This is a genomic window from Streptomyces sp. SudanB5_2050 (assembly GCF_964272335.1).
Classification (GTDB): domain Bacteria; phylum Actinomycetota; class Actinomycetes; order Streptomycetales; family Streptomycetaceae; genus Streptomyces; species Streptomyces rochei.
In genome coordinates this window covers 4,816,842-4,928,036 of sequence record NZ_OZ186760.1, presented here as the reverse complement: position 1 = coordinate 4,928,036, position 111,195 = coordinate 4,816,842, and the positions used below count along the sequence as shown (strand labels likewise).

Below are 111,195 nucleotides of genomic sequence, written 5' to 3'. Positions count from 1 at the left end.
TCTCCTGGGTCTCGGCGATGCCACCGATCATGGAGCCGGCGAGGGTCTTGTTGCCGCCGATGAGCGAGAACAGGTTCAGGGCGATCGGCTCCTCGGGGGCGCCGACGTTGACCAGGGCGCCGCCGGTCTTGAGCAGCCCGAGGTAGGAGCCGAAGTCGAGCGGCGCGGAGACCGTGGAGAGGATCACGTCGAAGGTGCCCGCCAGGTCCTTGAAGGTCTGCTCGTCGCTGGTCGCGTAGTAGTGGTCGGCGCCCAGCCGCAGGCCGTCGTCCTTCTTGCGCAGCGACTGCGACAGCACGGTGACCTCGGCGCCCATCGCGTGCGCGATCTTGACGCCCATGTGGCCGAGACCGCCCAGGCCGATCACGGCGACCTTCTTGCCCGGGCCGGCGCCCCAGTGCTTGAGCGGGGAGTACGTGGTGATGCCCGCGCACAGCAGCGGCGCGGCCACGTCCAGGGCCAGTCCGTCGGGGATGCGGACGGTGAACGCCTCGGCGACGACGACCTTCTGCGAGTAGCCGCCGTAGGTGGGCTCCCCGTCGTAGCCGACGGCGTTGTACGTGCCGACGCTGCCCTTGAGGCAGTGCTGCTCCATGCCGGCCTTGCAGTTCTCGCACTCACGGCAGGAGTCGACGAGGCAGCCGACGCCGACGCGGTCGCCGACCTTGAACTTGGTGACACCGGGGCCGACGGCCTCGACGACACCGGCGATCTCGTGGCCCGGGACCATCGGGAAGATGGCCTCGCCCCAGCCCTCGCGGGCCTGGTGGATGTCGGAGTGGCAGATGCCGGCGAACTTGATGTCGATCAGGACGTCGTGCTCGCCCACCTCGCGCCGCTCGATGGTGGTGCGCTCCAGCGGAGCCTTGGCGGCGGGTGCTGCGTACGCGGCGACAGTGGTCATGCCGGGTTCTCCGGGATTCTCTTGGCTTGACGGGGTGATGCCTCCACCCTGCCCGCGACCTGCGGATCCACCCAGACCACGGCTTTGCGTACGACCGGCGTGCGTACCACTGGCGGGGACAGGCTCATGGGCGTACGACCGGGAATACGTCCGGCGATACTGGACGCATGGATGGACAGCTTGACCGGCGGGCCGAACTGAGCGAGTTCCTGCGCACCCGGCGGGCCCGGCTCAAGCCGGAGGACGTGGGCCTGGAGTCCTTCGGGCGGCACCGCAGGGTGCCCGGGCTGCGGCGCGAGGAGCTGGCGCAGCTGGCCGGGGTGTCGGTCGCGTACTACACCCGCCTCGAGCAGGGCAACGGGCAGAACGTGTCGGCCGAGGTCCTGGACGCGATCGCGCGGGCCCTCAGGCTGACCGACGCGGAGCAGGCCCACCTGACGCATCTGGCGAGGCCGCGGCAGCAGCGCCGGCGGGCGTCGGCGGGCCGGTCCCAGCAGCGGCCCGTACGGGTGGCACTGCTCCAGCTGCTGGAGTCGATCGAGACGGTGCCCGCGTATGTGACGGGCCGCCGCTCGGAGATCCTCGCCTGGAACCGGATGGCGGCGGCCCTCTTCGGCGACTGGGGCAAGCTGCCGGCCGCCGAGCGCAACTGGGCGCGGCTGGTCTTCCTGAACCCGGACTACCGCGACCTGTTCGTGGACTGGGATCAGAAGGCGTACGACATGGTCAGCTTCCTGCGCATGGACGCGGGCCGGCATCCGGACGACCCGCGGCTGTCCGCGCTGGTCGGCGAGCTGTCCGTGAAGAGCGAGGAGTTCCGGCGGCTGTGGGCCACGCACGACGTCAAGGAGAAGAGCTACGGCGTCAAGCGGATGCGGCACCCGCTGGTCGGCGAACTGACCCTGTCCTTCGAGACGTTCCGCCTGGTCGACGACGACGAGCAGTGCTTCGTGACGTACCACGCCGAGCCGGGCTCACCGTCGGCGGAGGCGCTGCGGCTGCTGGCGAGCTGGGGGACGGACGCGGCGACGTCCCTCCCGGCGTGACGGTGCCCCTCCCGGTGTGACGGTGCCCCTCCCGGCGTGACGGGCGGCGCGTCGCGCGCCGGTGCGGTACGGCGGACGCCCGCCTCCCCGAGCCAGGGAGGCGGGCGTCCGAGCAATGTGCGAAGTGGCGCGGGGCCGTGGGGAGTTCGGTGTCAGACCGCCGAACCGGCCTTCCACTGGGCCCAGTCCATGTTCCAGCCGTTGAGGCCGTTGTCCGGGGCGATGGTCTTGTCGCCGGTGTTCTGGACGACGACCACGTCACCGACAATGGAGTTGTTGTAGAACCAGGCGCCCGGCGTGTTCGGGTCGTCGGCGCCCTTGGCGTCGGCCAGGCCCACGCAGCCGTGGCTGGTGTTGGCGTTGCCGAAGATGCCCTTGCCCCAGTAGTTGCCGTGGATGAAGGTGCCGGAGGTGCTCAGGCGCATGGCGTGGGGCACGTCCTTGATGTCGTACTCGCCCTCGCCGTCGTCGTCGGTGAAGCCGACGGTCGCGCCGTTCATCCGGGTCTCCTTGAACTTCTCGGAGATCACCATCTGGCCTTCGTAGGTCTTGTTCTCCGGGGAGCCGGCGGAGATCGGGATGGTCTTGATCGTCTTGCCGTCCTGCGTGACCTTCATCTGCTTGGTCTTGGCGTCGACGTACGAGACCTGGTTGCGGCCGATCTTGAAGGTGACCGTCTTCTGCTGGACGCCGTAGACGCCCTCGGCGCCCTGCACCCCGTCGAGCGCGAGCTTGAGGGTGACGGTGGAGCCCTCCTGCCAGTAGTCCTGGGGGCGGCAGTCCATGCGCTGGGTGCTGAACCAGTGGCAGGCGACCTCCTGGCCGCTGCTGGTGTTGACCGTGATGCCCTTCTGCACGGCGGCCTTGTTGGTGATCTCCTTGTCGAAGTTGATCGACACCGGCATGCCCACGCCGACGGTGGTGCCGTCGTCCGGGGTGAAGGTGCCGATGAAGCTGTTCTTCGGGGAGACCGTGGTGAACGACGCGTTCTCGTGGGCGGCGCGCCCCTCGGAATCCTGCGCGGTCGCCGTGATCTGGTACTTGGTGGCCCGCTCCAGCTGACCGCTGGGCTTCCAGCTGGTCTTGTCAGCGGATATCTGGCCCTCGACCGCGGTGCCGTCGGTGGTGGTCATCTTGACCTCCGTGAGCGTGCCCTTGCTCACGGTGACGGCGGCGGAGTTGTTGATGGAGGCGTTGTCGGAGCCGTCCGCGGGGCTGATCTTGATCTGCGCCTCGGACGACTTCTTCGCCGCGGCCTCGTCGACCTCGGCCTGCGAGGTCTTGCCGTCCCCACCCCCGGAGGTGTCGGCGTCGCTGCTGGAACATGCCGAGAGCACCAGCACACCGCCGAGCAGTGCGGACGCGGCCGCCAGGCCCTTGCGCCGCTTACCGTCCGTCATCACACGCTTCTCCATCGTCGCCGATTCCCGTAACCCCGAGATTCCCCGTCAAGAACTTTCAACGCTACGACCGGTTCGTCCCGTTCCACATCGGTCTCCGGTGTGGGGCATACCACGTTTCCGCTCAGCGGCAGTGGTGCGCGGCGGACGGGGGCGGTCCGTGCGCCCCGTGAGACGACGAAACCCCGGACGGTGGTTGCCGCCCGGGGTCACGAATTTCCCCACACTGCGTCAGCCGACCGTCATTTCATCGTCTTCCGGGTCGTTCTCGTCGCCATCATCCTCGTCGAGGTCCCACTCGGGCGAGTCGGGGTCGTAGTCGATCTGCTCACTGCTCCAGGAAGCCTGCTGCAGCTCCACCCCGGGCACCTCCGCGACCAGGTCGAACGGGTCGACGAGATGGGCCAGGGCCTCCGCGGTGTCGTCCGTCACAGCCCGTTCGGCGTGGGCCCGTTCCGCGTCGGACAGGTCCGTGTCCTCGGCGAGGGTCTGCAGCGCGGCGCCGGTGACGGCCTGCTCGTCGTCGATCTCCAGGACGAGGTCGACGCGAATCCGCACAAAACGTGATGTCTGAGGAGTGCTCATGCCCGGAGCGTAAGGCCGACCGCTCCCGTGACTTTCCTGTGACCCGCGCCTTTCACTAACATCTGCCCACACGGCCAATTCGCCAGCGCCACAAGGGGATCGATATTCCGTGTCATCCGCTCGCCGTCCATTGCTGACCGCCGCCGCCGCGGGCGGTCTGCTGTGTGCCCTGTGGTTCGTCCCGTCCGCGAACGCGACGCCGGACACACCGGCGCTCAAGTCCGCCGCCACGACCCCGTCTCCGCAGGTCACAGCGCAGGCAAGAGCCGCGTCCACGGGTACGACGGCCACCGGTGAGGACTCCGCCCGCCTGGCGGACACCGGCAGCTTCGACAGCACCCCGTACGTCGTCGGCGGCGCCCTCTGCCTCGGGCTCGGCGTCGGCTTCGTCGGGTACTCGGTGCGCCGGGAACGCCTTGATTTTTAGAACACTTGACGTTCTTTTGGCTTTGTTGACCGGCCGAGAGCCCAGGTGAGAACGCGGAGGGGCCCCGTCATCCCGACGGGGCCCCTCCGTGCGCGGCAGGACCGGCCGGTTCTGTCCGGCGGACGGGTCGTCCGGCGGACAGATCGTCCGGCGGGCAGGTGCTAACGCAGCGGGCCGGTGACCGACTCCGCCGCCGCGACCAGGCGCCCCTCGCGCACGAACGCGTCGGCCGCGGCGAGGTCGGGCGCCAGGTAGCGGTCCGGACCGGGGCCCTCCACGCCCGCCGCCCGTACGGCGTCGATGACGGCCCGGGAGGCCGGCGCCGGGGTCAGGCCCTCGCGGAGCTGGATCGCGCGCGTGGCGGCGTACAGCTCGACGGCGATCACCCGGGTGAGGTTGTCGACCGCGGTGCGCAGCTTGCGCGCCGCCGACCAGCCCATGGACACGTGGTCCTCCTGCATCGCGGAGGACGGGATGGAGTCCGCCGAGGCCGGTACGGCGAGCCGCTTCAACTCGCTGACCAGGGCGGCCTGGGTGTACTGGGCGATCATCAGGCCGGAGTCGACGCCGGCGTCGTCGGCCAGGAACGGCGGCAGGCCGTGGCTGCGGTTCTTGTCGAGGAGCCGGTCGGTGCGCCGCTCGGCGATGGAGCCGAGGTCGGCGGCGGCGACGGCGAGGAAGTCGAGGACGTACGCGACCGGGGCGCCGTGGAAGTTGCCGTTGGACTCCACCCGTCCGTCGGGGAGCACGACCGGGTTGTCCACCGCCGACGCCAGCTCGCGCTCGGCGACCAGGGCGGCGTGGGCCATCGTGTCGCGTCCGGCGCCCGCGACCTGCGGGGCGCAGCGCACGGAGTAGGCGTCCTGGACGCGGGGGGCGTCGTCCTGGTGGTGGCCGGTGAGGCCCGAGCCCTGGAGCACGGCGGCCATGTTGGCGGCGCTCGCGGCCTGCCCGGGGTGCGGGCGGATGGCGTGCAGCTCGGGGGCGAGCACCTTGTCGGTGCCGAGCAGGGCCTCCATGGTCAGCGCGGCGGTGATGTCGGCGCTCTTGTACAGGGTGTCCAGGTCGGCGAGGGCCATGACCAGCATGCCCAGCATGCCGTCGGTGCCGTTGAGGAGCGCGAGCCCCTCCTTCTCGCGCAGCTCGACCGGGGTGATCCCGTGCTCGGCCAGCAGCTCACCGGCCGGGCGCACGACACCGTCGGGGCCCTCCGCGTCCCCCTCGCCCATGAGCGTGAGCGCGCAGTGGGACAGGGGCGCCAGGTCGCCGGAGCAGCCGAGGGAGCCGTACTCGTGCACGACCGGGGTGATCCCGGCGTTGAGCACGTCGGCCATGGTCCGCGCGACCTCGGGGCGGACGCCGGTGTGCCCGGAGCAGACGGTCTTCAGCCGGAGGAACATCAGCGCGCGGACCACCTCGCGCTCGACCCGCGGGCCCATCCCGGCGGCGTGCGAGCGGACGATGTTGCGCTGGAGCTGCGCCCGCAGGTCGGGGCTGATGTGCCGGGTCGCCAGGGCGCCGAAGCCGGTGCTGACGCCATACACGGGGTCCGGCTTGGCGGCCAGCGCGTCCACGATCTCGCGGGCCGCGGCGAGGGCCGCCACCGCCTCCTCGGAAAGCTCGATCCGGGCGCCCGCGCGCGCCACGGCGAGGACGTCGGACGCGGTGACCCCGGACGTCCCCACCACCACAGTGTGCATATCCATATTCAGGAGCGTACGCAGTGAATTCCACGATGTCACGAGGGGGTACGTCACAGATGCCCGACGGCTGTGCCCCTTACCGCCCGGTCGCACCCCTGAGCGGGGCCGGCCCTACGGGGAGTGCCGTCCGCGGAACCGCCTGCGCTCCCCGTCGTCCCCCCGGGGCGGCTCGTCCGCCAGGCGCACGACGGGATCCTCGGGACCCTCGCGCCCGGCGACGACCGGCCCGGCCGCCCGTTCGGCCTTGGCCCGGTACTGGGCGGCGTCCGCCAGCCGGAACAGCCGGCGGGCGGACGGAACCGGTCCGACGGGGTCGTCCGTGGACGCCACCCCGCAGGCCACGCCGTCGCCCAGCTCCAGCTCGGCCGCCCGGCGGCACAGCTCCTCGGCCGCCTTGACCACCGCGTCGGCGGGCGGCCCCACCGCCAGCAGACAGAACTCGTCCCCGCCGAGCCGAGCGGCGAGCGCTCCGGGCAGCATCGCCCCGCACAGGGACAGCACCGAGCCGAAACGTTCCAGCAGGCGGTCGCCGACGGCGTGCCCGTGCGTGTCGTTGACCCGCTTGAGTCCGTTGAGATCGCAGACGACGAGACTGACCACGACGTGTTCCGCGCGGTGCCGCTCCACGGCCTCGTCCAGGGCGGCGTCGACGGCCCGGCGGTTGGCCAGCCCGGTGAGCGCGTCCGTGTAGGCGAGCCGCCGGACCTCCTCCAGCCGTTCGGTCTGCGCGATCCCGGCGGCGACCACCGAGGCCAGCACGGTGGCGAAGTCGGCGTCCGCCCGCTCGAACACCCGCTCCCCCATCGGGCGGGCCACGTACAGCTCGCCCCAGGCGCGGCCGTGCAGCACGATCGGCGCGACCACGCAGCAGCCGCGCCCCCGGCGGCGCAGGGCGGCGACGCGCTGGTGGACGTACCCGGGGCGCCCGGCGGCGGGGCCCTCGGCGGTCTCGACCCAGGCGTCGGGCTCACCGCCGCCGGCCCAGCGCTCGTGCAGGAACTCGGTGATCTCGGCGAACTGGTGGACCGGGTAGGACTCGTCCTCCGGGAACTCCTCCTCGTCCTCGGCCCGCTCCCCCACGTTCACCAGGACCCGCAGCCGGCCCAGCTCGCGCTCCCACACCGACAGCGCCGCGAAGCTGCCGCCCAGCGCCAGACACGCGCCGACGGCCGCCGCCCGCCACGCCTCCCGCGAGCTGTGCGCGGCGGCCATGCCCTGCGCCAACGCCACCACGGCCGTGAGCCGCCTGTCCTCACCCATCACTCCAGGCTAGGGAGTTTTATGGCGAAAGGGGATTCAAACGGGGCGAAATGGGGCGACTTTCGTTCCGGGGCGGCTCACTCCCCCGGCCAGCGCGGCGCCCGCTTCTCGTTGAACGCCGCGACGCCCTCCGCCCGGTCCCCCGAGAACGCCACCGACCGCCACGCCGCGTCCTCGACCTCCAGCCCGGCCCGCAGATCGAGACCGTGCCCGAGCCGCAGCGCCCGCTTGGCCGCCCGCAGCCCGACGGGCGAGTTGGCGGCCATCCGGGAGGCCAGCTCCAGCGCCTCCTCCCGGTCGCGCCCGTCGTCCACGAGCTGGTCCACGAGCCCCAGCTCCCGCGCCTCGGCGGCCTCCACGCGCCGCGCGGTGAACACCAGCTCGGCGGCGCGCGCGGCGCCCACCCGTCGGGGCAGCAGCTGCGTACCGCCGCCGCCGGGGATCACGCCGACGGACACCTCGGGCAGCCCCACCACCGCCGTGCGGTCGGCCACGATGACGTCGCAGGAGAGCGCCAGCTCGAAGCCGCCACCCAGCGCGAAGCCGTGCACGGCCGCCACGGTCGGCACCGGCAGCTCCAGCACCGCGGTGTACGCGCCGCGTGTCACCGGGCGCTGCCGCAGCAGATCGGCGTCGGAGAAGGAGTTGCGCTCCTTCAGGTCGGCGCCGACGCAGAACGCCCGCTCGTGGGTGGAGGTCAGCACCACCACCCGTACGTCCCGGTCCTCGCCGAGCGCCGCGCAGGCCGCGGCGATGGAGCGGGCCATCGCGGTCGAGACGGCGTTCATGGCCTTCGGCCGGTCGAGCGCGAGCTCCGCGACATGCCCGTCCCCGTGCCGCCGCACCAGGACGAACTCTCCGAACCGCTCCTCGCTCATGACACCCTCCGGTTAACGCGGGTTAACAACTCGACGGCCCGATCATCGCAGGCGGACCCGCGTGGCGAAAGGCCGGGCACGCCCGCGACTCGGGACACCCCGGTTACCCGTTCGAGTGACAACCGGCCGACCGCCGTACCCGGACCGCCGCCGGCGCGTAGCGTCGCTCCGCCACAGCGCGGGGGGCGCGTGCGCACCGGGGAGGGCCCATGACGACGACCGGTACGACTGACACGACGGGCACCAGCGGTCCCAGGGGCGGGCCGGGCACCACTGGGACCACCGGTACGCCATGCACCACGGGTACCACCGGCACGCCGGGCACCACAGGTACCACCGACACTCCGCGCACCACTGGTACCACCGGTTCGCCGGGCACCACTGAGACCACCGGTACGCCGGGCGCCACCGCTGGCACCGACACCCCCGGGACAACCGGCACGCCGCGCACCACCGGCGTCCCCCGTACGACGGGCCCGACCCCTCCGGCCGGCGCCGCCGCGAAACCGCGGTACCCGCGGTACCCGTGGGAGCGCCGTGGGCGGCACCGTCGGCCGCGCCCGCGCGCGGCGCTGCTGGTCACCGGCGGCCTCGTGCTTGCGGCCGGCGCCCTGAGCCTCGTACGCGTCCTGCCCGGCCCCGGTGACGCCGACGGCTCGCGCGCCGCCGCCGGGCCACGCCTGGAGAGCCCTGGCCGGGGCATCGCCACGGACCCGGTCCCCACGGCCGGCGCGGGGAGCGCCGCCGGTGTGCCGGACGGGAGCCCGTCGGCGACCTCGGCCCTGGGCGGCCTGGGCGGTTCCCCCGAGCCGGGTCCGATACCGGCCCCGGCCTCCGGCGGACGCCCGGACGCCTCCCCGTACCCGACGGCCGCCCGGGAGACCGCGGGCCCGCGGGACACCACCGGCTCCCGTGACCGCGAGGGTCCCCGGCAGACCGGCGGACCGCACGCACCGGACGACCGGGGCGACACCCCGCCCGCTCCCCGTTCGCCCCGCCCGCCGGACACCCCGCGCCCGCCCGCCGGGACCGGCGCGCCCGCGCCGACCCGGTCGCCGCGGCCGGACACGCCGCCGTCGGCACCCGCCCCGGCCCCGGAGCCCGGCGACCCGGGCCTGTGCGTGCCGGTGATCGGCCTCTGCGTGGACCTCCTGGACGGCGGTCACTGACCCGCCCGGGACTCCCCCGGGAAACGGGAGGACCCACGCGGTCCTACGACCGGCCGCCGTCCCCGCGCCGCGAGAGCAGCCACGGCTCCACGACCCCGAGACCGCGTACCGGCCGCTGCCACATCGGCTGGAGCGCGAAGCGGTAGCCCGGGGGCTCCTCGCCCTCCTTCTCCGCCGCGGCCGCCTCCTCGGCCGCCGCCGCCTCCGAGGCGGGCGCGTCCCGGGTGCGGACCAGTTCCTCCGCGAGGGCGCTGTCGACGAGGACGGCGTCACGGGGGGCTATCGAGGTGAGCCGGGAGGCGAGGTTGACGGTCGTGCCGAAGACGTCGCCCATCCGGGTGGTCACCGTGCCGAAGGCGATGCCGACGCGCAGCTCCGGCATGGTCTCGTCGTTCGCCATCGTCTCGACCAGGAGCAACGCGATCTCGGCGGCCGTGCCCGCGTCGTCGGCGGCGTACAGCACCTCGTCGCCGAGGGTCTTGATCAGGCGTCCGCCCCGGGCGGCGACCAGATCGGCGGCGGTGGTCTCGAATGCCTCGACCAGCTCGCCCAGCTCCTCCTCCTCCATGCGCCGGGTCAGCCGGGTGAAGCCGACGAGGTCCGCGAAGCCGACGGCGAGCCGCCGGTCCACCATCTCCTCGTCGTCGCCGGCCTGGACGACCCGGCCGGCCGAGGCGGCGAGCTGGCGCCGCCAGACGTAGACCAGGAACTCCTGCAGTTCGGGCAGGAGCAGTTCGACGATGGGGTACGTCACCTCGGTGCGCGTCATCCCGGGCTCGGGCGGCTCGGTCAGCCCCTCCAGGAAGGAGTCGATCTGCCACTCCGCCAACCGGGCGGTGGTCTGCCCGGTGGAGCGCGCCACCTGCACGGCCATCGCCTCGCTGAGCAGGCCCGCCTCGACCAGACCGGCCAGCCGCCGCAGGGCGAGGACGTCCGCCTCGGTGAGCGCCCTGGCCTGGCCGATGTCGGCGAAGCCCATGGCCCGCCAGAAACGGGAGGCCAGCTCCATCGAGACACCCGCGCTGCGGGCGGCCTGGAAGGGCGTGTACCGGCGTTCGGCGCCCAGGATGAGCCCTTCCAGGCGCAGTGCGAGCGGGTCCTCGCCGGAGTCGGCGGAGTCCGGGGCGGGCTCGGGGTCCACCCGGCCGTCCCCGTCCGCGCCGGAGCCCGTGTCGTCGACGGTCACGCCTGTTGCCCTTCCGATCTGCCGCGGTCAGGTTCGACCGGCCCCAACTTTACGTCAGGTGTGCCCCAGCTCACTCCCGCTCGGCCCGCGCTCCCGGCCGCCCCGGGGCCGCGCTCACGCCGGCCGCAGATGCACGATGTCCCCCGCCCCCACCGGCTCCTGCACACCGGCTCCGGTGGCCAGCACCAGCCGCCCGTCCCCGTCCACGGCGACCGCCTCGCCGACCAGGGACCGGTCTCCGGGCAGCTCCGCCCGCACCATCCGCCCGAGCGTCGCGCTCCCGGCGGCGTAGGTCTCCTGGAGGCCGCTGACCGACGGGTCTCCCCCGGCCTCCCGCCACCGCCCGTACCAGTCCTCCAGCGACCGCAGCACGCCCCGCAGCAGCGGGTCCCGGTCGGTGTTCACGGCCCCGGCCAGCGCCAGCGAGCCGGCCCGCGGGACCGGCAGCTCGTCGGCCCGGAGGCTGACGTTGACGCCGACGCCGACGACGATCCCGTCGTCACCGGCGCGCTCGGCGAGGATGCCGCCCGCCTTGCGCTCCTCGTCGCCGACGGTGACCAGGAGGTCGTTGGGCCACTTCAGGGCGGTGTCGACCCCGGCGACCCGGGACAGGCCGGTCGCGACCGCCACGCCGGTCAGCAGCGGGAGCCAGCCCCAGCGCCGCACGGGCACCTCGGCGGGCCGCAGCAGTACGGAGAAGAAGAGACCGGACCGCGGCGGCGCCGACCACTGCCGGTCCAGGCGTCCGCGGGCGGCGGTCTGCTCCTCGGCGACGAGGACCGTCCCCTCGGCCAGGTCCTCCCGCGCGGCGCGGGCCACGAGGTCGGTGTTGGTGGACCCGGTGCGCTGCACCACGTCCACCCGCCGCCACAGCCCGCCCTCGCGGATCAGTCCCCGGCGCAGGGCCGTGGTGCTGAGCGGGGGCCGGCCCAGGTCGGACCACCGGTTGTCCGGGGAGCCGTTCGGGGATTCGGAGGCATCTCGGGGCGTCATGCAACCCACCCTAGGTGTGGGAAACACCGCACTGCCGATCGGAAGGCCCCCTACTACTCTACGAACGAGTAACCGTCCCCCCTTTTGAGCAGGCAGGGAGCCGCATCCCGATGTCCGAGCCGGAAGAGCAGCAGCCCGACATCCACACGACCGCGGGCAAGCTCGCGGACCTGAGGCGCCGTATCGAGGAAGCGACGCACGCCGGTTCGGAACGTGCCGTGGAGAAGCAGCACGCCAAGGGCAAGCTGACGGCCCGTGAGCGCATCGACCTCCTCCTCGACGAGGGCTCCTTCGTCGAGCTGGACGAGTTCGCCCGGCACCGCTCCACCAACTTCGGCCTCGACGCCAACCGCCCCTACGGCGACGGCGTCGTCACCGGGTACGGCACCGTCGACGGCCGCCCGGTCGCCGTCTTCTCGCAGGACTTCACCGTCTTCGGCGGCGCGCTGGGCGAGGTGTACGGCCAGAAGATCGTCAAGGTGATGGACTTCGCGCTGAAGACCGGCTGCCCGGTCATCGGCATCAACGACTCCGGCGGCGCCCGCATCCAGGAGGGCGTGGCATCGCTGGGCGCGTACGGCGAGATCTTCCGCCGCAACACCCACGCCTCGGGTGTGATCCCGCAGATCAGCCTGGTCGTCGGCCCGTGCGCGGGCGGCGCGGTCTACTCGCCCGCGATCACCGACTTCACGGTGATGGTCGACCAGACCAGCCACATGTTCATCACCGGCCCCGACGTCATCAAGACCGTCACCGGCGAGGACGTCGGCTTCGAGGAGCTGGGCGGCGCCCGCACCCACAACTCCACGTCGGGCGTGGCCCACCACATGGCCGGCGACGAGAAGGACGCCATCGAGTACGTCAAGCAGCTGCTGTCGTACCTGCCGTCCAACAACCTCTCCGAGCCCCCGGCCTTCCCGGAGGAGGCGGACCTCGAGGTCACGGACGAGGACCGCGAGCTGGACGTGATCGTCCCCGACTCGGCGAACCAGCCGTACGACATGCACACCGTCATCGAGCACGTCCTCGACGACGGCGAGTTCTTCGAGACGCAGCCGCTGTTCGCGCCGAACATCCTCACCGGCTTCGGCCGGGTCGAGGGCCGCCCGGTCGGCATCGTCGCCAACCAGCCGATGCAGTTCGCCGGCTGCCTGGACATCACCGCCTCCGAGAAGGCGGCCCGCTTCGTGCGCACCTGCGACGCCTTCAACGTCCCCGTGATCACCTTCGTGGACGTCCCCGGCTTCCTGCCGGGCGTGGACCAGGAGCACGACGGCATCATCCGCCGCGGCGCCAAGCTGATCTTCGCCTACGCCGAGGCCACCGTCCCGCTCATCACGGTCATCACCCGCAAGGCCTTCGGCGGCGCCTACGACGTCATGGGCTCCAAGCACCTGGGCGCCGACCTCAACCTGGCCTGGCCCACCGCCCAGATCGCCGTCATGGGCGCCCAGGGCGCGGTCAACATCCTGCACCGCCGCACCATCGCCGAGGCGGGTGACGAGGTCGAGGCCACCCGCGCCCGTCTGATCCAGGAGTACGAGGACGCCCTCCTCAACCCCTACGTCGCGGCCGAGCGCGGCTACGTCGACGCGGTGATCATGCCGTCCGACACCCGCCGCCACATCGTCCGCGGCCTGCGTCAGCTGCGCACCAAGCGGGAATCCCTCCCTCCGAAGAAGCACGGCAACATCCCCCTCTGAGCCCGCTGAGCCCGCTGTGCCCTCTGAGCCCTGCAAGGAGCCGCTGTGATCAAGGTCGTACGGGGCAACCCCACCCCGGAGGAGCTGGCCGCCGCCCTGGCGGTGGTCCGTGCCCGCGCCGCGACGGCGGCCGCCGAGCCGTCCGGCGCCGAGACCCCGCGCGACGCGTGGTCCGACCCGTCCCGCATCGCGGCGGCCCGTCTGCCCCAGCCCGGCCCGACGGCCTGGGGCCGCACCTACTGGCCGAGCTAGGCACGGCTCACCCGGGGCGCGGGTGACCGCGCGCAGAGGGACGAGGGGGGCGCCTATCTGAGTACCGCTACTCAGGCGCCCCCCACCTCCCAGGCCCCACGCTGGTGGCATGCTGTGGTCCGACCCCGAGAACGAGCCGCCCCAGGAACTGCGCGACATGCAGGCCATGCTGCGGCGGCTCAGCGTCTTCCTGGCGACGGCCATGGTCCTGGCGATGATCGTGATCGGCCTGAGATGAGCCCGGACCGCCCCGGTGACTAACCTGGCCGCATGACCGCTCAGCACCGCAGGCGTCTCGTCCTCGCCTCCCAGTCCCCGGCCCGGCTCGGTCTGCTCCGACAGGCCGGACTCGCCCCCGAGGTCCTCGTCAGCGGCGTGGACGAGGACGCCGTCACCGCTCCCACACCGGCCGAGCTGGCCCTCGCCCTCGCCGAGGCCAAGGCGTCGGTCGTCGCCGCGAAGCCCGAGGTGCACGGCGCCCTGGTGATCGGCTGCGACTCGGTGCTCGATCTGGACGGACAGGCCCTCGGCAAGCCGGCGGACGCCGAGGAGGCCACCGCCCGCTGGAAGGCGATGCGCGGCCGGGCGGGCACGCTGCAGACCGGCCACTGCGTCTGGGACACCGCCTCCGGCCGCCATGTCTCGGCCACCGCCTCCACCGTCGTCCGCTTCGGCGAGCCCACCGACGAGGAGATCGCCGCCTACGTGGCCTCCGGCGAGCCGCTGTACGTCGCCGGGGCCTTCACGCTGGACGGCCGCTCGGCCCCCTTCATCGACGGCATCGAGGGCGACCACGGGAACGTGATCGGCCTCAGCCTGCCCCTGCTGAGGCGCCTGCTGGCCGACCTCGGGGTCGGCATCACGGAGTTGTGGGCGCCGGCGGCGGACTGACCGGGGAGCCGCCGTCCCCGGTGCCGTCGTCCGGCCGCCCGTTCCCGGGCCGCCCGGCGACGGTCTCCCCGCGGGCGTCGTCGTAGGTCATCAGCAGCAGGACGACGAGGCCCAGTACGACGATCATGGAGACGAAGGCGACGGGCCCCACCAGCCCCCACGAGACCGCGCCCAGCAGCCCGTGCACCACGGCCGCGCTGATCAGCAGGACGCGGCCGAGACCGGCGGGCGCCCGGTCGCGCAGCGCCACCAGCAGGGCGACCAGCCCGCACAGCGCGAAGTAGAGCCCGAAGACGACACCGCCGACCTTCGAGGACACGGACATCACGTCCGGGTCGAGACCGGCCAGGGACATGTCCTGCCGGTCGACGACGACCCCGAGGAACCAGTTCAGCGCGGCGACGCCGACCGCCTCCGCGAAGAACACGACCGCCACGGTCCACGCCACCGGCCTGCGCACTGTCACCGGTCCCCACCCACTTTCGACCGCTGCCGCACACGACAGCTGTTACCCCAAGTACGTTCGAGACACCGGGAACGCTACTAACGGGTAAACCAGGGGACAAGAGGTCTGCCACGGGCAAAGAATCATTGGGCCATTCGTAGGGACTCCACAAAGAAACGGAGTGGCCCGCGGCACCCTCTCACAGAGACCTTGCCCACATCCGGGAGCTAGGGTTTCCCCCAGGAGTCCTGCGTATCGCGGTAGGACAAGGGATTTCGCGGGTCGAGCGAGCCTCGAATCACGCTCCGTGTGGGCAAGCTCACCATTGGGGACGGGTCGAAGTGCCGTGTCGGCAGTCCCTAAACTCGGCTTGTTTCAAGGAGGGAGCCTCAATCGTGCGCAAGGTGCTCATCGCCAACCGTGGCGAAATCGCTGTCCGCGTGGCCCGGGCCTGCCGGGACTCCGGCATCGCGAGCGTGGCCGTCTACGCGGACCCGGACCGGGACGCTCTGCATGTCCGCGTCGCCGATGAGGCGTTCGCCCTGGGTGGTGACACCCCCGCCGCCAGCTACCTGGACATCTCCAAGGTCCTCAAGGCAGCACGCGAGTCGGGCGCGGACGCGATCCACCCCGGCTACGGCTTCCTCTCGGAGAACGCCGAGTTCGCGCAGGCGGTCCTGGACGCGGGTCTGATCTGGATCGGTCCGCCCCCGCAGGCCATCCGCGACCTGGGCGACAAGGTCGCCGCCCGGCACATCGCCCAGCGCGCCGGCGCTCCGCTGGTGGCCGGCACCCCCGACCCGGTCTCGGGCGCGGACGAGGTCGTGGCGTTCGCCGAGGAGCACGGCCTGCCGATCGCGATCAAGGCGGCCTTCGGCGGCGGCGGTCGTGGCCTGAAGGTGGCCCGCACCCTCGAAGAGGTCCCCGAGCTGTACGACTCCGCGGTCCGCGAGGCCGTGGCCGCGTTCGGCCGCGGCGAGTGCTTCGTCGAGCGTTACCTCGACAAGCCGCGCCACGTGGAGACCCAGTGCCTGGCCGACCAGCACGGCAACGTGGTCGTCGTCTCCACCCGCGACTGCTCGCTCCAGCGCCGCCACCAGAAGCTCGTCGAGGAGGCGCCCGCGCCCTTCCTCTCCGACGCCCAGATGGAGGAGCTGTACTCCGCCTCCAAGGCGATCCTGAAGGAGGCCGGCTACGTCGGCGCCGGCACCGTGGAGTTCCTCGTCGGGCTCGACGGCACGATCTCCTTCCTGGAGGTCAACACCCGCCTCCAGGTCGAGCACCCGGTCACCGAGGAGGTCGCCGGCATCGACCTGGTGCGCGAGATGTTCCGCATCGCCGACGGCGAGAAGCTCGGCTACGACGACCCGGTGCTGCGCGGCCACTCCTTCGAGTTCCGCATCAACGGCGAGGACCCGGGCCGCAACTTCCTGCCCGCCCCCGGCACGGTGACCACCTTCGCGCCGCCGACCGGCCCGGGTGTCCGCCTGGACGCCGGTGTCGAGTCCGGCAGCGTGATCGGTCCGGCCTGGGACTCCCTGCTGGCCAAGCTCATCGTCACCGGCCGCACCCGCAAGGAGGCCCTGCAGCGCGCCGCCCGCGCCCTGGAGGAGTTCACCGTGGAGGGCATGGCCACCGCCATCCCCTTCCACCGCGCGGTCGTCACGGACCCGGCCTTCGCGCCGGAGCTGACCGGCTCCAGCGAGCCCTTCACGGTCCACACCCGCTGGATCGAGACGGAGTTCGTCAACGAGATCAAGCCCTTCACCTCCCCCGCCGACGCGGAGGCGGACGAGGAAGCGGGCCGTGAGACCGTCGTCGTCGAGGTCGGCGGCAAGCGCCTGGAGGTCTCCCTGCCCTCCTCGCTCGGCATGTCCCTGGCCCGCACCGGCCTGGCGGCCGGCGCCAAGCCCAAGCGCCGCGCGGCGAAGAAGTCGGGCCCCGCGGCCTCCGGCGACACCCTGGCCTCGCCCATGCAGGGCACGATCGTGAAGATCGCCGTGGAGGAGGGCCAGGAGGTCCAGGAGGGCGACCTGATCGTCGTCCTGGAGGCCATGAAGATGGAGCAGCCCATCAACGCCCACAAGGCCGGCACCGTCAAGGGCCTGGGCGCCGAGGTCGGCGCGTCCGTCACCTCGGGTGCCGCGATCTGCGAGATCAAGGACTGAGCACCCGCACACCACGACGACGGGGCGCCCGGCGGACCACGACACCAGTCGGTCCGCCGGGCGCCCCGTCATCTCTGCCGGGGACGCGACGGACCGTACGCGGTCTCAGCGTCGGCGCAGGTCCGCGACGCGGGCCCGTTCCGCACCGGCGTTCTGCTCCCCCATGGCCGCGGCCGGCCTCAGTCCCGCGGCGGCACCCGGGACCTGTCGGCGGGGTCCCGGAAGCGCCACGTCCCGACGCTGCCGGCGCGCCGGGACGGATTCACCCCCCGAGGCCCCGGAGCCACCTCCCGCACCCCCCGACGCCCCCGCCACGGCGATCTGCACGCCCTGGTCGGCCAGGGCCTGCAACTCGGTGGCGCCGCGGTCGTCGTGGGCGGGCGGCTCGTCCGTGACCAGGCGGGTGATGACGTCCGTGGGCACGGTCTGGAACATGGTGTCCGTGCCCAGCTTGGAGTGGTCGGCGAGCACCACCACTTCGGCGGCGGCCTGCACCAGGGCGCGGTCGACGGACGCGGAGAGCATGTTGGAGGTGGACAGCCCCCGCTCCGCCGTCAGCCCGCTCCCGGACAGGAACGCCTTGGACACCCGCAGCCCCTGGAGGGACTGCTCGGCCCCCGATCCCACCAGGGCGTAGTTGGACCCGCGGAGCGTGCCTCCGGTCATCACGACCTCGACCCGGTTGGCGTGGGCGAGGGCCTGGGCCACCAGCAGCGAGTTGGTGACGACGGTCAGCCCGGGCACCCGCGCGAGCCGGCGCGCCAGCTCCTGCGTCGTGGTCCCCGCGCCCACCACGATGGCCTCGCCCTCTTCGACGAAGCCCGCGGCGAGATCGGCGATGGCCGTCTTCTCGGCGGTCGCGAGATGTGATTTCTGCGGAAAGCCGGATTCCCGCGTGAACCCGCCCGGCAGTACCGCACCGCCGTGCCGGCGGTCGAGGAGTCCTTCTGCCTCCAGTGCGCGCACGTCCCGCCGTACGGTCACTTCGGAGGTCTGGACGACGCGGGCGAGCTCACGGAGCGACACGGCCCCGTTCGCTCGCACCATTTCGAGGATCAATTGGCGACGTTCTGCAGCGAACACGAAACTGACAGTAACCCCAACGACCGTCTGCTTTCAGCAGTATGCGCCGAATAACAGAAGTTGTTCGCACGGCAGAGGCGGAAGTGGTATACGTGCCTACCCGAGCCGCCTATGCCGCCCGCACGCGCCGCAACTCCCCGTGACCGGCGGGGATTCGCTTCCGGCCGCGGCTCAGCTCTCCCCGTTCGCCTTCCGGGTGTGCAGCTGCCGGGCGACCTCCGCGATCGAGCCCGAGAGCGACGGGTACACGGTGAAGGCGTTCGCGATCTGTTCGACCGTCAGGTTGTTGTCGACGGCGATCGAGATCGGATGGATCAGCTCCGAGGCCCGCGGTGCCACCACGACACCGCCCACCACGATCTCGGTACCGGGCCGGCAGAAGATCTTGACGAAGCCGTCCCGGATGCCCTGCATCTTGGCGCGCGGGTTGCGCAGCAGCGGCAGCTTCACCACCCGCGCGTCGATCTTGCCGGCGTCGACGTCGGCCTGCGAGTACCCGACGGTGGCGATCTCGGGGTCGGTGAAGACGTTGGCGGAGACGGTCTTCAGGTTCAGCGGGGTGACCGCGTCGCCCAGGAAGTGGTACATGGCGATCCGCCCCTGCATGGCGGCCACCGAGGCCAGGGCGAAGACACCGGTGACGTCACCGGCGGCGTAGACACCGGGAGCCGAGGTCCTGGACACCCGGTCGGTGCGGATGTGCCCGGAGTCCTTGAGCTTGACCCCGGCCTCCTCCAGCCCCATCCCCTCCGTGTTGGGAATGGCGCCGACGGCCATCAGACAGTGCGACCCGGTGATGACCCGCCCGTCGGAGAGCGTCACCTCCACCCGGTCCCCCACCCGCTTGGCGGACTGGGCCCGGGACCGCGACATGACGTTCATCCCGCGCCGCCGGAACACGTCCTCCAGCACGGCCGCCGCGTCCGGGTCCTCACCGGGCAGCACCCGGTCCCGCGACGACACCAGGGTGACCCGCGACCCGAGCGCCTGATAGGCACCCGCGAACTCGGCACCGGTCACACCCGAGCCGACCACGATCAGCTCTTCCGGCAGCTCGTCCAGGTCGTACACCTGGGTCCAGTTCAGGATGCGCTCGCCGTCGGGCCGCGCGTCCGGCAGCTCCCGGGGGTGCCCGCCGGTCGCGATCAGCACCGCGTCCGCGGTCAGCGTCTCCTCGCTCCCGTCGGCGGCCCGCACGACGACCTTCCGCGACCCGTCGAGGGCCTGCATGCCCTCCAGCCGCCCGCGCCCGCGCACGACCCGCGCACCGGCGCGCGTCACGGAGGCGGTGATGTCGTGCGACTGCGCGAGCGCGAGCCGCTTCACACGCCGGTTGACCTTGCCCAGATCGACTCCGACCACCCGGGCGGCCTGCTCCATCGGCGGGGTGTCGTCGGCGACGATGATCCCCAGCTCCTCGTACGACGAGTCGAAGGTGGTCATCACCTCAGCCGTGGCGATGAGGGTCTTGGACGGCACGCAGTCGGTCAGCACCGACGCCCCGCCCAGACCGTCGCAGTCGACGACGGTCACCTCCGCGCCGAGCTGAGCGGCCACCAGCGCCGCTTCGTATCCGCCGGGTCCGCCACCAATGATCACGATCCGAGTCACGTACTCCATTGTCCCGCACCCTTCAACGTGGGGCCGCCCGGGGGCGCAGTCGTTACGAGAACGGCGCGTACCCTCTCCCCATGTCGCTCTACGCCGCGTACGCCGGCAACCTCGACGCGCGGTTGATGACCCGCCGCGCCCCGCACTCGCCGCTGCGCGCGACCGGCTGGCTGAACGGGTGGCGGCTGACCTTCGGGGGCGAGCACATGGGCTGGGAGGGAGCCCTCGCGACCCTCGTGGAGGACCCGATCTCCCAGGTCTTCGTCTCCCTCTACGACATCGCCCCGATGGACGAGGACGCCCTCGACCGCTGGGAGGGCGTGGGCCTGGACATCTACCGCCGCACCCGCGTCCGCATCCACACCCTGGACGGCGAGGAGAAGGCGTGGACGTACGTCCTGAACGCCTACGAGGGCGGCCTGCCCTCCGCCCGCTACCTGGGCGAGGTGGCCGACGCGGCCGAATCGGCCGGCGCACCCCACGACTACGTCATGGAACTCCGCAAGCGCCCCTGCTGACGCCCGCTCGTCAGAAACAACAAACCAACAATCCGAATCCCGTGACCTCCGTCATCTACGCGCGTAGGCGTAAACCGGCTACCCTCTTCGGCGTGAACGCATCTCTTCTTCCGGACGACATCCAGGGCGACCCCTACGCCGCCGCCGACGCCGCCGCGGCCCGCCTGCGCGAACTCACCGGCGCCGAGACCCACGACGTCGCCCTCGTGATGGGCTCCGGCTGGGCACCGGCCGTGGACGCCCTGGGCGCCCCCGAGGCCGAGTTCCAGGTCACCGACCTGCCGGGCTTCCCCAAGCCCGCGGTGGAGGGGCACGGCGGCAAGGTCCGCTCGTACGCCCTCGGCGACAAGCGCGCGCTGGTCTTCCTGGGCCGCACCCACTACTACGAGGGCCACGGCGTGGCCGCCGTCTCCCACGGCGTGCGCACCGCCGTCGCCGCCGGCGCCAAGACCGTGGTCCTGACCAACGGCTGCGGCGGCCTGCGCGAGGGCATGCGCCCCGGCCAGCCGGTCCTGATCAGCGACCACATCAACCTCACGGCGACCTCCCCCATCGTCGGCGCGAACTTCGTCGACCTCACCGACCTGTACTCGCCGCGCCTGCGGGCCCTGTGCAAGGAGGTCGACCCCACGCTGGAGGAGGGCGTCTACGCCCAGTTCCCCGGCCCGCACTACGAGACGCCGGCCGAGATCCGCATGGCGCGCGTCATCGGGGCCGACCTGGTGGGCATGTCGACGGTCCTCGAGGCGATCGCCGCCCGTGAGGCCGGTGCGGAGGTGCTGGGCATCTCGCTGGTGACGAACCTCGCGGCGGGCATGACGGGGGAGCCGCTGAACCACGAGGAGGTCCTGCAGGCCGGCCGCGACTCCGCCGCGCGCATGGGCTCGCTGCTGACCCAGGTACTGGGCCGCCTGTAACCGGGGTTTTTGTTCCCCGGCGTCCCGCGAGGGCTGCGCGCCCGGCGTGGGTGTGGGCGCGGGGTGGGTGCGCAGCCCGGCGCCGACGGGGTGCCGCTGCGCCCACCCGTGCCGCCCCAGCGGCACGACTGCCCGCAGCTCCGGCGGCATGGCGGGGTAGCCGCGTACGGCGGGGAGGGGACGTGTCGGGGGGTGTCCGCCCGCAGCGGTTGGCGCGTCCGCGCCGTTCACCCCCGTAGCCCACCGATTCCGCGCCGTTCCGAGGACGGACACCCCCCGGCGCGGCCCCGACCCACAGACAACCGAACGCGCTACGCGCACCCCCACCGAACCCGCAGCGGCGCCGCAGGCACCCCACCCACCAACCCGCACAGGCCGTCGCAGGCATCCCCGCACCACCGCCGGAGGCACCCGCACCGGCATCCACCCCCCACCGACACACGAGAGGCAGACCGACGTGCACGACGACGACCTCCTCGCTCGGGCCAAGGCATGGCTGGCCGAGGACCCCGACGCGGACACCCGCGCCGAACTCGCCACGCTCATCGACACCGAGGACCGCGCGGAGCTGACCGCCCGCTTCTCCGGCACCCTCCAGTTCGGCACCGCCGGCCTGCGCGGCGAACTCGGCGCCGGCCCGATGCGCATGAACCGCGCCGTCGTCATCCGCGCCGCCGCCGGCCTCGCCGCGTACCTGAAGAAGCAGGGGACCCCCCACGGGGACGACACCGCCGGCCTCGTCGTCATCGGCTACGACGCCCGCCACAAGTCGCTGGACTTCGCCCGCGACACCGCCACCGTCATGACCGGCGCCGGCCTGCGCGCGGCGATCCTCCCCCGCCCCCTCCCCACCCCCGTCCTCGCCTTCGCCATCCGCCACCTCGGCGCGGTCGCCGGCGTGGAGGTCACCGCCAGCCACAACCCGCCCCGGGACAACGGCTACAAGGTGTACCTCGGCGACGGCTCCCAGATCGTCCCCCCGGCCGACGCCGACATCGCCGCCGAGATCGACGCCGTACGCTCCCTGAACGACGTCCCCCGCCCCACCACCGGCTGGCAGACCCTCGGCGACGACGTCCTCGACGCCTACCTCGCCCGCACCGACGCCGTCCTCGCCCCCGACTCGCCCCGCACCGCCCGCACCGTCTACACCGCGATGCACGGCGTCGGCAAGGACACGCTCCTCGCCGCCTTCGCCCGGGCCGGCTTCCCCGCCCCCACCCTCGTCGCCGCGCAGGCCGAACCGGACCCGGACTTCCCGACCGTCGCCTTCCCCAACCCGGAAGAGCCCGGCGCGATGGACCTCGCCTTCGCGACGGCCCGGGAGACCCACCCCGACCTGATCATCGCCAACGACCCGGACGCCGACCGCCTGGCCGTGGCCGTGCAGGACGGCACCGACTGGCGCATGCTCCGCGGCGACGAGGTCGGCGCGCTCCTCGCCGCCCACCTGGTCGCCCGCGGAGCGACCGGCACGTTCGCCGAGTCGATCGTCTCCTCCTCCCTCCTCGGCCGCATCGCGCGCAAGGCGGGCCTGCCCCACGAGGAGACCCTCACCGGCTTCAAGTGGATCGCCCGGGTCGACGGCATCCGCTACGGCTACGAGGAAGCCCTCGGCTACTGCGTCGACCCGGAGGGCGTCCGCGACAAGGACGGCATCACCGCGGCCCTCCTGATCACCGAACTGGCCTCCGCCCTCAAGCAGGAGAATCGCACCCTCCTCGACCTCCTCGACGACATCGCCGTCGAGCACGGCCTGCACGCCACCGACCAGCTCTCGGTCCGCGTCCAGGACCTCTCCCTGATCGCCGCCGCGATGGACCGCCTGCGCGAGCAGCCCCCGACCCGCCTCGCGGGCCTGCCCGTCGTCGACGCGGAGGACCTCACCCGGGGCACGGACACCCTGCCGCCCACCGACGGCCTGCGCTACACGCTCGACGGCGCCCGGGTGATCGTCCGCCCGAGCGGTACGGAGCCGAAGCTGAAGTGCTACCTGGAGGTCGTCGTCCCGGTCGCGGCGCACACCGACCTCCCGGAGGCCCGCACGAAGGCGGCCGACCTGCTGACGGCCCTCAAGCGGGACCTGTCGGCAGCGGCGGGCATCTGACCACGCCCCACCCCTCCCACCCGCCACCGCCACCCACGCACCACGCGCCCCCCCCACCACCCACCACCCCCCACCCCCCACCCCCCACAGGACGTCACCCGATCCCCACGGGGTGCCCCCACCCGGAGGCACCCCATCGGGTGACATCCCTCAGCTCATCGACGCACCCTCCCTTTACCTGGCCGCCCTCCGGGCAACGGTGGACCGGAACCGCACCGCCAAGAGCCAGGGAGCCGCCGCCGTGTCCTCGACCGCGCCCAAGACCACGTCCAGCGGACACATCCCCGGCACCCGGCGGCCCCGGACCCCGGCCCCGCCCACGCCCCCCGTCACACCCCAGGCCCGCGCCCGACGCGCCCTGCACACCGCCCGCGCAGCCGCCCGGCACGCCGCCCCCGCCCTCGCCGCCTACGTCGCCGTACGCCTCACGGGTCTGGCGGTGCTCGCCTTCTGGGCCCCGCGCCGCCACCAGGACCTGTGGGTCAACCTGGCCGCGCAGTGGGACTCCGACTGGTACCTGGGCATCGCCGAGCACGGTTACACCGACGAACTCGGCACCACCCCCAACACCAACAACCTGGCGTTCTTCCCGCTGTACCCGGTCCTGGTGAAGGCGGTCGCGGTGCTCACCCCGGGCTCCCGCGCCTCGACGGGCCTCGGCCTCGCGGTCGTCGCCTCACTGATCGCGGCGTGGGGGATCTTCGCGGTGGGCGACCGTCTGCACGGCCGCCGCGTCGGCGTGCTCCTGACCACGCTGTGGGCGGCGTTCCCGGTGGGCGCGGTGCAGTGGATGGGCTACACCGAGTCGCTGTTCACGGCGTGCGCGGCCTGGGCGCTGTACGCCGTGCTGACGGGCCGCTGGCTCTGGGCGGCCGGCTGCGCCTCGCTGGCGGGCCTGACCCGCCCGACCGGCGTCGCGGTGGCCGCCGCGGTCACGGTCACGGCCCTGCTCCACCTCCTCCGCCACCGCACCCTCGCCCCCCGGGTCGTCGCCGCCGCCGCGCTGGCACCGCTCGGCTGGTGCGCCTACCTCGCCTGGGTGGGACTGCGGCTGGGCCGCTGGGACGGCTACTTCGCCGTACAGCGGACCTGGTACAACGAGCTGGACGGCGGCCTGCGCACCCTGCACCAGTTCCGGTGGCTGCTGTGGCGCGACCCGACCCCGCAGCTCTTCCTGGTGATGGTGACGCTCACGCTGATCGGCGCGGTGGTGCTGTTCGGCCTGTCGGCGTGGGACCGCCAGCCGACCGCGCTGCTGGTCTACTCGGGCGTGATGCTGGCGATCGTCCTGGGCAGCGGAGGCGTCTACTTCCCGCGCGCCCGTTTCCTGCTCCCGGCCTTCCCGCTGCTCCTGCCGCTCGCCCTGCACCTGTCCCGCGCCTCCCGGCGCCACCGGGCGCTGGTGCTGACCACGGCGGTGCTGGGCTCGACGTACTGCGGGGCGTACATGCTGCTGATCTGGTCGGCGGCACCCTGATCAACCGCCGCTCGCCGCACCACCCCACCGCGACGGCCAGGGCCCCCCGAACCAGCGCAGCCACCGCAAGCCTCACCCCGTGGCCAGCAGCACCGCCAGCAGGACCGCCCCGGCCGCCGCCGGCGCCATGACCTCGTAGGCCCACCGCACCGACACCTCGCCCTGCGAGGTGTTCGCCGGCTTCCGCGCCTCCAGCGTCTCGCGCAGCTCGTCCATGATCTTGTCGGTCTCGGCCCGCACCGGCCCGTCGGCGGCGGCGCCCCCGACGTCGGCCGCACCGCCCCCGCCGAAGCCACCGAAACCGCCGAGCACGCCTCCGCGCCCGCGCCCGCCCCCGGCGGCCCGCCGCGCCTCCTGCCGCGCGGCCTTCTTGCGGCCGCGCAGCGAGACCGGGATGGACCAGAGCTGGTACTTGTCACCGGCCTCGGTGAAGACCTCGTTGGAGTAGCCGGACCGGAAGGAGGCCACCTGCCCCCACGGCAGCGTGATCACCCGGAAGGGATTGCGCACCCGCAGCCGGTCGTCGTTGGAGAGGACCGCGGGCCGCACGGTGTAGGCGGCGACGAGCGGCACCAGGAAGAGGAGTGCCGCGAGCGCCACCCAGGGGGTCCGCCCCTCCCCCGCGACCACGGCGTCGATGCCGAGCCACAGGGCGAGGGCGAGCAGCAGGACGCCACCGGCGAGGCCCGCGGGCGAGCGGTAGACCCGGTCCTTGGACACGGGTTCCGGCGACTGCGGCGAGGAGGACTGTGGCTCCGGGGTCGTCATGCTGCCGATTGTGCACGACGGTCCGGCGAGGCCTCACAGCCGGTGGCCCGCCGCCCGGGAGGACGCCGGAACAAGCGCTCGGGACTGTACAGCCGCTACGCGCGTAGATATGCTCGCCTGGTGACCATGCCCACCACTGCATCCGCTGCACCCGCACACGGACTCGCCGACGTCACCGCGTCCGACAGCACGCTGCGCCGCTTCCTCCACGGGCTGCCCGGCGTCGACGCGGTCGGCCTGGAGGCGCGCGCCGCCTCGCTCGGCACCCGTTCGATCAAGACCACCGCGAAGGCGTACGCCCTCGACCTCGCCATCTCGATGGTCGACCTGACGACGCTGGAAGGCGCGGACACCCCGGGCAAGGTCCGGGCGCTCGGCGCGAAGGCGGTCCGCCCCGACCCGACCGACCGCACCACGCCCAGCACGGCGGCCGTCTGCGTCTACCCCGACATGGTGCCCGCCGCCAAGGAGGCCGTCGCCGGTTCCGGCGTGAAGGTCGCCTCGGTCGCCACCGCGTTCCCGGCGGGCCGCGCCTCGCTGGCCGTCAAGCTGGCCGACGTCCGCGAGGCCGTGACGGCGGGCGCCGACGAGGTCGACATGGTCATCGACCGCGGCGCCTTCCTCGCGGGGAACTATATGAAGGTGTACGACGAGATCGCCGCCGTCCGCGAGGCGTGCGGCACCTCGGCCCGCCTCAAGGTCATCTTCGAGACCGGCGAGCTGTCGACGTACGACAACATCCGCCGCGCGAGCTGGCTCGGCATGCTGGCGGGCGCCGACTTCATCAAGACCTCCACCGGCAAGGTCGCGGTGAACGCCACTCCCGCCAACACGCTCCTGATGCTGGAGGCGGTCCGCGACTTCCGCGCGCAGACCGGTGTCCAGGTGGGCGTGAAGCCGGCCGGCGGCATCCGCACCGCCAAGGACGCGATCAAGTTCCTGGTCCTGGTCAACGAGACGGCGGGCGAGGACTGGCTGGACAACCACTGGTTCCGCTTCGGCGCCTCCTCGCTCCTGAACGACCTGCTGATGCAGCGCCAGAAGCTGGCCACCGGCCGCTACTCCGGCCCCGACTACGTGACGGTGGACTGATCACCATGGCACCTGTTTTCGAGTACGCGCCGGCGCCCGAGTCCCGCACGGTCGTCGACATCGCCCCCTCCTACGGCCTGTTCATCGACGGCGAGTTCACCGAGGCCGCCGACGGCAAGGTCTTCAAGACGGTCTCCCCCTCCACCGAGGAGGTCCTCGCCGAGGTCGCCGAGGCCGGCGAGGCGGACGTCGACCGCGCCGTGAAGGCCGCCCGCAGGGCCTTCGAGAAGTGGTCGGCGCTCCCGGGCTCCGAGCGCGCGAAGTACCTCTTCCGCATCGCCCGGATCATCCAGGAGCGCAGCCGCGAACTGGCGGTCCTGGAAACCCTGGACAACGGCAAGCCGATCAAGGAGACCCGCGACGCGGACCTCCCGCTGGTCGCCGCGCACTTCTTCTACTACGCGGGCTGGGCCGACAAGCTCGACCACGCCGGCTACGGCGCGAACCCGCGGCCGCTGGGCGTCGCGGGCCAGGTCATCCCCTGGAACTTCCCGCTCCTGATGCTGGCGTGGAAGATCGCCCCGGCGCTCGCGACCGGCAACACGGTGGTCCTGAAGCCCGCCGAGACGACCCCCCTCTCCGCGCTCTTCTTCGCGGACATCTGCCGTCAGGCCGGGCTCCCCAAGGGCGTCGTCAACATCGTCACCGGCGACGGCCGCACCGGCGCCGCGCTGATCGCCCACCCCGACGTGAACAAGGTCGCCTTCACCGGTTCGACCGCCGTCGGCAAGGAGATCGCGCGCACGGTCGCGGGCACCCGCAAGAAGCTGACGCTGGAACTGGGCGGCAAGGGCGCCAACATCGTCTTCGACGACGCCCCCATCGACCAGGCCGTCGAGGGCATCGTCAACGGCATCTTCTTCAACCAGGGCCAGGTCTGCTGCGCGGGCTCCCGCCTGCTGGTCCAGGAGTCGATCCACGACGAGCTGCTGGACTCCCTCAAGCGCCGCCTGTCGACGCTCCGCCTCGGCGACCCGCTGGACAAGAACACCGACATCGGCGCGATCAACTCCGCCGAGCAGCTGGCCCGGATCACCGCGCTGGCCGACCAGGGCGAGGCGGAGGGCGCCGAGCGCTGGTCCCCGGCCTGCGAACTCCCCTCGACCGGTTACTGGTTCGCCCCGACGCTCTTCACGAACGTCACCCAGGCGCACACGGTCGCCCGCGACGAGATCTTCGGCCCGGTCCTGTCCGTCCTCACCTTCCGCACGCCGGACGAGGCGGTCGCCAAGGCCAACAACACCCCGTACGGCCTGTCGGCGGGCATCTGGACGGAGAAGGGCTCGCGCATCCTGGCGGTCGCGAACAAGCTCCGCGCGGGCGTCGTCTGGTCCAACACGTTCAACAAGTTCGACCCGACCTCGCCCTTCGGCGGCTACAAGGAGTCGGGCTTCGGCCGCGAGGGCGGCCGCCACGGCCTGGAGGCGTACCTCGATGTCTGAGAAGTCCGAGCAGCGACTGAGTGTCCTCAAGACCTACAAGCTGTACGTCGGCGGGAAGTTCCCGCGTTCCGAGAGCGGCCGGGTGTACGAGGTGACCGACGCAAAGGGCAAGTGGCTGGCGAACGCGCCGCTCTCCTCCCGCAAGGACGCCCGTGACGCGGTGGTCGCCGCGCGCAAGGCGTTCGGCGGCTGGTCGGGCGCGACGGCGTACAACCGCGGCCAGATCCTGTACCGGATCGCCGAGATGCTGGAGGGCCGCCGCGACCAGTACGTCGCGGAGGTCGCCGACGCCGAGGGCCTGTCGAAGTCGAAGGCGGCGGCGCAGGTCGACGCGGCGATCGACCGCTGGGTCTGGTACGCGGGCTGGACCGACAAGATCGCCCAGGTGGTCGGCGGCGGCAACCCGGTCGCGGGCCCGTTCTTCAACCTGTCCTCCCCCGAGCCGACCGGTGTCGTCGCCGTCCTGGCCCCGCAGGAGTCGTCCTTCCTGGGCCTGGTCTCGGTCATCGCCCCGGTGATCGCCACCGGCAACACGGCGGTCGTGATCGCGAGCGAGAGGTCCCCGCTCCCCGCCCTCTCCCTCGGCGAGGTCCTGGCCACCTCCGACCTCCCCGGCGGCGTGGTCAACGTCCTGTCCGGCCGTACGGCGGAGATCGCCGCCCCGCTCGCCGCCCACCAGGACGTCAACGCGATCGACCTCACCGGCGCCGACGAGGCGCTGGCGAAGGAGCTGGAGATCGCGGCGGCCGACAACCTCAAGCGCGTCCTGCGTCCACAGCCTGTGGACGAGGTCGACTGGACGACGGCACCGGGCACCGACCGCATGACGGCGTTCCTGGAGACGAAGACGGTCTGGCACCCCACGGGCTCACTGGGCGCCTCCGGCTCCTCGTACTGAGCGGTCGCGGGCCCGCGCACCGCGCCCACGGGACGAGCCGCGCCCTCCCCCCGTCCGGGGAGGGCGCGGCTCTTCGCGTGCGACGGAACCGGGCCCGTCAGCGCACCAGCTCCGTCACCTGCCCCACCAACGGCACCGAGCCCAGCGACTGCGCCTGGGCCACCGGCCCGGTCAGGGCGGTGGAGGTCAGCGGCTGGAAGTCGGCGACCTTGGTGCCGACCCCGTTGTCGAGGGGGTCGACGCCGGTGCCGGCCAGCGGGTTGGGCTTGAGGTCGGCGACGGGCCCGGTGACGTAGCCGACCATGCCGGTGACGGCCTGGACACCGGCCTGCGGGTCGATGTTGCCCAGCGACGTGGGCCGGGTGTGCGCCAGGCCGGCGATCGTCTCGCCGCCTTCCGCGGAGGCCGTTCCCGCTCCGGCCGCCAGGGCGGCTCCGGCGGTCGCCAGGGCGACCAGGGCGCGCTGTGCGTGCGGGCTGCGGGGGGACGCGTGTCGGGCCATCGCTGCTGCCACCTCTTGATGTGGGTTGCTACGGACTGCCGTGTTAACCGTGCGGACGGTGATCAGGTCACCGCGCACGGTGATCGAGGTGTGATGCGCGCTGCAAAGTCGACCCGCGGGGTCGTAGGGCCGCCCGCCGATGCCTCAGACTGGTGTCCCGTGAGCTCCCATCCGCCCATACCGACGCGAGTCGTGCTGCTCTGCGGCCCCTCCGGCTCCGGCAAGTCCCTCCTCGCCGCCCGCTCCGGCCTCCCGGTGCTGCGGCTCGACGACTTCTACAAGGAGGGCACCGACCCGACGCTGCCGCTGGTGCCCGAGAGCTCCGACATCGACTGGGACCACCCGGGCTCGTGGGACGCGGACGCGGCCGTCGCCGCCATCACGGAGCTGTGCCGTTCGGGCCGTACGCGGGTGCCCGTCTACGACATCTCGCTCAGCGCCCGTACCGGTGAGGAGGCGGTCGACATCGGGCGGACCCCGCTGTTCCTCGCGGAGGGGATCTTCGCCGCCGAACTCGTGACACGCTGCCGGGAGCTGGGCGTCCTGGCCGACGCGCTGTGCCTGAGCCGGGGCCCGGTGACGACCTTCCGCCGCCGCTTCGTGCGCGATCTGCGGGAGAGCCGCAAGTCGGTGCCCTTCCTGCTGCGCCGCGGCTGGCGGCTGATGCGGCAGGAACGGTCGGTCATCGCGCGACAGACGGCCCTGGGGGCGTACGCCTGCGACCGGGACGAGGCGATGGGGCGGCTGGCGGCCGCCGCCGCGGGCCGGTGCGCCACGGCCCGCACGGCTGCGTAGCGCACCCTCGCGCGCTCCCCCGTACACGTACCCCGTACCCGCACCCCCGTACACGCGAGAGCGGGACTGGACGGACCCCCCGGCCCTCCAGTCCCGCTCTCTTCCCCCGTGCTCCCCCGTGTTCCCCGTTCCCCCGTATCCCCCCGGGTGGTTCCCCCGTGGTGCTTCCCCGTGAGTAAGAGCCCGGTCCCCTCCCCCTGATACACCCCGGCTCGAACTTTTTTTCACGGGTTCTGGTGGAGGTCCCCCCGGACCTCCCTGCCCTCAGGCGACGAGCTCGCCGAAGGCGTCCTCCCGGTCACGGCCGAAGCTGAGGACCTCGTCCTCGCGCAGCCGGCGGAGCGACCGCCAGATGCTGGACTTCACCGTGCCGACACTGATGCCGAGGATGTCCGCGATCTCCGGGTCCGTGCGGCCCTCGTAGTAGCGCAGGACCAGCATGGTGCGCTGGAGTTCGGGAAGCCGAGCCAGCGCCTGCCACAGGACCGTGCGCAGTTCGGTGCCGCGCATCGCGTCCGTGTCGCCGGGCGTCTCCGGCAGTTCCTCGGTCGGGTACTCGTTGAGCTTGCGGCGCCGCCAGGCGCTGATGTGCAGGTTGGTCATGGTGCGGCGGAGGTATCCGCCGACCGCCGCCTTGTCGCTGATCCGGTCCCACGCCCGGTAGGTCGAGAACAGCGCGCTCTGCAGCAGGTCCTCGGCCTCGAAACGGTCGCCGGTCAGGTGGTAGGCGGTGGCGTACAGGGAGGCGCGGCGCTCCTGGACGTAGGCGGTGAACTCCGCCTCCGACAGCGAGCGACGCTCCCCCTCTGCCTCCCCGTACGCCGTTCCCCCGTGCGTCCCCCCCTTGGCGGCGTCCACCACCGTCATGTAGGTGGTGTGCTGCCGCCCGGTGCCGCGAGCGCACCCCCGCCCGCTCACGACACCGGACTTCTCCGTGGACCGGTGTGTGTGCACGTCGTGCAGACGCGTGACCACTGCGCTGGTGCTGGTGCCGTGCAGCGTGTTCATCTCGCGCCCCCCGTCGTGGACTTCCGGTGTTCGACTTCGGTACTGCGTCGTGCGTCCTGCTGTGTTGCCTGTGCCGAAAAGCTTGCCGCGGCGACTTCATGGCCGTGTCCGTCGACTGTCACAGACCTGTCACAGGGGTCCGTCACGGGTGCCGCACGGTTCCTTCACAGGGTCCGGCGGCAGGGTGGGGGCCGTTGTGGACCCACAGGTCGAACCGCGACCCCTCCATGGGCCAGAATGAGCCCGTGCCTTCCCTGTTGCTGATCGAGGACGACGACGCCATCCGCACGGCCCTGGAGCTCTCACTGACGCGCCAGGGTCACCGGGTGGCCACCGCTGCCAGCGGTGAGGACGGTCTGAAGCTGTTGCGCGAGCAGCGGCCGGACCTGATCGTGCTGGACGTGATGCTGCCCGGCATCGACGGGTTCGAGGTGTGCCGGCGCATCCGGCGCACCGACCAGCTGCCGATCATCCTGCTGACCGCGCGCAACGACGACATCGACGTGGTCGTCGGTCTCGAGTCGGGCGCCGACGACTACGTCGTCAAACCCGTCCAGGGCCGGGTGCTGGACGCCCGTATCCGAGCCGTGCTGCGGCGCGGGGAACGGGAGTCCAGCGACTCGGCGAGCTTCGGCAGCCTGGTCATCGACCGCTCCGCGATGACGGTGACGAAGAACGGGGAGGACCTCCAGCTCACGCCGACCGAGCTGCGGCTCCTGCTCGAGCTGAGCCGGCGGCCGGGGCAGGCGCTGTCCCGCCAGCAGTTGCTGCGGCTGGTGTGGGAGCACGACTACCTCGGTGACTCCCGGTTGGTGGACGCCTGCGTGCAGCGGCTGCGCGCCAAGGTCGAGGACGTGCCGTCGTCCCCGACCCTGATCCGTACCGTGCGCGGTGTCGGCTACCGGCTGGATCCGCCTCAGTGACACGGGAACACCAGGGGGGTTCACGCGGCTTCGCCGCGGCTCGCAAGGGAGTCTGGTCCGGGCTGCGCTTCACCAGCCTGCGGCTCCGGCTCGTCCTCGTCTTCGGTCTGGTCGCGCTCACCGCGGCCGTCTCCGCCTCCGGCATCGCCTACTGGCTGAACCGGGAGGCGGTGCTCACCCGCGCCCAGGACGCCGTGCTGCGGGGCTTCGAGCAGGAGATGCAGAACCGCGCGGGCGCGCTGCCGGAGCACCCCTCGCAGGACGAGTTGCAGCACACGGCGGGACAGATGGCGGGCAGCAGCCAGCGGTTCAGCGTGCTGCTGGTCGCCGAGAACTCCGACGGGAAGACCGTGTACGCCAGTTCCGGCGGGCTGGGCGGTTTCTCGCTGGCCGACGTGCCCGAGTCGCTGCGCACCGCGGTGAACGAGGAGCAGGAGGTCACCTCGGCCAACAAGCACCCGTACCACCTGTACTGGCAGCGGATCACCGAGGACGACACCCCGTACCTCGTGGCGGGGACGAGGGTGATCGGCGGCGGGCCGACCGGTTACATGCTCAAGTCGCTGGAGCCGGAGGCCAAGGACCTCAACTCGCTGGCCTGGTCGCTGGGGATCGCGACCGGCCTCGCCCTGCTCGGCTCCGCGCTGCTCGCCCAGGCGCTGGCGACGACCGTGCTCAAGCCGGTGCACCGGCTGGGGGTCGCCGCGCGGCGCCTGGGCGAGGGCAAGCTGGACACCCGGCTGCGGGTCTCCGGCACGGACGAACTGGCCGATCTGTCCCGGACGTTCAACAGCGCCGCCGAGAACCTGGAGAAGCGGGTCGCGGACATGGCGGGCCGGGAGCAGGCGTCGCGGCGCTTCGTGGCGGACATGAGCCATGAGCTGCGTACGCCGCTGACGGCGATCACGGCCGTGACGGAGGTGCTGGAGGAGGAGCTGGAGTTCGAGGGCGAGGGCGGCGGGTTCGACCCGATGATCGAGCCCGCGGTCCGCCTGGTGGTCAGCGAGACGCGGCGGCTCAACGACCTCGTGGAGAACCTGATGGAGGTCACCCGATTCGACGCGGGCACCGCCCGGCTGGTCCTGGACGACGTCGACGTCGCCGACCAGATCACCGCCTGCATCGACGCCCGCGCCTGGCTGGACGCCGTCGACCTGGACGCCGAGCGCGGCATCCACGCGCGGCTCGACCCGCGGCGGCTGGACGTCATCCTGGCGAACCTCATCGGCAACGCGCTCAAGCACGGCGGGTCGCCGGTGCGGGTGTCGGTGGCGCGGGCGGACGACGAGGTCGTCATCCGGGTCCGGGACCACGGACCGGGCATCCCCGAGGACGTCCTGCCGCACGTCTTCGACCGCTTCTACAAGGCGAGCGCGTCCCGGCCGCGCTCCGAGGGCAGCGGGCTGGGCCTGTCCATCGCCCTGGAGAACGCGCACATCCACGGCGGGGAGATCACCGCCGAGAACCACCCCGAGGGGGGCGCGGTGTTCGTCCTGCGGCTGCCGCAGGACCCGTCGCCCCCGGCGGACGGGGACGCGGCGGACGACGGCGGCGACGGCGCCGGCTCCGACGGCTCGGCGCGGGACGAGGGCAAGGGCGAGGACGCGAAGGGACAGGTCTGATGACCGTACGCCGGCTGCCGGCACTCCGCGGGACGGCCGGGTGGGCCGTGCCGGCCGTGCTGGCCCTGCTGCTCACCGGGTGCGGCATCCGCGCCACGGAGGTGCCCACGGACTTCGGTCCGGCGCCGTCGCGGGTGCGCTGCTCGCTCTCCGAACCGGACGCGGCGCAGCGGTCGGCGCCCGGTGTGCCGGTCCGGGTGTTCCTGCTGTGCGGGTCGTCGCTGGTGGCCGTGGACCGGACGGTGCGGGTGCCGGAGGCCGCGGCGGACTCCGGGCGCCGGGTGCTGGTCGCCCAGGGGCTGCTCGACGAACTGGTCGAGCAGCCGTCGGCCGCGGAGAAGCAGGCCGGGTACACCACGGACGTGCGCGACGGGATCACCGTGAGCGGCCCGCGGCCGGGCGACCCCGAGGACACGCTGCGCCTGGGCACCGCCCCCGACGACCTCACCTCGTACGCGCTCGCCCAGGTCGTGTGCACCTTCTCCGACTCGGCGGCCGCCGAGGGCGACGGTTCCGTGGTGCTGGCCGGTCCCTCCGACGGGCCCGCCCGCCGCTACTCGTGCACGGACGAGGTCCGGGCCCGGCCGGGCAGCAACGAGCCGCCGTCCACCGAGGTCACCGACGGCTGACGGCGGCCCGGCGTGGGCCGTGCGGCACGGGCGGCGCGGTGTGGGCGGCGCGGGTGGCGCGGTGTGGGCCGTGTGGCGCAAGCCTCACCCTTGCGTGGGAGGGGCCGGAACCGAGCGCGGCGGCGGCCGCGTCTAGGGGGGCGTGCAGCGTCATGGGTTCCTCGGCGGCAGCGCCGCGCTCCGCATCCGTGTGACAGGAAGTGTCCTCCTGGTCGCACATCTCGCGTTCGTCGCCTGGTACACGCTGCGACCGCTGGACGTCCCCTGGGTGCTGCCGCCCAATCTCCAGCCGTTCGACGGCATCCGCGCCGATCTGGCGCTGGGCTGGCCGGCGGCGGGCCGGGCCATCGGCGGGTCGCTGGCGCTGCTGGCACCGCTGGGCGTCCTGCTCCCCGCGGCGGGCGGACGGCTGGCCGTCTCCCCGCTCGGTTCGCTGCTGCGCACCACGGCCGCCGGGGCGCTGCTGTCGCTGGGCATCGAGCTGCTGCAGACGGGCGTGCCCGGCCAGGTGGTGGACGTCGACTCGCTGCTGCTGAACACCGCGGGCGTGGCCCTCGCGCACCTCGCCGTGGTCCCCGCGGGCCGTGCCCGGCTCCGCCGCAGGTCCGAGCGGGGGCGGCGGCGGGACGTCCCCCAGGAGGAGCCCGCTCAGGGTCGGACCCCGACGATTCCCAGGGTCGGTATCGCCCCGTAGAGCGACGCTTTGTTCCGTTCGTCTCCGTAGCGTGGAGGGCAGATGAAGGGGAATCCGACCCGGACAGTCCCCGCCACACGCTGACGAAGGAGCCGCGATGTCCCGCCTCGCCCGCCCCACCCACGGCCGCATGATCGGCGGAGTGTGCGCCGCGCTGGCCCGGCGCTTCGGCACCTCCACCACCACGATGCGGGTGATCTTCCTGGTCTCCTGCCTGCTGCCCGGCCCGCAGTTCCTGCTGTACCTGGCGCTGTGGATGCTGCTGCCGTCCGAGGAGAAGGCCGCGCGGACGGCCTGGTGACCGGTGCCGGGCGGTGACGCGTCCGAGGGACGCACCGCCCTCCGGCACGCCGAAGGGGCGCACCCGGCGACACCGGGTGCGCCCCTTCCGGCGCGTCTGGGGAGGAGGTCAGCCGCCGATCGGGAGGCCGTTGACCGGCAGGCCCTGGGTGGGCAGGCCCTTCGCCGGCAGGCCGCCGAGCAGTCCGGCGACCGGCTTGGTCGGGCCCTCGGAGATCTGCTCGTTGAGCACCTGCTCGACGACCGGCTGAGCGGCGGTCAGACCCGTGGTGGAGACGTGCCGGCCCTGCTCCACCAGGTTTCCGGCGCCGGGCGCCACCTGGGAGACGGTCTCCGCGGGCAGCGTCCGGGCGACGGAGTCCACCGTCTGGGCGGTGTCCGGGAGCGCCGGGGCCGCGGTGGCCGCGCCCGCACCGGCGGCGGCGAAGGCGGCGCCGAGGGCGGCGACGCCGAGGGTCTTGGCAGCAGACTGCTTCATGAAATGCGTCCTCGAATGGGATGACGGGGATCTGAGCGGTCCTTGACCGTAAACACGCATCACCCTCCGCGGCAAACATCGAAATGCGGACGGATTGTGAACGCCGACCCCCGCATCCGTATTACCGTCTCCTTCCGATCAGCCCGCACCACCGGAGAAACCGCTGGTGGAAGCCGTCTGCTGGAACAGCCATTCGGACTTCAACTCGGCATATCCGGGCTTGATGACGTCATTGATCATGGCCAGTCGTTCATCGAAAGGAATGAACGCTGATTTCATCGCATTGACGGAGAACCACTGCATGTCGTCGAGCGTGTAACCGAACGCGTCGACCAGGTGCTCGAATTCCCGGCTCATGCTGGTGTGCGACATCAGCCGGTTGTCCGTGTTCACCGTGGCACGGAAGTGCAGCCGGCGCAGCAGGCCGATCGGGTGCTCGGCGTACGAGTCGGCCGCCCCGGTCTGGAGGTTGGAACTGGGGCACAGCTCCAGGGGGATGCGCTTGTCCCGGACGTACGAGGCGAGCCGGCCCAGCTCGACCGAGCCGTCCTCGTGGACCTGGATGTCGTCGATGATCCGCACGCCGTGCCCCAGCCGGTCGGCGCCGCACCACTGGAGCGCCTGCCAGATGGACGGCAGGCCGAACGCCTCGCCGGCGTGGATGGTGAAGTGGTTGTTCTCGCGCTTGAGGTACTCGAAGGCGTCCAGGTGCCGGGTGGGCGGGTAACCGGCCTCGGCGCCCGCGATGTCGAAGCCGACCACGCCGAGGTCGCGGTAGCGGTTGGCGAGTTCGGCGATCTCCAGGGCGCGGGCCGCGTGCCGCATGGCGGTGAGCAGGGCGCCGACGCGGATGCGGTGACCGGCGGCCCGGGCCCGCCGCTCGCCTTCCCGGAAGCCCTCGTTGACGGCCTCGACGACCTCCTCGAGGGTGAGCCCGCCCTCCAGGTGCTGCTCGGGGGCGTAGCGCACCTCGGCGTAGACGACGCCGTCCTCGGCGAGGTCCTCGGCGCACTCGGCGGCGACCCGGACCAGGGCGTCGCGGGTCTGCATGACGCCGACGGTGTGGGAGAAGGTCTCGAGGTACCGCTCCAGCGACCCGGAGTCGGCGGCCTGGCGGAACCAGGTGCCGAGCCGGTCCGGGTCGGTCTCCGGGAGCTTCGAGTAGCCCGTGGCACGGGCGAGTTCGACGACCGTGCCGGGGCGCAGCCCGCCGTCGAGGTGATCGTGCAGCAGAACCTTCGGCGCCCGGCGGATGTGGTCCGGCGTCGGCGTCCTCGCGCTGGTCTTCGCGGTGCTCTGGCTCGTCATTTCCGCACTCTAACTCCTACGCGCGTAGAGCACCGGGTGAACGGCCGGCCGCGGTGAACGCGCCGCAGGGGCCGCGCTTTACGGACCGGCCGATATGTAACGGTGACTGCGATGACGGGTGGCGTACACCCGGTCTTCTGAGAATGTTCTGCCATGGCACAGCAAGCGACGCCGGTCCGTCGGGCCCGGCTGGGGCGAACGCTCGGTCCGGAGGGGACGGCGGTGAGCGGCGTGGTGCTGCTGCTCCCCGCCGGTGACGAGGTGTCCAGCCGCAGACCGTCCGCGCTGCTGGCGGCGGCCTCCGTGCGGGCGCTCGGGCGCCGGCTCGCACGCGCGGGACGGGAGGAGGGCCTGGCCGCCCACGTCGTGCACTACCGCTACCGGGGCTGGAACGGCGCGGAGGCCCATCTCGCCCGCGACGCCGACTGGGCCGCCGACGAGGCCGTACGCCGCTACGGCGACGTGCCCGTGTGCCTGGCCGGCATCGGCATGGGCGGCCGGGCGGCGCTGCGCGCGGGCGGGCACGACGCCGTCAACTCGGTGCTGGCGATCGCCCCCTGGCTGCCCGACGAGGACGTGGCCGCGCCGCCCGAACCGGTGAAGCAGCTCGCCGGGCGGCAGGTGCTGATCGTGCACGGCACCAACGACGAACGCAGCGACCCCGAGCTGTCGTTCCGGCTGGCCTCCCGGGCGAAGAAGGCGAACCGCGCGGTGTGCCGGTTCGAGGTGCACTCCGACGGGCACGGGCTGCGCCACTACCGGGAGGAAGTCGCGGCGCTGGCCGAGGACTTCGTGATGGGCGCCCTGTTCGGCCGGCACTTCTCGCGGCCGGTGGAGGACGCCCTGGCCGCTCCCCCGCCGCTGGGTCTGCGGATGCCGCTCGCGGTGGGCTTCGGGAAGTCGTTACGGCGCTAGCCACCGCGGTCAGTCCGGCAGCAGGTGACCCCTCCTGGACAGCAGGAACCTCTTGAACGCCGCCACCGGCGGGGTGTCCGTGCGCCCCGCGAGCCAGGCCACGCCGATCTCCCGGGCCGCGCGCGGCGCCGTGACCGTCAGTTCCACCACGCCGGGGCGGGGCACGGCGGGCGGCGGCAGGAGGGCGACGCCGAGGCCGGCGGCGACCAGGCCCCGCAGGGTCTCGGCCTCCTCCCCCTCGAAGGCAACCCGGGGGCGGAAACCGGCCTCCTTGCACAGGGCATCGGTGATGCGGCGCAGTCCGTAGCCCGGCTCCAGGGTCACGAAGTTCTCGTCGGCGGCCTCGGCGAGGCGGATGCGCCGCCGGCCGGCCAGCGGATGGTCGGCGGGGACGACCAGGCGCAGCTTCTGCTCGTCCAGGCGGCGGGCGACCAGGTCGGGGGCGTCCGGGACGGGCGAGGTCAGGCAGAGGTCGAGTTCGCCGGCGCGCAGGCGCTCCAGCATGGCCTCGCCGTAGTTCTGGACGAGGCTGAAGCGGACCCGGGGGTGGTCGGCGCGGAAGGCGTGCAGCAGGCCGGGGACGGTCTCGGCGCCCATGGTGTGCAGGAAGCCGAAGGCCACCTTGCCGGTGGCCGGGTCGGCGTCCGCGCGGACCTCCTCGGCGGCCCGCTCGACCTCGGCGAGGGCGCGTTCCACGGAGCCGAGGAAGGTGCGCCCGGCGACGGTGAGCGCGAGGGTGCGGCCGCGGCGGACGAACAGGTCGACGCCCAGGTCCGCTTCGAGCCGGACCAGGGCCCGGGAGAGCGTCGACTGGGGGACGTTCATCTCCTGCGCGGCCCGGGTGACGTGCTCGGTCCGGGCCACGCCCGCGAAGTGCGCGAGGCGGGGCGCGAGCAGCGTGACGATGTCTTCCGTGTCACCGGACGGTGACAGACGCCCCTGTGAGCTTTGCTGATGCACCATGGGAACGATTATGACCATTCCATGCATTGGACGGATGAGTCGCGGGCTCCGTACGGTCACGGTATGACTCCCGCCGATACCGGGGCGTCCACCACCGTGGGCGCCGCCGTTTCCGTCTCCGCACCCGACGTCCCCGGCACACCCGACGTCCCCGACTCGCGCATGGCCCCGGGCGGCCCCGGCTACCGCCGGATGAGTCTCGCCCTCTTCCTCGCGGGCGTCGCGACCTTCGCGCTGCTCTACTCCACCCAGGCGCTGCTGCCGCTGATCTCCGGCGACATGGGCGTCACGGCGAGCGACGCGAGCTGGACGGTGGCCGCCGCGACCGGTGGTCTGGCGGTGTTCGTGCTGCCGATGAGCGCGCTGTCGGAGCGGTTCGGACGGCGTACGGTCATGACGGCCTCGCTCGCGGTCGCGGTGACCGTCGGGCTGCTGGTCCCCTTCGCCCCGTCGCTGCCGGCGCTGGTCGCGCTGCGCGCGGTGCAGGGCGCGGCGCTGGCGGGGCTGCCCGCCTCGGCGCAGGCCTACCTCGCGGAGGAGGTCACCCCGCGGGCGCTGGTCACGGCGATCGGTCTGTTCGTCGCGGGCAACAGCGTCGGCGGGATGAGCGGCCGGGTGATCACCGGCTGGGTCGCCCAGGAGTGGGGCTGGCGGGTCGCCGTCGGCGTGATCGGCGTGGTGGCGGTGGCGTGCGCGGTCGCCTTCCGGATGCTGCTGCCGGCGCCGAGGCACTTCACTCCGGGCTCGCTGCGTCCGGGGGTGCTGGCCCGCACGGTCCGCGACCACCTCGCCGACCCGCTGCTGCGCCGCCTGTACGCGATCGGCGCGCTGTTCATGACGGTGTTCGGCGGCGTCTACACGGTGATCGGCTACCGGCTGACGGAGGCGCCGTTCTCGCTGCCGCAGGGCGTCATCGGCTCGATCTTCCTGGTCTACCTGGTGGGCACGGTCTCGGCGTCCACCGCGGGCCGACTGGTGGGCCGCCTCGGCCGGCGCGGGGCGCTGTACCTGGGCGGCGGCACCACGGCGGCGGGCCTGCTGCTGTCGCTGGCCCCGTCCCTGCCGCTGGTCCTGCTGGGTCTGGTGCTGATCACGGCGGGCTTCTTCGCCGGGCACGCGGTGGCCTCCTCGGCGGTGAGCCGGACGGCCACGCACGGCCGGGCGCAGGCCTCCGCGCTGTACCAGTCCGCCTACTACATCGGCTCCAGCGCGGGCAGCACGGTCGGCGCGGTGGCCTTCCACTCGGGCGGCTGGGCCGGGACGGTCGGCGTGGGACTGCTGGCGGTGGTGGGCGTCGTGGCGATCACGGTGGCCGGCTCGCTGGCGGCGCGGCGCACGGGCGGGGGCGTGCCGGCGCGGGCCTGAGGGCACCGGGAACGCCGACCGGCACACCTCTTCGACCTGCGCGTTTCCCGACTCCACAGGCCATTGTCAGTCCCCTGCGGTAGCTTCCGAAGTGCGAGGCGCGAAGACGCGCACGACGGGACGGCCACAGGGGTGGGTGGACGATGACCAACGGCACCATGACGACGGAGCTGGATGCCGCGCTGGAGAAGCACCGGGTCGAGCTGACGGGGTACTGCTACCGGATGCTCGGCTCCTCCTTCGAGGCGGAGGACGCGGTGCAGGACACCCTGGTCCGCGCCTGGCGGAGCTACGAGAAGTTCGAGGGCCGCTCCAGCCTCCGCTCCTGGCTCTACCGCATCGCGACCAATGTCTGCCTGGACATGCTGACGGCGGGCAACAAGCGGGCCCGCCCGATGGACCTGACGGAGGCCACACCGCTGGCCCAGGCCGCCCTGTCCCCCCGCCCGGACCACACCTGGCTGGAGCCCATGCCGGACGCCCGTGTGCTGCCCTCGACCGCCGATCCGGCCGAGGCCGCGGTCGCCAAGGAGTCGGTGCGGCTCGCCTTCATGGCCGCGCTCCAGCAGCTGCCGCCCAAGCAGCGGGCGGTGCTGATCCTGCGCGAGGTGCTGGCGTGGCGGGCGAGCGAGGTCGCCGAGCTGCTCGGCACCACGGTCGCCTCGGTCAACAGCGCCCTGCAGCGCGCCCGCGCGACCCTCGCCGAGCGGGCGGAGCGCGGAGACGAGGCGGCGGTCTCGGACCCGTTGGACGAGGAGCAGCAGAAGCTCCTGGAGCGCTATGTCGCGGCCTTCGAGGGCTACGACATGACGGCGCTGACGGCGCTGCTGCACGAGGACGCCATCATGACGATGCCGCCGTTCGACCTGTGGCTGGCCGGCCCGTCGGACATCACCGGCTTCATGACGACCCTCGGCGCCGCGTGCGCGAACTCCCGGCTGGTGCCGGTCAACGCCAACGGGCTGCCGGCCTTCGCGCACTACAAGCCGGACCCGGAGGCCGGCGGTTACGCGCCGTGGGCCGTGCAGGTGCTGGAGATCTCAGACGGCCGCATCACCGGGTTCCACTGCTTCCTCGACACCAAGCGGTGGTTCCCGCTGTTCGACCTGCCGCTCCGTCTCGAAGCGGAGACCGACGAGGTCGAGAAGGGCGTGTAGCGCGGGGTCGGGGTCGCGCAGCCGGATGCGGCCCCCGGCCCGCCGGGCGGTGAGCTGCAGGCGGGCCAGCAGGTCGACGACGGCGAGCCCCGGCGGTCCCAGCCCGCCGACGTCGCAGACGACCACCCCGGCCCGGGTGCTTTCCATCAGCGCGCGCACCTCGTCGCAGAGCCGGGGTGTCTCCCCTCGGGAGACGGGCCCCGGCAGCACGAGTACGGCGGGTGTCACGGCGTCCACGTGCGGTAGACCCGGGGCGGTCCGGGAATTCATCGGTGCCCGCCATCAGAGATCACATTGACGTGCGCACTCCCTCCCCCGGAGGGTTTGCTGTATGCCCCACGCATCCTCTCCCCCCGCCGCGCCGTCCCCGCTCCGTCCGCTCGGCGGGGAGGTGCCGTGCAGGGGGTGCTGACCGGCTTCGCGGTGATCGCGGTCGTCATCGCCGTGGGGTACGTGCTGGGGGTGCGGGGCCACCTGGGCCCCCAGGGACGCGAGGTCCTGACCAAGCTCGCCTTCCACGTGGCCTCCCCCGCCCTGCTGTTCACCACCCTGGCGACGGCCGACCTGTCGGTGGTCTTCTCCAGCCGTCTGCTGGTCACGGCACTGTCCACGGCCGCGGTGGCCGGGGTCTTCGTCGCGGTGGGTGTCGCACGGCGCTGGGGCGCGGGCCGCACCACGATCGGCGCGCTCTGCTCCGGCTACGTCAACTCCGGCAACCTCGGCATCCCGATCGCCGTGTACGTCCTGGGGGACGCCTCGCTGGTGGCGCCGGTGCTGCTGTTCCAGCTGGTGCTGGTCACACCGGTGGCGGTGACGATCCTGGACCTGTCGGGAGGAGGCGGGAAGGGCCCGCTGTGGCGGCGGCTGTTGACGCCGGTGCGCAATCCGATAGCCGTCGGCTCGCTGGCGGGCGTCGCGGTGGCGGCGAGCGGGCTGCGCGTGCCGGCGCCGGTGATGGACCCGTTGACCCTGATCGGCAACATGTCGGTCCCGGCGGTCCTGCTGGCCTTCGGCATCGGCCTGTGCGGCTCCACGATGCCGCTGCGGGGCGTGGAACGGCGGCCCGTGCTGCTGGCGGTGGCGCTGAAGACGGTGGGGCAGCCGGCGGTGGCCTGGGCGCTGGCGGCGGGGGTCTTCGGACTGCGGGGCGCCCAACTCCTCGACGTGGTGGTGACGTCGGCGCTTCCGGCGGCGCAGAACCTGTACACGTACGCGTCGACGTACGGGGTGGGCGAGCGGCTGGCCCGGGACGCGATCCTGGTGTCGACGGTGGTCTCGGTGCCGGTGCTGGTGGGGGTGGCGGCGGTGTTGGGGTGAGTCAGCCTCCAGGGAACTCACAGGTGTGCAGCGTGCACCGGAAGGGAGCCGGCAACACGACCTGATCGCCTGCTTCCCCGGCGTACAGGACCCGATAGGTCTCGCCGTCGGGTTCGCCGTAGAGCGTGACCGTCGGGCCGCCCGGCGCCAGGCTGTCGATCAGGAGGTACAACGGGACGCCTGCCTGGGCGTAGCCCGCGAGCTTGTGGATCCGGTCGTTGGTCGCCGTGGCCGCGGAGACGATTTCCCCGACGAGTTCGGCCTTGGATGCGAGGATCAGCTGCTCGTCTCCCGCGCGCAGCAACGCCTCCGGCAGCAACGCCTCCGGCACCACAGCCAGGTCCGGCTCGAAGAGACCGAGTCGACCGGGCACGGCGAGCGGGAGACGCTGGTAGACGCCCCAGTCCTCCGGGACGACGTCGTAGAGGCGCCGTTGGACGCGTCCGGCAACGCCGTTGTGCGCGACGGATGAGAGGGGTGTGACCGTGATGAGGCCTTCGACGATCTCCACCTTGCAGCCCCTGGGGGCCTCTGTCCGACGCCAGACCCAGACGGTCTCGTCCCACACGTTGTCGGCCAGGACGTAGTCACCCTCGCATTCCCGCATCCGGACAGTGAACATGCCGAACGGGACCGGTGGAGGTCCACCGGTCCCGTTCACCCGATCGAGGAAACCCCTGGTCAGGCGATACGTTCCCGCACCACCGGCGAGGCGGTGAAGTCCGTGCCCGCCGGAGCGACGTCGTAGGAACCCTCCACCGCCGCGAGCGCGTACGCGAAGCGGTCCGGGGTGTCGGTGTGGAGGGTCAGGAGGGGCTGGCCCTCGGTGACCGTGTCGCCGGGCTTGGCGTGGAGTTCGACGCCCGCGGCGGCCTGCACCGGGTCCTCCTTGCGGGCGCGGCCCGCGCCCAGGCGCCAGGCGGCGACGCCGATGTCGTAGGCGTCGAGGCGGGTCAGGACGCCGGAGGCGCCCGCCTTGACGACGTGCTGCTCCTTCGACGTGGGCAGCGGGGCGTCCGGGTCGCCGCCCTGGGCCGCGATCATGCGGCGCCAGACGTCCATCGCGGAGCCGTCGGCGAGGGCCTTCGCCGGGTCGGCGTCGGGCAGGCCCGCCGCGTCCAGCATTTCGCGGGCCAGGGCGAGGGTCAGCTCGACCACGTCGGACGGGCCGCCGCCGGCCAGGACCTCGACCGACTCGCGGACCTCCAGGGCGTTGCCCGCGGTGAGACCGAGGGGGGTGGACATGTCCGTGAGGAGCGCGACCGTCTTCACGCCGTGGTCGGTGCCGAGGCCGACCATCGTGGAGGCCAGCTCGCGGGCGTCCTCGATGGTCTTCATGAAGGCGCCCGAGCCCACCTTCACGTCCAGCACCAGGGAGCCGGTGCCCTCCGCGATCTTCTTGGACATGATGGAGGAGGCGATCAGCGGGATCGCCTCGACCGTGCCGGTGACGTCCCGCAGGGCGTACAGCTTCTTGTCGGCGGGGGCCAGGCCGTCACCGGCCGCGCAGATCACCGCGCCCACCCCGTCCAGGACGTTCAGCATCTCCTCGTTGGAGAGGAGGGCGCGCCAGCCGGGGATCGACTCCAGCTTGTCCAGGGTGCCGCCGGTGTGGCCGAGGCCGCGGCCGGAGAGCTGCGGGACGGCCGCGCCGCACGCCGCCACCAGGGGCGCCAGCGGCAGGGTGATCTTGTCGCCGACGCCGCCCGTGGAGTGCTTGTCGGCGGTCGGGCGGGACAGGGACGAGAAGTCCATGCGCTCGCCGGAGGCGATCATCGCGGCGGTCCAGCGGGCGATCTCGCCGCGGTTCATGCCGTTGAGCAGGATCGCCATCGCGAGCGAGGACATCTGCTCGTCGGCCACCGCGCCGCGCGTGTAGGCGTCGATGACCCAGTCGATCTGCTCGTCGCTGAGTTCGCCGCGGTCACGCTTGGTGCGGATGACGGAGATGACGTCCATGGCCATACCTGGCTTTCCTTACGGGGTGCGGGGGGTTACTTGGTGAGGTGGTCGGGGCCGAAGGCCTGCGGGAGCATCCGGGACAACGGGAGGATCCCCTCCGGCGTCTCCAGCAGCAGCTCCGGGCCGCCGAACTCGTACAGCAGCTGCCGGCAGCGGCCGCACGGGACGAGGACCGCCCCGTGGCCGTCGACGCAGACGAAGTGCGTCAGCCGGCCGCCGCCGGTCAGCTGGAGCTGGGAGACGAGCCCGCACTCGGCGCACAGGCCGATGCCGTAGCTGGCGTTCTCGACGTTGCAGCCGGTGACGGTGCGCCCGTCGTCGACCAGGGCGGCGGCGCCGACGGCGTACCCGGAGTACGGGGCGTAGGCCCGGGCCATCGCCTCGCGGGCCGCGGTGCGCAGCGCGCCCCAGTCGACGTCCGTCACTTGCCCTGTCCCTTCCGGTACTGCATGCCGTTCGCCTTCGGCATCCGCAACCGCTGGGCGGACAGCGCGAGGACGACGAGGGTGACGACGTACGGCGTGGCGGAGACGACCTGGTTGGGGACGTCGTCGGTGCCGGCGTACCAGGCGAAGACCAGGGCGCCGACGAGGGCCGTGATCGCGGCCTTGACGTACTTCTTGCGGATCGCCAGCCAGATGGCGCCGGCGATCAGCAGCAGCGCGCCGAGCAGCAGCAGGGCGTGCACGTTGGCGGAGCCGCCGCGCAGGTTGAGGCTGTCGGTGTAGCCGAAGAGGCCGGCGCCGACGGCGAGGCCGCCCGGCATCCAGTTGCCGAAGATCATGGCCGCGAGGCCGATGTAGCCGCGGCCGCTGGTCTGGCCCTCCAGGTAGAAGGGGTTGGCCACGATGGAGAGGAAGACGCCGCCGAGGCCGGCCAGGCCGCCGGAGATGATCACGGCGAGGTACTTGTACTTGTAGACGTTGACGCCGAGGGACTCGGCGGCGACCGGGTTCTCGCCGCAGGAGCGCAGGCGGAGGCCGAACGGGGTGCGCCACAGGATGTACCAGCTGGCCGGGATCAGCGCGACGGCGATCAGGGTCAGCCAGGACACGTGGGTGACCAGGCCGCCGAGCAGGCCCGCGATGTCGGAGACGAAGAACCAGTGCTGGTCGTTGAGGCTCTTCAGGCCGTCGGAGAGGCCCGGCACCGAGAAGTGGCCCAGCGAGTCGACCGGCGGGGACTGCTTGGCGGAGCCGCCCTGGTGGCCCTCGAAGGCGAGCGGGGCCAGGTAGCGGGTAGCGCCGAGGGCGAGGATGTTGATGGCCACGCCGGAGACGATGTGGTTGACGTTGAAGGTGATCGTCACGATGGCGTGCAGCAGGCCGCCGAGGCAGCCGCCGACGATGCCGACCAGGACGCCGGTCCACGGGCCCCACTGGAAGCCGGCCCAGGCACCGAACCAGGTGCCGAGGATCATCATGCCCTCGAGGCCGATGTTGACGACGCCCGCGCGCTCGGCCCACAGACCGCCGAGACCGGCGAGACCGATCGGCACGGCGAGCTGCAGCGCCGTGGACATCTGGCTGACGTTGGTGATGCCGTTGGCGCCGGTGATCAGGCGGACGATGGAGGTCAGTGCCAGGGCACCGGCGATGATCAGCAGCAGGACGGGCAGCGAGATCCGGCGGCCGGCCGGGGCCCCGTGCTCCAGCGTGGGCTGGTTGAGGTCGGTTGCGGTGGTCATCGGCCAGCCACCTCCTTCTTGGTGTTGTCGGTGGCGCCGAGGACGTGACCGGCGGCCAGCTCCGCGCCGACGCGGCGCTGCTGGCGGCGCAGGCCCCACTCGCGGACGGCCTCGTAGGAGACGACGACCGAGAGGACGATCAGGCCCTGCATGATGACCGCGATCTCCTTGTCGTAGCCGTGGAAGTCCAGCTCGGGGCTGGCCTTGTCGAGCCAGGCCCACAGCAGGGCGGCGAAGGCGATGCCGACGGGGCTGTTGCGGCCGAGCAGGGCGATGCCGATGCCGAGGAAGCCGATGCCGGTGGGGAAGTTGAGGCTGTAGGTGTGGGTGTCGCCGAGGAGGATCGGCAGGCCCGCGAGACCGGCGAGGCCGCCGGAGATCAGCATGGCGGTCAGGACCATGCGCTTGGGGTCGACACCGCTGGCCGCGGCGGCCGACTCGGAGGCGCCGGAGGCGCGCAGGTCGAAGCCGAAGCGGGTGCGGTTGAGGACGACCCAGTAGCCGATGCCGAGAAGGACGGCGAGGATGACCAGTCCGTAGATCTCGCCGGCGGCCCCCATGTCGATGCCGGGGATCCAGCCGGACTCGTGCATCTCACCGGTGGTGTTGTTGTTGCCGATCTTGACGCCGAAGACGTCGGGCAGCCACAGGTAGCCGATGACGGAGGTCGCGATGGCGTTCAGCATGATCGTCGCGACGACCTCGCTGACGCCCCGGGTGACCTTGAGGACGCCGGCGATGCCGGACCAGAAGGCGCCGGTGAGGACGGCGGTCAGCAGGAGCAGCGGGATCTGGAGGAAGGCGGGGAGGTTCGCGTGGGCGCCGACGATCGCGGCCATCATGGCGGCGAACTGGTACTGGCCGTCGACACCGATGTTGAACAGGTTCATCCGGAAGCCGATGGCCACCGCCAGGGCCGCGATGTAGTACATCGACGCCTGGTTGATGATCAGGACCTGGATGTCGGAGAACCCGGCCTGCTCGAACATCAGGGCGAACGGTTCGACCGGGTTCTTGCCCGAGGCGATCAGGACGATCGCGCTGAGCACGAAGGCCACGGCGAGCGCGATGACCGGTCCGGCCACCGCGAGGAGCACGCGCTCCTTGTCGAACTTCTTCATCAGCGGGCCTCGTCTTCCGCGCCCGGGCCGCCGTCGGCCGGGGTCTCTTCGTGTTCGAGGTGTCCGGAGGCGGCGCCGGTCATCGCCGAGCCCAGCTCCTCGGGGGTGATGGTGGCCGGGTCGGCGTCCGCGACCAGCTTGCCGTCGTAGATCACGCGGAGGGTGTCGGACAGGCCGATCAGCTCGTCCAGGTCGGCGGAGATCAGGAGGACGGCCAGGCCCTCGCGGCGGGCCTCGCGGATGTGGTCCCAGATCGCGGCCTGCGCGCCGACGTCCACACCGCGGGTGGGGTGGGCGGCGATGAGGAAGCGCGGCTTGTGGCTCATCTCGCGGCCGACGATCAGCTTCTGCTGGTTGCCGCCGGACAGGGAGGCGGCGGTGACGTCGATGCCGGGGGTGCGGACGTCGTACGTCTCGACGATGCGGCGGGTGTCCTCCTGGGAGCCCTTCGGGTCCAGCCAGACGCCCTTGCTGTTGGGCTTCTCGGTGACGTGGCCGAGAATGCGGTTCTCCCAGAGGGGTGCCTCCAGGAGCAGTCCGTGGCGGTGGCGGTCCTCGGGGATGTAGCCGACACCCTGCTCGCGGCGCTTGCGGGTGGGCAGCGCGGTGATGTCCTCGTCGAGGAAGCGGATGGTGCCGGAGTCGGCGTGGCGCAGACCGATGAGCGCGTCGACCAGCTCGGTCTGGCCGTTGCCCTCGACGCCGGCGATGCCCAGCACCTCGCCGGCGTGGATGGTGAAGGAGATGTCGTCGAGGAGCGCCTTGCCGCCGGGGGCCGCCAGTCGCAGCTTGTCGACGGAGAGGACGGCGCGGTCGGTGACCGTGGACTCGGCGGTCTCCGGGGTGGGCAGCTCGCTGCCGACCATCAGCTCGGCGAGCTGGCGCGGGGTGGTCTCGGACGGGACGGCGGTGCCGACCGTGGTGCCGCGCCGGATGACGGTGATGTCGTCGGCGACGGAGAGGACCTCGCCCAGCTTGTGGGAGATGAAGATGACGGACAGGCCCTCGGCCTTCAGCTCGCGCAGGTTGTCGAAGAGGGCGTCGACCTCCTGCGGGACCAGGACGGCGGTGGGCTCGTCGAGGATCAGCGTGCGGGCGCCGCGGTAGAGGACCTTGAGGATCTCCACGCGCTGGCGGGCGGCGACGCCCAACTCCTCGACCAGGCGGTCGGGCTCGACGCCGAGGCCGTAGCGCTCGGAGATCTCCTTGATCCGGCGGCGGGCCTTGGCGCCGATGCCGTACAGCTTCTCGCTGCCGAGGACCACGTTCTCCAGGACCGTGAGGTTGTCGGCGAGCATGAAGTGCTGGTGGACCATGCCGATGCCGCGCACGATGGCGTCGGCGGGCGAGGAGAAGCTCACCTCCTCGCCGTCGATCGTGATCGTGCCCTCGTCCGGCTTCTGCATGCCGTAGAGGATCTTCATCAGGGTCGACTTGCCGGCGCCGTTCTCGCCGACGAGGGCGTGGACGGTGCCCTTGCGGACGGTGAGGTGGATGTCGTGGTTGGCCACGACACCGGGGAACCGCTTGGTGATCCCGGCGAGCTCGACGGCGGTCACCGATTCGTTGACCGCCGCTTTGGCCGGAGGGCTGCTGGACGCGTTGATGGCGCACTCTCCTGGGGACGGGGGCCGTCTACGCGCGTAGCGCCCCTACGGCATCTAAAAGCGGCGGCGGCACATCGACACGACGGGGTACGGGGAGGGGCCTGGGGGCGCCCTCCCCGTACCCCGTCGAGCGGTGCGACCACCGCGGTTACACGCTGTTCGAGGTACTGCTGGTGATCAGCTGCTCTTGACCTTGATCTCGCCGCTGACGATCTTCTCCTTGGCCGTCTTGATGGCTTCCTGGAGTTCGGCGTTGTCCGCGAACTTCGGGTTGGAGTTCGAGAGGCCGACCTCGCCGGACTTCAGATCGCCCCGAACGATACCGGTCTCGGGCTTGCCGTCCTCGACCGACTTCGCCAGGTTGTAGACCGCCTTGGCGACGTCCTTGGTGGCCGAAGTCAGGATCCAGTCCTTGTACTTCGCGAGGGCTTCCTGCTTGTACTGGTCGGAGTCGACGCCGATCGCCCACACCTTGTTGGCGGCGGCGGCCTCGATGACGCCCTGACCGGAGAGACCGGCGGCCGCGTAGACGACGTCGGCCTTCTTCTCGATCTGGCCCTCGGCGGCGGTCTTGCCCTTGTCGGGGCTGGAGAAGCCGCCCTCCTCCGCGGTCTGCGTCAGGTACTGCGAGACGACCTTGACCTTGGGGTTGGTGTCCTTGACGCCCTGCTCGTAGCCGGCCTGGAACTTGTGGATCAGCGGGATGTCCACGCCGCCCACGAAGCCGACCGTGTTGGTCTTGGTGCTCTTGGCCGCGGCGACACCGGCGAGGTAGGAGGCCTGCTCCTCGTTGAAGACGAGGTCGGCCACGTTCTTCGCCTCGATCGTGGCGTCGTCCACGATGCCGAAGGTGGTGTCCGGGTACTTCTCGGCGGCGCTCTTCAGCGCGGCGGCGTACGCGTAGCCGACGCCGACGACCGGGTTGTAGCCCTGCTTGGCCAGCGAGACCAGGCGCTGCTCCTTGTCGGCGTCGGTCTCGCCGTCGGTGGGCTCGACGTCGGCGGTCTCGTAGCCGAACTCCTTCTTCGCCTGCTCCAGGCCCGCGTACGCGGCGTCGTTGAAGGACTGGTCGCCCTTGCCGCCGACGTCGTAGGCGATGGCGAGACCCTTGTCGCCCTTGGACTCCGACCCGGAGGAGGTCGAGGTGCCGCCGCAGGCGGAGAGGGCGAGGGCCAGGGAGGCGGTCGCTGCGCCTGCGACCGTGATCCGGGAAATCCGGCGCATGTCTGGTGCTCCTGTCGTACAAGCGCCGGGGACGGTTCGGCTACGGCGCTGGCTTCGCCGCAGATTAACGCGCGTAGACCTGCCTGAAAACCCCTTCTGTCCTTCTTGTTATCCGCCCGTGAGCAAGGGGGCGCGGACGGGGGCCGGAGGCTTGCCGGATGCAAACGGGGGGTGGCGGAGGGTGACGCCGGCACGCGGAAGCGGGCGGGCGCCCCGAGGACGCCCGCCCGCTTCCGGTGGTTCCGCGCACCGCCGTGCGGGGCTACTCCGTCCGGACCTTGATGGAGCCGGAGATGATGCCCTCCTTGGCCTTGGCCACGGCGTCCGTCAGGCCCGGGACCTCGGCGTACTTCGGGTTGGCGTCCGACAGGCCCACGCCGTCCGACTTCAGGTCGAAGGTCTGGACACCGCTCAGCGGCTTGCCGTCCTCGACCGACTTCGCCAGCGCGTACACCGCGCCGTCGATGTCCTTCAGGGCGGAGGTCAGGATGTAGTCCTTGTACGCCGCCAGGGCTTCCTGCTCGTACTGGTCGGAGTCGACGCCGATCGCCCAGACCTTCGCCTTGGCGGCGGCCTCGATGACGCCCTGGCCGGAGAGGCCGGCGGCCTGGTAGACGACGTCGGCCTTCTTCTCGATCTGGCCCTCGGCGGCGGCGCGGCCCTTGTCCGGGCTGGAGAAGCCGCCCTCCTCGGCGGTCTGCGTCAGGTACTGCGAGACGACCTTGACCTTGGGGTTGGTGTCCTTGACGCCCTGCTCGTAGCCGGCCTCGAACTTGTGGATCAGCGGGACGTCGACACCGCCGACGAAACCGACCACGTCGGTCTTGGTGGCCTTGGCCGCGGCCACGCCCGCGAGGTAGGACGCCTCGTTCTCGGCGAAGACGAGGGACGCGACGTTCTTGCCCTCGACCACGGAGTCCACGATGCCGAAGGTGGTGTCCGGGTACTTCTCGGCGATGGCCTTCATGGCGGGCCCGTAGGCGAAGCCGACGCCGATGACCGGGTTGTAGCCCTGCTTCGCGAGCGAGGCGAGGCGCTGCTCCTTGTCGGCGTCGGTCTCGCCCTCGGTGGGCTCGATGTCGGCGGTCTTGTAGCCGAACTCCTTCTGGGCCCGCTCCAGGCCCGCGTAGGCGGCGTCGTTGAAGGACTGGTCGCCCTTGCCGCCGATGTCGTAGGCGATGGCGAGGCCCTTGTCGTCCTTGCCGCCCTCGTCACCGCTGTTGCTTTCGCTGCTGGTGCCGCCGCAGGCCGTGGCGGCGAGTGCGAGCGACGCGACCCCCACCGCGACGCGGGTCAGTCTCGATATCCGACGCATCTGAAGTTCCCCATTCTCCAAAGCCCCGCAGCGGGTGCTCGGTTCGGCGCACATTAACGCGCGTAGAAACTCCTGGGAACGGGGTTCCGCAGCGCCGTTATCCATTCGTGCCGCTGGCCGGTTACGGCCCTGTGAACGACCGGAACGAACGGGAGCGAACGGTGTGTCCGGGCATGCCGCGCGAGCTCGTGCGCTTGTGCATCAGGCTGCCCCCGGCCCGACGGGGCCGCAACCCGGGCGGGCCGGGGGCGCCGCCGCCGGTCACTGCACGGCGTCGATCAGCGCCGCCGCGGTGAACATCTCCACGCCGACGGTGATGGCGTGCTCGTCCACGTCGAAGTCGCCCTGGTGCAGGTCGCGGATGACGCGCTCGCCGGGCGGGCGGACGCCGAGGCGGGCCATGGCGCCGGGCACGTGCTCCAGGTACCAGGAGAAGTCCTCGCCGCCGAGGCTCTGCTCGGTGCTCTCCACGGAGTCCGTGCCGCGCCGGGCGACCATGGCGGCCTGGAGCAGCTCGGTGCTGGTGACCTCGTTGACGACCGGGGGCACACCGCGGACGTAGGTGATCTCGGACTTGGCGCGGTAGAGGTTGGCGATCTCGTCGATGGCGCCGACCACCAGGTCGGGGGCCTGGCGCCAGGCGTCGAGGTCGAGGCAGCGCACGGTGCCGGCGAGTTCGGCGTGCTGCGGGATGACGTTCGGGGCGTGGCCGGACTCGATCCGTCCCCAGGTCAGGGCGAGGCCGCTGCGGCTGTCCACGCGCCGGGCGACGAGCGGGGGCACGTCGGTGACGACCCGGGCGGCGGCTGTGACGAGGTCGGTGGTGAGATGCGGGCGGGCGGTGTGGCCGCCGGGGCCGTCGAGGGAGATCTCCAGCCGGTCGCAGGCGGAGGTGATGGGGCCGACCCTGAGGCCGATCCTGCCGGCGTCCACCCGGGGGTCGCAGTGCACCGCGAGGATGCGGCGCACCCCGTCGAGCGCGCCGCCCTCGATGGCGTCGGCGGCGCCGCCGGGCAGCACCTCCTCGGCCGGCTGGAAGACCAGGCGCACGGGCCGGGGCAGCAGGCCCTGCTCGTGCAGCGCGGCGAGCACCAGCCCGGTGCCGAGGACGACGGTGGTGTGCACGTCGTGGCCGCAGGCGTGGGCGCGGTCGGGCACGCGCGAGCGGTACGCGCACTCGCTCTTGGTGTCCGGGATGGGCAGGGCGTCGATGTCGGCCCGCAGGGCGAGCATGCGGGGGCCGCCGGTCCACCGGCCCGACTCGGTGTTGGTGCCGATGTCGCAGACGAGCCCGGTCCCGACGGGGAGCACCCGCGGCTTGAGACCGGCCCGCTCGAGCCGTTCCTTGATCGCGGCGGTGGTGCGGAACTCCTGGTTGCCCAGCTCGGGGTGCATGTGCAGGTCACGGCGGAAGGCGACCAGCTCGGCGCGGAGCGCCTCCGGCAGGGTGCCGGGCAGCACCGCTTCCCCGGACGGGTCGGCCTCGGTCTCTCGGGACAGGGACATCAGTTGCTTCACCCTCTGAAGGGTAGGACGCCGGGGCGGTCAACTGTCCCACGATCAACAAAAGTTCAGCCCGTCAGGGGAAGAAAAGTTGGCCGCACGGCGCATGGCTCTCAACGGGGGTGGGTACACTCACCCGTCTTTTGGCCTCGGCACCCGGTTCCGTCTTTCCTGTTCACTTGCTTCCTTCACGCATACCACGGTACGGCCGGACCACGCCGGGGCTGTCCGCGTGACGTGCCGGGAAGCGTCCCCGGTGGCCCGGCCGGGACCGGCTACCCGGCGGGTGCCTCCGCCGACAGGCGGTGCTACCCGGCGGGTGCCACCGCCGACAGGCGGTGCACGTCGCGGGCCGAGCCCGTCACGCCGTTCAGGAAGCCGCGGGCCCGGGGGGAGGCGTGCTGGGTGAGCCAGGCGGGGTCGATGTCGCAGACGGCGACGCGGACCTCGGTGCCGGCCAGGGCGAGCGGGAGGGTGTGGACGACCGTGGAGGGGAAGCTGAGGACGGTGCGGCCGATCGGGCCGCGGCGGGCGATCAGTTCCAGGGGGAGGTCGGGGCGGACGATCTCCAGGCCGGTCTCCACGGCCAGCCGGTGGAGCTTCTCGGCGCTCTCGCGGCGGTGGGCGAAGTAGCGGGCCGCGCCGTGGGCCCTCGCCAGGGCGCGTACGGCGTCCAGGTAGCGGTCGGCGTCCACGACACCGGTCTCCACCAGCGACGTGCCGACCATGTCGGCGCCCTTGGTGATGCGGGGCGGGCCGAAGCGGGCGCGGGTCCAGGCGAAGTCGTTGGCGGTGACGGTGACGCCGTCGGGGATGTCCTCGATCGGCATCGAGGAGAAGACGGAGACCTGGCGGTCGGGGGTCGGGGTCAGGCGGTGGCGGGCGGAGCGGGAGACGGGGGCGAAGAGCAGGTCGCGGGGGCCGGGGCGGCTGCCCTTGCGGTGCCAGCGGACCAGGCGCTCGCCGTGCGCCAGTTGGGTGACGAACTCCATCGTGGCCGTGCCGTCGTCGACGACGACGAGGTCGTGGGCGCGGGTGATGGTCAGGAGCAGTTGGACGTAGCGGGAGAACGGGTCGCCCATGACGATCCGGTCGGCCTGGCGCAGCGCGGAGGCCAGGCCGCCCACCGTGCGGAAGGGGGCGGTGGCACCGCCGCGCGCCTCCTCCCAGCGGATCTCGTGCCCTTCCCGCCGGGCCAGTTCCGCCATCCGGCGGAGCTGGCCCCGGGTCATGGGATCGACCGGGGACAGGACCACGAGGGTGAGCTCCGCGCCGGGTGCGCGGGTGTGCGCCCACTCCAGCACGTTCAGCAGTTGTACCGGGCTCTCGACGAAGGCGAGAGTGCGGGGGCCGGCGTTCCCGGCGCGGGGGCTCATCGGTGTGGGACCGTCCCGTGGTGAGGGCGTGGTGGGGTGTCGGGCCGGGTGGTCAGACGGTGACCGGCTCGCCCGCGGCGGCGGCGATCTCGGCCTCGGCGACGACACCGGGGACGCGGCGCAGCTTCTTCATCGGGCCCAGCTCGGAGTCGTAGACCTTCTTGACGCCGTCGCCGAGGGACGCCTCGATGGTGCGGATGTCGCGGACCAGGCGGGTCAGGCCCTGCGGCTCGACGGAGGCGGCCTGGTCGGAGCCCCACATGGCGCGGTCGAGGGTGATGTGGCGCTCGACGAAGGTGGCGCCGAGGGCGACGGCGGCGAGCGTGGTCTGCAGGCCGGTCTCGTGGCCGGAGTAGCCGATCGGGACGTTCGGGTACTCCTGCTGGAGGGTGTTGATGACGCGCAGGTTCAGCTCCTCGGCCTGCGCCGGGTAGGTCGAGGTGGCGTGGCACATGAGGATGTTGTCGCTGCCCAGGACCTCGACCGCGTGGCGGATCTGCTTCGGGGTGGACATGCCGGTGGAGAGGATGATCGTGCGGCCGGTGGCGCGCAGGGCGCGCAGCAGCTCGTCGTCGGTGAGCGAGGCGGAGGCGACCTTGTGGGCGGGGACGTCGAACTTCTCCAGGAAGGCGACGGCCTCGGTGTCCCACGGGGAGGCGAACCAGTCGATGTTCTTCGACTTGCAGTACTCGTCGATCTGCCGGTACTCGTCCTCGCCGAACTCCACGCGGTGGCGGTAGTCGATGTACGTCATCCGGCCCCACGGGGTGTCGCGCTCGATGTCCCACTGGTCGCGCGGGGTGCAGATCTCCGGGGTGCGCTTCTGGAACTTGACGGCGTCGCAGCCGGCCTCGGCGGCCACGTCGATCAGCTTGAAGGCGTTCTCGAGGTCGCCGTTGTGGTTGATGCCGATCTCGCCGGTGATGTAGACGGGGCGGCCGGGGCCGGCCTCGCGCGTACCGAAGGTGCGGATGCGGGAGTTGGTGCTCATGGCGGGGATTTCCTTACTCGGGCTGGGTGATCGTGGGGGATTCGAGGGAGACGGGTACGTCGGGGAAGTCGGGTACGTCGAGTGAGGGGCCGAGGATCCAGCTCGCGATCTCCCGGATGGCGCCGTCACCGCCGGGGACGGTGGTGACCGCGCGGGCCGCGCCGCGTACGACGTCGTGGGCACTGGCGACCGCCACGGGCCAGCCGACGAGGGCGAAGCACGGGAGGTCGTTGACGTCGTTGCCGACGTAGAGCACGCGTTCGGGCGCGATGCCCTGTTCCTCGCACCACTGCTTGAGGGCGAGGTCCTTGCGGTCGATGCCGTGCAGCACGGGGAGCTTGAGCTTGCGTGCGCGGGCGGCGACGACCGGGTTCTGTTCCGTGGACAGGATGAGCATCGTCAGGCCGCTGCGGCGCAGCGCGGCGATGCCGAGTCCGTCGCCGCGGTGCACGGAGACGAACTCCCGTCCCTCGGAGTCGATCAGCACCCGGTCGTCGGTCTGGGTGCCGTCGAAGTCGAGGACCACGGCGTCGATGTCGGCCGCGGTCGGCAGGGCGCCGGGCCGGGCGGCGTCGAAGAGGGGCGCCAGGGCGCGGGCGCGGGCCAGGTCGTGCGGGTCGTCGATCTCCAGGACGCGGGCCGGGTCGGTGCGGACCAGTTCGGTGCGGCCGAAGAAGCGGTGCCGGTGCTCCCGGAAGCCGGCGGCGGCCATGGCGTAGGCGGCGCCGGTCTCCAGCAGGTCCTGGGGGCGGTCCTGGCGGCGGGGGCGGTGGGACTTGTCGTGGTTGACGCCGTGACCGCCCGCCTCCGGGCCGTCCTCGTCGGCGCCGTCGCGCCAGACGAAGCCGTGGAACGGGGCGACGGTGACCGCGGTGTCGGCGCCGTTCTCGGCGACCGCCGCGGCCACCCCGTCGATGTCCTCGCGGACGATGAAAGGGCTGGTGCACTGCACGAGCAGCACCACGTCCACGGGGGCGCCGTGCAGGGCCTCGTGGGAGTCCATGGCGTGCAGGACGGCCGCCTCGGAGGTGGCGGTGTCGCCGGCGATGGCGGCGGGCCGCAGCACGACCTCGGCGCCGGCCTCGCGGGCGGCGGCGGCGATGGCCTGGTCGTCGGTGGAGACCACGACGTCGGTCACGAGACGGGCGGCCCGGCACTCGCGCACCGCGCGGGCCACCAGCGGGACACCGCCGACGGGGGCAAGGTTCTTCGCGGGCACGCCCTTGGAGCCGCCGCGCGCGGGGATCACCGCGAGCACGCGGCGCATCGCAGCGCCTCGGCCCGCTTCCGGGTGGGACATGGGGTCTGCTCCTTGGGCAGGGGACGCCGGTGGCGCGGAGGTCTGGGGAAGAGCCGGGGCCCCGGATATCGGCGTGCTCACAGCTCCCCCATCCGCCGGATCACCGGGGCGACGCGCTGGACGCCGTGGCGGTAGGCGCCGCGGGCGGCCCTGCGGACGACCTGGCGGACCGGGCCGGGTGCCCGGTCGGCGGCGGGGGCGCCCGGCAGCGGGGTGCCGTCGGGGGCGAGGTGGTGGCGGGCGAGGATGCCGGGGAGGTATCCGGGGGCGGTGACGGTGGTGTAGTACGGGGCGAGCGGGGGCAGACCGCCGGGACAGCCGCGCAGGGCGGCGATGCGCTCCCGGGCCCGGTCGAAGGCGGTCTCGTAGGCGCCGCCCTCGGCCGCCACGCCCTGCCGGGCGACCCACTCGGTGTCCGGCACCGGGCGGTGGCCCTGGTCGAGCTGGTCCCAGGAGGCGAGGCAGCCGGAGCCGACGAAGTGGTGGTTGCCGAGCGCCTCGCGCACACCGAGGTCGGTCAGTACGGCCGTCGGGATGCGGCGGTGCAGGGACTCCAGGGCCGCCGTGGAACTGACGGTGACCAGAAGGTCGGTGCGGTCCAGGACCTCGCCCATGTGGCCGTAGACCAGGCGGAAGTTGGGCGGCGGGTCGGCCCGCTGCACCAGCTTCTGGTACGGCAGCTCCTCGATGTGGGTGGTGTGCTCGCCGGGCTTGGAGCGCAGCTTGAGGACGACCTCCCGCTCCGGGTGCCGGCGGGCGTGCCGGATCAGCCGTTCGAGGAGGTACGTACGGTCCCTGCGGTTGTCCGGCACGGAGGGCTGGGCGGCGAAGACCACCGTGTACGGGCGGTCGTCCCCGTCGGGCTCACCGGCGTAGGCGGATCCGCCCAGGAAGGGCAGGGCGACCTCGGTCACCGCGGAGGCGTCGGCGCCGACCCCCTCGTACACCGCGCGGAAACGCTCCGCGTCCTGGCGGGAGTTGGCGAGGACGACGTCGGCGCCGTGGCGCAGCAGCAGGCCGTCGGCGAGCTTCTCGTAGACGACGCCGACGTAGCCGGTGACGACCACGGGCCGGTCGGCGCGGTCCTGCCAGACGCGTCCCAGGCCGTGCAGCATCGCCTGGACGCCGCCGCCCACCAGGGCGAGGACGAGGACGTCGTAGGAGTCCTCGCCGGTCGCGTCGCCCATGGCGCGCAGGAACTCGACGGCGGTCACCTCGCGGAGCGAGTCCGCGGTGACGCCGACTTCCCGCAGCTGGCGGGGGGTCGGGGTGGCTCGGCCGCGCAGGAGGTATCCGTCGAGACGGATCTCCGTGTCCTCGGGGGACTCGGCGGGATCGGGACTGATGCGGCTCGCGGTGAGCGCGCCCCATTTCCACCGGGTGTCGGAGTCCGCCAGGACGGCGACTCGCAGGGCCTTCGTTGCACTTGCTGGCACGCCGTAGACGCTAGGAATCGATTTCTAGGAACCGCCCAACCGGAATCCAACAAATGGTGAACAGCACATCGCCGAATGGGTGATCGGCTCGTCCGGCGCCCGTAAAAATGTTCGCTTCACTGCTTCGCCACGCCGCGTTCACCTCGACTCAAGGTGCGGGTAAATCCGAATGCCGGACCGCCGCATAACGTCTGCGACGTGCCCAAGCTCTCCGTCATCGTGCCGTTCTACAACGTGCGGCAATACGCACCAGACACCCTGCGGAGTCTGCTCGCCAACGCGCGGGACGACTTCGAGTTCATTCTCGTCGACGACTGCTCCACCGACGGGACCGTGGACCTCCTCGCCCGCGCCGAGCGGGAGCTGCCGGGGGCGGTGCTGGTCATACACGAGAGGAACGGCGGACTGGCCACCGCCCGCAACACCGGCATCGACCGGGCGCGCGGCGAGTACCTCACCTTCCTGGACGGCGACGACTGGCTGGCGCCGGGCCACTGCGCCCGTCTGGTGGACGCGATCGAACGGCTGGACGTCGACTTCGTGCGCACCGACCACGTGCAGTGCACGGGACGGGCCCGCACCCTGCACCGGGTGCCGCACGGCCGCCGCAACACCCCGCTGCGTCCCCGCGACGCGATCCTGCCCGCGCACCGGACCACCTCCGTCGACTACGCCTACGCGTGGGCCGGCGTCTACCGCCGCGGGCTGGCCGAGCGCGGCCTGCTGCACTTCACCGACGGGCTGCGCACGGCCGAGGACCGGCCGTGGATCTGGAAACTGCACCGGGAGGCGGAGTCGTTCGCCGTGACCGGACTGCTCGGCGTCTTCTACCGGCGCGGGGTCGCGTCCTCGCTCACCCAGATCGGTGACGTCCGCCAGCTCGACTTCGTCCGCGCCTTCGACGAGGTCCTGGCGGGGGCGGCCGGGGACCCGGACGCCGCGCGGCTGGTGCCGAAGGCGGTGCGCACGTACTGCGCGATCATCTCCCACCACCTCGGTGCGATCGAGAGGTTCGAGCCCGCCGTGGCCCGGCAGCTGAAGGCGATGAGCGCGGCGGCGCTCGGGCGGATGCCGCAGGACGCGCTCGACGAGGTGCTGGACTCGATGGACGCCGAGCGCGCCACGCGGCTGCGCCGGCTGCGGCGCCGCGCGGGGGCGGCCCGGCGGGAAGCGGAGGCGGCGGCGTGACCACGCAGATCTTCCTGGCCTCGACGCTGTACGGCACGGCCACGCTCGCCGCGGCCCTGGACTCCGGCTGCTTCGACGCGGCCGACCGGCGCGTCCTGCTGGTCTCCAACAACGCGGCGACGCCCGAGACGACGCCGGCCGTGGACGCGATGCCGGGCTTCGAGCAGCTGCGGGGACGGTTCGACGACGTGGTGTCGTGGAACGAGGCCGTCTTCCCCTTCCACCCCTCCGACTGGTCGCCCCGCCCGGGGGACGTGCCGCTGTGGGAGCGTCATCTGCGGCTGGCCTGGGGGCTCGGCGACGACGACGTGGCGCTGGCCGTGGAGTCGATCCAGGTGCACCCGGCGCTGGGCGTGGCGCAGATCTTCACGGACGCGCCGCTGACCGTCTACGCGGACGGGCTGATGAGCTACGGGCCCACCCGCACCAAGCTCGCCCCGCTGGTCGGCACGCGGGTGGAGCGGCTGCTCCACCTGGACCTGGTGCCGGGGCTGACTCCGCTGCTGCTGTCGGAGTTCGGCGTGGCGCGGGAGGTCGTGCCGGCCGCGGCGTTCACGAAGGTGCTGGCCGAGATGGCGGGCACCGGTGCCGGGCTGCCCGACGTGGAGGGACCCGCGGTCCTGCTCGGCCAGTACCTGTCGGCGCTCGGTGTCCTCACGGCCGAGGAGGAGGAGCGGCTGCACGTGCGGATGCTGACGGGCGTCGCCGCGCTCGGGCACACCCGCGTGGTGTTCAAGCCGCACCCCACGGCCCCGGCCCGTTTCACCCGCACCCTGGAGGAGGCGGCCGGCGGGCTCGGCGTCGAGCTGACGGTGGTGGACAGGCCCGTCCTCGCGGAGGTGCTGTTCCAGCGGATGCGGCCGGCGCTGGTGGTCGGCTGCTTCTCCACGGCGCTGCTCACCGCCTCGGAGCTGTACGGGCTGCCGGTCGCCCGGGCCGGCACCGAGACGCTGCTGGACCGGCTGACGCCGTACGAGAACAGCAACCGCGTGCCCGCGACGATCGTGGACGCGCTGCTGCCCGACCTGGCCGACGCCGCGGCCGTCGCGGAGGGCCGGCCGGGCACGGACGTGGCCGCCCTCGCCGCGCTGGTGCGGGCCGTCGGGTTCGCGATGCAGCCGAAGGTGCTGCCCGAGCTGCGTCCGGCGGCCGAGGAGTACCTGCGCGACCACCTGGACGCGGACACCCGGCGGTACTTCAAGAAGCGCCGGCTGACCGCGCTGGGCCTGCCGGGCGGCCTCCCGGCCCGGCTCGGCTTCCTGCCCCGCAACGCGACGGCCCGCCGGGTGGTCCGCCGCGTCCGCGCCGCGCGCCGCTCGATCGGGGGGTGAGCGGGGGCCGCGGAGGGGCGGCTACGGACGCCCGGGGCCTGCGTCTGTGCGGCGAGCACCTCGCCGCGCGGGGCGCCGGCCCCGCTCCCCGTCGGCCCCGCCGACCGAAGCCGTTCTGGAGCGCTCGACGAGGAAAGCCGGTCCGTGCTCGCGCCGCAGGTCGTGCGGTTCCTCGATGTTCGCCCGGGTGGTCTTCCCCGGGAATCTGCGCACGCCGTGCGAGAAATCCTCGATTCCGCCCGAGTCACCGAGAATTCATTTCCGCTGCGAATGGAGTTCGCCTGCCCGCGTCCCGCACGACACCGCCGGCTCCGGGCGCGTAGTTAGCCTGTTCCAATCTCCAACCTTCGAGCGTGAGAGGCCCGCGTGCCGAAACTGTCCGTCGTCGTCCCCATGCACAATGTGGAAGCCTTCGCCGAGAGCACTCTGAGAAGTCTCGCCAACAACGCGGACCCCGACTTCGAGTTCCTGCTCGTCGACGACTGCTCCACCGACGCCACGTCATGGGCGATCGACCGCTGGGCGAAGAGCCGCACCGACACCAGGGTGATCCGGCACGAGACGAACAAGGGCATCGCCCAGGCCCGCAACAGCGGGATCGACGCGGCCCGGGGTGACTTCGTCACCTTCCTCGACGGCGACGACTGGTACGGGCCGGGGTATCTCGGCGAACTGGTCTCCCGGGTGGAGGAGCTGGGCTGCGACTTCGCCCGCACCGACCACATCCAGGCCACCGGCACCGAGCGGGTGGTCCGGCGGCCACCGGCCCCCGCGCGCGACGTGGTGATGGACCCGCGCGACGGCATAGCGCCGCCCCACATGGAGACGATGGTCGACTACCCCTTCGTGTGGGCCGGGATCTACCGCAGGCACCTCTTCGACGACGGCGCGATGCGCTTCGCGACCGAACTGCGCACGGCCGAGGACCGCCTGTGGATCTGGCGTCTGCACCTGAAGGCCGAGTCGTACGCGTCGCTCGGTCTGCACGGGGTCTTCTACCGGCGGGGCGTGGCCACGTCGCTCACCCAGATCAAGGACGCCCGCCAACTGGACTTCATCCCGGCCTACGACATGCTCCTGCGGGACCTGCTGGCGGACCGGGAGGCCGAGCGCTTCCTGCCGAAGGCCGTGCGGACGTACTGCGCGATGATCGCCTTCCACCTCGGCAAGGTGAACGAGTACGAGTCCGCGGCGGCCCAGCGGCTGCGCCGCGAGGCGCGGGACGCTCTGCACCGGATGCCCCAGCACGTGCTGGAGGAGACCCTGCGCACCATCGACAGCACTCGCAGCAGGCTGCTCGGCCGCCTGCGTGACGGGCGGAAGGCTGCCTGACCCATGCCCCACAAGACCCAGATCTTCCAGGTCTCCACCCTGTACGGCGCGGCCACCCTCGCCGCGGCGCTCGACGCGGGCCTGTTCGGGCCGCGCGACGGGGCCCGGCGCGTCCTGCTGGTCTCCAACAACGCGGCGATACCCGAGACCGCGCTGCGCCTGGACGAGATGCACGGGTACGAGCGAATATCCGGCCGGTTCGACTCCGTGGTGAGCTGGAACGAGGCGATCTACCCGCACCATCCCAGCGCCTGGGGCCCGCGCGGCAACGACACGGTGCTGTGGCAGAAGGCGTTCCGGCTCGCCTGGGGCATCGGCGAGCGGGACCTGATCGAACTCGCCGTCGAGTCGATCCAGGTCAACCCGGCCCGGGCGCTGGCGGCGATCTTCTCCGAGGCCGCCCTGCACGTGTACGCGGACGGCCTGATGAGCTACGGACCGACCCGCGAGAAGCTGCCCCTGACCATCGCGCGCCGCATCCGCCGGCTGCTCCACCTGGATCTGATACCGGGTCTGAGGCCGCTGCTGCTCTCCGAGTTCGGCGTCGAGCCGGAGGTCGTCCCGGACGAGGCGTTCCGCGCGGTGCTCGACGAGGTGGCGCGGGACGCGGCCGCCGACCCGCACCTGGCGCCGGTGGTGCGGGAGAAGCCGACCGCCGTGCTGCTCGGCCAGTACCTGGCGGCGATCAACATCCTGAGCGCCGAGGAGGAGGAGGACCTCCACGTCCGCATGCTGGACGGCGCGGCGCGCGCCGGCCACCGCTCCGTGGTCTTCAAGCCGCATCCGACGGCGCCCGCCGGCTACACGGCGGCGCTGAGCAAGGCGGCGGCGGACGCGGGTGTGCGGCTGACCGTCCTGGACGCTCCCCTGCTGGCGGAGACGCTGTACCACCACTGCGCGCCGGAACTCGTCGTCGGCTGCTTCTCCACGGCGATGGTCACGGCCTCCGCCTACTACGACGTGCCCGTCGCCCGGGTGGGGACCGCGCTGGTGACGGAGCGGCTCACGCCCTACCCGAACAGCAACCGCGTGCCGCTGGCCGTCGTCGACCATCTGGTGCCCGACCTGGAGGGCGGGCAGGAGCCGGCCCGTGTCGGCTCGGCCCCCGAGACCCTCGCCCCGCTGGTGCGGGCCATCGGTTTCTGCATGCAGCCCAAGACGTACGCGGAGCTGCGGGAGCCGACGGAGACCTGGCTGCGGGCCAACCTGGCGACCGTGCCCGGCTACTACTTCCCCGAGCTGCGGCTGACCGAGCTGGGCCTGCCCGGCAGCCGCCCGCAGCTGCGGGCGAAGCTCCAGGTGCGGCGGGCCCGGCGCGTGGTGCGCCGGGCGGTGCGGCGCGGTACCGGGAGGAAGTGACCCGGCGGACGTGGAGGGCCCCCGCCGTTCGGCGGGGGCCCTCCACGTCTCCCGTACCGGCCCGGTACCGGCCCCGGACCCGCCCGGCCCGGACGGACCCGCCCGGCCCGGACCCGGCTCAGCCCAGCCAGCGCCCCAGCCGCAGCCGGGTCCACAGCAGGGCGGCGGCGAACGACAGTACGACCGTGGCCCCGGTGAGCCCGGCGAGTCCGCCCACGGCGCCCGGCCACCCGGCGTCCGCCGACACCACGCGCGGGGCGACCGCCTCCAGGAACAGCAGGTGCACCAGATACGCGCCGAAGGAGGCCCCGGCGAGCCTGCCCAGCAGCGGGCGGAACCGCTCGGGCACCCTGATCCGGGCGAGGGCCATCAGCAGCGTCCCCGCCAGCAGCGCCACCACGACCGAGGCGTAGGGGCTCGGGAAGTGCACGCGGTGCTCGTACACCGCCACCGCCGCCCACGCGCACAGCCCGCCGGCCAGCCACACCAGGCGCCGCCCGCGACCCGCGACCGCATGGCCCGGCAGCGACAGGAGGACGGCCCCGACGACCGCGTACACGATCTGGTAGACGCCGAACTGCCAGCCGAAGGCGGGGCGTTCGACGTCGAGGAGGCGGGCGAGGTCGCCGACGAGGGTCGGCGCGAGCGCCAGGCCCAGCAGGGCGGCGCCCGCGCCCCAGGGCCGCCGGCCGGCCCGGATCAGGACGAGCACCGACAGCAGCAGGATCACCGGGACGTACGCGTACAGGTACCAGAGATGGAAGGCCGGCCGTACGGAGCCGAAGAGCGCGTCCCACGCCAGGTCCCGGGTGGGGTCGGTGTGGACGCCCCGCACCCGGTCCCAGAGCAGGTAGACGGCGGTCCACACGGCCATCGGCACCACGATGCGGGTCAGCCGCCTGCGGACCTGCCCGCCGTCGCGCGGCGGGGCCCCGCTCAGCACGACCCAGCCCGCGATCGCGAAGAACAGCGGCACGGCGCACCGGCTCAGCGCGTCGCCGGCGAGCGCGGTCCAGTAGACCGGCCCGCCCTCCGCCGGGGTGCGGTCCACGGCCTTCATCATCTCGCCCGCCGCGTGGCAGACGATGACCCCGACCGAGGCGAGGACCCGGACGAGGTCGATGTCGTACCGGTGCTCACCCCGGGGGCGCGGGGACGGTGCCCGCGCCTCCTCGGGGGCGGAGGCGCGCACGGGATCGGTGGCGGTCAGCGGCTCGGCGGCGATGGGTGGTCACTCCCGGGTAGGACGCGCGGGCCCGCCGGTGCTGCGGCCGGGCCGGGGAACGGAGGTCCGTGCCGCGCGCGGCCGCTGCCGCGGCGCCCGCGCGGCGCACATCGGTGCAGGCTATGAGGGTGTCGTGCGCGGCCGGAAGCCGTCGCGCATGAACATCGGCCACGCGTGCGTGACCTTCCGGTGAACGCGCGGTGCCGCCACCGGCCCGTCACCCGGTGTTGGGCGGAGGTTCGCCGGGCGCCCGTCCGTCCGCGTCCCGAGCGGGCGCGTGGCGGGGCCCCCGGCTCGGGGAGACGGACGGTGCTCGTCCGGGCGCATTGAGCGATTCGTGCGATTTTCCGTCCACCGGATCGCGCGCGCCCCCTCCATTTCGCGGACGGAGGAGGCATCCTCCCTGCATGGCCACTGCGCAAGAGACGCACAAGCTCCCCGGCGACCTCAACGACGTCCCCGGCTGGTTCTGGCCGCTCGACCAGGTGCTGTTCTCCTGGTTCCTGGAGCGTCAGGAGCGGCAGGGCACCCGCGGCGACCTGCTCGAACTGGGCGCCTACCTCGGCAAGAGCGCGATCCTGCTGGGGCACCACCTGCGGGACGGCGAGACGCTCACGGTCTGCGACCTGTTCGAGACCGAGCCGCCGGACGCGGCCAACCGGGCGGAGGCGGCGAAGTCGTACTCCACGCTCACCCGGGACGCCTTCGAGCGGAACTACCTCTCCTTCCACGACACCCTGCCCCGGATCGTCCAGGCCGTCAGCTCCACGATCACCGACGAGGTCGGGGCCGGCACCTGCCGCTTCGCCCACATCGACGCCTCGCACCTGTACGAGCACGTGCGGGGCGACATCGGCGCGGCCCGGGAGCTGCTGCTGCCCGAGGGCATCGTGGTCCTCGACGACTTCCGCAGCGAGCACACCCCGGGTGTCGCCGTCGCCGCCTGGGAGGCGGTGCTCAACCGCGGACTCAGTCCCGTCTGCCTGAGCAGCCAGAAGCTGTACGGCACCTGGGGCGACCCGGAGCCGGTGCGCGAGGAGCTGCTGGCGGCGCTGCGCGAGCGGGACGACATCGCCGTGACCGTGGAGGAGGCGGCCGGGCACCGGCTGATCCGGGCCCGCGCCAAGAGCAAGCGGATGCGACCGCCGTCGCTGCCGTCCTCCCGGCACCCGGCGCCGGCCCCCGCCCCGCCGGCGCCGCGCGTGGACGCCGGGCCCGCGGCGGGCCGGACCGCGCAGCCCCGCCCGTCCGGGCCGCGCACCCCGCGCGAGCACGCCCGCCGGCTCGCCCTGGACGTGCTGCCGCCGGTCGTCACCCGGGCGGTGCGCCGCTACCGGGCGGCGCAGCGGGCGAAGGCGGGCGGTACGGCTCAGTCGAGGCCGTAGGCGGCCCCGATCCCCCCGATCACCAGGGCCAGCCCTTCCTCGAAGTGCCGGTCGTAGTCCGTGAAGATCTCCGCGCCCGCCTGAGCCGTCAACGGATAGTCGGCCATCAGGCGGGCGCGTTCGTCCAGGTCGTACCCCTCCCGGCGTTCGCCGGGCAGGGGGTGCACGCCCTGTTCCTCGGTGACGAAGCCGAGGGTGAACACGTACGCCGTCGTGGTCGCCCGCACCGCCTGCGGGAGGGTGAGGCCGGCGGTGGTGAACAGGCGCAGGTCGCTCTCCATCTGCTCGGCGTGCACCGCGCCGGTGAAGCGCGAGCCGCTGAACACCTTGGCCCCGTCGCGATAACGGAGCAGGGCGGCGCGCAGACCGCGGTTGGTCTTGAGCAGCCGCTCCCGCCAGGTGTCGGCCGGGTCGAGGGAGGTGTCGGCGACCATCCGCCGGTACATCTCGGTGGCCATCTCGTCGAGCAGCGCCTGCTTGTCCTTGAAGTGCCAGTACAGGGCGGGCGCCTTGACGTCCAGCTCCCTGGCGATGGCGCGCAGGGTCAGCCCGTCCAGCCCGACCTCGTTCAGCAAGTCCAGCGCCGTGTCCGCGACCCGTCGGCGGTCGAGGGGGGCGCGTCGTTCCGTACCCACGCTTGACAGCTTAACGGCGTTAAGTCCATCCTCGGACCCAAGCGGCACTTAACAGTGTTAAGGAGATGGTCATGGAGACGGACACGGACGTCCTGGTCGTCGGCGCGGGCCCCACCGGTCTCGCCCTCGGCGTCGATCTGGCCCGGCGCGGGGTGGACGCGCTGGTCCTGGAGCGCGCGGCGGGGTTGTTCCCCGGCTCGCGCGGCAAGGGTCTGCAGCCCCGCACCCTGGAGGTCTTCGACGACCTCGGTGTCCTGGACGCGGTCCGCGCGGCGGGCGGGACCTATCCGGTCGGCATGATCTGGCAGGACGGGCGGCGGGTCGGCGAGCACCGGATGTTCGACCCGGCCGAGGCGAGCGAGGACTCGCCGTACGACGAGCCGTGGATGGTGCCGCAGTGGCGCACCCAGGAGATCCTGTGGGACCGGCTGGCGGAACTGGGCGGCGAGGTCGCCTTCGGTCACGAGGTCACCGGGATCGAGCAGGACGCCCGGGGCGTCACCGCGCACCTCGCCTCCGGCTCGGCGCTCCGCGCCCGCTGGCTGGTCGCCGCCGACGGCGGCCGGTCGGCGGTACGCCGAGCCCTGGGCATCGGCATGACCGGCGAGACCGTGGACCCGAGCCCGATGCTGGTGGCGGACGTGCGGATCAGCGGCCTGGACCGCGACCACTGGCACGTCTTCCCGCCCGCCGACGGCAGCCCGCACTTCCTCGCCGTCTGCCCGCTGGCCGGCACCCAGGACTTCCAGGTGGTGGCGCAGTTCCCCGAGGGCGCGGCGGTGGACCTCGGCCCGGACGGCATCCGCAAGGTGATCGCGGAGCGCTCGCACCTGGCCCCCGAGGACGTGACCGAGGTGCGCTGGGCCTCCGACTTCCGGCCGCGCGCGGCCCTCGCCGACCGCTTCCGGGCCGGCCGCGTCTTCCTCGCCGGGGACGCCGCGCACGTGCACTCACCGGCGGGCGGACAGGGCCTGAACACCAGCGTCCAGGACGCCTACAACCTGGGCTGGAAGCTGGGCGCGGTGCTGACGGGCGGGGCCCCGGCCGGGCTGCTGGACAGTTACGAGGAGGAGCGGCGCCCGGTCGCCGCACGGATGCTGGAGCTGTCGACCGGCGTCCACCGGGGCGAGGTGCGGCGCGGCGGGGCGACACGGCAACTGGGGCTGGGCTACCGGGACTCGTCCCTGACGGCGGAGACCCGGGCGGCGGTCGCCCAGGGCGCGGTGCGGGCCGGGGACCGGGCGCCGGACGGGACCGTGGACGGCGTACGCCTCTTCGACGCCTTCCGCGGACCGCACTGGACGCTGCTGGCGCTGGGCGTCGACGCCCCGGACGTGCCGGAGCCGGTGCGGGTGGTGCGCGGGGCGGCACTCGGGACGTACGGGACGGGCCTGTTCCTGGTGCGGCCGGACGGGTACGTGGGCTGGGCCGGGACCGCACCGGAGGGCGTCGGCGGCTACCTGGGCCGGTTCGGGCCGACGCGCTGACCGGCCGACGGCCCGGCCCGGTGGCCGTCAGCCGTCGCCGGCCGGCACGCGTACGAGGGGGCGCCCCGGCTCAGAAGGCGTCCGAGGGCACGTACGTACCCCAGACCTCGCGCAACGCGTTGCACACCTCGCCCACCGTCGCCCGGGCCCGCAGCGCGTCCTTCATCGGGTACAGGACGTTGTCCTCGCCCTCGGCGGCCTTCTTCAGGGCCGCCAGTGCCGTGTCCACCGCCTGCTGGTCGCGCTCCGCGCGGAGCTTGGCGAGCCGGTCGGCCTGCTGGGCCTCGATGGCCGGGTCCACGCGCAGCGGCTCGTACGGCTCCTCCTCGTCGAGCTGGAAGCGGTTGACGCCGACCACGACGCGCTCGCCGGAGTCGGTCTCCTGGGCGATGCGGTAGGCGGAGCGCTCGATCTCGCTCTTCTGGAAGCCGTGCTCGATGGCGTTGACCGCGCCGCCCAGGTCCTCGACCTTGCCCATCAGCTCCAGCGCCGCCGCTTCGACGTCGTCGGTCATCTTCTCGACGACGTAGGAGCCGGCGAAGGGGTCGACGGTCGCCGTCACGTCCGTCTCGTAGGCGAGGACCTGCTGGGTGCGCAGGGCGAGCCGGGCCGACTTGTCGGTGGGCAGCGCGATGGCCTCGTCGAAGGAGTTGGTGTGCAGGGACTGGGTGCCGCCGAGGACCGCGCCGAGACCCTGCACCGCGACGCGGACCAGGTTCACCTCGGGCTGCTGGGCGGTCAGCTGCACACCGGCCGTCTGCGTGTGGAAGCGGAGCATCAGCGACTTGGGGTTCTTCGCGCCGAACTCCTCCTTCATCACCCGCGCCCAGATCCGGCGGGCCGCGCGGAACTTGGCGACCTCCTCCAGGATCGTCGTACGGGCCACGAAGAAGAAGGAGAGACGGGGCGCGAAGTCGTCGACGTCCATGCCGGCCGCGACCGCCGTGCGCACGTACTCGATGCCGTCGGCGAGGGTGAAGGCGATCTCCTGCGCGGGAGAGGCGCCCGCCTCGGCCATGTGGTAGCCGGAGATCGAAATGGTGTTCCACTTCGGGATCTCGGCCTTGCAGTACTTGAAGATGTCCGCGATCAGGCGCAGCGAGGGCTTGGGCGGGAAGATGTAGGTGCCCCGCGCGATGTACTCCTTGAGCACGTCGTTCTGGATCGTGCCGGTGAGCTTGTCGGCGCTGACGCCCTGCTCCTCGGCGACGAGTTGGTAGAGCAGGAGCAGCAGGGCGGCCGGGGCGTTGATCGTCATCGAGGTCGAGACCTTGTCCAGCGGAATCCCGCCGAACAGCACCCGCATGTCGTCGATCGAGTCGATCGCCACGCCGACCTTGCCGACCTCGCCGCTCGCGATCGGCGCGTCCGAGTCGTGGCCCATCTGGGTGGGCAGGTCGAAGGCGACCGACAGCCCCATCGTGCCGTTGGCGATGAGCTGCTTGTAGCGGGCGTTGGACTCCGTCGCCGTGCCGAAACCGGCGTACTGGCGCATCGTCCAGGGCCGGCCGGTGTACATCGTCGGGTACACGCCCCGGGTGAACGGGTACTTCCCGGGCTCGCCCAGTTTCTCCTCGGCGTCCCAGCCCGTCAGGGCGTCGGGCCCGTAGACCGGTTCGATGGGCAGTCCGGACTCCGACTCGCGCGCCATGGTGTGTTGCCTCCCGCTGAGCACATGTTCGATCCGCTCGAACGACCCGTCAGTTACTCGCCAGTACAGACCGACCCTGTCGACGGACTGTATCGGCGCACGCACCACCCGTGGAGGGGCCCACGCTGGGAGCTTGCTCACAACGCCGGTGCGGTCCCGGTCACAACGATGCCGTGCCGTTCGCGGCGCGTCATCCGCGGGAACATCTCAGGGGACGTTCGTGCGGGACGTCCGTGCGGGACGGTGAGACGGCGGGGAGACGGCGGGGGGGCGTGACGCGGATGACGGGTACGACGGGTACGACGGGTACGGGGAGCGCGGGCGGTACCGGGAGGGCCCTGGCCGTCGCGCTGGGGGTCGTGCTGGCGGTGGGCGGCTGCACCGTCGAGGGCACCGGTCCGGACGGCAAGGGGCGGGCGCCGGTGCGCATAGACGTCACGACCGCCCCGGCGGGGGAGCCGGGGAAGCGGGAGACGCCACGGGAGCGCGAGGAGCCGGACGGACCGGAGCGCACACCGGTCGGTGACCGGCGGCCGAGCACACCGCCCGCCCGGACCGTGGCCCCGGTGCTGTGGCGGCCGGGTGACAGCGGCCTGGACGTGCGCGAGCTCCAGGCGCGGCTGCGCCAGGTCGAGTGGCTGGTCGACGGCCCGACCGGGACGTACGACGACCTGACCGAGCGCGCGGTGCGCGGCTTCCAGGGCAAGCGCGGGCTGCCGCGGACCGGCAGGACGGACACCGTCACCTGGCAGCGGCTGCTGGGCATGACGCACGAGCCCGGCACGTGGGAGCTGTACCTGATGGGCGGGCAGCCGGCCGCCGCGCCCGACCCGCGCTGCATGACCGGGCGGGTGCTGTGCGTGAGCAAGACCAGCCGGACGCTGCGCTGGATGATCGACGGCCGGACCCTGTCGACGATGCCCGTGCGGTTCGGCTCGGAGTACACCCCGACCCGGGAAGGCGTCTTCGAGGTCTACTGGAAGTCCCGCCACCACGTCTCGACGCTCTACGACTCGGCCATGCCGTACGCGATGTTCTTCAGCGGCGGTCAGGCCGTGCACTACTCGGAGGACTTCGCCGCCCGCGGCTACGCGGGAACCTCGCACGGCTGCGTCAACGTGCGGGACGAGGCCGCCGTCGCGGATCTGTACGCACAGGTGCGCAACGGCGACAAGGTCGTCGTCTACCGGTGAACGAGGAGGAAGAGGCGGGAGAGGGGAATGGGCGCGGGCGGGACCGGGGGAACGTGTCCCGCCCGCGCCGAGGTGCACGAGCCGTAGGTACGGGGGGAACCCCGGCTCGGTGCGAAAGCCGATGACCAGTCGGCTCACTCATTACTGCGCCCCGGCGCCCGAAAGTGTCACACCCTCGCTAGAAAAATCTGTCGGCCTGGGAAATCCGCAGGTCAGAGCGGGTGTCGCCGAGGGCGGGCAAGGGGTGCGACAGCGCGGGCCACTGCGGACGCGGGCGGAGCGAGGGCGCCGTGGGGCCGGGGTGGGCGGCGGGCGGGGCTATGTGGCCGCCGTCGTCGGCGTCATCGTCCTTGCCGTCCTTGCCGGCACCGCCCTTGCCGTCGCGGTCGCCCTTGCCGCCGTTGCCGTCGTCCTCGCCCTGGTCGCTCTTGCCGCCCTTGTCTCCCTTGTCGCCCTTGCTGTTCTTGTCGCTCTTGCCGCCGCCCGCGTCGGGGCGCGGCTCCCGGTCCCGTGCCGCGTCCCCGGCCTCGCCGGCGTCCCGTCCGCCGGCGCGTTCCCGCTCGGCGGTACCGGTGCCGGCGAGGAGGTTCCGGCAGTACACGTCCACCTTCGAGGAGCCCCCGGCCGCCTCCTTCAGGGCGCGCTCGCGGACGTCACCGAGGTCCTTGCCCGCCCGGACGTCCCGGCAGGACGCGGTGAGGGCGGGCCGGTCGGTGCCGCCGGCGGAATCCCGGTCGGCACCGGTGTCGCCGGCCGCGCCGTCGGCCGATCCGTCCCGGCCCGGGGCGCCGGTCGTGCCGGACGTGGGACCGGTGGGGATCGAACCGTCCCGCAGCCCGTCCAGCGGCGAGGGCGAGGTCGTCGGGCGGTCGGGGGACGCGGCGGCCGAGCCGGTGACGGCGGTGTCCGGCCCGGCACCGGGGAACGGTCGGGGCAGGACTCCGTTTGCGGCCGCCACCGCCACCCCGCCGACCATGCCGACGGTCAGCGCGGCGGCCAGCCCGAGGTGCAGGGGGCGGCGCCTCCGGGGGCGCCGGGAACCCTCGTCGCGCGGGCCGATGCGGATCAGCCCGGCGTCGGCGGGCGGTGCCGCGGCGCCGTGCACCCGCCCGGAGCGCGCCGCCGCCGCCTCGTCGGCCCGCTCGGCGCGCACCTTGCGGAAGGCGGCCAGCGCGGCGGCCTCGCCGGGCATCTCCTCGCTGGTGGGCGCGGGTGCGGCGGCGAGCGCGCCCAGTGCCTCGGCCAGCCGTTCGGCGCGGTCGCGGGCCGCCGGGTCGACAGCCTCCAGTGACTCTCCGCGCAGCAAGATCTCCGCCGTTTCGCGGTCCAGCCACCTGTCCTGCTCGTCGGCCATCACATGTCCTTCTGCGTCCGCGTACGCGTATGCGTCACACTCGCGGACGTCACCGCACGGGCGCGCGGTTCTCGCTGGGGCGGCAGGCCGTCGAGCCCGCCGGCCGATTCCGGATCGCCGCCGAGCAGTTCCGCCAGGCGCTTCAGACCGCGGTGCGCCGCCGTGCGGACGGCACCGGGCCGCTTGCCCAGCGTCTCGGCGGCGCTCTTGGCGTCGAGGCCCACCACCACGCGCAGCACCACGGCCTCGGCCTGGTCCTGGGGCAGCCGGGCGATGAGGGAGAGGGCGCTGTCGGTGCCCAGGGCCTCCATGGCCTCGCCCGCCGTGTCGGACTCGGCGGGCCTGCCGGTCAGCTCGGTCTCGTCGCCGCCGATCGCGGGCCGGCGTCCGCGCATCCGGATGTGGTCCAGCGCGCGGTTGCGGGCGATGCGGGCGGCCCAGCCCCGGAAGCGGTCGGCGTCGCCGTCGAACCGCTCCAGGTCACGGGCGATCTGCAGCCACGCCTCGGACGCCACGTCCTCGGCCTCGTGATCGCCGACGAGCGTCCGCACGTACCCCAGCAGCCGCGGGTGCACCGAGCGGTACACGGTTCGGAACGCGACCTCGTCCCCGTCCTGTGCCGCACGTACCGCGGCGGTCAGCTCCGCGTCGTCCCCCAGCACCGAGAAGGCCTTTCTGCGCCTGAGCCGGCGCCGCTCTCGCGGACGTGGTCCTCGCCGTCGTGGTTTCTCGTCAGCGGTCGCGGTGGTCTTCCGCGACCGGGTGCGGGAGCGGAGCCCCCGCTGCATCGGCGCGAATGGCACGTTACGTCTTGAAACCGCCACACGTCCATGTCCCCATCGCATTGCCGTACAAGATGCAACTAACCCGTGACGCCGTGGGGTGTGACACAAAACGCAGTCCCGGCGCTGTAGGGAGTACGGGCCGCCGCGCGGCCCGTACCGCGCGACGGCCGGGGCCTCTCCTGTGGGGGGTGGCGGCCCCGGCCGTTGCCTCGGCCCCACCGCATCGTCCCAAGTCCGGGCTACGAGCCGGCGCCGGAGGCCCGCTCCGCCCGTCCCGCCTCGCCCCCGCCCGCCGTTCCCTCGCCCGCGTCCCGCGCGTTGCCGCCGCCCGCGCCCGCCGGGCCGCCGCCGGTACCCGGGTCCCCGTTCTCCGCGGCGTCCGCGGCGCCGTCGCCGATGCCGCCCGCGGCGCCGTTCGGCAGTGCCGGGGCGGCCGGGCCGGAGGACGAGGTCGGCTTGTTCGCGTCGCTCACGGCCTCCGTCGGGGCCGGCCCCGCCTGCTGTCCGGCGCAGAACGCGGCGACCTCGGCCTCGCCGCCCGCCGCGTCGACGAGCCGCCGCCAGGCCGTGGCGTCCAGCGCCCGGCCCCGCTCCCCCAGCCGCTCGTACGCACGGCACCGCGCCTCGGTGTCGCGGGTGCCGACCGGGCCGTCCGGAAGGGCGGACCCGGCGGGAGCCGGGGTGGCGGCGTCCGGGGCGGGCACCGGACGGACCTCGGTGCCGTCGGTGCCGTTCGCGCCGCCCGTGCGGCCCGTGCCGTCCGTGACGGCGGGCGGGCGCTCCCGGTCCGGCCGCGCGGTGTCCTGGCCGGTGCCGCCCCCGCCGATCGCCGCGTAGGCGACGCCGCCCAGGGTGAGGCCGGCCAGCAGTACGGAGAGGGCGGACCGCAGCGGGAGTCCGGGGCGCCGCCGCTCACGCGGACGCCAGTCGTCGCGCCGGCGGGGGCGTGCCGCCCGGCCCGTCGCCGGGTCGTCGCGGGCGGCGCGGAAGGCGGCCACCGCCCGCCGCTCGCCCTCCTCGTCGGCGGGGTGCCGCAGCAGGGCGGCGGCGATCACGTCCTGCGCCGACCGGGCTCCGCGACGGCCGGTACGGGCGTCGGCACGACCGGCATCGCCGTCGCCGTCGCCCCGCTGCGCACGCATGTCCGCCTCCGTTCCCGCTCGCTCCGCCGGGCCGGCGCCGCCGGTGCCCGTCATGTCGACTCCCCCAGCGTCCTGGGCGCGTCATCCGTCACACCGTCGACGCCCAGTTGCCGTGCCAGCCGCTTCAGTCCCCGGTACGTCGCCGTGCGCACCGCGCCCGGCCGCTTGCCGAGGACGCGCGCGGCGGCCGGTCCGTCGAGGCCGACGACGACCCTCAGCAGCACCGCCTCGGCCTGGTCCCGCGGCAGCCCCCGGACCAGGGCCAGGGCGGCCTCGGTGGACAGCGTCTCCAGCGCCTGGTCGTGCGTGGAGTGCGGGCCGGGCAGGTCCAGCAGGTCCTGCTCCAGCGCGGCCGGCCGGGGCCGCGTCTTCTGCCGGCGCAGGTGGTCCAGCGCCCGGTGCCGGGCGATCGTCGCCGTCCAGCCCCGGAACCCGGCCCCGTCGCCCCGGAAGCGGCGCAGATCGCGCGCGATCTCCAGCCACGCGTCCGACGCGACGTCCTCGGCGTCGTTGCCGACCAGCCCCCGCAGATAGCCCAGCAGGCCCGGCTGCACCAGCCGGTAGGCGATCGCGAACGCCGTCTCGTCACCTTCCTGGGCCCGCGCGACGGCCGCGCCCAGTTCCCCGTCGTACGCCTGTACGCGGCCGGGTTCCCCTCGCTGGCCCAAGAACCGTCCTAGTCCGTACCGAGTCCGCGCGCGCTCGGCTGAGCCCGCCCCCACGGTCATCAGCGTCGGCGCGCACGGAAGTGTCACAGGGGCCCGGTCAGCCGTCCGCAGCCGCATCCCGGCACAGCAGCCGCAGCGAACCGTCACCGGTGAAGCAGCGGCGGGCCTCGTCGATCGGGTCCCACAGGCGCCCGTCGGGCGTACGGACCCAGTGGTCGCCGCCGGTCGCCCACCACTCGCCGCCCGCCTGGCGCACGATCACCTCCCCGGCGTAGGCGCCGAGTCCGCGCAGCACGGTCTCCACGGCGGCGTACGGTGCCCCCTCCCGCCGGATGCCGTCGATGACGCGGTCGACGCGCCACAGGCTCTGCGCCGAGTAGTCCAGGCGCAGCCGGGCGCCCTCGCGCAGCGCCGTCGCCGCGTCGGCCGCCCACCGCACGGGCTTGGCGGCAGCCGCCGGCCGGGTCTCCTGACGGCTCGTCGGTCCGCCGGTCGCGGTCGTCGCACCGGCTGTCGTCTCACGGGCTGTCGTCATACGGGCTGTCGTCATATGGGCTAGAGCGCCGCCGGCCGGCGTTTCGTCACCCGGATGCGCCGCCCGTCCCGCAACCGGCGCAGGACCGCCCCACCTCCCCCACGACCACCGCACGGCTGTCGCGGGTCGTGCGCAGGACGGTCACAGGCCGCCGGTGCGGAGCCGGCCTCGACGTCAGGCGCGGCCGCGGGCGCGGCGCGAGACCACCGCGCGCAGGACACGGCGGCCCTCCGTGGAGATCTCCAGGGCGCGCCGCAGCCCGGCCGGGCCGTGGCCGGTGAGTGCGTTCAGGACGGTGAGCTGGCGGCGCAGTTCCGCGGCGACCAGCGGCGACGGGGACTCGGCGCCGTCCTGCCGGCGGAGGTCCTCCCCGGCCGCGTCCCCGGCCGGGTCGAGGAGGCGGTGGATGCGGAGCGAGGCCACGGAGCAGGCGTCGGCCCAGGTCCGTATCCCGGCGCCCGAGCACTCGGCGGGCGCGGCGGCCAGCATCCGGCGGGCCAGCAGCACGGCCTCGTCCTCGCCGCTCGCGTCGGGGCCGGCCAGCGCGTCCCGCGCCCGTTCCAGTTCCCGCGCCCAGCCGGGACCGGGCGGCGCGTCGTCGGCGAGGGTCGCCCACAGGGGCCGCAGGATCTCGTCGTCGCCGTCCAGCAAGGGGACGCAGCGATCCAAACAAGCCAGTCCGCTCCCGGCGAGTCCGCGGGCGTCGGCCCGCGCGATCAGTTCCACCAGGCTCATCCGGTGCCTCCCCTTTTCTGCCGTCCTGCCCCGCACACGGCCACGGAGCCCGCGCTTCCCCTTACTGCGCGCGACGGCCCGGGAGTGTCACAGCGGCACCACGCCCAGCCGGTCGAGGAACCGGAAGAAGAGCTTTTCGGCCACCGGGTCGGAGTCGATGCCGCCGTCGGCGCCGGTGGCGGACCCCGGCCCCGGACCGCTCCCCGGATCGGCCGACAGCACCTCCGTCAGCTCCCCGGCGCTCGCGGTGTGTCCGGCCTCCGCGGCCCAGGCGACGGCACGCTCGGCGGCGTCGCGGGGCTCGAGGAAGTAGTCCTCCAGCGTGAGGCCCTCCTTCTCGGCCCCGAGGTAGCCGGCCATCGCGGAGCGCGCGAGGCAGGTCGTCCACGCCCCGCTCTCGGGCGCCGCCGCCTCCACGACCACGCAGTCGCTGTCCATGACGTACCCGAAGAGCGCGGGCGCGCCGGTCTGCCCGGCCAGGTCGTTCATGTTCCCGACGTCGCCGTCGCCGCCCGGGAACTCCCACACCTGCCAGCCGTCCGGCGCGGACCGGCGCAGGGTCATGTCCGCGGCGCCGGACAGCGCGTCCAGTTCCGCGAGCGGCCGCTCGGCGCGGCCCACGACGAAATACCCCCAGTAGCCCATGTCCCGGCTCCCCCCGGCGTGTCCGTTCGGCTCGCGAAAAGACCACCACAGGCGTACGGCGGTCCGCAGCCCGTTCGGACAATCTCCTGCGGCGGGGGCGGGGGCGGACGGTTCAGTCGAGGCGGTTCGCCAGCGCCTTGAAGTCGGTCCAGGACAGCTCGGGCTTGTCGGGGTCCCACAGTTTCTGGACCGTCGCCGCCAGCGGCAGCCGGATGCCGTCGGCGACCTGCGCCTGTGTCTGGGCGCTCGGGATGTCGCCCCAGACGGCGAAGCTGCCGCCGAGTATCTGGTCGTCGTACTCGGCGTCGACCGGCGTCGTGCCCCGGATGACGCGCGGGGTCCACTGCTCGTAGATGCGCTCGCCGGTGGGGTAGACGAAGGTCTGCGGTTCCCCGAGCACGTAGTAGAGGAACTCGTCGTTGTAGTTGATGACCTCGCGGCCCGCCCTCAGGTACTCGACCGGCTGCCGGGCGCCGATCTCCTTGCCGGTCCAGTAGGCGACCTTGATCTCCTTCAGCGGCTCGACGGACGTGTCCTTGAAGAAGCCGTCGTTCCAGGCGCGCGGTGTGCGGTCGTGGGCCATGACCGTCTTGGCCCGGTCGTTGAGCCAGCCGGTGGTGAGGTCGGCGACGGTGCCGCCGGAGCCGTAGGCCTTGCGGGCGGCGGCGGCCAGGTCCGGGTAGGACGCCTCGGGGTCGGACACCACGAGGGCCTGGTACTCGTCGGCGCCCAGGTGGAACTGGGAGCCGGGGAAGAGGTCGGCGTACTCGTCGAGCAGGTCGTCGACGATCTCGGCGGCCTCGGGATCGGAGATGTCGATCGCGCCGCGGGTGGGCGTGCCCTGCGCGTTGCGCAGCTGGAGGTCCGGGTGGGCGGCGATCACCGCGCCCAGGTGCCCGGGCGAGTCGATCTCGGGGACGACGGTGATGTGCCGGGAGGCGGCGAGGTCGACGATCTCCTTGACCTCGGCCTTGGTGAGGTGGTCCCCGGAGACGACCTCGGGGTGCGAGTCGGACTCGATGCGGAAGGCCTGGTCGTCGGAGAAGTGCAGGCCCAGCTCGTTGAACTTCAGGTCGCCCAGCTCACGTATCCGGTCCTTGATCCAGTCGGCGTCGTAGTGCTTGCGGGCGATGTCCAGCATGAAGCCGCGCCGCTCCTTGGCCGGCTCGTCCTTCACCTCGCCCTCCGGCGCGGTACCGCCGCCGTCCACGGCCTGCTTCAGGGTGCGGGTGCCGTAGTAGACGCCCGCCTCGGCCGGCCCGGTGACGGTGACGCGGCCGTCGCGCACGGTCATGGTGTACGACTCCGGGTCCGCGCCCTTGTCCTCCTCGACGTCGAGCAGCAGGTCCCCGGCGCGCTCGTCGTCCTTCTCCCCCGCGTACGTCAGCCCCAGCTCGCCCGCGATCAGACGCCCCTCGTCGGCGAGGGAGGCGTCGGCGACGACCACGCGGTGGTCCTTCTCGGGCTGCCACCCCGGTCCGCGGGCGGGGGTGTGCTCCCGCACGGCCGGTATCGTGCGCGGCGCCTCGGAGAGCGGGTACGAGCGGCTGGGGCTCGGCGCCGCGGCCTCCCCGGAGGCGCGGGCGGCCGGACCGCCGGCCCCTCCGTCCCCGTCGGTGGCCCACAGGCCGACTCCCACGCCGAGGGCGGCGACCACCGTGCCGGCGATCACGGCCCGCTGCCTGACCTTGTTCGCCGGTGTCCGGCGTCCGTGCTGGCTCACAGCGCCAACCTAGGGCCGCGAGCCTCACCATGCGTCCACCACATGTTCTGAAACTCTCCCGTTCAGGTGAAATTCGGGCATCGGTCGGACACGCCATGCCGTCACTCGATAACGTGACGCCACTTCCTTCGCACAATCCCCTGCCGACACACACGTGACGCCCACGAGGACCACGCTGCCCGTGCACCGTCTTCCAGACCTTTCCGGCCGAGTGGCCATACCGGTACCGGTGCAAACCCGCGCCACACCGGCAACCTCCTCTTCGCTGGAGCGCTTCAACACGGCGCCCGCCGACGAGGCCGCCCTCACCCTCCTGACCTGCCTGAACAGCCGACACTGGGCCCACCGCCTGACCTCCCACCGCCCCTACCCCGACCTCCCGTCCCTCCTGGCGGCCGCGGACGAGGCGGCGTACGACCTCTCCCCGGACGACCTGACGGAGGCGCTGGCCGCGGAGAGCCTCCCGCCCCTCCCGGAGGACACCTACGCGGCGGCCCACACGGCCCTGAACGCGGCGACCGCGGCCTACGAGAGCCGTTTCGGACACGCGTTCGTCATCTGCCTGGACGGCATGCCCGCGAACGAGGCCCTGGACCACGTCCTCGCGGGCATCCGGTCACGATTGGCGAACGATCCCGACGAGGAACGCCAGGTAGCGGCGGACGAGCTTCGGCGCCTGGCGAGAGGCAGGCTGGCCGACACCCTCGGGGGCGCGGGGAACCGCGCGACCGGCCACTGACGGCCCGCACCCGGCAAACCGCCCGAAAGCCCCACCCCCTCGAGCCGCCGCGCAGTCACCCCACTGCTCCTTTGAGTGCAACTTTGATCACACAAGCAGGCCCCCCGTAAGCGCCGCAGGCAACCGTCGCTACGATGCTGGGGGCCGGTGGACCGTACCCGGCCGGGCCCGACCGACAAGGAAAGCCGGCGCGGCCCCAATCCCCGCTCCCGGAGGAAACTTCCGTGCCGGCTGGAACGCTGTACCGCGGCCGGGAAGGAATGTGGTCCTGGGTGGCTCACCGAGTCACCGGCGTCCTCATTTTCTTCTTCCTGTTCGTCCACGTGCTGGACACCGCTCTCGTCCGTGTGTCCCCCGAGGCCTACGACACCGTCGTGGCCACGTACAAGACGCCGATCGTCGCGCTTCTGGAGTACGGCCTGGTGGCCGCCATCCTGTTCCACGCGCTCAACGGCCTGCGTGTCATCGCCGTCGACTTCTGGGTCAAGGGCGCCCGCTACCAGAAGCAGATGCTCTGGACCGTCGTCGGTCTGTGGGTCGTGCTGATGCTCGGGGCGATCTACCCCGTCCTCGGCCACGCCGCTCGTGAACTGTTCGGGAGCTGACGCGCATGTCGACCACTGAAACCACCGCCTCCGGCATCGGCCCCGTCGAGGGCGCCGGCGCCTCCGTCTACACCGTGGACAACCCGGCGCCGCTGATCGAGCCGCCCCGCAAGCGGACCAAGAAGTCCCCGAAGTCCACGCGCGGCAACTTCGAGATGGCCGCCTGGCTCTTCATGCGCCTGTCCGGCGTCGTGCTGGTCGTCCTGGTCATCGGCCACCTGCTCATCCAGCTGGTGCTGGACGGCGGCGTCTCCAAGATCGGCTTCGCCTTCGTGGCCGGCCGCTGGGCCTCGCCGTTCTGGCAGGTCTGGGACCTGCTGATGCTCTGGCTCGCGATGCTGCACGGCGCGAACGGCCTGCGCACGGTCATCAACGACTACGCGGAGCGCCCGAACACCCGCCTGTGGCTCAAGGGCCTGCTCTACACCGCCACGGTGTTCACCATCCTGCTGGGCACGCTGGTGATCTTCACCTTCGACCCGAACATCCGCTAGGCACGGGGCTGCGAAAATCATGAAGGTACACAAGTACGACACCGTCATCGTCGGCGCCGGTGGCGCCGGCATGCGCGCGGCCATCGAGTCGACGAAGCGCAGCCGCACCGCCGTCCTGACGAAGCTCTACCCCACCCGCTCCCACACGGGCGCCGCGCAGGGCGGCATGGCCGCCGCGCTGGCCAACGTGGAGGAGGACAACTGGGAGTGGCACACCTTCGACACGGTCAAGGGCGGTGACTACCTGGTCGACCAGGACGCCGCCGAGATCCTGGCGAAGGAGGCCATCGACTCGGTCCTCGACCTGGAGAAGATGGGCCTGCCCTTCAACCGGACGCCGAACGGGACGATCGACCAGCGCCGCTTCGGCGGTCACTCCCGCAACCACGGCGAGGCCCCGGTCCGCCGGTCCTGCTACGCGGCCGACCGCACCGGCCACATGATCCTCCAGACGCTGTACCAGAACTGCGTCAAGGAGGGCGTGGAGTTCTTCAACGAGTTCTACGTTCTGGACCAGCTGATCACCGAGGTCGACGGCGTCAAGAAGTCGGCCGGCGTGGTGGCCTACGAGCTGGCGACCGGCGAGATCCACGTCTTCCAGGCGAAGTCCGTGATCTACGCCTCCGGCGGCACCGGCAAGTTCTTCAAGGTGACCTCCAACGCGCACACGCTGACCGGTGACGGCCAGGCGGCCGTGTACCGGCGCGGGCTGCCGCTGGAGGACATGGAGTTCTTCCAGTTCCACCCGACCGGCATCTGGCGCATGGGCATCCTGCTGACGGAGGGCGCCCGCGGTGAGGGCGGCATCCTCCGCAACAAGGACGGCGAGCGCTTCATGGAGAAGTACGCGCCGGTCATGAAGGACCTCGCCTCGCGTGACGTCGTCTCGCGCTCCATCTACACGGAGATCCGCGAGGGCCGCGGCTGCGGTCCCGAGGGCGACCACGTCTACCTCGACCTCACCCACCTCCCGCCGGAGCAGCTGGACGCCAAGCTGCCCGACATCACGGAGTTCGCGCGGACCTACCTCGGCATCGAGCCCTACACGGACCCGATCCCGATCCAGCCGACCGCGCACTACGCCATGGGCGGCATCCCGACCAACGTCGAGGGCGAGGTCCTGGCGGACAACACCACCGTCGTCCCGGGCCTGTACGCGGCCGGCGAGGTGGCCTGCGTGTCCGTGCACGGCGCCAACCGCCTGGGCACCAACTCGCTGCTGGACATCAACGTCTTCGGCAAGCGGGCGGGCATCGCGGCGGCGGAGTACGCGCAGAAGGCGGACTTCGTCGAGCTGCCGGAGAACCCGGAGTCGCTGGTCGTCGAGCAGATCGAGCGGCTGCGCTCCTCCACCGGCAACGAGCGGGTGGCGACCCTGCGCCGCGAGCTGCAGGAGACCATGGACGCCAACGTCATGGTGTTCCGCACCGAGCAGACGATCAAGACGGCGGTCGAGAAGATCGCCGAGCTGCGCGAGCGGTACAAGAACGTCGCCATCCAGGACAAGGGCCGGCGCTTCAACACCGACCTCCTGGAGGCCGTCGAGCTGGGCAACCTGCTCGACCTGGCCGAGGTCATGGCGGTGTCCGCGCTCGCCCGCAAGGAGTCGCGCGGTGGTCACTACCGCGAGGACTTCCCCAACCGCGACGACGTCAACTTCATGCGCCACACCATGGCGTACCGCGAGGTGGGCGCCGACGGCACCGAGACCATCCGGCTCGACTACAAGCCGGTCGTCCAGACCCGCTACCAGCCGATGGAGCGTAAGTACTGATGGCTACCCCTGTCATGGAGAAGAGCGACAAGGCCCCCGAGCCCGGTTTCGCCGACTCCCCGTACATCACGGTCACCTTCCGCGTCCGGCGGTTCAACCCGGAGGTCTCGGCCGAGGCGACCTGGGAAGACTTCCAGCTGGAGATCGACCCGAAGGAGCGTGTCCTCGACGCGCTGCACAAGATCAAGTGGGACCTGGACGGAAGCCTGACCTTCCGCCGTTCCTGCGCGCACGGCATCTGCGGGTCGGACGCCATGCGGATCAACGGCAAGAACCGCCTCGCCTGCAAGACGCTGATCAAGGACATCAGCCCCGAGAAGCCGATCACGGTCGAGCCCATCAAGGGCCTGACGGTCCTCAAGGACCTGGTCGTCGACATGGAGCCGTTCTTCCAGGCGTACCGGGACGTGATGCCCTTCCTGATCACGAAGGACACCAACGAGCCGACGCGTGAGCGGCTGCAGTCCGCCGAGGACCGCGAGCGCTTCGACGACACGACCAAGTGCATCCTGTGCGCCGCGTGCACGTCCTCGTGCCCGGTGTTCTGGAACGACGGCCAGTACTTCGGCCCGGCCGCGATCGTCAACGCCCACCGCTTCATCTTCGACTCGCGTGACGAGGCCGGCGAGCAGCGGCTGGAGATCCTCAACGACCGCGACGGCGTCTGGCGCTGCCGCACGACCTTCAACTGCACGGACGCCTGCCCGCGCGGTATCGAGGTCACCAAGGCGATCGCGGAGGTGAAGCGGGCGCTGATCACGCGCCGCTTCTGACCCGCACGCGCCGAGCACACGGCCGAGGGCCCCGATCGTCCCGATCGGGGCCCTCGGCCGTACTGCGGGGCGGTGAGGCGGCGTCAGCCGCGCAGCACCCGGCCTTCCTTGTCCGTGCGGTCCTTGCTGGTCAGGAAGAGGATGCCGTCGATCAGGGCCCAGAAGCCCAGGCCGCCGCAGGTGAGGAGCTGGGCGACGCCGACGCCGACGGAGCCCACGTAGAACCGGCCGATGCCCAGGCCGCCCAGGAAGATCTGGAGCAGACCGGCGACGATCTTCGACTTGTCGGAGTACGGGCGGCCCTGCGGGTCGTAGCCGTAGGGAGCGGCGGGGTTCGGGGGGACGGTCATGCTGGTGCTCCTGGGGAGAGGTGGGAACGGGCCGGGACGGATGGCCGCCCGGGGGCCCAGGAAGGAACACCGCTGATCGCGCACGGAATTGCACGGCGGTCCACGTAGCGCCGTGGACGTCCCCCCCTGTGCGTGAGGAGCTTAGAGAGACCGGTGGGGCGAGCGGGAGTGGAATCGATCAAACGTTCCCGTTCTGTGATCAAAGGCGCACCGCCGGCCCGGGACGCTCACACGAGGTTGCGCGCCACCGTCCAGGCCACCGCGGCCCCCAGGATCAGCACCTGGACCCACGGGGCGACCCTGGGCCGGTAGAAGCGCCCGCGCAGGCCCTCCACGGTCCAGCGGCCCCACAGCGCCAGCGCGAAGGGCGCGGCGAGCAGCAGGGCGCGGTTGTCCAGCCAGGCCGCGGCGAAGTGACCGTGCATCAGGTCGTACGTCATGCGGGTACCGCCGCAGGCCGGGCAGAGCAGCCCGGTGACGTACCGGAAGGGGCACCGGGGCAGCAGGTGGCCGGATTCGTGCGGGTCGGTGAACCACAGGTACCCGGCGCCCGCGGCACCCGCGACGAGCACCGCGAGGGGCGCCGCCGCGGGATGCCACGGCGGGCGCCGCCCCTCGGACGGTGCGGACCGGGCCGCGTCAGCCACGCAGGATCCGCCCCTGGGCGTCCGTACGGTCGTTGCTGACCAGGAACATGATGCCGTCGATCAGCGCCCAGAAGCCGAGCCCGCCGCAGGTGAGGAGCTGGGCTATGCCCATGCCGACGTTGCCGACGTAGAAGCGGCCGATGCCGAAGCTGCCGAGGAAGAGCTGGAGGACGCCGGCGACGATCTTCGACTTGTCGGAGACCGGGCGACCGTAGGGGTCGTAGCCGTAGGGCGCGTTGGGGTCCGCCGCGTAGTAGCCGGGCGCCTGCTGGTAAGGGGTCTGGTAGCCGCCCGGGGGCTGCTGGTAGCCGCCGGAGGGCTGCTGGGGGCCACCCTGGGGGTAGCCGTAGGGCCCCGCCTGGCCGGTCGGGCCGGGGGGCTGGTTCGGGTAGCCGTAACCGGGCGGCTGGGACGGCTGCTGCGGCTGCTCGCTCACAGTGGTGTCACTCCTGGACGTTGCGGAAAACTGCCGGTCATATTGCAGGACTGTGCGAACAAAGAGAAGTCGGGGCCCGGGAGTACCGTCCGCCCCAACGAGTGACCCCGCCGCCGCCTCGCCCCCGATTGCTCCGACTTCACGCCGTACGCACCTAATGTGACGTCATGTCAGATCATGAGTCGTACGAACTGCTCGGGTTCGACAACGTGCTCCTGCCCGTCGGGGACCTCGGCGCGGCCGTCGACTTCTACGAGCGGGCGGGCTTCCCGGTCGCCTACCGGCTGGACGAGGCCGGGATCGCCCTGCTGAAGGTGGGGGTCGAGACGCCGGGGCTCCTGCTGCGCCTGGAGGAGGAGTTCGGGCGCCAGCCGCCGATGTGGCCCTCCACGCGGGTGTGGCTGGAGGTGACGGACGCCCGCACCGCCGCCCGCGAGCTGCGCGCCGCGGGAGTGCCGCCGCTGGACGAGCCGTTCCCCGTCGCCACCGGCTGGACCGTCGAGTTCGCCGACCCGTGGGGGAACGTCATCGGGCTCACGGACTACTCGAAGCGGCCGGAGCTGGGCCGCCGCCCCTGATCCCCACCCCCCGGTTGAACGTGTTCAAAAACAGGTCTACAGTCTCTTCCGTCAGCGTTTTGAACGCGTTCAAGAAGGGGTGGGGCATGGACCGCACCGTCATCGCCTACGTCATCTACCTGGTCGTCAGCATCGGTCTGACCGTCTGGGTGGCCCGCACGCTCAGCCGCAACGGCCGGGTCTTCCTCGCCGACGTGCTGCACGGGAACGAGAAGCTCGCCGACGCCGTCAACCACCTGCTGGTGGTCGGCTTCTATCTGGTGAACCTCGGCTTCGTCGCCCTCTACCTGAGCGGCGACGAGACCATCACCGACACCCGCGGCGTCTTCGAGGCCCTCTCCACCAAGCTGGGCGTGGTGCTGCTGGTGCTCGGCGTGATGCACCTGGGCAACGTGTACGTGCTCAACAAGATCCGGCGGCGCGGGATGATGGAGCGCGAGCAGGTGCCGCCGGTCCCGCCGCAGGGCTGGGTCGCTCCGACGGCCGGAGCCTGAGCCGATGGCCCACGCCCCCGGGACGGCCGGCGCCCCCGTGCGCCGGCTCACCGTCCTCTACGACGCCGAGTGCCCCCTGTGCACCCACGTCCGGGACTGGCTGCTGCGGCAGCCGCGGCTGGTCCCGCTGGAGCTGGTCCCGGCCGCGTCGGACGAGGCCCGCCGGCGCTTCCCCGGCCTCGACCACGCGGCCACCCTCGACGAGGTCACCGCCGTCGGCGACGCCGGCCAGGTCTACCGGGGCCCCGCCGCCTGGGTCGTCGTCCTGTGGGCGCTGCGCGGGCACCGCGCGCTCGCCCACCGGCTGGCCACGCCCACCGGGGCGGTGCTGGCCCGGGGAGCCGTCCTCGCCGCCGCGAAATGGCGGGGCGGTCAGCAGCGGTGGGGCGGCGGCGGGTACCGCCGGGCCGACGGGTGGGTCTACGAGCCGCGCCTCGGCTGGCGGTACACCGGACGAGGCTGTGCCGACGGCGCCTGCGCCACTGACTAGGCTCTGGTCCCGTGCCCGCGAAGAACGACGGCCCCGACGACGGCGCCCACCTCAGCAAGTCCGAGCAGACCCGCGCGCTGATCCTGGAGACGGCCATGCGGCTGTTCCAGGAGCGCGGCTACGACCGGACGACGATGCGGGCCATCGCCCAGGAGGCCGGCGTCTCCGTGGGCAACGCCTACTACTACTTCGCGGGCAAGGAGCACCTGATCCAGGGCTTCTACGACCGGATCGCCGCCGAGCACCAGGCGGCGGTCCGGGAGGTGCTGGCCCGTGAGACCGACCTGGAGGCGCGCCTGGCGGGCGTGCTGAAGGTCTGGCTGGACATCGCGACGCCGTACCACGAGTTCGCGGTGCAGTTCTTCAAGAACGCCGCCGACCCGGACAGCCCGCTCAGTCCCTTCTCCCCGGAGTCGGAGCACGCGCGCGAGGAGGCGATCAGCATCCACCGCGCGGTGCTCGCCGGGGCGAAGACCAAGGTCCCCGAGGAGCTGCGGGACATCCTGCCCGAGCTGATGTGGCTCTCGCAGATGGGTCTCGTCCTGTACTGGATCTTCGACCGCACGGAGGGCCGCGAGCGCAGCTACCGGCTCGCCGAGCGCGGCGCCCGGCTCACCGCGCGGGGCGTGGTGCTGGCCCGGTTCCGGGTGCTGCGCCCGCTGGTGCGCGAGGTGCACGAGCTGTTCACGGACTTCCTGCCGGGGATGACGAAGGCGCTGCCGGACCCGGCGAGGAAGCCCTCGTCCGCGAGGGGCGCCGCCCCTCAGGCCTGACGGGAGGCCAGCTCGATCACCGTGATGTCCGACTCCGCGCCGACGCGCGTGGGCGGCCCCCAGGCGCCCGCGCCCCGGCTGACGTACAGCTGGGTGTCGCCGTAGCGCTCCAGGCCCGCCAGGGTCGGGTTGGCGGCGCCCGCGATGAGGTTGCCCGGCCAGAGCTGGCCGCCGTGGGTGTGGCCGGAGAGCTGGAGGTCGACGCCGTGGTCGACGGCGTCGTGGATCATCACCGGCTGGTGGGCGAGGAGCACGCAGGCGCGGGCGCGGTCCCGGTCGCCGAGGGCCTTGGCGTAGTCGGGGCCCTGGCCCTCGTCCTCGCCGGCCACGTCGTTGACGCCGGCCAGGTCGAAGTGGGGCAGCTCGGTGCGGGCGTTCTCCAGCGGGATCAGGCCGAGGCGCCGCACCTCGGCGACCCACTGCTCGGCGCCGGAGAAGTACTCGTGGTTGCCGGTGACGAAGTACGCGCCGTGCCGGGCCCGGAGCCCGGCCAGTGGGGCCGCCGCCGGGCCGAGGTCCTTCACGCTGCCGTCGACGAGGTCGCCGACGACGGCGATCAGGTCGGGCTGCGTGGAGTTGACGGTGTCGACGACCTTCTGCGCGAAGCCCCGGCCGAGGACCGGACCGAGGTGGATGTCGCTGACCACGGCGATGCGGAAGCCGTGCGCCGCGCGCGGAAGCTTGGCCAGCGGCACGGTGACCCGCTTCACGCTCGGGCCGTTCAGCACGCCGTACGTGCCGTAGCCGACGGTCCCGACGGCCGCCGCGGCGGCGGCACCGGCGACGACGCGGGAGACGAAGAGGCGGCGGGAGGGGAGGGCGAGGGGGCTCTCGGGCGCGGTGGCCGGGGCGGCGCTGCCCGGGTCCGGGGCGGCCGGCGTGCCGGTACCGGCGTCGGCGTCCGGGGCGTCGGCGTCCGGAGTCTCGGTGGCCTTGGGCGGGGCGGTCCCGGCCGGTATGCGCGCGGCGTCCTCGACCGGGGAGGTGCGGGGTTCCGGCTCCGCCTGCCGCCGCCCGGCCGCCCGGCGCTCCAGGAACCGCCGCAGCAGCGGCCGTACGACCTCGCCGGCCAGCACGGCGAGCAGCAGGTAGATGGAGAGGGCGAGCCACAGGAAGCCCGGCCACGCCAGGATCTGCTGGAGCGGGAACGGAGCGCCCGTGCGCTCGGCGACCAGCGCGCCGACCGCCAGCACCCATCCCCCGGCGATCACCACCGCGCCGACGCGGCGCACGGGGCCGGGACCGCGGGTCGTGTCACGGAACAGGCGCCGCCACACGTACCAGTTGGCCGTCGCGATGACGCCCACCACGGCCAGCGCGACGAGCGCGAAGACGACCACCATGCCGTCGATTCCCCTCAGTTGTGACGTCCGCGACGCCTATGACGTTCGGCGCAGTGCGCGCACCCCGCGCAACCCGATGACCCCCACGACCGTCCCCAATACGAAGGAGACGACGGCGAGCAGCAGGTGCACCCAGAAGTACGCCGTGGGATCGCCGTCCTCGAACGCGAGCCCGCTGCTGTCCTTGATCAGATTTTTGACGAAAGTGATCCAGATGATCCAGCTCCACACCCCGAAAGCGAGCAGGAACCAGGAGACGGGGCGGCTGAGCTTCATGGCTTCAGTATCGCCGCCGCGTGTCCGGAACCGTGCGCGGGGTGGGGAGCGGGGTGGGAAGGCGTCGTCGGCGGGAGGTACGTTCTCGCTCGTGCCCGCACACATGAAGACCGTCAGGCGCTCCCTGCCGGTCACCGCCGCCGCCCTGACCGCGCTCGGTCTCCTCTCCCCCGCCGCCCTCGCCGCCCCTGGCCCCTCGACGAGTCCGTCGGCGAGTCCCTCCGCCACTCCGCCCGCCTCGATGTCGAGCGTGGGCGGCGCGCGCCTCGGCAGTCCCGGCACGCAGGTCGACCTGGCGGGCGGGGCCCCGGTGCTGCCGAAGGACCTCACCGCCCGCTCGTGGATCGTGGCCGACGCCGAGACCGGCGACGTGCTCGCCGCGCACAACGCCCACTGGCGGCTGGCCCCGGCGAGCACGCTGAAGATGCTCTTCGCCGACACGCTGCTGCCGAAGTGGCCGAAGTCCACGAAGCACGAGGTCGCCCCCTCCGACCTCGCGGGCGTCGGAGCGGGCTCCAGCATGGTCGGCATAAAGGAGAAGGAGACGTACACCGTCCACGACCTGTGGCTCGGTGTCTTCCTGCGCTCCGGCAACGACGCCGTGCACGTGCTGTCCGCGATGAACGGCGGGGTGCCGAAGACCGTGGCGGAGATGAACGCGCACGCCGAGGAGTTGCAGGCCCTCGACACGACCGTGGTCACCCCGGACGGCTACGACGCGCCGGGCCAGGTCTCCTCCGCGTACGACCTGACGCTGTTCGCCCGCTCCGGGCTGCAGAAGAAGGACTTCCGCGAGTACGCCTCGACGGTCCGCACCAAGTTCCCGGGCGAGACCAAGAAGGACAAGAAGGGCAAGACCTCCCGCGAGTCCTTCGAGATCCAGAACACCAACCGCCTGCTGGCCGGCGACTCCGACGTGGAGGTCTACCCGGGCATCGCGGGCGTGAAGAACGGCCACACCACCAACGCGGGCAACACCTTCACGGGCGTCGCCGAGCAGGGCGGCAAGGTGCTGCTGGTCACCGTGATGAACCCGGCGAAGGACGAGCACAACGAGGTCTACAAGGAGACCGCCCGCCTCTTCGACTGGGGCTTCGCGGCGGCCGGCAAGGTGAAGCCGGTGGGTGAGCTGGTCCCGCCGAGGAGCGCCGCGCAGGCGAGCGCCCAGCCGGACGCGTCGGCCTCCGGGGAGGCCGGGGGCACCGGCAAGGCCGCGGCGGGCACGCAGCCGGTGGCGGGGGCCCCGGCCTCGGACTCGTCCGGCGGCATCGGGGTCGCGGCCGGCATCACCGCCGGGGTGCTGGTGCTGCTCGCGGGCGGGGCGTGGCTGATCAACCGGAGGTGGCCGCTGCCGGACCTGGTCCGTCGCCGGACGCGCCCGTGAGGCCCCCGCTCTCCTGCTCCCCGAGTTCCTGCTCCTTGCTCCCCGTCGCCGTCCAGGCGGCGCAGAACAGCACCAGCTTCGAGGTGAAGTTGATCCACAGCAGCAGGGCGACGGGGACGCCGAAGGCGCCGTACATGCTCTTCGCGGCGACGCCCTGCATATAGCCGCTCAGCAGCAGCTTCAGCAGCTCGAAGCCGATCGCGCCGATCAGCGCGGCCACCACCAGGCGGCGGCGGGCGGGCTGGACGCCGGGGAGCAGGGTCAGGACGTACAGCAGCAGGAGGAAGTCGGCGAGCACGGCGACGGCGAACGCGGCGACGTAGAGGAGCACGCTGCCGAAGCCGCCGCCCAGGCCCAGTTGCCGGACGATCCAGCCGACCAGTGCCGAGGCGACGGTGGAGATGGCGACGGTGACCAGGAGGGCGCCGCCGAGCCCGACGAGGACGCCGCCGTCCTTGGCCCGGTGCAGGACGGGGTTCTCCTCCTCGTCCGGCAGCTCCCAGACGGCGCGCAGACAGCCCCGGGTGGCGTCGACCCAGCCGATGCCGGTGAACAGCAGCAGGGCGCCGGAGATGAGGCCGACGGTGCCGGCGTTGTCGATCAGGCTCTGGATGTTCAGCTGGTCGGAGATGCCGGGGATCTGCTCGGCGATCTTGTCCTGGAGCTGGTCCTGCTGGTCCTTGCTGAGGGTGGCGGCGGCGATGGCGGCGGCCAGGCTCAGCAGCGGGAAGAGCGCGACGAAGCTGGTGAAGGTCATGGCGGCGGCCAGCCGCGTCCACTTCACCCGGTCCAGCCGCTCGTACGAACGCCACGCGTGCGTGGTCATCAGCCGCGACACCCACGGCCCCACCAGGGGCAGCTTCTTCAGCCAGTCCATGATCCGACCCTGCCCCCGCTCGTCCCGGTCCATGATCCCGTCGTGCCACCGGTTCCGTCCCCGGTGCGGAAGACCAGTGTTCTTGTGCCCCAGAAACGCAGGATGGTGGCCAGGGCCATGCCGATTCCGGCACCGGAGATCGTGTCGGCGCGCTGTGAGGTCAGGCCCAGGCCGTAGTGGCTGACGGCCAGGCACAGCAGTTGCACGGCGGCCCCGGCGGCGTTCACCGCGAAGAAGACGGCGTAGGGGCGCAGGCCCCGGGGGCGGGTGTGCCGGTAGGTGCCGAAGGCGTTGCCGGCGTAGGCGACGGTGCAGCCGGCGACGAAGGAGAGGGTCTTCGCGGTGAGCGGGTCGAGGCCCGCCGGGCCGCGCAGGACGGTGAAGAGGGCGAGGTCGACGGCGTAGGCGAGGAGCCCGGCGGCGGCGAAGCCGATCAGTTCGCGCCGTGTTCCCTTGGCGGTGCCGTCTACCAATTGGCCACCGCCAGGGCGTACATCGCCACCCACACCACGCCGATCAGGGCCAGGGCCCGGTCGCGCAGCACGACGTCCTCGGGTTCGCCCGCCGTGCCGCGGTCGGCGAAGACGGCGTAGCGCAGGACGGCGAGGATGAAGGCGACCATGGACAGCTGGCGCCAGGGCAGCACGCTGGTGTGCGGGACGCCGCCCTCCTCCATGGCCCACAGGCAGTAGCCGAGGACGGCGACGCCGGCCGCGAGCTGCCAGACGAAGCGGAGGTAGCCGGTGGTGTACTCGGTGAGCAGCGCGCGGGTGGCGCCCGCCTTCCCGGCCATCTGCACGGCCTCCGAGTAGCGCTTGGCGGAGACCATGAACAGCGCGCCGAAGCCGGTGGTGATGAGGAACCAGCGCGACAGCGGGATGCCGAGCGCGAGTCCGCCGATCATCGCCCGCATCAGGAAGCCGGTGGTGACGACGGCGAGGTCGACGACCAGGACGTGCTTGAGGCTGACGCAGTACGCCAGTTGCATGGCGAGGTAGGCGGTGAGCAGGGCCGCGACCGCGGGCGGGCACAGCCAGGCCGCGACGAGCGGCGCACAGACGCCCAGGACGCCCCCGACGGCGTACGCGACCGGCACCGGGACCTGTCCGGCCGCCACGGGGCGGTGGCGTTTGACGGGGTGGGCGCGGTCGGCCTCGGCGTCGCGGGCGTCGTTGACCAGGTAGACGGCGGCGGCGCAGGCGGTGAACAGGACGAAGACCAGGGCGAGCCGGGTCAGGACGTTCGGGGCGAAGAGTTCGCCGGCGGCCGCCGGCGCGGCGACGACCAGGACGTTCTTGACCCACTGGCGGGGGCGGGCGGTCCTCAGCAGACCGGCCGCGAGCCCCTTGCGGCGCGACGGCGCGGGCTCGGGCCGCTGTTCGGGGGCGCGTTGGCGCAGGACGGTCGTGTCGGTCACGGCCGGCCTCCGCGCATCCAGTCGGCGCCGAGCCCGGCCGTGAGCGCGCCCAGGGCCGCGCCCGCGGCGACGTCGGAGGGGTAGTGGACGCCGACGACCAGCCGGGAGACGCACACCGCGGCGGCGAGCGGCCAGGCCGCGCGCACGCCGAGCGCGCCGAAGGCCACGGCCGCCGCGGCGGCGGAGGTGGCGTGGGAGCTGGGGAAGGAGTGCCGGCCGGCGGTGCGCACCAGGGGCGTGACGTGGGTGGGGCGCGGGCGGCGCACCACGCGCTTGACCCCCATGCTGACGAGGTGGGCGCCCGCGGTGAGGGCGGTGCCGCGCAGCCAGGCACCGCGGCGCGGGCCGTCCACGGCGGCCGCGGCGAGGCCCCCCGCGAGCCACAGCGCTCCGTGCTCCCCGGCCCAGGACAGGGCACGCGCGGCACCGGCCACGCGCGGGTCCGTGCCGCAGGCTCTGAGCGCCGTCACGATCCGGTGGTCCATGTCGTCGAGGTCGTCCATGTGGACTCACTGTTCACGCCGACGGCACGGGGACGTACGGCCTGATCGGGCGACATACCATTAATCACCCGTTTCGGGGATGATCGGAATGTTTTGGAACTAATCATTCCCATGAGGGCGATACGGTCACCGCCATGTCCGCCGACACCGTTCCCGCCGCCGAAGGAGACCCCGGCACCACGTGGGGTCCCGTCACCGGCTGGGGCCGCACCGCGCCCACCACCGCCCGGCTGATCCGCCCCCGCACCTACCAGGAGGCCGCCGACGCCGTCCGGGACTGCGGTGCCCGCGGCGGCATCGCGCGGGGCCTGGGGCGGGCGTACGGGGACGCGGCGCAGAACGCGGGCGGCGCCGTGCTCGACATGACGGCCCTGGACCGGATCCACGCCATCGACGCCGCGGGCGGCACCGTGCTCTGCGACGCGGGCGTCTCGCTGCACCGGCTGATGGAGGTGCTGCTGCCGCTCGGCTGGTTCGTGCCGGTGACGCCCGGCACCCGCTACGTGACGGTCGGCGGGGCGATCGGCGCGGACATCCACGGCAAGAACCACCACGTCTGCGGGTCCTTCTCCCGGCACGTCCTGTCGTTCGAGCTGCTGACCGCCGACGGGCAGGTCCGCACCGTCGACCGGGGCACCCCGCTCTTCGACGCGACCACCGGGGGCATGGGCCTGACCGGGGTCGTCCTCACCGCCACGGTGCGGCTCCAGCCGGTCGAGACGGCGCTGATGTCGGTGGACACCGAGCGCGCCACCGACCTGGACGACCTGATGGCCCGCCTGACCGCCACGGACCACCGCTACCGGTACTCGGTCGCCTGGATCGACCTCCTGGCGCGCGGCGCGCACACCGGCCGCGCGGTCCTCACCCGCGGCGACCACGCCCCGCTCGACGCGCTGCCCGAGCGCTCCCGCGCGCGCCGCGACCCGCTGGCCTTCCGCACCTCGCGCCTGCCCGCCGCCCCCGACCTGATCCCCGACGGCCTGCTGAGCCGGACGACCGTGGGCCTGTTCAACGAGCTGTGGTACCGCAAGGCGCCCCGCGTCAGCCGGGGCCGGCTCCAGCGGATCTCCACCTTCTTCCACCCCCTGGACGGCGTCCCGCACTGGAACCGCGTCTACGGCCGCGGCGGCTTCGTGCAGTACCAGTTCGTCGTCGGCCACGACCGGGCGGACGCCCTGCGCCGGATCGTGCGGCGTATCTCCGAGCACCGCTGCCCGTCCTTCCTGGCCGTCCTCAAGCGCTTCGGCGAGGCCGACCCGGGCTGGCTCTCCTTCCCCGTGCCCGGCTGGACCCTCGCCCTGGACATCCCGGCGGGCCTGCCGGGCCTCGGCGCCTTCCTCGACGGCCTCGACGAGGAGGTCGCGCGGGCCGGCGGCCGGGTCTACCTCGCCAAGGACTCCCGGCTGCGGCCCGAGCTGCTGGACGCGATGTACCCGCGCCTTCCCGACTTCCGGGCACTGCGCGCGGAGCTGGACCCGCGCGGGGTGTTCGTCTCCGACCTGGCCCGCCGCCTCGCCCTCTGACCCCTGGAGCTGTCGTGAAGGACGCCTTCGGCATCCCCCAGTCCCTCCTCGTCCTCGGCGGTACGTCCGAGATCGCGCTCGCCACCGCGCGCCGTCTGGTCGCCCGCCGCACCCGCACCGTGTGGCTGGCGGGCCGCCCCTCCCCGGCCCTGGACCGGGCGGCGGAGCGGCTGCGCGACCTCGGTGCCGAGGTGCGCACCGTCGCCTTCGACGCGCTCGACCCCGAGTCCCACGAGGCGGCGCTCGGCAAGGTCTTCGCCGAGGGCGACATCGACCTGGTGCTGCTCGCCTTCGGCGTCCTGGGCGACCAGGCGCACGACGAGCGGGAGCCGCTGAACGCCGTGCGGGTGGCGCAGACGAACTACACCGGCGCGGTCTCGGCGTGCCTGATCAGCGCCCGCGCCCTCCAGGCCCAGGGCCACGGCTCGCTGGTGGTGCTCTCCTCCGCGGCCGGCGAGCGGGCCCGGCGCGCCAACTTCATCTACGGCTCCAGCAAGGCCGGCCTGGACGCCTTCGCGCAGGGCCTGGGCGACGCGCTGCACGGCACCGGCGTGCACGTCATGGTCGTACGGCCCGGGTTCGTGCGGTCGCGGATGACCGAGGGCATGGAGGAGGCGCCGCTCGCCACGACGCCGGAGGCGGTGGCCACGGCCATCGAGCTGGGGCTGCGGCGGCGCTCGGAGACGGTGTGGGTGCCCGGCGCGCTGCGCGTGGTGATGTCGGCGCTGCGGCATCTGCCGCGGGGCGTGTTCCGGCGGCTGCCGGTGTAGCGGCGGACGGGTCCTAGCGGGTGGGCACCGAGTCGTGTTCGACGCGGCCCGCCTGCGGGGGCACGGTGGCGCTGCCGAACGGGAACTCCCGCAGCTTGCGCCACACCCCGTCGGCGCCCTGCTCGTAGAGGGCGAAGCCGGTGCAGGGCCACTGGGCCTCGTAGTCGGACAGCTCCTCGTAGGCGCGGTCCATCGCCGCCTCGTCGATGCCGTGCGCCACGGTGACGTGCGGGTGGTACGGGAACTGCAGTTCGCGCGGGACCGGGCCGGAGGCGTCGCGGATCCGCTTCTGCAGCCAGGAGCAGGCCGCGCCGCCCTCGACCACCTGGACGTAGACCACGGGCGAGAGCGGGCGGAAGGTGCCGGTGCCGGACAGGCGCATCGGGAAGGGACGGCCGCGGGCCGCGACCTCCGCCAGGTGCGCCTCGATCGCGGGCAGCGCGCCGCCGTCGACCTCGGTCGGCGGCAGCAGGGTGACGTGCGTGGGGATGCCGTGAGCGGCGGCGTCGCCGAAGCCCGCGCGCAGCTGCTGGAGCTTGCTGCCGTGTGGCTCCGGGACCGCGATCGACACGCCGATCGTTACGGTCCCCACGTCGTCTCCTGTCGTTACGTGTCACTGGTGGATGTCGCCGTGCCGGACACCCGATTATCGACTGTACGGCCACGACCCCGCCCGGGGCAGGCGCAACCGGAGTGATGTGCAGCGCTACGGCGGCGTGCCGGGGCGCACGGGCGGGGCGGCGGGTGCGGTGAGCAGCGCCGGGGCGGCGTCGCGCTCAGTGCTTGGCGGGGAGGAAGCCCACCATGTCGTACGCCCGGGCGAGGGTCTCCGCCGCGACGGAGCGGGCCTTCTCCGCGCCCTTGGCGAGGATCGCGTCCAGGGTCTCCGGGTCGTCCAGGTACTGCTGGGTGCGGTCCCGGAAGGGGGTCACGAACTCGACCATGACCTCGGCCACGTCCGTCTTGAGGGCGCCGTAGCCCTTGCCCGCGTACTTCTCCTCCAGCTCGGCGATGTCGGCTCCGGTGAGCACCGAGTAGATGGAGAGGAGGTTGCTGACGCCCGGCTTGTTCTCCCGGTCGAAGCGGATCACGGTGTCGGTGTCGGTGACCGCGCTCTTGACCTTCTTCGCGGTGGCCTTGGGCTCGTCCAGGAGGTTGATGAGCCCCTTCGGCGTGGACGCCGACTTGCTCATCTTGATCGACGGGTCCTGGAGGTCGTAGATCTTCGCCGTCTCCTTGAGGATGTAGGCGGAGGGGACCGTGAAGGTGTCGCCGAAGCGGCCGTTGAAGCGCTCGGCCAGGTCGCGGGTCAGCTCGATGTGCTGGCGCTGGTCCTCGCCGACGGGGACCTCGTTGGCCTGGTAGAGGAGGATGTCCGCGACCTGGAGGACCGGGTAGGTGAACAGGCCGACGGAGGCGCGGTCGGCGCCCTGCTTGGCGGACTTGTCCTTGAACTGGGTCATGCGGGACGCCTCGCCGAAGCCGGTGAGGCAGTTCATGACCCAGGCGAGCTGGGCGTGCTCGGGGACGTGGCTCTGGACGAAGAGCGTGCAGCGGTCCGGCTCGAGACCGGCGGCGAGCAGCTGGGCGACGGCCAGGCGGGTGTTGGCGCGCAGCTCCTTCGGGTCCTGCGGGACCGTGATCGCGTGCAGGTCGACGACCATGTAGAACGCGTCGTGGGTCTCCTGGAGGGCCACCCACTGGCGCACAGCGCCGAGGTAGTTGCCGAGGTGGAACGAGCCGGCGGTGGGCTGGATACCGGAGAGCACGCGGGGTCGGTCATTCGCCATGTCCGTCATTCTCTCAGGTTCCACCGGCGGCTCGTCCCCCGGTCGGCGACGGTCAGCCGAGGTCGATCTCCGGGTACAGCGGGAAGCCCGCCACCAGGTCCGTCGCCCGGCGGGAGATCTCGTCCGCGGTCTTGGCGTCCAGGACGTGGGACGCCTTCGAGGGGGCGCCCGACTTCGTGGTGCCCGGCTCCGTGGCGGTCAGCACGCGGTCGATCAGGCCCGCCACCTCGTCCATCTCGGCCGTGCCCAGGCCGCGCGTGGTGAGCGCCGGGGTGCCGATGCGGATGCCGGAGGTGTACCAGGCGCCGTTCGGGTCGGCGGGGATGGCGTTGCGGTTGGTGACGATGCCCGAGTCGAGGAGGGCGGCCTCGGCCTGGCGGCCGGTGAGGCCGTAGGAGGAGGCCACGTCGATCAGGTTCAGGTGGTTGTCGGTGCCGCCGGTGACCAGGGTGGCGCCGCGCTTCATCAGGCCCTCGGCCAGCGCACGGGCGTTGTCGACGATGCGCCGGGCGTAGTCCTGGAAGGCGGGCTGCCGCGCCTCGGCGAGGGCGACGGCCTTGGCGGCCATGACGTGCGGGAGCGGACCGCCGAGGACCATCGGGCAGCCGCGGTCGACCTGGTCCTTGAGGGAGTCGTCGCACAGCACCATGCCGCCGCGCGGGCCGCGCAGGGACTTGTGGGTGGTGGTCGTCACGATCTGGGCGTGCGGGACCGGGTCGAAGTCGCCGGTGAGGACCTTGCCCGCGACGAGGCCGGCGAAGTGCGCCATGTCGACCATGAGGGTCGCGCCGACCTCGTCGGCGATCTCGCGCATGATCCGGAAGTTCACCAGGCGCGGGTACGCCGAGTAGCCGGCGACGATGATCAGCGGCTTGAACTCGCGGGCCTGGGCGCGCAGGGCCTCGTAGTCGATGAGGCCGGTGGCCGGGTCGGTGCCGTAGGAGCGCTGGTCGAACATCTTGCCGGAGATGTTCGGGCGGAAGCCGTGGGTGAGGTGACCGCCGGCGTCCAGGGACATGCCGAGCATCCGCTGGTTGCCGAAGGCCTGGCGCAGCTCGGCCCAGTCGGCCTCGGAGAGGTCGTTGATCTGGCGGACGCCGGTCTTCTCCAGGAAGGGGGCCTCGACGCGGTCGGCGAGCACGGCCCAGAAGGCGACCAGGTTGGCGTCGATGCCCGAGTGCGGCTGGACGTAGGCGTGGCGGGCGCCGAACAGCTCGCGGGCGTGCTCGGCGGCCAGGGACTCGACGGTGTCGACGTTGCGGCAGCCGGCGTAGAAGCGGCGGCCGACGGTGCCCTCGGCGTACTTGTCGCTGAACCAGTTGCCCATGGTCAGCAGCGTGGCCGGGGAGGCGTAGTTCTCGGAGGCGATCAGCTTGAGCATCTCGCGCTGGTCGGCGACCTCCTGGCCGATCGCGTCGGCGACGCGGGGCTCGACGGTGCGGATGACGTCGAGCGCGGCGCGGTAGGCGGTGGACTCGGGGGACAGCTCTGCTGACATGGGGACCTCCGGACGTGGCGTTCTCACGGTACGGCCCAGGCGCACGGCACTCGTCGCTCGGGCCGCTCCCCGATGGTCGGTCCCATCCCAGCGCGCCAGTCACGGCCCACGGGCAGCCTACCGGGCGGCCCGGAGTGCCGGGCCGCGGCGTCCACCATGCGAGCGACGGTGTTCAGAGGATCACATGGGGCAGGAAACGCGCGTACTCGTCGGTCACCAGACCTGAGGACTCCCGGATGCCCAGGCCCGCCGACTCGTCCTCCACGACCCAGGCGCCCAGGACGACGCGGTTGCCGTCGAAGTCCGGCAGCGGGGCCAGCTCCTGGTAGCAGCACGGCTCGGTGCGCCCGTGGGCCTCGGTGCCGGGCCGGTGGATCGTGACGCCGGCGCCCTCGCGGCCGAGCAGGGGCTTGGCGACGTAGCCGGTGGTGCCGGCCATCTCGCGGGGGCCGTCGAGGTAGGCGGGGAGCAGGTTCGGGTGGCCGGGGTACAGCTCCCAGAGGATCGCGAGCAGGGCCTTGTTGCTCAGCAGCATCTTCCAGGCGGGCTCGATCCACAGGGTGGTGCCGGTGCCGCCGCCGTTGTCGAGGGTGTCCAGGACGTGGTCGGCGAAGCGGTCGGTGGTGAGCCACTCCCAGGGGTAGAGCTTGAAGATGCTGCGGATGAAGCGCAGCTTGGTGTCGACGAACCGGCCGGAGAGGCGGTCCCAGCCGATCTCCTCCATGGAGATCCACTCGGTGTCCAGGCCGGCCTGCTCGGCGGTCTCCTTGAGGTAGGCGACCGTCATCAGGTCCTCGCCCAGCTCGTCCGCCTCGGAGTTGGCGAAGTACAGCGGGGTGCCGGGCGGGAGCAGGGCGGCCTGCTTCTTCCAGGCGTCGATCAGTCGCTCGTGGAGGCTGTTCCACTGGTCGGCGCCGGGGAAGCGCTCCTCCATCCAGAACCACTGCGGGGAGGCCGCCTCCACCAGGGAGGTGGGGGTGTCCGCGTTGTACTCCAGGAGCTTGGCGGGGCCCGTGCCGTCGTAGCGCAGGTCGAAGCGGGCGTAGACGGAGGGGAGTTCGGCGCGGCGTCGCCATGCCTCGGTGACCGCCCGGGCGACGCGGGGGTCGGTGATGCCGAGGTCGGCGAAGCGGTCGGCGGTGACGATGTGCTCGGCCGCCGCCAGGCACATGCCGTGCAGTTCCTCGACGACCTCCTCCAGCGCCTCGACCTCCGGCAGGGAGAAGACGTAGTAGGCGCTCTCGTCCCAGTAGGGGCGCAGGGTGTCGTCGGGGTAGCGGGTCAGGGGGTAGATGCAGCCCTGTTCCTCGACGGTCTGCTGCCAGCCGGGGCGGGGGTCGATGGTGCGGCGTTCCATGGGCCGGCCTCAGCCTCCGCCGCTGCCGGAGCCGGAGCAGCCGAAGCCGCCGCGGTCGACGGCCTCGTCGCGGCTGAAGGTGCCGCCGTCGGCCCAGCCGTTGCTGACGTCGGCGTCGTAGTACCAGTCGGCGTCGTCGACGCCCTTGGCGCCCTTCTTCTTGCCGCCCTTGCCGTACGAGGAGCCGGAGGAGCCGGACTTGCAGTTCTTGTCGGCCACCACCTTGTAGCCGTTGATGTAGTCGTAGCTGTCGCGGTCCACGCAGCGGCGGTCGGGGTCCGATCCGCACGCGCTCAGGGCCGCCGCGAGCACTCCCATGCCGCCGAGCACCACGGTGCTCGACCGCAGCCGCCGCCGGGTCTCCGCCATGTCCGTCTCTCCCCCGTTGTCCGTTTTCCGGTACGACAGTTGGGCCGATCGAGTGTACGGCCGTCGCCGGGGGACTCTACGGCAGCGCACGGCACAGCGCGTCCAGTGCCCCCGCCCAGGCGTGGTCCGGTGGAGTGCCGTAGCCGACGACCAGGGCGTCCAGCGGGGCCACGTCCGCGTCGGGGTGCCGGAAGGTGGACAGGCCGTGGACCGCCAGCCCGTGCCAGGCGGCGGCCCGGACGACCTGCTGCTCGGTGCCGGCGGGCAGCCGGAGCACCGCGTGCAGCCCGGCGGCGATGCCGGTGACCCGGACGTCGGGGGCGCGTTCGGCCAGGGCGGCGACCAGGGCGTCGCGGCGTCGCCGGTAGCGCAGTCGGGCGGCGCGGACGTGGCGGTCGTAGTCGCCGCGGGCCATGAACTCCGCGAGGGTCAACTGGTCGAGGACGCCCGGGGTGCGGCCCGCCATGGCGTCCATGGCGTCCTCGACGAGCGAGGGCGGCAGCACCAGCCAGCCCAGGCGCAGCCCGGGGGCGAGCGACTTGCTGGCCGTGCCCAGGTAGACGACCCGGTCGGGGTCCAGTCCCTGGAGGGCGCCGACGGGCTGGCGGTCGTAGCGGAACTCGCCGTCGTAGTCGTCCTCCAGGACCAGTCCGCCGGTGCGGCGGGCCCGGTCGATCAGGGCGGTGCGGCGTTCGGGGAGCAGCGGGAGCCCCATCGGGAACTGGTGGGAGGGGGTGAGGAGTACGGCCCCGGCGGTGGCCGGGTGGTCGTCGTCGCCGGGCCGGGTGCCGCGGTCGTCGAAGGGCAGGGGCGGCGTCCCGAGGCCCGCGCGGGTGAGCAGGCGGCGGTGGTGGGGCAGGCCGTAGGACTCGACCGCGACGGAGCGGGTGCCCCGGTGCCGCAGCAGGTCGGCGAGGACGCCCAGGCCGCCGAGGAAGCCGGCGCAGACGACGATGCGGTCGGGGTCGGCGTGCACGCCGCGGGCGCGGGAGAGGTAGCCGGCGAGCGCGGTGCGCAGCTCGACACGGCCCCGGGGGTCGCCGTAACCGAGGGCGCGGTCGGGAGCGGCGGCCAGCGCGCGGCGGGCGGCGCTCAGCCACCGGGTGCGGGGGAACGAGGCCAGTTCGGGGGTGCCGGGGATCAGGTCGTAGGCGGGGCGGGCGGCTTCCCGGCGGTGGGGGGCCGGGCGGCGGTCGGGGGTGGCGGGCGTGCGGTCGGCGACGCGGGTGCCGGAGCCCTGGCGGGCGGCGAGCCAGCCCTCGGCGACGAGGTCGGCGTAGACCTCGGCGACGGTGTTGCGGGCCACGCCCAGGTCGGCGGCGAGGGACCGGGAGGAGGGCAGCCGGGTGCCGGGCGCCAGCCGGCCGCCGCGGACGGCCTCGCGCAGCGCGTCGGTGAGGCCCCGGCGCAGCCCGGGACCGGTCCGGTCGAGATGGAGGTCCGCGCCGAAAGTGGCCCACTGTTCCGCCATGGGAATGGACCATACCCGTGGGCTGCCTCGCCCATAGTCTCGAGGGCATGACGACGACGAACGAGAACACCGCCACCGACCCCTTCGCCCCCGAGGAGCCCGCCCGGCTGGAGTGGGCCAAGCACGCGCCCGAGGTCTGGAAGGCGATGCTGGGGCTGGAGAAGGCGGCGGGCCGGGGCCTGGACCCGAAGCTCAAGGAACTGGTGAAGATCCGCGCCTCCCAGCTCAACCACTGCGCCTTCTGCCTGGACATGCACACCAAGGACGCCCTCGCGGCCGGCGAGAGCGTGGAGCGGATCGTGCAGCTCTCCGCGTGGCAGGAGTCGCGGCACTTCTACACGGAGCGGGAGATCGCCGCGATCGAGCTGACCGAGGCGGTCACCGTGCTGACGGACGGTTTCGTCCCGGACGACGTGTACGGCAGGGCCGCCAAGCTCTTCGACGAGAGCGAACTGGCCCACCTGATCGCCGCGATCACGGTGATCAACGCCTGGAACCGCTTCGGTGTGACGTGCCGGCTGACGCCGGGCCACTACACGCCGGGGCAGCACGGATGACGGACCGTACGTCCGGTACGACGGGCCCGCTGACCGGGGTGGAGCGCTTCCGGGCCCTGCACCACGGCCGGCTGTCCGAGGACCCCCTCGTCCTGCCCGGTCCCTGGGACGCGGCGAGCGCCCGCGTCCTCGCGGAGGCCGGGTTCCCGGCGCTCGCCACGCCCAGCGCGGGCGTGGCGGCGTCCCTCGGGTACGCGGACGGGGCGACGCCGGCCGACGAGATGTTCGCGGCGGTCGCGCGGATCGCGGGGGCCGTGGACGTGCCCGTGTCGGCGGACGTCGAGGACGGTTACGGGCTGGCTCCGAAGGAGCTGGTGGAGCGGCTGCTGGAGACGGGGGCGGTGGGCTGCAACCTGGAGGACTCCACGGGCGGGGTGCTCAAGGACCCGCGGGAGCACGCCGAGTGGCTGTCCGAGGTGCGGGCGGCGGCCGGGGACCGGCTCTTCGTCAACGCCCGGATCGACACGTTCCTCAGGGGCGTCGGCGATCCGGAGGCGGCCGTCGAGCGGGCCGCGCTGTACGTCGCGGCCGGGGCCGACTGCGTGTACCCGATCGGCGCCCCCGTCGGCGTACTGCCGCTGCTGCGGTCCGGCGTGCGGGGACCGATGAACGTGCACGCGCTGCCCGGGGAGGGCCCCTCGCCCGCCGAACTCGGCGGGCTCGGGGCCACCCGGATCACGTTCGGGCCGGGTCTGCAGCGGCGCGCGGAGCGTGCGCTGCGGGAGATCGCGGCCGGACTGACGGGGTGAGGGTCAGGGCAGCCACTTCTTCCAGACGGACTCGTGGCTGTCCACCCACTTCTTCGCGGCCTCCTCGGGCCGCATCTTCTGCTCGGCGATCATCAGGGAGACCTGGTTCTGGTCCTCGGTCGTCCACTCGAAGTTCTTCAGGAACCGGGCCGCCTCGCCGCCGTTCTTCGCGAAGTCGGCGTTGAGGTACTTCTGGAGCGGGGTGACCGGGTAGGCGCAGTCGGCCTTCGCCGGGTCGGCGTCGCAGCCCTCCTTGTACGGGGGCAGCTTCACCTCCGTCATCGGGACCTTCTCGAAGAGCCACTGGGGGGTGTACCAGTAGGTCAGGAAGGGCTTCTTCTCCTTGGCGAACTGCTGGATCTGGGTGATCTGGGCGGCCTCGGAGCCGGCGAAGACGACCTTGTAGTCCAGGTCCAGGTTCTCGACGAGGGCCTTGTCGTTGGTGACGTAGGACGGGGAGCCGTCCATCAGCTGGCCCTTGTCGCCGCTCTCGGCGGTGCGCAGCAGGTCGGCGTACTTGTTGAGGTTCTTCCAGTCGGTGACGTCCGGGTGCTGCTTCGCGAAGTACGTCGGGACGAACCAGCCGATGTGGCCGGTGACGCCGAGGTCACCGCCGGGGGCGATGGTCTTCTTGTCCCGGACGTAGCGCTGCTCCTGCTCGGGGTGGCCCCAGTCCTCCAGGATGGCGTCGACCCGGCCCTGGCTGAGCGCGTCCCACGCGGGGACCTCGTCGACCTGGACGGTGTCGACGCGGTAGCCCAGCTCGTGCTCCAGCAGGTACTGGGCGACGGCCACGTTGGCCTGGGCGCCGACCCAGGACTGCACGGAGAGGGTGACGGTCCTGGCGCCCTGGGCGTTGGCGAACGGGGACGCCTGCTGGGTCATGTCGGCGGCGCCGCAGCCGGTCAGCAGCGTCAGCGCGGCCGCGCCGGCGAGCGCGGAGGTCGTGCGCAGTCGCATCTCAGGCTCCCTTCCTCGGACGGCGGTCGGTGGGCTGGGTGACCCGGTCGAGCATCAGGCCGAGGCAGACGATCGCCGCGCCGGCCACCAGGCCGGTCGCCAGGTCGCCCTGCGCGAGGCCGAAGACGACCTGGTAGCCGAGGGCGCCACCGCCGACCAGGCCGCCGATGATGACGACGGCGAGGACCAGGACGACACCCTGGTTGACGGCGAGCAGCAGGGCCGGGCGGGCCAGCGGGAGCTGGACCTGGCGGAGCTGCTGGCCGCTGGTGGCGCCGAGCGAGCGGGCCGACTCCATGGCGGCCGGGTCGACCTGGCGCAGACCCTGGGCGGTGATGCGGACGACGGCCGGGAGGGCGTAGACCACCGCGGCGGCCACGGCGGGCGCGCGGCCCACGCCGAAGAGGGCGACGACCGGGATCAGGTACACGAACTGCGGCATCGTCTGGAAGACGTCCAGGACGGGCCGCAGCGCGCGCTCGACGCGGTCGCTGCGGGCGGCGGCGACGCCGGTGGCGAAGCCGATGACCAGGGTGACGGCGACGGCCGCGAGGACCTGGGAGAGCGTGTCCAGGGACGGGTTCCACACGCCGAGCACGCCGATGGCGGCCATGGCGAGGACGGCGGTGAGCGCGGTGCGCCAGGTGCCGATCAGCCAGGCCAGGGCGGCGACGATCAGCAGCACCGACCACCAGGGCAGCCACTGGAGGCCGTCCCGCAGCGGGTTGAGGACCCAGTCGGTGAAATGCGCGGCCCAGTCGGCGGTGCCGCCGACGACGGGGACGCCGGAGTACAGGTGGGCGGTCATCCAGTCGACGGCCCGGTTGACGGGCTCGGCGATGTTCAGCTCCCACCCGTCGGGCCACTCCAGGACGCCGGCGAGGCGTCCAGCGACCGCGACGGCCGCGGCGGCGACCAGGGCGTACAGCCAGGTCAGCGGGGACCTGCGGGACTCCCCGGGCCGCTCCTCCCCCGCCGCGCCGGTGACGCGGTCCAGGACGACGGCGAGCAGCACGATCGGGATGCCGGCCGCGAGGGCCGCGCCCACGTCGACGGAGGCGAGCGCCTGGTAGACGCGGTCGCCGAGGCCGCCGGCGCCGATGACGGAGGCGATGACCGCCATGGAGAGCGCCATCATGATCGTCTGGTTGAGGCCGAGGAGGAGTTCCTTGCGGGCCAGCGGGATGCGGGCGGTCAGCAGGCGCTGGCGGGCGGTGGTGCCCAGGGACTCGACGGCCTCCAGCACCTCCTTGTCGGCGCCGCGCAGGCCGAGGGCGGTGAGCCGGGCCATCGGCGGGGCGGCGTAGACGACGGTGGCCAGGACGGCGGCGGGGACGCCGATGCCGAAGACCAGGACGACGGGGAGGAGGTAGGCGAAGGCGGGCAGCACCTGCATGGTGTCGAGCACCGGGCGCAGGACGCGGTCCATCCGGTCGGAGAGGCCGGCGGCCAGGCCCAGCAGGGCGCCGACGACGACCGACGCGAGGACGGCGACGACCATCAGGGCCAGGGTCTGCATGGTCGGCACCCACATGCCCAGCAGGCCGCAGGCCAGGAACGCCGCGGCGGTGCCGAGCGCCAGCCTCACCCCGGCCACGCGCCAGGCGACCAGGGCGCCGATCGCGGTGACCCCGGCCCAGCCGACGGCGAGGAGGGCGAGGTAGACGGCGCGTACGGCGAGGACGACGACGTTGCTGACGTGGCCGAAGAAGTAGAGGAACAGCGGGTGGCTGTCCCGGTTGTCGATGATCCAGTCGCTGGCCCTGCCGAGCGGTTCGGACACGTCGACGGTGAGGGCGGACGGCCAGGTGGCGCCGCCCCACTGGGTGACGGCGAAGGGGACGAGGATCGCGGCGGCCACGGCGAGCGCGAGGAGCTTGCGGGCGGCCGGGCGGGTGAGGACGCCCGGGGACGCCTTCGGGGCCGGGGCGGTGACCGTGGCCATCAGACCGCCTCCTTGGGCAGCTCCGCCTCCCCCGGGAGGACGGCCGCCCCCTCGGGGCGTTCCTCGGGTACGGCCGTACCGGCGACGACACCGAGCAGGTCGCCCGCGTCCACCACGCCCAGGCAGCGGCCCCCGTCCATGACGCGGGCGGCCGAACCGGCGCGGGCGACGGCCTCGATGGCCTCGGAGACGGTGGCCTCGGGCCGGACCGCCGGGCCGGTGCCCGCCTCGTCGGCGTTCGCGGCCGGGCGCATCGCCGTGCGGACGGTGAGGACCTGCTCGCGCGGCACGTCGCGGACGAACGCGCGGACGTAGTCGTCGGCGGGCGAGCCGACGATCTCCTCCGGGGTGCCGAGCTGCACGACGCGGCCGTCCCGCATCAGGGCGATGCGGTCGCCGAGCTTGAGGGCTTCCTGGAGGTCGTGGGTGATGAAGACCATCGTGCGGCCCTCCTCGCGGTGCAGCCGGACGACCTCCTCCTGCATGTCCCGCCGGATCAGCGGGTCGAGGGCGCTGAACGGCTCGTCGAAGAGCAGCACCTCGGGGTCGACGGCGAGGGCGCGGGCGAGGCCGACGCGCTGGCGCTGGCCGCCGGAGAGCTGGCCGGGGCGGCGGTGCTCCAGGCCCTCCAGACCGACCTTGGCGACGACGGCGGCGGCCCGCTCGCGGCGCTCGGCGCGGCCCACGCCCTGGACCTCCAGGCCGTAGGCGACGTTGTCGAGGACCGTGCGGTGCGGGAGCAGGCCGAAGTGCTGGAAGACCATCGCCGCGCGGTGCCGGCGCAGTTCGCGCAGCCGGGACTTGTCCATCGCGCGGACGTCCTCGCCGTCGATGGCGATGGACCCGGCCGTCGGTTCGATGAGCCGGGTCAGACAGCGCACGAGGGTGGACTTGCCGGAACCGGACAGGCCCATCACGACGAAGACCTCGCCCTTGCGCACGTCGAAGGAGACGTCACGGACGGCGGCGGTGCAGCCGGTGCGGGAGCGCAGCTCGGCCGGTGTCAGGGCGGTCAGTTCGGGGTCGGCGGGGACGCGGCCGGCCTTGGGGCCGAAGACCTTCCACAGGCCGTCGACGGAGAAGACCGGGGGACGCTCGGTCGCGGTGCCGTTGACGTTCGTCGCGGTCATCGGCGGTCACCGCCGATCAGCTCGACGGCGCGTTCCCCGACCATGAGGACGCCGATCATCGGGTTCACGGCGGTCATGGTCGGGAAGACGGAGGCGTCGGCGACGCGGATGCCCTCCAGGCCGCGGATGCGCAGCTCGGGGTCGACGACGGCCGTCTCATCGGTGGCGGCGCCCATCTTGCAGGTGCCCGCCGGGTGGTAGACGGTGTGGGCGACCTTGCGGGCGTACTCGCTCAGCTCCTCGTCGCCGGTGACGTCCGGGCCGGGGCAGACCTCGCGCTTGAGCCAGCCGGCCAGCGGCTCGGCCTTGGCGATCTCACGGGCGATCCTGATGCCGTCGACGAGGGTGCGGCCGTCGTAGTCGTCCTCGTCGGTGAAGTAGCGGAAGTCCAGGGCGGGCTTCACGGAGGGGTCGGCGCTGGTCAGGTAGAGGCGTCCGCGGGACTTGGGCTTGGGGATGTTCGGGGTCATGGAGACGCCGAACTCGGGGCGCTCGTAGCCGAGGCGCTCCGGGTTGTCCGTGAACGGGATCTGGTAGAAGTGGAACATCAGGTCGGGGCCCGCGTGTTCGGGGTCGCGGCGCACGAACAGACCGGCGTCGGAGTCCATCGCGGAGTTGTCCGGGATGGGGCCGTGGGTCTCCCACACGATCACCGACTCGGGGTGGTCGAGCAGGTTCTCGCCGACGCCGGGCAGGTCCAGCGCCACGGGTATGCCGAGGGCTTCGAGCTGGTCCCTCGGTCCGATGCCCGAGTGCAGCAGCAGGCGCGGGGAGTCGACGGCGCCGGCGCACAGGACGACCTCGTTGCGGGCCTTGACCAGGATCTCCTCGCCGTCCTTGGTGCGGACGTGGACGCCCTCGGCGCGCGTGCCGTCGAGCTGGAGCCGGTAGGCCCAGGTCTCCAGCAGGAGCGTGAGGTTGGGGCGCTCGTCCATCACCGGGTGGAGGTAGGCCACCGAGGCCGACGAACGCTTGTTGTTCTCGGGGTGGTAGGCGAGGTCGAAGAAGCCGACGCCGTCGTGGAACGGCTTCTTGTTGAAGCCCTCGATCCGCGGCACCCCCAGCGTCTTCTGCGCGGAGTCGACGAAGTCGCGGGCGATGGCGTTCCGGTCCTTCTCGTCGACCGGGACGATGTTGTTCTTCAGCCGGGCGAAGTACGCCTCCATCTGGACCGCGCCCCAGCCCTTGGCGCCGGCGGCCTCCCACTCGTCCCAGTCGGACGGCAACGGCTTGAAGGCGATGAGGGTGTTGTGGGAGGAGCAGCCGCCGAGGACGCGGGCGCGGCTGTGCCGGATGTGCGAATTGCCGCGCGGCTGCTCGGTGGTGGGGTAGTCGTAGTCCAGCTCGCCGCCGAGCAGGCCCATCCAGCGGCGCAGGGTCAGCACGTCGTCACGGCCGACGTCGCTGGGGCCGCCCTCGATGACGGCGACGGTGACGTCGGGGTTCTCGGTGAGGCGGGAGGCGATGACGGAGCCTGCCGTGCCGCCTCCGACGACGACGTAGTCGTACACGTGAGTGGTCTCGGACATGGGGGTACTCCAGTGGGGCGAGCGGATGGTGCGGGAGGTGTGGCTGGTGTGCGCGGGTGCGGCGGTGCGGGGCGTTCGGTCAGCCGGCGAACCAGCGGACGGGCTTCGGTGCGAGGTTCTGGTAAACGTGCTTGCTCTCGCGGTACTCGGCAAGGCCCGCGGGGCCCAGTTCGCGGCCGACACCGCTCTTGCCGAAGCCGCCCCACTCCGCCTGCGGCAGGTAGGGGTGGAAGTCGTTGATCCAGACGGTGCCGTGGCGCAGCCGGCCGGCGACCCGGCGGGCGCGGCCCGCGTCGGCGGTCCACACGGCGCCCGCGAGACCGTACTCGGTGTCGTTGGCGAGGGCGACGGCCTCGTCCTCGGTGCGGAAGGTCTCGACGGTGAGCACCGGTCCGAAGACCTCCTCCCGTACGACCCGCATCTCGCGGTGGCACTGGTCGAGGACGGTCGGCTCGTAGAAGTAGCCGCCCTCGGGGCGCTCGGGGGACGGCTCGGGGCGCTTGCCGCCGCAGCGCAGGACGGCGCCCTCGGCGAGGGCGGAGGCGACGTAGTCCTCGGTCTTGGCGCGCTGCTGCTCGGAGACGAGCGGGCCGCACTCGACGCCGTCCTCGGTGCCCCGGCCGAGGCGGATCTTCGCCGCGCGGCGGGCGAGTTCGGCGACGAAGCGCTCGCGCACCGACTCCTCGATGATGAGCCGGCCGCCGGCGGAGCAGACCTGGCCGCTGTGGATGAAGGCGGCGTTGAGGGCCTGGTCGACGGCGGTGTCGAAGCCCTCCTCGGTCTCGCAGGCGTCGGCGAAGACCACGTTGGGGTTCTTGCCGCCGAGTTCGAGGGCGACCTTCTTGACGGTGACGGCGGCGGCCCGGGCGACCTTGGTGCCGCTGACCAGGCCGCCGGTGAAGGAGACGAGGTCGACGTCGGGGTGCTCGGCCAGCCGGGCGCCGACGGTGTGACCGGGGCCGGTGACGACGTTGGCGACGCCGGTGGGGAGGCCGGCCTCGACCAGCAGGTCGATCAGGGCGATCGTGGTCATGGGGGTGATCTCGCTGGGCTTGATCACGAAGGTGTTGCCGGCGGCGAGCGCGGGGGCGATCTTCCAGCTGGCCTGGAGCAGCGGGTAGTTCCAGGGCGTGATCATCGCGCAGACGCCGACCGGCTCGTGCACGACGACGCTGTGGATGTCGGGCGACCCCGCGTCGACGACCCGGCCGGGGGCCTCACCCGCGACGAGGTCCGCGAAGTAGCGGAAGGCGTCGGCGACGCAGTCGATGTCGACGCGGCCCTCCTCGACGGTCTTGCCCGCGTCGCGGCTCTCCAGCAGGCCCAGCTCCTCGCGGTCGCGCACCAGGAGGTCGGCGACGCGGCGCAGCAGGGCGGCGCGTTCGGCGACCGGGGTGTGCGGCCACGCGCCCGCGTCGAAGGCGCGCCGGGCGGCGGCCACCGCGAGGTCGGTGTCCTTCTCGTCGCCCTCGGCGACCACGGCGAACGGCTGGGCGTCCGCGGGGTCGATGATGTCGCGGGTGGCGCCGGAGGACGCCGCCAGCCACTCGCCGCCCGCGTGGATGGTGCGGTGACCGCGCTCGGCCCGGGTTTCCGTTCTGTTCGCCATGGTGGACATGCCTTTCGTTCCTGATCAACCCCCCTGTGTCACACACGTGTCACTCTCGGGGACCGTGAGCCCCTGCCCCACGGCCCCGTTTGCATGCCGAATCGGCGGCGGAAAGTGCGGCGCATCACTTACAAAAGGGTTAAAAGCAACGAAAACGGGCCCCGTTCCGGTCGGAACCGGAACGGGGCCCGTGCGGGCCTGCGGGGCCGCGGCGGCCCGGAAGGCGCGGTGGCCAGGAAGGCGGCGTGGCCCGGAAGGCGGACGGATCAGATGAGGCCGAGGGCGCGGACCGCCTCGCGCTCCTCCGACAGCTCCTTGACGGAGGCGTCGATGCGGGCGCGGGAGAAGTCGTTGATCTCCAGGCCCTGGACGATCTCGTACTTGCCGTCCTTGCAGGTGACCGGGAAGGAGGAGATCAGGCCCTCCGGGACGCCGTAGGAGCCGTCCGACGGGATGCCCATGGAGGCCCAGTCGCCGTCGGCGGTGCCGTTGACCCAGGTGTGGACGTGGTCGATGGCGGCGTTGGCGGCGGAGGCGGCCGAGGAGGCGCCGCGGGCCTCGATGATGGCGGCGCCGCGCTTGGCGACGGTCGGGATGAAGTCGTCGGCCAGCCACTTCTCGTCGTTCACGGTCTCGGCGGCGTTCTTGCCGGCGATCGTGGCGTTGAAGATGTCCGGGTACTGGGTGGCGGAGTGGTTGCCCCAGATGGTCAGGCGCTTGATGTCGGTGACCGACGCGCCCGTCTTCTTCGCGAGCTGGGTCAGCGCGCGGTTGTGGTCCAGGCGGGTCATCGCGGTGAAGCGCTCGGCCGGTACGTCCGGGGCGGCGGCCTGGGCGATCAGGGCGTTGGTGTTGGCCGGGTTGCCGACGACGAGGACCTTGATGTCGTCCGCGGCGTGGTCGTTGATGGCCTTGCCCTGCGGCTTGAAGATGCCGCCGTTGGCCTCCAGGAGGTCACCGCGCTCCATGCCCTTGGTGCGGGGGCGGGCGCCGACGAGGAGGGCGACGTTGGCGCCGTCGAAGGCCACGTTCGGGTCGTCGGTGATGTCGATGCCCTGGAGGAGCGGGAACGCGCAGTCGTCCAGCTCCATCGCGGTGCCCGCGGCGGCGTTGAGCGCCGGGGTGATTTCCAGGAGGCGCAGCTTGACCGGCACGTCCGCGCCGAGCAGCTGGCCGGAGGCGATGCGG

109 protein-coding genes and 1 riboswitch (2 of these 110 running past the window's edge) are annotated in these 111,195 nt (G+C 72.7%); of the genes, 46 read left to right on the top strand and 63 right to left on the bottom strand.

Translation table 11 applies throughout. From position 1 onward, the window contains the following. Positions 1-904, bottom strand: partial view of an NAD(P)-dependent alcohol dehydrogenase gene (locus ACFZP7_RS22120; protein ID WP_019329106.1) — the 5' portion only. Its footprint begins 137 nt before the window's first position; 904 of the gene's 1,041 nt are visible here — the first part of the coding sequence; the start codon lies at positions 902-904; the stop codon falls past the left edge of the window. A 167-nt stretch (positions 905-1,071) separates the two neighbouring features. Here ACFZP7_RS22120 and ACFZP7_RS22115 point away from each other — a divergent pair, with 167 nt between their 5' ends. Further along, entirely contained in the window at positions 1,072-1,950 is an 879-nt protein-coding gene (locus tag ACFZP7_RS22115) for a helix-turn-helix domain-containing protein (protein ID WP_019329105.1), read from the top strand. A gap of 152 nt (positions 1,951-2,102) precedes the next feature. On the opposite strand, the gene ACFZP7_RS22110 is transcribed toward ACFZP7_RS22115, so the two are convergent. Next, positions 2,103-3,350: an Ig-like domain-containing protein gene (locus ACFZP7_RS22110; protein ID WP_137961452.1), complete on the bottom strand. Its 1,248-nt coding sequence runs from the start codon at positions 3,348-3,350 to the stop codon at positions 2,103-2,105. Positions 3,351-3,581: 231 nt separating this feature from the next. Further along, complete coding sequence (locus ACFZP7_RS22105) at positions 3,582-3,935, bottom strand: hypothetical protein (RefSeq protein WP_210903303.1); 354 nt, start codon at positions 3,933-3,935, stop codon at positions 3,582-3,584. Between the two features lie 109 nt (positions 3,936-4,044). On the opposite strand from ACFZP7_RS22105, the gene ACFZP7_RS22100 reads away from it, so the two are divergent. Continuing rightward, a complete protein-coding gene (locus tag ACFZP7_RS22100) occupies positions 4,045-4,362 on the top strand; it encodes a hypothetical protein (RefSeq protein WP_079126682.1) in 318 nt (105 codons plus the stop codon). 161 nt (positions 4,363-4,523) lie between these two features. On the opposite strand, the gene hutH is transcribed toward ACFZP7_RS22100, so the two are convergent. From hutH to ACFZP7_RS22085, 3 genes are all read right to left on the bottom strand, one after another. Continuing rightward, on the bottom strand, positions 4,524-6,062 hold the full coding sequence (hutH, locus tag ACFZP7_RS22095) for a histidine ammonia-lyase (RefSeq protein WP_031018825.1): 1,539 nt from the start codon (positions 6,060-6,062) through the stop codon (positions 4,524-4,526). A 114-nt stretch (positions 6,063-6,176) separates the two neighbouring features. Next, positions 6,177-7,325, bottom strand: a complete 1,149-nt coding sequence (locus tag ACFZP7_RS22090) for a diguanylate cyclase domain-containing protein (protein WP_019329100.1) — start codon at positions 7,323-7,325, stop codon at positions 6,177-6,179. A gap of 77 nt (positions 7,326-7,402) precedes the next feature. Beyond that, complete coding sequence (locus tag ACFZP7_RS22085; RefSeq protein ID WP_030977974.1) at positions 7,403-8,203, bottom strand: enoyl-CoA hydratase/isomerase family protein; 801 nt, start codon at positions 8,201-8,203, stop codon at positions 7,403-7,405. A 593-nt stretch (positions 8,204-8,796) separates the two neighbouring features. Here ACFZP7_RS22085 and ACFZP7_RS22080 point away from each other — a divergent pair. Continuing rightward, complete coding sequence (locus ACFZP7_RS22080; protein WP_385635339.1) at positions 8,797-9,372, top strand: hypothetical protein; 576 nt, start codon at positions 8,797-8,799, stop codon at positions 9,370-9,372. A gap of 43 nt (positions 9,373-9,415) precedes the next feature. Here ACFZP7_RS22080 and ACFZP7_RS22075 read toward each other — a convergent pair whose 3' ends face one another. Then, positions 9,416-10,558 (bottom strand): adenylate/guanylate cyclase domain-containing protein, encoded by a 1,143-nt coding sequence (locus ACFZP7_RS22075; protein ID WP_019329098.1) that lies wholly within the window; start codon positions 10,556-10,558, stop codon positions 9,416-9,418. Between the two features lie 114 nt (positions 10,559-10,672). Then, the gene (locus ACFZP7_RS22070; RefSeq protein ID WP_019329097.1) at positions 10,673-11,551 is read right to left on the bottom strand and encodes a biotin--[acetyl-CoA-carboxylase] ligase; all 879 of its coding nucleotides are present in this window, start codon (positions 11,549-11,551) and stop codon (positions 10,673-10,675) included. Between the two features lie 110 nt (positions 11,552-11,661). Between ACFZP7_RS22070 and ACFZP7_RS22065 the strand changes: the two genes are divergently transcribed. The 4 genes from ACFZP7_RS22065 to ACFZP7_RS22050 all read left to right on the top strand — a co-directional run bounded on the left by ACFZP7_RS22065 (position 11,662) and on the right by ACFZP7_RS22050 (position 14,397). Next, positions 11,662-13,254 carry an acyl-CoA carboxylase subunit beta gene (locus tag ACFZP7_RS22065; RefSeq protein WP_030977967.1) on the top strand — a complete coding sequence of 531 codons (1,593 nt, stop codon included), beginning with the start codon at positions 11,662-11,664 and terminating at the stop codon, positions 13,252-13,254. Between the two features lie 45 nt (positions 13,255-13,299). Next, a complete protein-coding gene (locus ACFZP7_RS22060) occupies positions 13,300-13,506 on the top strand; it encodes an acyl-CoA carboxylase epsilon subunit (protein ID WP_019329095.1) in 207 nt (68 codons plus the stop codon). A 109-nt stretch (positions 13,507-13,615) separates the two neighbouring features. Further along, positions 13,616-13,744 (top strand): morphogenic membrane protein MmpB, encoded by a 129-nt coding sequence (gene mmpB / locus ACFZP7_RS22055; protein ID WP_019329094.1) that lies wholly within the window; start codon positions 13,616-13,618, stop codon positions 13,742-13,744. Between the two features lie 32 nt (positions 13,745-13,776). After that, the gene (locus tag ACFZP7_RS22050) at positions 13,777-14,397 is read left to right on the top strand and encodes a nucleoside triphosphate pyrophosphatase (RefSeq protein ID WP_210903310.1); all 621 of its coding nucleotides are present in this window, start codon (positions 13,777-13,779) and stop codon (positions 14,395-14,397) included. Here ACFZP7_RS22050 and ACFZP7_RS22045 read toward each other — a convergent pair. Further along, a complete protein-coding gene (locus tag ACFZP7_RS22045; protein ID WP_210903311.1) occupies positions 14,366-14,863 on the bottom strand; it encodes a hypothetical protein in 498 nt (165 codons plus the stop codon). The genes ACFZP7_RS22050 and ACFZP7_RS22045 overlap by 32 nt on opposite strands. 374 nt (positions 14,864-15,237) lie before the next feature. Here ACFZP7_RS22045 and ACFZP7_RS22040 point away from each other — a divergent pair, with 374 nt between their 5' ends. Then, entirely contained in the window at positions 15,238-17,010 is a 1,773-nt protein-coding gene (locus ACFZP7_RS22040; protein WP_019329091.1) for a biotin carboxylase N-terminal domain-containing protein, read from the top strand. 105 nt (positions 17,011-17,115) lie between these two features. On the opposite strand, the gene ACFZP7_RS22035 is transcribed toward ACFZP7_RS22040, so the two are convergent. Both ACFZP7_RS22035 and ACFZP7_RS22030 read right to left on the bottom strand, forming a co-directional pair. Further along, complete coding sequence (locus ACFZP7_RS22035) at positions 17,116-18,093, bottom strand: DeoR/GlpR family DNA-binding transcription regulator (protein ID WP_078855534.1); 978 nt, start codon at positions 18,091-18,093, stop codon at positions 17,116-17,118. Between the two features lie 171 nt (positions 18,094-18,264). After that, the gene (locus ACFZP7_RS22030; protein ID WP_385635337.1) at positions 18,265-19,713 is read right to left on the bottom strand and encodes an NAD(P)H-quinone dehydrogenase; all 1,449 of its coding nucleotides are present in this window, start codon (positions 19,711-19,713) and stop codon (positions 18,265-18,267) included. Positions 19,714-19,784: 71 nt separating this feature from the next. Here ACFZP7_RS22030 and ACFZP7_RS22025 point away from each other — a divergent pair, with 71 nt between their 5' ends. The 4 genes from ACFZP7_RS22025 (at position 19,785) to ACFZP7_RS22010 (ending at position 24,723) form a co-directional block, all read left to right on the top strand. Then, positions 19,785-20,222, top strand: coding sequence for a gamma-glutamylcyclotransferase (locus tag ACFZP7_RS22025; protein WP_019329088.1), 438 nt, complete (start codon positions 19,785-19,787; stop codon positions 20,220-20,222). A 92-nt stretch (positions 20,223-20,314) separates the two neighbouring features. Then, on the top strand, positions 20,315-21,139 hold the full coding sequence (locus ACFZP7_RS22020; protein ID WP_019329087.1) for a purine-nucleoside phosphorylase: 825 nt from the start codon (positions 20,315-20,317) through the stop codon (positions 21,137-21,139). Positions 21,140-21,596: 457 nt separating this feature from the next. Further along, entirely contained in the window at positions 21,597-23,246 is a 1,650-nt protein-coding gene (locus ACFZP7_RS22015) for a phospho-sugar mutase (protein ID WP_385635335.1), read from the top strand. Positions 23,247-23,487: 241 nt separating this feature from the next. Continuing rightward, positions 23,488-24,723: a hypothetical protein gene (locus ACFZP7_RS22010; RefSeq protein ID WP_385635333.1), complete on the top strand. Its 1,236-nt coding sequence runs from the start codon at positions 23,488-23,490 to the stop codon at positions 24,721-24,723. Positions 24,724-24,795: 72 nt separating this feature from the next. On the opposite strand, the gene ACFZP7_RS22005 is transcribed toward ACFZP7_RS22010, so the two are convergent. Continuing rightward, positions 24,796-25,491 (bottom strand): PH domain-containing protein, encoded by a 696-nt coding sequence (locus ACFZP7_RS22005; protein ID WP_125536329.1) that lies wholly within the window; start codon positions 25,489-25,491, stop codon positions 24,796-24,798. A gap of 126 nt (positions 25,492-25,617) precedes the next feature. Here ACFZP7_RS22005 and deoC point away from each other — a divergent pair, with 126 nt between their 5' ends. The 3 genes from deoC to ACFZP7_RS21990 are packed head-to-tail and all read left to right on the top strand — an operon-like array spanning position 25,618 to position 28,923. Further along, positions 25,618-26,583, top strand: coding sequence for a deoxyribose-phosphate aldolase (gene deoC / locus ACFZP7_RS22000; RefSeq protein ID WP_125536328.1), 966 nt, complete (start codon positions 25,618-25,620; stop codon positions 26,581-26,583). Between the two features lie 5 nt (positions 26,584-26,588). Then, positions 26,589-28,025 (top strand): aldehyde dehydrogenase family protein, encoded by a 1,437-nt coding sequence (locus ACFZP7_RS21995; RefSeq protein ID WP_385635330.1) that lies wholly within the window; start codon positions 26,589-26,591, stop codon positions 28,023-28,025. Continuing rightward, positions 28,018-28,923 (top strand): aldehyde dehydrogenase family protein, encoded by a 906-nt coding sequence (locus ACFZP7_RS21990; RefSeq protein ID WP_385635329.1) that lies wholly within the window; start codon positions 28,018-28,020, stop codon positions 28,921-28,923. The genes ACFZP7_RS21995 and ACFZP7_RS21990 overlap by 8 nt, the downstream gene beginning before the upstream one ends. Positions 28,924-29,020: 97 nt before the next feature. Here the strand turns inward: ACFZP7_RS21990 and ACFZP7_RS21985 are convergent, their stop codons facing one another. Continuing rightward, positions 29,021-29,425, bottom strand: coding sequence for a hypothetical protein (locus ACFZP7_RS21985; protein ID WP_019330100.1), 405 nt, complete (start codon positions 29,423-29,425; stop codon positions 29,021-29,023). A gap of 192 nt (positions 29,426-29,617) precedes the next feature. Between ACFZP7_RS21985 and ACFZP7_RS21980 the strand changes: the two genes are divergently transcribed. After that, positions 29,618-30,220, top strand: a complete 603-nt coding sequence (locus ACFZP7_RS21980; protein ID WP_385638499.1) for a uridine kinase — start codon at positions 29,618-29,620, stop codon at positions 30,218-30,220. Positions 30,221-30,484: 264 nt separating this feature from the next. On the opposite strand, the gene ACFZP7_RS21975 is transcribed toward ACFZP7_RS21980, so the two are convergent. Beyond that, complete coding sequence (locus ACFZP7_RS21975; protein WP_019330098.1) at positions 30,485-31,228, bottom strand: SigE family RNA polymerase sigma factor; 744 nt, start codon at positions 31,226-31,228, stop codon at positions 30,485-30,487. A 245-nt stretch (positions 31,229-31,473) separates the two neighbouring features. On the opposite strand from ACFZP7_RS21975, the gene afsQ1 reads away from it, so the two are divergent. The 5 genes from afsQ1 to ACFZP7_RS21950 all read left to right on the top strand — a co-directional run bounded on the left by afsQ1 (position 31,474) and on the right by ACFZP7_RS21950 (position 35,397). Then, positions 31,474-32,151 carry a two-component system response regulator AfsQ1 gene (gene afsQ1 / locus ACFZP7_RS21970; protein WP_029394402.1) on the top strand — a complete coding sequence of 226 codons (678 nt, stop codon included), beginning with the start codon at positions 31,474-31,476 and terminating at the stop codon, positions 32,149-32,151. Continuing rightward, positions 32,148-33,773, top strand: coding sequence for a HAMP domain-containing sensor histidine kinase (locus ACFZP7_RS21965; protein ID WP_109202611.1), 1,626 nt, complete (start codon positions 32,148-32,150; stop codon positions 33,771-33,773). The genes afsQ1 and ACFZP7_RS21965 overlap by 4 nt, the downstream gene beginning before the upstream one ends. Next, positions 33,773-34,402 carry a hypothetical protein gene (locus ACFZP7_RS21960; protein WP_385635326.1) on the top strand — a complete coding sequence of 210 codons (630 nt, stop codon included), beginning with the start codon at positions 33,773-33,775 and terminating at the stop codon, positions 34,400-34,402. The genes ACFZP7_RS21965 and ACFZP7_RS21960 overlap by 1 nt, the downstream gene beginning before the upstream one ends. 142 nt (positions 34,403-34,544) lie before the next feature. Continuing rightward, on the top strand, positions 34,545-35,096 hold the full coding sequence (locus tag ACFZP7_RS21955; protein WP_220672106.1) for a VanZ family protein: 552 nt from the start codon (positions 34,545-34,547) through the stop codon (positions 35,094-35,096). Between the two features lie 97 nt (positions 35,097-35,193). After that, a complete protein-coding gene (locus ACFZP7_RS21950; protein WP_019330093.1) occupies positions 35,194-35,397 on the top strand; it encodes a PspC domain-containing protein in 204 nt (67 codons plus the stop codon). 108 nt (positions 35,398-35,505) lie between these two features. Here ACFZP7_RS21950 and ACFZP7_RS21945 read toward each other — a convergent pair whose 3' ends face one another. After that, a complete protein-coding gene (locus ACFZP7_RS21945; protein WP_019330092.1) occupies positions 35,506-35,874 on the bottom strand; it encodes a hypothetical protein in 369 nt (122 codons plus the stop codon). Between the two features lie 138 nt (positions 35,875-36,012). After that, positions 36,013-37,182, bottom strand: coding sequence for an adenosine deaminase (locus ACFZP7_RS21940; RefSeq protein ID WP_019330091.1), 1,170 nt, complete (start codon positions 37,180-37,182; stop codon positions 36,013-36,015). 153 nt (positions 37,183-37,335) lie between these two features. Between ACFZP7_RS21940 and ACFZP7_RS21935 the strand changes: the two genes are divergently transcribed. Further along, positions 37,336-38,097, top strand: coding sequence for a hypothetical protein (locus tag ACFZP7_RS21935; RefSeq protein ID WP_031022137.1), 762 nt, complete (start codon positions 37,336-37,338; stop codon positions 38,095-38,097). A gap of 9 nt (positions 38,098-38,106) precedes the next feature. On the opposite strand, the gene ACFZP7_RS21930 is transcribed toward ACFZP7_RS21935, so the two are convergent. Further along, positions 38,107-39,060 (bottom strand): LysR family transcriptional regulator, encoded by a 954-nt coding sequence (locus tag ACFZP7_RS21930; RefSeq protein ID WP_019330089.1) that lies wholly within the window; start codon positions 39,058-39,060, stop codon positions 38,107-38,109. 63 nt (positions 39,061-39,123) lie between these two features. Between ACFZP7_RS21930 and ACFZP7_RS21925 the strand changes: the two genes are divergently transcribed. Both ACFZP7_RS21925 and ACFZP7_RS21920 read left to right on the top strand, forming a co-directional pair. After that, positions 39,124-40,425: an MFS transporter gene (locus ACFZP7_RS21925; protein WP_030978642.1), complete on the top strand. Its 1,302-nt coding sequence runs from the start codon at positions 39,124-39,126 to the stop codon at positions 40,423-40,425. 143 nt (positions 40,426-40,568) lie between these two features. Then, entirely contained in the window at positions 40,569-41,582 is a 1,014-nt protein-coding gene (locus ACFZP7_RS21920) for a sigma-70 family RNA polymerase sigma factor (protein ID WP_019330087.1), read from the top strand. Here the strand turns inward: ACFZP7_RS21920 and ACFZP7_RS21915 are convergent. Further along, complete coding sequence (locus tag ACFZP7_RS21915) at positions 41,466-41,852, bottom strand: STAS domain-containing protein (protein WP_125536324.1); 387 nt, start codon at positions 41,850-41,852, stop codon at positions 41,466-41,468. The genes ACFZP7_RS21920 and ACFZP7_RS21915 overlap by 117 nt on opposite strands. 126 nt (positions 41,853-41,978) lie before the next feature. On the opposite strand from ACFZP7_RS21915, the gene ACFZP7_RS21910 reads away from it, so the two are divergent. Continuing rightward, positions 41,979-42,899 (top strand): AEC family transporter, encoded by a 921-nt coding sequence (locus ACFZP7_RS21910; RefSeq protein WP_019330086.1) that lies wholly within the window; start codon positions 41,979-41,981, stop codon positions 42,897-42,899. Between the two features lies 1 nt (position 42,900). On the opposite strand, the gene ACFZP7_RS21905 is transcribed toward ACFZP7_RS21910, so the two are convergent. The 13 genes from ACFZP7_RS21905 to ACFZP7_RS21845 all read right to left on the bottom strand — a co-directional run bounded on the left by ACFZP7_RS21905 (position 42,901) and on the right by ACFZP7_RS21845 (position 58,421). Continuing rightward, positions 42,901-43,506, bottom strand: a complete 606-nt coding sequence (locus tag ACFZP7_RS21905) for a Uma2 family endonuclease (protein ID WP_385635324.1) — start codon at positions 43,504-43,506, stop codon at positions 42,901-42,903. A gap of 74 nt (positions 43,507-43,580) precedes the next feature. Beyond that, entirely contained in the window at positions 43,581-44,858 is a 1,278-nt protein-coding gene (locus ACFZP7_RS21900; protein ID WP_029394399.1) for a thymidine phosphorylase, read from the bottom strand. A 35-nt stretch (positions 44,859-44,893) separates the two neighbouring features. Further along, positions 44,894-45,286: a cytidine deaminase gene (locus ACFZP7_RS21895; RefSeq protein WP_019330083.1), complete on the bottom strand. Its 393-nt coding sequence runs from the start codon at positions 45,284-45,286 to the stop codon at positions 44,894-44,896. Then, positions 45,283-46,548, bottom strand: coding sequence for an ABC transporter permease (locus ACFZP7_RS21890; protein WP_019330082.1), 1,266 nt, complete (start codon positions 46,546-46,548; stop codon positions 45,283-45,285). Before ACFZP7_RS21890 ends, ACFZP7_RS21895 begins: the two co-directional genes overlap by 4 nt. Further along, positions 46,545-47,669, bottom strand: a complete 1,125-nt coding sequence (locus tag ACFZP7_RS21885; RefSeq protein WP_385635322.1) for an ABC transporter permease — start codon at positions 47,667-47,669, stop codon at positions 46,545-46,547. The genes ACFZP7_RS21890 and ACFZP7_RS21885 overlap by 4 nt, the downstream gene beginning before the upstream one ends. Continuing rightward, complete coding sequence (locus ACFZP7_RS21880) at positions 47,669-49,228, bottom strand: ABC transporter ATP-binding protein (protein ID WP_019330080.1); 1,560 nt, start codon at positions 49,226-49,228, stop codon at positions 47,669-47,671. Before ACFZP7_RS21880 ends, ACFZP7_RS21885 begins: the two co-directional genes overlap by 1 nt. A gap of 225 nt (positions 49,229-49,453) precedes the next feature. Continuing rightward, entirely contained in the window at positions 49,454-50,500 is a 1,047-nt protein-coding gene (locus ACFZP7_RS21875; protein WP_031022146.1) for a BMP family protein, read from the bottom strand. Positions 50,501-50,762: 262 nt separating this feature from the next. After that, positions 50,763-51,815, bottom strand: a complete 1,053-nt coding sequence (locus ACFZP7_RS21870) for a BMP family protein (protein ID WP_210903323.1) — start codon at positions 51,813-51,815, stop codon at positions 50,763-50,765. 261 nt (positions 51,816-52,076) lie between these two features. Then, the gene (locus ACFZP7_RS21865; protein ID WP_019330077.1) at positions 52,077-53,321 is read right to left on the bottom strand and encodes a M20 family metallopeptidase; all 1,245 of its coding nucleotides are present in this window, start codon (positions 53,319-53,321) and stop codon (positions 52,077-52,079) included. 305 nt (positions 53,322-53,626) lie between these two features. Next, entirely contained in the window at positions 53,627-54,694 is a 1,068-nt protein-coding gene (locus ACFZP7_RS21860; RefSeq protein WP_385635320.1) for a hypothetical protein, read from the bottom strand. 52 nt (positions 54,695-54,746) lie between these two features. Then, positions 54,747-55,685 carry an N-acetylneuraminate synthase family protein gene (locus ACFZP7_RS21855; protein WP_019330075.1) on the bottom strand — a complete coding sequence of 313 codons (939 nt, stop codon included), beginning with the start codon at positions 55,683-55,685 and terminating at the stop codon, positions 54,747-54,749. Between the two features lie 13 nt (positions 55,686-55,698). Continuing rightward, positions 55,699-56,985, bottom strand: coding sequence for an N-acylneuraminate cytidylyltransferase (locus ACFZP7_RS21850; RefSeq protein ID WP_136236084.1), 1,287 nt, complete (start codon positions 56,983-56,985; stop codon positions 55,699-55,701). Positions 56,986-57,062: 77 nt separating this feature from the next. Next, positions 57,063-58,421: a DUF6716 putative glycosyltransferase gene (locus ACFZP7_RS21845; protein ID WP_385635318.1), complete on the bottom strand. Its 1,359-nt coding sequence runs from the start codon at positions 58,419-58,421 to the stop codon at positions 57,063-57,065. 198 nt (positions 58,422-58,619) lie between these two features. Here ACFZP7_RS21845 and ACFZP7_RS21840 point away from each other — a divergent pair, with 198 nt between their 5' ends. The 4 genes from ACFZP7_RS21840 (at position 58,620) to ACFZP7_RS21825 (ending at position 63,631) form a co-directional block, all read left to right on the top strand. Next, the gene (locus tag ACFZP7_RS21840; protein ID WP_019330072.1) at positions 58,620-59,609 is read left to right on the top strand and encodes a glycosyltransferase family 2 protein; all 990 of its coding nucleotides are present in this window, start codon (positions 58,620-58,622) and stop codon (positions 59,607-59,609) included. After that, the gene (locus ACFZP7_RS21835; RefSeq protein ID WP_031022152.1) at positions 59,606-60,940 is read left to right on the top strand and encodes a polysialyltransferase family glycosyltransferase; all 1,335 of its coding nucleotides are present in this window, start codon (positions 59,606-59,608) and stop codon (positions 60,938-60,940) included. Before ACFZP7_RS21840 ends, ACFZP7_RS21835 begins: the two co-directional genes overlap by 4 nt. 366 nt (positions 60,941-61,306) lie before the next feature. Continuing rightward, positions 61,307-62,272 (top strand): glycosyltransferase family 2 protein, encoded by a 966-nt coding sequence (locus ACFZP7_RS21830; RefSeq protein WP_385635316.1) that lies wholly within the window; start codon positions 61,307-61,309, stop codon positions 62,270-62,272. Between the two features lie 3 nt (positions 62,273-62,275). Continuing rightward, positions 62,276-63,631: a polysialyltransferase family glycosyltransferase gene (locus ACFZP7_RS21825; protein ID WP_385635314.1), complete on the top strand. Its 1,356-nt coding sequence runs from the start codon at positions 62,276-62,278 to the stop codon at positions 63,629-63,631. A gap of 118 nt (positions 63,632-63,749) precedes the next feature. Here the strand turns inward: ACFZP7_RS21825 and ACFZP7_RS21820 are convergent, their stop codons facing one another. Further along, complete coding sequence (locus ACFZP7_RS21820; RefSeq protein WP_192341417.1) at positions 63,750-64,823, bottom strand: acyltransferase; 1,074 nt, start codon at positions 64,821-64,823, stop codon at positions 63,750-63,752. Positions 64,824-65,263: 440 nt separating this feature from the next. Between ACFZP7_RS21820 and ACFZP7_RS21815 the strand changes: the two genes are divergently transcribed. Continuing rightward, a complete protein-coding gene (locus tag ACFZP7_RS21815) occupies positions 65,264-66,241 on the top strand; it encodes a class I SAM-dependent methyltransferase (RefSeq protein ID WP_019330067.1) in 978 nt (325 codons plus the stop codon). Here ACFZP7_RS21815 and ACFZP7_RS21810 read toward each other — a convergent pair. Then, positions 66,226-66,876 (bottom strand): TetR/AcrR family transcriptional regulator, encoded by a 651-nt coding sequence (locus ACFZP7_RS21810; RefSeq protein ID WP_030978618.1) that lies wholly within the window; start codon positions 66,874-66,876, stop codon positions 66,226-66,228. The two genes, ACFZP7_RS21815 and ACFZP7_RS21810, sit on opposite strands and share 16 nt — an antisense overlap. A 71-nt stretch (positions 66,877-66,947) precedes the next feature. Between ACFZP7_RS21810 and ACFZP7_RS21805 the strand changes: the two genes are divergently transcribed. Continuing rightward, positions 66,948-68,363 (top strand): FAD-dependent oxidoreductase, encoded by a 1,416-nt coding sequence (locus tag ACFZP7_RS21805; RefSeq protein WP_385635312.1) that lies wholly within the window; start codon positions 66,948-66,950, stop codon positions 68,361-68,363. Between the two features lie 70 nt (positions 68,364-68,433). Here the strand turns inward: ACFZP7_RS21805 and ACFZP7_RS21800 are convergent, their stop codons facing one another. Then, a complete protein-coding gene (locus ACFZP7_RS21800; protein WP_019330064.1) occupies positions 68,434-70,014 on the bottom strand; it encodes a methylmalonyl-CoA mutase in 1,581 nt (526 codons plus the stop codon). A gap of 281 nt (positions 70,015-70,295) precedes the next feature. Here ACFZP7_RS21800 and ACFZP7_RS21795 point away from each other — a divergent pair, with 281 nt between their 5' ends. After that, positions 70,296-71,207, top strand: a complete 912-nt coding sequence (locus tag ACFZP7_RS21795; RefSeq protein WP_385635310.1) for a L,D-transpeptidase family protein — start codon at positions 70,296-70,298, stop codon at positions 71,205-71,207. Between the two features lie 178 nt (positions 71,208-71,385). Here the strand turns inward: ACFZP7_RS21795 and ACFZP7_RS21790 are convergent, their stop codons facing one another. From ACFZP7_RS21790 to ACFZP7_RS21755, 8 genes are all read right to left on the bottom strand, one after another. Then, positions 71,386-72,561, bottom strand: coding sequence for a hypothetical protein (locus ACFZP7_RS21790; protein WP_385635308.1), 1,176 nt, complete (start codon positions 72,559-72,561; stop codon positions 71,386-71,388). After that, positions 72,561-73,223 (bottom strand): RNA polymerase sigma factor, encoded by a 663-nt coding sequence (locus ACFZP7_RS21785; protein WP_030978610.1) that lies wholly within the window; start codon positions 73,221-73,223, stop codon positions 72,561-72,563. The genes ACFZP7_RS21790 and ACFZP7_RS21785 overlap by 1 nt, the downstream gene beginning before the upstream one ends. Before the next feature lie 362 nt (positions 73,224-73,585). Beyond that, complete coding sequence (locus ACFZP7_RS21780) at positions 73,586-74,488, bottom strand: hypothetical protein (RefSeq protein ID WP_385635306.1); 903 nt, start codon at positions 74,486-74,488, stop codon at positions 73,586-73,588. 50 nt (positions 74,489-74,538) lie between these two features. Then, the gene (locus ACFZP7_RS21775; protein WP_019330059.1) at positions 74,539-75,156 is read right to left on the bottom strand and encodes an RNA polymerase sigma factor; all 618 of its coding nucleotides are present in this window, start codon (positions 75,154-75,156) and stop codon (positions 74,539-74,541) included. A 97-nt stretch (positions 75,157-75,253) separates the two neighbouring features. Beyond that, positions 75,254-75,691: a hypothetical protein gene (locus ACFZP7_RS21770; RefSeq protein ID WP_220671638.1), complete on the bottom strand. Its 438-nt coding sequence runs from the start codon at positions 75,689-75,691 to the stop codon at positions 75,254-75,256. A gap of 174 nt (positions 75,692-75,865) precedes the next feature. Further along, entirely contained in the window at positions 75,866-76,426 is a 561-nt protein-coding gene (locus ACFZP7_RS21765; RefSeq protein ID WP_385635305.1) for a hypothetical protein, read from the bottom strand. Positions 76,427-76,513: 87 nt separating this feature from the next. Continuing rightward, complete coding sequence (locus tag ACFZP7_RS21760) at positions 76,514-77,071, bottom strand: hypothetical protein (protein ID WP_385635303.1); 558 nt, start codon at positions 77,069-77,071, stop codon at positions 76,514-76,516. Between the two features lie 112 nt (positions 77,072-77,183). Next, on the bottom strand, positions 77,184-78,794 hold the full coding sequence (locus tag ACFZP7_RS21755) for a glycoside hydrolase family 20 protein (protein WP_385635301.1): 1,611 nt from the start codon (positions 78,792-78,794) through the stop codon (positions 77,184-77,186). A 229-nt stretch (positions 78,795-79,023) separates the two neighbouring features. Between ACFZP7_RS21755 and ACFZP7_RS21750 the strand changes: the two genes are divergently transcribed. From ACFZP7_RS21750 to ACFZP7_RS21730, 5 genes are all read left to right on the top strand, one after another. Continuing rightward, complete coding sequence (locus ACFZP7_RS21750) at positions 79,024-79,533, top strand: 2-oxo-4-hydroxy-4-carboxy-5-ureidoimidazoline decarboxylase (protein WP_136236078.1); 510 nt, start codon at positions 79,024-79,026, stop codon at positions 79,531-79,533. 224 nt (positions 79,534-79,757) lie between these two features. Next, on the top strand, positions 79,758-80,138 hold the full coding sequence (sdhC, locus tag ACFZP7_RS21745) for a succinate dehydrogenase, cytochrome b556 subunit (protein ID WP_073724827.1): 381 nt from the start codon (positions 79,758-79,760) through the stop codon (positions 80,136-80,138). Between the two features lie 5 nt (positions 80,139-80,143). Then, positions 80,144-80,632 carry a succinate dehydrogenase hydrophobic membrane anchor subunit gene (locus tag ACFZP7_RS21740; RefSeq protein WP_019330052.1) on the top strand — a complete coding sequence of 163 codons (489 nt, stop codon included), beginning with the start codon at positions 80,144-80,146 and terminating at the stop codon, positions 80,630-80,632. 19 nt (positions 80,633-80,651) lie between these two features. Then, complete coding sequence (gene sdhA / locus ACFZP7_RS21735; RefSeq protein ID WP_030978599.1) at positions 80,652-82,406, top strand: succinate dehydrogenase flavoprotein subunit; 1,755 nt, start codon at positions 80,652-80,654, stop codon at positions 82,404-82,406. Continuing rightward, positions 82,406-83,179 carry a succinate dehydrogenase iron-sulfur subunit gene (locus ACFZP7_RS21730; protein ID WP_029394386.1) on the top strand — a complete coding sequence of 258 codons (774 nt, stop codon included), beginning with the start codon at positions 82,406-82,408 and terminating at the stop codon, positions 83,177-83,179. The genes sdhA and ACFZP7_RS21730 overlap by 1 nt, the downstream gene beginning before the upstream one ends. Before the next feature lie 83 nt (positions 83,180-83,262). Here ACFZP7_RS21730 and ACFZP7_RS21725 read toward each other — a convergent pair whose 3' ends face one another. The 3 genes from ACFZP7_RS21725 to ACFZP7_RS21715 all read right to left on the bottom strand — a co-directional run bounded on the left by ACFZP7_RS21725 (position 83,263) and on the right by ACFZP7_RS21715 (position 84,612). Next, positions 83,263-83,529 carry a TM2 domain-containing protein gene (locus ACFZP7_RS21725; protein ID WP_019330049.1) on the bottom strand — a complete coding sequence of 89 codons (267 nt, stop codon included), beginning with the start codon at positions 83,527-83,529 and terminating at the stop codon, positions 83,263-83,265. 227 nt (positions 83,530-83,756) lie between these two features. Continuing rightward, positions 83,757-84,176 (bottom strand): DUF2752 domain-containing protein, encoded by a 420-nt coding sequence (locus ACFZP7_RS21720; protein WP_019330048.1) that lies wholly within the window; start codon positions 84,174-84,176, stop codon positions 83,757-83,759. Then, on the bottom strand, positions 84,169-84,612 hold the full coding sequence (locus tag ACFZP7_RS21715) for a TM2 domain-containing protein (RefSeq protein ID WP_019330047.1): 444 nt from the start codon (positions 84,610-84,612) through the stop codon (positions 84,169-84,171). The genes ACFZP7_RS21720 and ACFZP7_RS21715 overlap by 8 nt, the downstream gene beginning before the upstream one ends. 167 nt (positions 84,613-84,779) lie before the next feature. Here ACFZP7_RS21715 and ACFZP7_RS21710 point away from each other — a divergent pair, with 167 nt between their 5' ends. The 4 genes from ACFZP7_RS21710 (at position 84,780) to ACFZP7_RS21695 (ending at position 86,947) form a co-directional block, all read left to right on the top strand. After that, a complete protein-coding gene (locus ACFZP7_RS21710; RefSeq protein ID WP_019330046.1) occupies positions 84,780-85,190 on the top strand; it encodes a VOC family protein in 411 nt (136 codons plus the stop codon). 86 nt (positions 85,191-85,276) lie between these two features. Continuing rightward, positions 85,277-85,684 carry a hypothetical protein gene (locus ACFZP7_RS21705; protein ID WP_164288947.1) on the top strand — a complete coding sequence of 136 codons (408 nt, stop codon included), beginning with the start codon at positions 85,277-85,279 and terminating at the stop codon, positions 85,682-85,684. A gap of 4 nt (positions 85,685-85,688) precedes the next feature. After that, a complete protein-coding gene (locus tag ACFZP7_RS21700) occupies positions 85,689-86,174 on the top strand; it encodes a thiol-disulfide oxidoreductase DCC family protein (RefSeq protein ID WP_127445501.1) in 486 nt (161 codons plus the stop codon). Positions 86,175-86,185: 11 nt separating this feature from the next. Beyond that, on the top strand, positions 86,186-86,947 hold the full coding sequence (locus ACFZP7_RS21695; protein WP_030978595.1) for a TetR/AcrR family transcriptional regulator: 762 nt from the start codon (positions 86,186-86,188) through the stop codon (positions 86,945-86,947). On the opposite strand, the gene ACFZP7_RS21690 is transcribed toward ACFZP7_RS21695, so the two are convergent. After that, the gene (locus ACFZP7_RS21690) at positions 86,938-88,290 is read right to left on the bottom strand and encodes a metallophosphoesterase (protein WP_385635298.1); all 1,353 of its coding nucleotides are present in this window, start codon (positions 88,288-88,290) and stop codon (positions 86,938-86,940) included. The two genes, ACFZP7_RS21695 and ACFZP7_RS21690, sit on opposite strands and share 10 nt — an antisense overlap. 36 nt (positions 88,291-88,326) lie before the next feature. Beyond that, on the bottom strand, positions 88,327-88,566 hold the full coding sequence (locus ACFZP7_RS21685) for an SCO4848 family membrane protein (RefSeq protein WP_029394383.1): 240 nt from the start codon (positions 88,564-88,566) through the stop codon (positions 88,327-88,329). 91 nt (positions 88,567-88,657) lie between these two features. On the opposite strand from ACFZP7_RS21685, the gene ACFZP7_RS21680 reads away from it, so the two are divergent. Continuing rightward, positions 88,658-89,950, top strand: a complete 1,293-nt coding sequence (locus tag ACFZP7_RS21680) for a D-alanyl-D-alanine carboxypeptidase family protein (RefSeq protein WP_385635296.1) — start codon at positions 88,658-88,660, stop codon at positions 89,948-89,950. On the opposite strand, the gene ACFZP7_RS21675 is transcribed toward ACFZP7_RS21680, so the two are convergent. The 4 genes from ACFZP7_RS21675 to ACFZP7_RS21660 are packed head-to-tail and all read right to left on the bottom strand — an operon-like array spanning position 89,898 to position 92,747. Beyond that, complete coding sequence (locus ACFZP7_RS21675; RefSeq protein ID WP_175438063.1) at positions 89,898-90,827, bottom strand: YihY/virulence factor BrkB family protein; 930 nt, start codon at positions 90,825-90,827, stop codon at positions 89,898-89,900. The two genes, ACFZP7_RS21680 and ACFZP7_RS21675, sit on opposite strands and share 53 nt — an antisense overlap. Continuing rightward, on the bottom strand, positions 90,815-91,300 hold the full coding sequence (locus ACFZP7_RS21670; RefSeq protein ID WP_019330037.1) for a GtrA family protein: 486 nt from the start codon (positions 91,298-91,300) through the stop codon (positions 90,815-90,817). The genes ACFZP7_RS21675 and ACFZP7_RS21670 overlap by 13 nt, the downstream gene beginning before the upstream one ends. Then, positions 91,294-92,244 (bottom strand): decaprenyl-phosphate phosphoribosyltransferase, encoded by a 951-nt coding sequence (locus ACFZP7_RS21665; RefSeq protein ID WP_019330036.1) that lies wholly within the window; start codon positions 92,242-92,244, stop codon positions 91,294-91,296. Before ACFZP7_RS21665 ends, ACFZP7_RS21670 begins: the two co-directional genes overlap by 7 nt. Beyond that, positions 92,241-92,747 (bottom strand): phosphatase PAP2 family protein, encoded by a 507-nt coding sequence (locus ACFZP7_RS21660; RefSeq protein WP_019330035.1) that lies wholly within the window; start codon positions 92,745-92,747, stop codon positions 92,241-92,243. Before ACFZP7_RS21660 ends, ACFZP7_RS21665 begins: the two co-directional genes overlap by 4 nt. 134 nt (positions 92,748-92,881) lie before the next feature. On the opposite strand from ACFZP7_RS21660, the gene ACFZP7_RS21655 reads away from it, so the two are divergent. Together ACFZP7_RS21655 and ACFZP7_RS21650 are read left to right on the top strand one after the other, a co-directional pair. Next, positions 92,882-94,273: an FAD-binding protein gene (locus tag ACFZP7_RS21655; RefSeq protein WP_019330034.1), complete on the top strand. Its 1,392-nt coding sequence runs from the start codon at positions 92,882-92,884 to the stop codon at positions 94,271-94,273. 14 nt (positions 94,274-94,287) lie between these two features. Continuing rightward, positions 94,288-95,043: a decaprenylphospho-beta-D-erythro-pentofuranosid-2-ulose 2-reductase gene (locus tag ACFZP7_RS21650; protein ID WP_385635294.1), complete on the top strand. Its 756-nt coding sequence runs from the start codon at positions 94,288-94,290 to the stop codon at positions 95,041-95,043. Between the two features lie 13 nt (positions 95,044-95,056). On the opposite strand, the gene ACFZP7_RS21645 is transcribed toward ACFZP7_RS21650, so the two are convergent. The 6 genes from ACFZP7_RS21645 to ACFZP7_RS21620 all read right to left on the bottom strand — a co-directional run bounded on the left by ACFZP7_RS21645 (position 95,057) and on the right by ACFZP7_RS21620 (position 101,528). Further along, positions 95,057-95,635, bottom strand: a complete 579-nt coding sequence (locus ACFZP7_RS21645; protein WP_019330032.1) for a 2'-5' RNA ligase family protein — start codon at positions 95,633-95,635, stop codon at positions 95,057-95,059. Between the two features lie 184 nt (positions 95,636-95,819). Next, on the bottom strand, positions 95,820-96,833 hold the full coding sequence (gene trpS / locus ACFZP7_RS21640; RefSeq protein ID WP_046249469.1) for a tryptophan--tRNA ligase: 1,014 nt from the start codon (positions 96,831-96,833) through the stop codon (positions 95,820-95,822). A 52-nt stretch (positions 96,834-96,885) separates the two neighbouring features. Beyond that, positions 96,886-98,331, bottom strand: a complete 1,446-nt coding sequence (locus ACFZP7_RS21635; protein WP_019330030.1) for a glycine hydroxymethyltransferase — start codon at positions 98,329-98,331, stop codon at positions 96,886-96,888. 26 nt (positions 98,332-98,357) lie between these two features. After that, a riboswitch (ZMP/ZTP riboswitch) is annotated at positions 98,358-98,444 on the bottom strand. Between the two features lie 59 nt (positions 98,445-98,503). Continuing rightward, the gene (locus ACFZP7_RS21630) at positions 98,504-99,688 is read right to left on the bottom strand and encodes a glutathionylspermidine synthase family protein (RefSeq protein WP_062130162.1); all 1,185 of its coding nucleotides are present in this window, start codon (positions 99,686-99,688) and stop codon (positions 98,504-98,506) included. Between the two features lie 9 nt (positions 99,689-99,697). Further along, positions 99,698-100,057, bottom strand: coding sequence for a hypothetical protein (locus ACFZP7_RS21625; RefSeq protein WP_019330028.1), 360 nt, complete (start codon positions 100,055-100,057; stop codon positions 99,698-99,700). 76 nt (positions 100,058-100,133) lie between these two features. Further along, positions 100,134-101,528 (bottom strand): PLP-dependent aminotransferase family protein, encoded by a 1,395-nt coding sequence (locus tag ACFZP7_RS21620; RefSeq protein ID WP_019330027.1) that lies wholly within the window; start codon positions 101,526-101,528, stop codon positions 100,134-100,136. A 47-nt stretch (positions 101,529-101,575) separates the two neighbouring features. Here ACFZP7_RS21620 and ACFZP7_RS21615 point away from each other — a divergent pair, with 47 nt between their 5' ends. After that, positions 101,576-102,085, top strand: coding sequence for a carboxymuconolactone decarboxylase family protein (locus ACFZP7_RS21615; protein WP_019330026.1), 510 nt, complete (start codon positions 101,576-101,578; stop codon positions 102,083-102,085). Beyond that, a complete protein-coding gene (locus tag ACFZP7_RS21610; protein ID WP_385635292.1) occupies positions 102,082-102,834 on the top strand; it encodes an isocitrate lyase/phosphoenolpyruvate mutase family protein in 753 nt (250 codons plus the stop codon). Before ACFZP7_RS21615 ends, ACFZP7_RS21610 begins: the two co-directional genes overlap by 4 nt. A 3-nt stretch (positions 102,835-102,837) precedes the next feature. On the opposite strand, the gene ACFZP7_RS21605 is transcribed toward ACFZP7_RS21610, so the two are convergent. The 6 genes from ACFZP7_RS21605 to ACFZP7_RS21580 all read right to left on the bottom strand — a co-directional run. Then, the gene (locus tag ACFZP7_RS21605) at positions 102,838-103,794 is read right to left on the bottom strand and encodes an ABC transporter substrate-binding protein (protein ID WP_385635290.1); all 957 of its coding nucleotides are present in this window, start codon (positions 103,792-103,794) and stop codon (positions 102,838-102,840) included. Position 103,795: 1 nt separating this feature from the next. After that, positions 103,796-105,739: an ABC transporter permease gene (locus ACFZP7_RS21600; RefSeq protein ID WP_385635288.1), complete on the bottom strand. Its 1,944-nt coding sequence runs from the start codon at positions 105,737-105,739 to the stop codon at positions 103,796-103,798. Beyond that, a complete protein-coding gene (locus ACFZP7_RS21595; protein WP_031018259.1) occupies positions 105,739-106,869 on the bottom strand; it encodes a glycine betaine/L-proline ABC transporter ATP-binding protein in 1,131 nt (376 codons plus the stop codon). The genes ACFZP7_RS21600 and ACFZP7_RS21595 overlap by 1 nt, the downstream gene beginning before the upstream one ends. After that, positions 106,866-108,398: a GMC family oxidoreductase gene (locus tag ACFZP7_RS21590; RefSeq protein ID WP_019330021.1), complete on the bottom strand. Its 1,533-nt coding sequence runs from the start codon at positions 108,396-108,398 to the stop codon at positions 106,866-106,868. The genes ACFZP7_RS21595 and ACFZP7_RS21590 overlap by 4 nt, the downstream gene beginning before the upstream one ends. Before the next feature lie 79 nt (positions 108,399-108,477). Continuing rightward, positions 108,478-110,007, bottom strand: a complete 1,530-nt coding sequence (locus tag ACFZP7_RS21585) for an aldehyde dehydrogenase family protein (RefSeq protein ID WP_385635286.1) — start codon at positions 110,005-110,007, stop codon at positions 108,478-108,480. 266 nt (positions 110,008-110,273) lie between these two features. Further along, positions 110,274-111,195, bottom strand: the 3' portion of a protein-coding gene (locus ACFZP7_RS21580) for a malate dehydrogenase (RefSeq protein ID WP_030976189.1). It continues 68 nt past the right edge of the window; only the last 922 of its 990 coding nucleotides appear in the window; its start codon lies beyond the right edge, outside the window — the gene reads right to left on this strand; its stop codon occupies positions 110,274-110,276.

Coding starts and splice junctions, on each gene's coding strand:
- ACFZP7_RS22115 (WP_019329105.1), top strand. CDS start 1,072: ATGGATGGACAGCTTGACCGGCGGGCCGAACTGAGCGAGTTCCTGCGC.
- ACFZP7_RS22110 (WP_137961452.1), bottom strand. CDS start 3,350: ATGACGGACGGTAAGCGGCGCAAGGGCCTGGCGGCCGCGTCCGCACTG.
- ACFZP7_RS22105 (WP_210903303.1), bottom strand. CDS start 3,935: ATGAGCACTCCTCAGACATCACGTTTTGTGCGGATTCGCGTCGACCTC.
- hutH (WP_031018825.1), bottom strand. CDS start 6,062: ATGCACACTGTGGTGGTGGGGACGTCCGGGGTCACCGCGTCCGACGTC.
- ACFZP7_RS22090 (WP_019329100.1), bottom strand. CDS start 7,325: ATGGGTGAGGACAGGCGGCTCACGGCCGTGGTGGCGTTGGCGCAGGGC.
- ACFZP7_RS22085 (WP_030977974.1), bottom strand. CDS start 8,203: ATGAGCGAGGAGCGGTTCGGAGAGTTCGTCCTGGTGCGGCGGCACGGG.
- ACFZP7_RS22070 (WP_019329097.1), bottom strand. CDS start 11,551: ATGACGCCCCGAGATGCCTCCGAATCCCCGAACGGCTCCCCGGACAAC.
- ACFZP7_RS22065 (WP_030977967.1), top strand. CDS start 11,662: ATGTCCGAGCCGGAAGAGCAGCAGCCCGACATCCACACGACCGCGGGC.
- mmpB (WP_019329094.1), top strand. CDS start 13,616: ATGCTGTGGTCCGACCCCGAGAACGAGCCGCCCCAGGAACTGCGCGAC.
- ACFZP7_RS22050 (WP_210903310.1), top strand. CDS start 13,777: ATGACCGCTCAGCACCGCAGGCGTCTCGTCCTCGCCTCCCAGTCCCCG.
- ACFZP7_RS22030 (WP_385635337.1), bottom strand. CDS start 19,713: ATGGAGTACGTGACTCGGATCGTGATCATTGGTGGCGGACCCGGCGGA.
- ACFZP7_RS22025 (WP_019329088.1), top strand. CDS start 19,785: ATGTCGCTCTACGCCGCGTACGCCGGCAACCTCGACGCGCGGTTGATG.
- ACFZP7_RS22005 (WP_125536329.1), bottom strand. CDS start 25,491: ATGACGACCCCGGAGCCACAGTCCTCCTCGCCGCAGTCGCCGGAACCC.
- deoC (WP_125536328.1), top strand. CDS start 25,618: ATGCCCACCACTGCATCCGCTGCACCCGCACACGGACTCGCCGACGTC.
- ACFZP7_RS21995 (WP_385635330.1), top strand. CDS start 26,589: ATGGCACCTGTTTTCGAGTACGCGCCGGCGCCCGAGTCCCGCACGGTC.
- ACFZP7_RS21990 (WP_385635329.1), top strand. CDS start 28,018: ATGTCTGAGAAGTCCGAGCAGCGACTGAGTGTCCTCAAGACCTACAAG.
- ACFZP7_RS21985 (WP_019330100.1), bottom strand. CDS start 29,425: ATGGCCCGACACGCGTCCCCCCGCAGCCCGCACGCACAGCGCGCCCTG.
- ACFZP7_RS21975 (WP_019330098.1), bottom strand. CDS start 31,228: ATGAACACGCTGCACGGCACCAGCACCAGCGCAGTGGTCACGCGTCTG.
- ACFZP7_RS21960 (WP_385635326.1), top strand. CDS start 33,773: ATGACCGTACGCCGGCTGCCGGCACTCCGCGGGACGGCCGGGTGGGCC.
- ACFZP7_RS21950 (WP_019330093.1), top strand. CDS start 35,194: ATGTCCCGCCTCGCCCGCCCCACCCACGGCCGCATGATCGGCGGAGTG.
- ACFZP7_RS21945 (WP_019330092.1), bottom strand. CDS start 35,874: ATGAAGCAGTCTGCTGCCAAGACCCTCGGCGTCGCCGCCCTCGGCGCC.
- ACFZP7_RS21940 (WP_019330091.1), bottom strand. CDS start 37,182: ATGACGAGCCAGAGCACCGCGAAGACCAGCGCGAGGACGCCGACGCCG.
- ACFZP7_RS21935 (WP_031022137.1), top strand. CDS start 37,336: ATGGCACAGCAAGCGACGCCGGTCCGTCGGGCCCGGCTGGGGCGAACG.
- ACFZP7_RS21930 (WP_019330089.1), bottom strand. CDS start 39,060: ATGGTGCATCAGCAAAGCTCACAGGGGCGTCTGTCACCGTCCGGTGAC.
- ACFZP7_RS21925 (WP_030978642.1), top strand. CDS start 39,124: ATGACTCCCGCCGATACCGGGGCGTCCACCACCGTGGGCGCCGCCGTT.
- ACFZP7_RS21920 (WP_019330087.1), top strand. CDS start 40,569: ATGACCAACGGCACCATGACGACGGAGCTGGATGCCGCGCTGGAGAAG.
- ACFZP7_RS21915 (WP_125536324.1), bottom strand. CDS start 41,852: ATGAATTCCCGGACCGCCCCGGGTCTACCGCACGTGGACGCCGTGACA.
- ACFZP7_RS21905 (WP_385635324.1), bottom strand. CDS start 43,506: ATGCGGGAATGCGAGGGTGACTACGTCCTGGCCGACAACGTGTGGGAC.
- ACFZP7_RS21900 (WP_029394399.1), bottom strand. CDS start 44,858: ATGGACGTCATCTCCGTCATCCGCACCAAGCGTGACCGCGGCGAACTC.
- ACFZP7_RS21890 (WP_019330082.1), bottom strand. CDS start 46,548: ATGACCACCGCAACCGACCTCAACCAGCCCACGCTGGAGCACGGGGCC.
- ACFZP7_RS21885 (WP_385635322.1), bottom strand. CDS start 47,669: ATGAAGAAGTTCGACAAGGAGCGCGTGCTCCTCGCGGTGGCCGGACCG.
- ACFZP7_RS21875 (WP_031022146.1), bottom strand. CDS start 50,500: ATGCGCCGGATTTCCCGGATCACGGTCGCAGGCGCAGCGACCGCCTCC.
- ACFZP7_RS21870 (WP_210903323.1), bottom strand. CDS start 51,815: ATGCGTCGGATATCGAGACTGACCCGCGTCGCGGTGGGGGTCGCGTCG.
- ACFZP7_RS21865 (WP_019330077.1), bottom strand. CDS start 53,321: ATGTCCCTGTCCCGAGAGACCGAGGCCGACCCGTCCGGGGAAGCGGTG.
- ACFZP7_RS21860 (WP_385635320.1), bottom strand. CDS start 54,694: ATGAGCCCCCGCGCCGGGAACGCCGGCCCCCGCACTCTCGCCTTCGTC.
- ACFZP7_RS21855 (WP_019330075.1), bottom strand. CDS start 55,685: ATGAGCACCAACTCCCGCATCCGCACCTTCGGTACGCGCGAGGCCGGC.
- ACFZP7_RS21850 (WP_136236084.1), bottom strand. CDS start 56,985: ATGTCCCACCCGGAAGCGGGCCGAGGCGCTGCGATGCGCCGCGTGCTC.
- ACFZP7_RS21825 (WP_385635314.1), top strand. CDS start 62,276: ATGCCCCACAAGACCCAGATCTTCCAGGTCTCCACCCTGTACGGCGCG.
- ACFZP7_RS21815 (WP_019330067.1), top strand. CDS start 65,264: ATGGCCACTGCGCAAGAGACGCACAAGCTCCCCGGCGACCTCAACGAC.
- ACFZP7_RS21805 (WP_385635312.1), top strand. CDS start 66,948: ATGGAGACGGACACGGACGTCCTGGTCGTCGGCGCGGGCCCCACCGGT.
- ACFZP7_RS21800 (WP_019330064.1), bottom strand. CDS start 70,014: ATGGCGCGCGAGTCGGAGTCCGGACTGCCCATCGAACCGGTCTACGGG.
- ACFZP7_RS21795 (WP_385635310.1), top strand. CDS start 70,296: ATGACGGGTACGACGGGTACGACGGGTACGGGGAGCGCGGGCGGTACC.
- ACFZP7_RS21790 (WP_385635308.1), bottom strand. CDS start 72,561: ATGGCCGACGAGCAGGACAGGTGGCTGGACCGCGAAACGGCGGAGATC.
- ACFZP7_RS21780 (WP_385635306.1), bottom strand. CDS start 74,488: ATGCGTGCGCAGCGGGGCGACGGCGACGGCGATGCCGGTCGTGCCGAC.
- ACFZP7_RS21770 (WP_220671638.1), bottom strand. CDS start 75,691: ATGACGACAGCCCGTGAGACGACAGCCGGTGCGACGACCGCGACCGGC.
- ACFZP7_RS21765 (WP_385635305.1), bottom strand. CDS start 76,426: ATGAGCCTGGTGGAACTGATCGCGCGGGCCGACGCCCGCGGACTCGCC.
- ACFZP7_RS21760 (WP_385635303.1), bottom strand. CDS start 77,071: ATGGGCTACTGGGGGTATTTCGTCGTGGGCCGCGCCGAGCGGCCGCTC.
- ACFZP7_RS21740 (WP_019330052.1), top strand. CDS start 80,144: ATGTCGACCACTGAAACCACCGCCTCCGGCATCGGCCCCGTCGAGGGC.
- sdhA (WP_030978599.1), top strand. CDS start 80,652: ATGAAGGTACACAAGTACGACACCGTCATCGTCGGCGCCGGTGGCGCC.
- ACFZP7_RS21730 (WP_029394386.1), top strand. CDS start 82,406: ATGGCTACCCCTGTCATGGAGAAGAGCGACAAGGCCCCCGAGCCCGGT.
- ACFZP7_RS21725 (WP_019330049.1), bottom strand. CDS start 83,529: ATGACCGTCCCCCCGAACCCCGCCGCTCCCTACGGCTACGACCCGCAG.
- ACFZP7_RS21710 (WP_019330046.1), top strand. CDS start 84,780: ATGTCAGATCATGAGTCGTACGAACTGCTCGGGTTCGACAACGTGCTC.
- ACFZP7_RS21705 (WP_164288947.1), top strand. CDS start 85,277: ATGGACCGCACCGTCATCGCCTACGTCATCTACCTGGTCGTCAGCATC.
- ACFZP7_RS21700 (WP_127445501.1), top strand. CDS start 85,689: ATGGCCCACGCCCCCGGGACGGCCGGCGCCCCCGTGCGCCGGCTCACC.
- ACFZP7_RS21690 (WP_385635298.1), bottom strand. CDS start 88,290: ATGGTGGTCGTCTTCGCGCTCGTCGCGCTGGCCGTGGTGGGCGTCATC.
- ACFZP7_RS21685 (WP_029394383.1), bottom strand. CDS start 88,566: ATGAAGCTCAGCCGCCCCGTCTCCTGGTTCCTGCTCGCTTTCGGGGTG.
- ACFZP7_RS21675 (WP_175438063.1), bottom strand. CDS start 90,827: ATGGACTGGCTGAAGAAGCTGCCCCTGGTGGGGCCGTGGGTGTCGCGG.
- ACFZP7_RS21660 (WP_019330035.1), bottom strand. CDS start 92,747: ATGGACGACCTCGACGACATGGACCACCGGATCGTGACGGCGCTCAGA.
- ACFZP7_RS21655 (WP_019330034.1), top strand. CDS start 92,882: ATGTCCGCCGACACCGTTCCCGCCGCCGAAGGAGACCCCGGCACCACG.
- trpS (WP_046249469.1), bottom strand. CDS start 96,833: ATGGCGAATGACCGACCCCGCGTGCTCTCCGGTATCCAGCCCACCGCC.
- ACFZP7_RS21635 (WP_019330030.1), bottom strand. CDS start 98,331: ATGTCAGCAGAGCTGTCCCCCGAGTCCACCGCCTACCGCGCCGCGCTC.
- ACFZP7_RS21630 (WP_062130162.1), bottom strand. CDS start 99,688: ATGGAACGCCGCACCATCGACCCCCGCCCCGGCTGGCAGCAGACCGTC.
- ACFZP7_RS21625 (WP_019330028.1), bottom strand. CDS start 100,057: ATGGCGGAGACCCGGCGGCGGCTGCGGTCGAGCACCGTGGTGCTCGGC.
- ACFZP7_RS21620 (WP_019330027.1), bottom strand. CDS start 101,528: ATGGCGGAACAGTGGGCCACTTTCGGCGCGGACCTCCATCTCGACCGG.
- ACFZP7_RS21615 (WP_019330026.1), top strand. CDS start 101,576: ATGACGACGACGAACGAGAACACCGCCACCGACCCCTTCGCCCCCGAG.
- ACFZP7_RS21610 (WP_385635292.1), top strand. CDS start 102,082: ATGACGGACCGTACGTCCGGTACGACGGGCCCGCTGACCGGGGTGGAG.
- ACFZP7_RS21605 (WP_385635290.1), bottom strand. CDS start 103,794: ATGCGACTGCGCACGACCTCCGCGCTCGCCGGCGCGGCCGCGCTGACG.
- ACFZP7_RS21600 (WP_385635288.1), bottom strand. CDS start 105,739: ATGGCCACGGTCACCGCCCCGGCCCCGAAGGCGTCCCCGGGCGTCCTC.
- ACFZP7_RS21595 (WP_031018259.1), bottom strand. CDS start 106,869: ATGACCGCGACGAACGTCAACGGCACCGCGACCGAGCGTCCCCCGGTC.
- ACFZP7_RS21590 (WP_019330021.1), bottom strand. CDS start 108,398: ATGTCCGAGACCACTCACGTGTACGACTACGTCGTCGTCGGAGGCGGC.
- ACFZP7_RS21585 (WP_385635286.1), bottom strand. CDS start 110,007: ATGGCGAACAGAACGGAAACCCGGGCCGAGCGCGGTCACCGCACCATC.